Here is an 81926-nt window from a genome sequence, read left to right as displayed (position 1 = left end):
ATTTGCTCAATGTGTTCGGCTGAGATCGGAAATCAACCACTTGCGACCCTATCGGCCCCCGATCCGGCGCGAGCAGCACGCGAAAAGTCGCGTTTGTACCCCCGATGAACTGCACGTTCGCGTAAAATATTCCCATTATGGGCAAATGGTGTCCAGGTAGTTTACGATGCGGCATCTGGGGGAGGGACATGTCGGACGCGCGCTCACTGCGAAAACAGTTCAATCGCATGCTCGCCACGTTGCTGGTGGCCCTTGCTGCTGCCGGAGCCGTAACATATGCCTGGTACATCTACAACGCCAACCGCCACATCACCGACGTCAAGATGGCCGCGGGCACGGGCGTGACCTTCCTCATCTCCAACGAGTACGACGGCGAATACAAAACCAACGCCGGCCTGAGCTTTACGGGCCTGCTCGATCCCGTCTCGACCGACAACGTGCTTAACGGCTTCCAAAAGGTAACGGGCTTTACCGGCGGAACCACCCAGGACTCGCTCTTTGCCAGCATGTTTGGCGCCGCCGAGCATTCCGACTACTACAAGACTTCCCTGTACCTGGCCACCAACTCGGCCGCGACCGACGTGTACCTGTCGGGTATCGACTTTACCGAGCAGGATCCGGCAAACCCCATCTCCACCGCCCTGCGCGTGGGACTGGTTACCTATGCTCCGGGACAGGGCGATACCGTGACGGGCCAGTACGTCTTTGAGGTCTCGGGCGAGCACAATCCCCAGGCGCGCTACAACACGCTCGACGGCAAGGATGCCGGCGAGAGCGAGCAGAACCACCTGGTGCTCGACAGCACCCGCTCCGATGGCGCCACGGTTCATTTTGACCAGCTGACCAGCGCTAACTTCTGCGACTATAACGAAGACACCGGTGTCGTGAGCCTCAAGGAGGCCACGACCAAGATCTGCAGCCTGCCCGCCGCGGCCGAGGGCGCCAATCGCAGCACGCCCGTGCGCGTGGATGTGTACGTGTGGCTGGAAGGCTGCGACCCCGACTGCACCAACAACCTGGCCGCCACCAGCCTGCAATCGCTGGCGCTGCGCTTTGCCGGTAAGCGTTCGTAAGGGGGCCAGGGATGAGTGCATCGAACATCAAAGATATCCTAATCTCGCGTCGTCGCATGGTTGCCGCGGCCGCATGGATGTTGGTGCTGGTAGCCGCCTTGAGCGCCGCCACCTACGCCTGGTTTAGCAACTCGCGCTACACCAACGTGACGCCCGTGGCGCACACGGTAAGCGACGAGGGCGCCGACCTGCAGATTGGTCTTTCGGCCAACGGGCCCTGGGACACAACGGCAACGCTTGCCGCCGCCGACAAGACACTCTATCCCATCTCGACGGCAGACCTTTCCCGCTTTTGGCGCGGCACGTTCCAAAACGCCGCCGGCGTTACGACCGACTACGCCGACTGCACCGCGCAGCTGGACGACTACGCCCTTTCGGGCACGCTGTACCTTAAGGGCAGCGATAGCGCGCTCAACGTGTACCTGTATCAGGGCCAGATGAGCGTGACGAGCGATCCGCAGCTGCTGGCCGCGCTGCGCCTGGGTCTGGTCATTACGACCCAGTCGGGCACGCAGACGCATATCTTTACCTGCGATGACCTGGGCAACACCGCAGGCGCCACCAGTAGGCGCACCACCGCGCAAGACGGCGTGGTTGCGGCAGCCGGCGCCTCGGGCTGGATCTACACCGCCGATCCCGCACGCGCCATAAGCGCCTACAGCATGGACGGCACCGGCGACACGCCCACGGCGCGCGCAGGCGTCACGCCCATCTGCACGCTGGCCGCCAACGAGGTGGCAAGCGTTCGCTACGTTGTGTACATGGAAGGCTGCGACGCCAATTGCATCGACGAGGCCCAGGCCCGCGATGTGGTGCTGCAGCTTGCTTTTGCCGCGGCCAAGGCATAAGGGGGCGAATCGTCATGGAAGATAAGCAGCACATGCCAGCAGATAGCCGCGAGACCAAAACCGAGGGCACGAGCCCCGCGGTCCCCTCCAGCGCGGTCGCCGAGCGCACACGCCCTGAGGGCGCCGTCGCCCGCCGCTACGCCCGCCGCGCGCGTGCCTACATCGCACTCGTTATGGTGGCGCTCGCCGCCACTTTGGGCGCCGCGACCTACGCCTGGTTTACCAGCAACATGAAGGTCAACACCAACTCGGTGAGCGTGCACAGCGACACGTCCAAGCTGGCGCTGGAGTTGGGCGATGCCGATCGCGGCAGCTGGTCGCAGCAGGGCGATGCGTCTCTGGCCTCCACCGCGAGCGGGGCCGCGACGCTCTACCCGGTCTCGACCTTTGACCTCAACGGCTTTGCTGCCTGCGCGCAAAACAATTCGGCCGGCGATGCCACGGTATTTGAGCAGGCAAAAGACAACGGCTCCACCTACTATCACGGCTGGATCGACCTGCGTCCCACCATTACGGGCACGGGCGCCAGCAAAGTAAAGGGTAAGGTCAGCTTGTATCTGGCCGAACCGCTGGTCCCGCAGGACGCCAACGCCGAGCTGCTGCGTGCAGCCCGCGTAGGCATTAAGATCTCGAGCGGCAGCCAGGTGCTTGCCGCCAACATCTTTGAGCTCGACAGTTCCGACAGCGGCCATCGCGGCGAGCATCCCACGACCGCGCCTGCGGGCCTGGCGGGCTACGCCGATGGCATGCTGCTGGGCTGGCAAAACGGCCAGCTCGCTTGCGGTGCCAACGTGACGCAGGACCCGGCCGCCTTTACCCTGGACGCCGGCGAGACGGCCGAGCGCCCGCAAAACTCGCTCACCACGCTGGCGCTGGGCCAGACCTATCGTCTGGATATCTATTACTACATCGAGGGCACCGACCCCGATAGCGCCGACTACCTGCATCAAGACCCGGGCACCCTGCACCTGGCGCTCTTTGCGACCCTGGACGGTGAGGCATAATGGCACGTGTTACGCCAGGCGATCGCCGACCGACCACCGGCGACCGCCGCTCAGCCACCGTCGGCGCACCCCGGCCCGCCACCGCCGCCGCGCCCGCCGACACCGACCTGCGCCGCAAGCTCACCACCACCGTGGTGCTGGTGCTGTTTGCGCTGGTGGCGATAGCCATGGCAACGTTCGCCTGGTTCTCCATCGCCGATAGCGCCAAGACCCGCATGCTCATGATCGATGCCAACGCCGACGGCTCGCTGCGCTTTGACCTGGACGAGCACGCCACATTCGACGAATACGTGCACAGCCTGGGCTTCGACCAGATCTCGGCACGCATCGCCAGCGAAAAGGGCGTGGACATCGATGCATCCAGGCTCAAGCCCGTCACCACGAGCGACTATCAGACCTTTACCTTCGAAGACGGTTCCACTGCCGATCCCGCCACCGGTGCCTACCTGGAGTTCACGCTGCACTTTATGAGCAGTACGGACCTGCGCGTTCGCCTGACCGGGCAGGATGGCGACGGCGGCGTGTCCGACACGCGGTTCAGCTCCGACACGCAGGGCATGGCAAGCGCCATGCGCATGAGCTTTACCGCCGACGGTCATACTTGGGTCTACAACCCTAACGGGGGCGGCGGTTCATCTGGCTCGGCCACCGTCTTTGGGCTCGACTCGGGCGAGGCGACCGCGGCCAGCGACATGTTCGACCTGATAACAGAAACGGACAAGCCGGTAACCGTTCGCATATGGCTCGAGGGAACGGACCCAAATTGCACTAATATGCTAAAGGGAGCTAACTATTCGGTTTCGATGCGCTTCGAGGGCATCGAGGAACAGTAGATACGCACGGCGGCCATCGGGCCGCGCACGACCTAGACAGACACGGTAGTAAGGGACATCATGCAATCTGTTAAAAAAGTCGCATCCATCGCGCTGAGCGTTGTCATGTGGATCATCATCCTGGTGGCGGCCCTGTATGCGTTTACCACGCTCGCCACGCGCGAGGACGGCAGCGTCTCGGACATCGCCGGCTTCACCCCGCTCGCCGTGCAGTCCGACTCCATGGCTCCCACGTTTAACAAGGGCGACCTCATCTTCATCAAAAAGTGTGACACCTCCAAGCTCGAGGTGGGCGACATCGTGACGTTCCATACCATCATCGACAACGAGTACGCGCTCAACACGCACCGCATCGCCGCCATCGACGAGGTCAACGGCATGCGCAGCTTTACCACCAAGGGCGATAACAACGACGTGGCCGATACGCACATCATCAGCGACGGCGATATCGTGGGCAAGTACGTGTTCGCGCTGCCGCAGATGGGCAAGGTCATGGACTTCCTGTCCAGCTCCATGGGCTTCCTCATTGTGATCGTGCTGCCCATGCTGCTGTTCTTTATCTACCAGGTGTATCACCTCATCGTGGTGGGCATGAACCTTAAGCGCGCTATGGCCGAGGAGGACCGCCTGGCCGCCGCGGCTGCCATCGTGGACGCCGAGGGCAAGGGTGACACTACCGTCACGGCCGATAACGCCGCCGAGCAGCTTGCCCAGGCCGAGGCCAAGCTCGAGGAAGCCCGTCGTCTGAAGGCCGAGGCCGAGGCGGCGATGAACGCGACCAAGCAGGAGGATACCGACGGTGAGTGAGTTTCTGGGATTTGCCTGGGAGCTGCTGGCAAAGGTTGTCTACAACGTCGTTGCCGCTGTGAGCTCCATCCTTAACCTTCTGGTGTTTGGCTGGGTTGAGTACTTCAACATCTTTATGACCTACTTCACCACGTTCGACATCGTGGGCAAGATCGGCGCGATCATTCTGTTTGCCATGCTCATCGCGGTCCCCGTGCTGATCGTGGCCATTTTGGTTCACCGCTACCGCATCAACCGCCGCCTGCATCGCGATGACACGTCCAACAAGGCGCTCTATCGCGAGATCGGTCGCCTGAACAAGCAGGTGCTCGACCTCATGGACGAGAAGAACAAGCTGCTGGCGCTCAAGGTCAATGCCATGGGCGGCACCAAGCAGATTCCGTACGTGGGCGCCTCGGCCCTGGCCGACGACCACCTGCCCACGGTGGGCAACGTGGTGGGCGCCGCCGCGGGCGCGCCTGCGGGCGAGGGCGCCACGGCTGCCGTGGTGTCGGGCAACGCGTCGCTCGCGCTCGATGGCGAGGGCGTCAAGGATGCCGCGGCCGCCATGGCCAAGGCCACCGTTGAGGCCAAGACCCTTGCCGAGGAAAAAGAGATCGCCCAGGCCAACCGCTTCCCCAAGCTGTCCCTTGTGGACCTTAAGTACCGCGACTGGGAATCGCCGGCCTACGACGATGCCATCTCGCTGGAGGACTTTGTCGACAGCTTCCGCGCGTTCGCCTGCAGCCAGATGAAGCTCTACTACACGCCTGAGGTCATCCGCCGCTTTGTGGCCGGCATGGCCGCCTCCAAGCTGCTGATCCTGGAGGGCATCTCGGGTACCGGTAAGACGTCGCTGCCCTACAGCTTTAGCCGCTACTTGGACAACCCCGCGACCATCGTTTCGGTGCAGCCGAGCTTCCGCGACCGCACCGAGGTGCTGGGCTACTTCAACGAGTTTTCCAAGCGCTTTAACGAGACCGAGTTCCTCCGCGCCGTGTATGAGGCGGGCCTTCGCCAGGACCCGTCCATGATCGTGCTCGACGAGATGAACCTCGCCCGCGTGGAGTACTACTTTGCCGAGATCCTGTCGGTGCTCGAGATGCCCAGCCACGACGAGTGGGTGCTCGACCTGGTGCCCACCCAGTGGGCCGCCGATCCCAGGGGTCTGCACGACGGCAAGCTCACCATTCCCGACAGCCTGTGGTTTATCGGCACGGCCAACAACGACGACTCCACCTTTACCATCACGGACAAGGTGTACGACCGTGCGATCCCCATCGAGCTCAACGAGCGCGCCGACGCGTTTGAGTGCGAGCCGCACGAGCGCGTGCACGTGACGGCCGACCACCTGCAGTATCTGTTCCAAAAGGCCAAGGTCGAGTATGTGATCGACGAGGAGCTGCTCCAGAAGATGCACAAGCTGGACCAGTACCTGCAGACCCGCTTTAAGCTGGCCTTTGGTAACCGTATCATCAAGCAGATGTACGACTTTATCCCCGTGTACGTGGCGTGCGGCGGCACTGAGCTGGGCGGCATGGACTACATCATCGCCCGCAAGGTGCTCAAGAAGTTTGAGTCCATGAACGTGAGCTTTGTGCGCGACGAGATGAAGGGCCTGATCGAGTACATTGAGAAGACCTTTGGCGAGGGCGGTCTGCCCGATTCCGTCATGTACCTGCAGCGGATCCAGAATTTCTACTAATGTCGTAAGCGCGGGGCGACGTGATGTCGCCCCGCCCCTTTCCGATCGATCCAATCTATGGAGTAACCCATGTCCGAGACCATTCAGGACCTCTATACCAGCTTCTCCGAGCAGATGGAGCCCATCCAGGAGGACAGCCGCTACTTCCGCTATCTGTTTGAGATGGCGCAGGCCTCGGGCACCACGATCGAACAGCAGCGCGAGGAGCTCGTCAAGGTGGTGGACGAGGAATGGATCAGCATGATCGAGGACTCGCTCGACGCCATCAACACCATCATCGAAAAGCCGCGCCGCTTTATCACCACCGAGGAAGAGGTGGTGCCGGTCTCGCTCGCTAAAAAGATCAGCGCCGACAGCGTCCGTCATCTGAGCCAGAACACGCAGTTTTTGGCGCCGAGTGAGGACGGCGGCGTTCACCCTACGCGCATCCTCAACGTCAATACCGTCGAGACGTACGACCTGTACGAGAACCGCTTTATCTACCATCTGATTCAGCGCTTGCTGACGTTTGTGGATAAGCGTACCGACGTGATCTTTTGGTCGACGGGCAACGAGATCCGCAACCGCTTTAAGATGCACAGTAAGATCGACGACGCGTACGAAGAGATCGAGTACAGCGTGGAGATGACGGTCAAAAACCGTCAGAGCTTCGCCGAGAACGACGCTGACAACATGGACGTCTTTATGCGCATCGACCGCGTGCGCCGCCTGGTCATGGCGCTGCGCGGCGCGTCGTTCTGCCAGATCATGAACGGCTGCAGTGCGGTTCGCAGCCCCATTCAGCGCACCAACCTCATCATGAAAGACCCCAACTACCGCAAGTGCTACCAGCTGTGGCAGTTTATGGAGCGCTACGACAAGGTGGGTTACAACATCGACGTGCAGCAGCAGGCGCTGGCGTTCGACGACGAGTACATGGTGCAGATGTACACCAACCTCATCAACAACTACACCGTCTTTAAGAGCCTGACCGACGACGAGCGCAACCTGCAGGAGCTTGAGAGCGTGCAACACGCGCCGGTGGCGCCCAAGTTTATTAAAGAGATCAAGGAGGTGCAGGTCGATAGTCCCGACCTGCCCGATGTTGAGGTTCGTCGTGTGTTTGTGGAGGAGGTCACGCAGGCCCAGCTCGATGCCGAGCAGGCGCTGGCCGAGGCCCGCGAGCAGATTGAGGAGCTCCAGGGGCAGCTGAAGTCCTGGAAAGTGCAGGCGCACGCGCTGACCGATGAGCGCGACGATCTGGTAGATGAACTGGACGAGGCCAAGACACGCGAGCTGGCGTTGACGCAGCGCGCACAGATTGCCGAGGCCGATGTCGAGGAACTGCGCGCCTCGCTGGAGGATGTCGAGGCCGGTAAAAAGGCTGCCGAGGATGCCGCTGCAGAAGCACGTGAGACCGCGGCGGCTCAGCTTGAGCGGATGCGCGCCGAGGCCGATGCCGAGGTCTCAGTCGCCCGCGCCGACGCAGATGCTAGGGTCGCGGCTGCCGAGCAGACTGCTGCCGAGCAAGTCGCGCGGGTCAAGAGTGAGTCTGCCGCAGCCTTGGCTGCCAAGACGGCTGCCGACGCTGCCGAGCTGCAGGCCGCCAAGGACGCCGCCGCAGCCGAGCTTGCCGGCGTGCGCGAGGCGTGCGCCAAGGAGGTTGCCGAGCTGCATGCCGCGATCGATGCCGCCCACGCGGCCGCCGATTCTGCTGTGGAGCAGGCCGCGGTGGATGCTGGCGAGAAGGTCGCCGCCGTCGCTGCCGAGCGCGATGCCGCGACGCGTGCCGCTGAGGAGGCCCGTGCCGACGCCGACGAGCGTATCGCCGCAGCCGAGCTTGCGGCAGGGGAGCGCATCGAGCAGGAAGTCGCCGCCGTCCGTGCCGCTTGCGAGCGCGAGGTCGAAGCTGCTCGCGCGGAGATGCAGCAGCGCCTGGACGCGCTGACGCACGAGCTGGAGCAGGCCGTGCGTGATCGCGCTCGTGCCGAGCGCCGTGCCGAGGGCAACAGCCTGTTGCGCTATCTGCTGGCCCGCTTGCGCGGCGAGGCTGGCGAGGGCGTGGTCGCCGCGCCTGACGAGGATGGCGCTTCTGCGGCGGATGCCACCGAGGGCGAGGTCGCTGCCGACCCCGAGACTTCCGCAAAGGACGACGACAAGTGATGAAGCATGTGCTCCGCGTGATCAACGTGCTGGCGACCGTGGTGATCCTGGTCGCCTTTGTGGTGCTGCTGCGCACGGTGTTCACGCCCGCCGGCGAGATTCCCACCATCATGGGCTACGGCTTTATGCGTACGCTGACCGGCTCGATGGAGCCGGCGATTCCCGTACACTCGTTTATCGTCGTTGATACCGGCGACGGCCAGGCCTATCAGGTGGGCGACATCATCACCTTCCATTCGTCCGATGACGCGCTGGAGGGTTCGCTCAACACGCACCGCATCGTATCCGTGGAGGCCGCCGCCGACGGCGCCCCGATCTACCGCACCAAGGGCGATGCCAATCCGGGCGAGGATGCCGCGCCCGTGCCCGCCGCCGACGTGGTGGGCCGCGTGGTCTTTGTCTCGGCGGGACTGGGCGTGGTGGTCTCGCTGCTCACCAATCCGCTGCTGTTCTTTCCGCTCATCGTGGTGCCGCTGATCGTGCTGCTGGTGCTCGAAATTCGCCATATGGTCAAGACCACGCAAGAGGTGGCGCGCGCTGAAGACGAGACTGCCCTGCGCGCGGCTGTGGAGCAGATTCGCGAAAAGCGCCGCCGCGAGCAGGAGAGCCAGGACAGCGCCAAGGAGCAGGTCGACGGCGAGCGTGCTGAGGGAAGTGCGGAAGCCAGCCCCCGCGCCTAGACGATTCCAACCGCTCGGCATAGCTTATCCGCGCCTTTCGTCCTTGCAATTTGGATGCTCGTAGATGTTCCGAATCGCCCGCATTTCCATATCAATATTCGTGCTACAGTTTGAGCGCTTTGTTGCCAATTGATTTCGGGGGAGTGGAATGGAACAGGAGCGCACAGCGCAGCGTGCACGTAAAAAGGCTTCGGTGCCGATGACGGCGGCGGCCGATTTTGTCGTGCCCGAGGGAACTGACGAGCTTAGCCGCAGCACCCGCCGCGCATGGCGCGACCGCCTCAACGATGCCCAGACGCGCAAGATGGCCCTGGGCACGCTCGCCGCGTTTGCCGGCGGTACGTTTTGGGGTTTTTCTGGCACCAGCGCCAGCTACCTCTTTGACGTGTGCCATATCGAGACGTTTTGGCTGATGAGCGTGCGCCAAGTTATCGCTGGCCTGCTCTTTATGTTCGTTGTGCTCAGAAAAGACCGCGACCGCTTGATCGAGCTGTGGACTACCCCCGCCGATCGCAAGCAGCTTATTCTGTTTACGATCTTTGGTCTGCTGTTCAACCAGCTTTGCTATCTGTCAGCCGTGCGCCTGACCAACGCGGGCACCGCGACCGTCTTCCAGTGCCTGCAGCTGGTGGTCGTCATGGGGTATGCCTGCGTCACCGCGCATCGACTGCCGCGCACGCGCGAGGCTCTTGGCATTTTGCTCGCATTGGGCGGAACGTTTTTGATCGCCACGGGCGGCGACCCCAGTACGCTCAGCATCTCGCCGATGGGCCTGCTCGCGGGCCTTTTGTGCGCAGTGGGCGGTGCCTGCATAGCAATCATCCCTGCCGGAATCCTCAACAAATACGGTAGCCCGGTCGTCACGGGCTCGGCCATGCTTTCGGCGGGAATCGTGATGAGTATCTTTACCCAGCCGTGGGCGCATATGCCGGCGCTCGGCCCCTCGGGTGTCGGCGCGCTCGCGATATTTATTGTGGTGGGGTCGTTCTTCGCCTATATGTTCTACATGCAGGGCGTTAAGGAGATTGGCTCGGTGCGCGCGAGCCTCCTTGGAACCATGGAGCCGGTTTCGGCCACCATCACCAGCGCCCTTATGCTGGGAACGGTGTTTTTGCCCACCGACCTGGCGGGCTTTGCCATGATTATCGCGATGGTGTTTTTGACGGTGTAGCTGGCGCCGCCGCCAGGACGGAAAAGGTGTTGTGCCGCATTTTCGCCAATTGATGTCCGTGTCTGGAGTTTAGCTGTCGATGCTCAAAATGCCATAAACTAGTAACGTTATGGACTTTTTCATTGCGACTCAATTGCGAGGATTTCTTTATGGCTGGTAATCACTTTAAGGGCAGCGATAGCGGCCGTCCTGCAGTTCCGCCGCGTCCGAACGGGGCTGGTAAGGCCGGCACGCCGGGCGGCGCTGGGCAGGGCGGTTCCGGTAAGCGCGTGTCCCCGGGCGAGACGGCGATGTTTACCGCTCTGTACGAGCAGTCTCAAAAGGCAAAAAAGACCGGCCGTGCAAGAGGGAATGTCTTTGCGGGCGGTGCAACCTCCACGTCGCAGCCGAGCGGGGCCCCTTCGATACCTGCGAACAACGCAGGTGCTGCCAACGCCGCGAATACCGCCGGCAACGTTAATGCCGGCAAGGCCGCCAACAATACTCCCTCTGCCGGTGGCGCGGGGCTTACGGGTAACCTTGGCACGATTTACACCGGCGCCTCCGAGACTGGCACGTTCGCCCGCCTGGATGATAGCGGTGCCCAGTTTGCGGGCTCGGGTTCCAAGGAAGATTATTACGATTTTGGCTTGAACTACGGTAGCGACGCTTCGTCGAGTTCGACCTCTGACGGTCTGGTCCGTCATCGCCATCGCAAGGGCGAGCGCAAAAGGCGTCACACTGGCGCCATTATTGCCGCTGTAGTCGCGGTGCTTCTCGTTGCGCTTGGCGCAAGCGGCTTTATGCTGCTTAACTCGGCAAAGACCGTAAAGAGCGAAGCGAAGGAGGCTGTCGAGATCGTCGGTGGCCTTAAGGACAAGGTCACGTCGGGCGATTTTTCGACGCTGCCTGACGACGCGAAGAAGATCGATGAGCTCTGCGACAGCATGAAGGCGGAGACCTCGAGCCCGCTGTGGACGGCGGCTTCGTTTATCCCGGTGTATGGCAGCGACATCAATGCTGCCCGCACCATGATCGACGCCCTGTCCGATGTCTCTAGCGGCGCGCTGATTCCCATGGCCGACAACCTCTCGCAGGCAACGCCCGGCAAGCTGTTCCAGGATGGCATGATTAACGTGTCCGCGCTGCAGGCGGTCGCCGATTCGCTTTCCAACAGCTCGAAGGTGTTCAAGAGCGCCAACGAAAAGATCCAGGGCATTGGCGATACTCATATTTCCCAGGTGACCGAGCTGGTCGATAAGGCCAAGGACGGCTTTGCCACCCTCAACGGCGCGGTTGACGCGGCGGAGAAGGTCGCCCCCGTCCTTCCCCAGATGCTCGGCGCCAACGGCCAGACGCGCAACTACCTTATGTACGCCATGAACAACGTCGAGATTCGTGCCTGCGGCGGCTTTGGCGGTTCGCAGGGCCTGATTTCGGTCACCGACGGCCAGATGTCGATCGGCGAGTTTGTTCCCCGCATTGGACTCAGCGAGGACGAGGCGGTCGAGAGCGTCGACGAAGAGGATGAGGCGTTGTTCGGCAACCACAGTAACCTGTACAACTCGGGCAATACCTATTCGCCCGATTGGCCCCGCAACTCGCAGCGTGTCGCAGCCCTGTGGAAATCTCAATATGGCCAGGACGTTGACGGCGTCGTGGGCATTGACCCAGTGTTCCTGCAGTATCTGCTGGGCCTGGTCGGTAATGTGTCGCTGCCCGACGGAACGGTTGTCGACGGCACCAACGCCGCAAAGGTCCTCATGCACGATGTGTACTGGAACTATCCGGTCGAGGAGTCTGACGGCATCTTTGCATCCGTCGCCAGCGCTGCCTTCGACAAGATCCTTGGCGGTATCGGCGATGTCGATGTTACGAAGCTTGTCAGCGCCGTTGAGCGCGGTGCCGAAGAGGGCCGCCTGATCGCGTGGATGAAAAACGATGACGAGCAGAACGCTATCAAGCAGATGAACATCGACGCCTCGCTGCCCGATCCGGATGACCCGAGTGAAGATCCCGTTGCTGGTGTCTACTTTAACAACCTGAGCTTCTCCAAGCTCGACTGGTACCTGAATGCCGATACGCAGATTGGCCAGGGCATCAAGAACGGTGACGGCACATGCTCGTATCGCATCACCGTTACCCTGACGAACATCATGACGCAGGAGGAGGCAGGCAAGCTGCCCGACTACGTCGCGGCGAGCGCACCCGATGCAGCGCGCGACGACGAGCGTCTGAATGTCTCGTTGTTTGCACCGACGGGCGGCAACATTACTGATCTGACCGTCGAGGGCACCCAGTTTGGTCTTGGCGCCGCTACGTGGCATGGAATCCCCTTCTATTCGGGCACCGTTGACCTGCATGCTGGCGAGACGACGACGATCACATATACGCTGACCACGTCGGCCGAGGCGGGGGACAAGCCGCTTACGCTGCGTCAGACTCCTACATGCCAGGCGGCTCGCGACAGCGCGTCGGCGTAGGATTTTTCTGGTAGCGCAGATAATCGAGTACCATTTTGGGGCGGACAGGCAATCTGTTCGCCCCTATTTTGTAAGGAGAGCGCATGAAGTACTTTGGCACCGACGGCTTTCGCGGTGAGGCCAACGTTGGGCTGACGGTAGAGCACGCTTATAAGATTGGCCGTTTTGTGGGCTGGTATTACGGCGCCAACCGCGAGCGCAAGGCGCGCGTCATCGTGGGCAAGGACACACGTCGCTCGAGTTATATGTTCGAGGCGGCGCTAGTGAGCGGCCTGGTCGCGAGCGGTGCGGACGCCTATATGCTGCACGTGATCCCCACGCCGGGCGTAGCACATCAGACCGTGGAAGGCTGCTTCGATTGCGGCATCATGATCAGTGCGAGCCACAACCCGTTTTGCGATAACGGCATTAAGCTCGTCAACAGCGACGGTTTTAAGATGGACGAGGACGTACTGGAGCTCATCGAGGACTACATCGATGGCAAGAGCGAGGTGCCGCTGGCCACGGGCAACCACATCGGCGCCACGGTGGACTACATGCAGGGGCGCAACCGCTATATCGCCTCGCTCATTGCGAGTTCGAATTTTTCGCTACAGGGCGTCAAGATCGGTCTCGACTGCGCCAACGGCTCGGCGTCCTCGGTGGCCAAGCCGGTGTTCGACGCGCTGGGCGCCGATGTGCGCGTGATCAACGCCGCGCCCGATGGCTTTAACATCAACGTCGACTGCGGCTCTACGCATATGGAGCGCCTGCAGCGCCACGTGGTGGAGCAGGGACTGGATGTGGGCTTTGCCTACGACGGCGATGCCGACCGCTGCTTGGCCGTGGACGAGCGCGGTCGCGTGGTCGACGGCGACCAGATTCTGTACGTGTGCGGCGTGTATCTAAACAAGCACGGGCGCCTCTCGGGCGGTACCGTGGTGCCGACGATCGCCAGCAACTTTGGCCTGGTCAAGTCGCTGGAGCTTGCCGGTCTGAGCGCCGTGACCAGCGGCGTGGGCGACCGTCACGTGTATGCAAAGATGCGCGAGGGCGGCTACAGCCTGGGCGGCGAGCAGACGGGTCATACGATCTTTGGCGATATCGAGCGCACGGGCGACGGCATTATGACCTCGCTGCGCGTGATGGAAGTGATTCGTGCCGAGCGCGAGACGCTCTCGCAGCTCACGGCTCCGTGCAAGCTGCTGCCGCAGGCGCAGGTTGCCGTGCGCGTGGCGGATAAGGACGCCGCGCTGGGCAACATGGGCGTGCAGGCCGCCATCGCCGAGGCCGAGGCCGCACTGGCGGGCGAGGGCCGCGTGCTGGTGCGCAAGAGCGGAACCGAGTCGGTGATTCGCGTGCTGGCTGAGGCTCCGGACCAATCGGCCGCCGACGCCGCCATGAAGCGCATCGCCAACGCACTGGAGGCTCTGTAGTTACGCGGTTTTACCAAACCGCGTAACTGCTCGACGCTGCAAACGCCCCTAAGCGGCAATCTGACGTTCAATTTCAAGGGCGCGACCAGAAGGTCAGCGCCCTTTCATTTCACGTCACCTTGCTCGCTTAGGGTCGTTTTCGCTGACGTTGCCAAGACATTGGCGTCAACATAGTTGGCGTTGGCGATGGCGTGCTGGTCAATCCTTACAGCTCGTACAGTGTGGTGAACTTGTCCTGCAGGTAGCTGCAGTAGTAGCGGGCGTCAAAGGCCATGCCGCAGGCGCCCTTGATGAGTTCCGGCGCGTCCTTGGCGCGGCCCCACTGCCAAATGTGCTCGCCCAGCCATGCGCGGACGGGTGCCAAGTCGCCGCTCGCGCAGGCACCGGTAAGGTCGACGTCGTCGCGGCACATGGCCGGCACAAACATGGCGTCGTAGGCGCTACCCAGCGCATACGTGGGGAAGTAGCCAAACGAGCCGCCGCTCCAGTGCGTATCCTGCAGACAGCCGCGCGTGTCGTCAGGAACGGGAATGCCCAGGTATTCGTCCATAAAGCGGTTCCAAAGCGCGGGGATATCCTTGGCCGTGGCCTCGCCGGCAAACAGCATACGCTCGATCTGGTAGCGCACCATAATATGCAGCGGGTAGGTGAGCTCGTCGGCCTCGGTGCGGATCAACGATGGCTGCGCGATGTTCACGGCGCGGTAGAGCGTGTCCTCGTCAACGTCGCCGTAGACCTCGGGCGCGTGGCGGCGCAGTACCTCAAGCAGCGGGCCCATAAAGGCGCGGCTGCGGCCCACGGTGTTCTCGAAAAAGCGGCTCTGGCTCTCGTGGATGCCCATGGAGGTGCCACCTTCAAGACAGGTGCGCGCATAGGCAGGATTGACGCCCAGCTCGTACATGGCGTGGCCCGCCTCGTGGATGATGCTGTAGACGTTGGAGATGCAGTCGTCCTCGTAGATGTGCGTCGCGATGCGCGCGTCGCCCACGGCAAAGCCCTCGCTAAACGGGTGCTCGGTAAAGGCAAGCGTGGTGTCGTTCAGGTCCAGGCCGACGAGCTTCATAAGGTCGAAGCTCATGGCGCGCTGGGCGGCCTCGGGCACGCGGGCGTGCAAAAAGTCGGCAGCGGGCTGCTGGCCGCGCTCGCCGATGGCGTGCACGAGCGGCACGACCGTCGCCTTGACCTCATCGCAAAACGCATCGAAGCTCTTGGCGGAAAGGCCGCGCTCGTACTGGTCGAGCCAAACATCGTATGGGTCGCGCTTGGGGTCCATGAGCTCGGCCTGATGCTTAAGTTGGGCGACGATTCTATCCACATAGGGCTCAAAGCTCGCCCAGTCATTGGCCGTCTTGGCCTTGTGCCACACGGCGTCGGCCTCGCAGGTGAGCCTGGTCCAGGCCTCGGCCTCCTCGGTGGGGATGGCGCTTGCCTCGCGCTGGTCGCGGCCGAGCACGCGGATCTCATCGAGCAGCTGCGGGTCGTCGATCTTTCCGCCCGCGACCGTCTCACGCGCGAGAGAGCGCACAAGCTCAACAGACTTTTTGCTGGTCAGGAGTTTGTGATGTTCGCCGGCAAGGGTGCCCATAGCATCGGCGCGGGCCGCGGCGCCGTTGGCGGGAGCAATGGTCGCGCCGTCAAACTCGGCAATCTTGAGCAGGTACTCGCGGGTCCACAGCTTGCCCTCGAGCTTGCGGAATTTTTTGACGGCCTTATCGACCTTCATGCCTTTGGGCGTCTTGCCCGCTGCGGGCTCGGCCTTCTTATCGTGCTTCTTTCCCATACCATATCCTTGATCTCGTGAGCCGAGCGCCTCGGGTGGGCGCGCGGCCAGTTTGCACAGCTACCTGCCTTGTACCCAGCACGAACAAAACGGAACGCGGCGATACGCCCACACAATGTGGTATCCTGTAGCCCAATGCGTTGACGGAGAGGGTTTTGCCCGCCGCGTCGCCGGCAAGAGAGGGAAGGTCATGGGCTGCAAGCCTTCCTGCGGTGGCAAGGGCCAAGCGTTCACTCCCGAGCAGCGACCTCAACGGGCGCGCGGCTAGCGGCGGCGAAGCCCCAGTAGGGAAGCCGTGAGCCTCGCGATAAGGGGCGCAGAGTGGGCACGGCGGGCCAGACATCCGCCGGGTCAAACAAGGTGGTACCGCGGAATTCAACCGTCCTTGGGCAATGCACACGCCCGAGGACGGTTTTTTTATTACCGAACCGGGCCGCGTTTTCACAACGCCAGACGGCGGCAGCCGCCTCGGCAAACGGAGAGCGCGAGAGACGAAAGGGAAGACATGAGTCTGATTGATGATCTGGTCAAACTCGAGGAAGAGGCCAAGGAGCTCGTCGCAGGCGCCGACGACGCAGCCAAGCTCGAGGCTGCGCGCGTTGAGCTGCTCGGTCGCAAGGGCCGCATCACCGGCCTGATGCGTATGATGGGCAAGCTCGCCCCCGAGGATCGCCCCGTTATGGGCAAGCGCGCCAACGAGATGCGCCAGCTGATCGAGGGAATGCTCGACGAGCGCAACACCGAGATGAAGGCCGCCGCCCTCAAGCGCGCACTGGAGCACGACGCCGTTGACATCACGCTGCCGGGCATCCGTCCGCAGATCGGCCACCAGCACCTGATCAAGCAGATTATCGAGGAGGCCGAGGACATCTTCTGCGGCATCGGCTACACCGTCGAGTCCGGCCCCATGGTCGACACCTCCTACTACAACTTCACCGCGCTCAACGCCCCCATGGATCACCCGAGCCGCTCGGCCCGCGATACCTTCTACGTGGTCGACAACAACCCCGGCAGCGTCGCGCACCCCGAGGCTCACGCCCACGGCGAGTCCGACGTGCTGCTGCGCACCCAGACTTCGGGCGTGCAGATCCACACTATGGAGTCGCAGAAGCCGCCCATCTACATGATCTGCCCGGGCACCGTCTATCGTCCCGACACGGCCGACGCCTGCCACCTGCCGCAGTTCAACCAGATCGAGGGCCTGGTCGTTGACGAGGGCATCACCTTTGGCGACCTCAAGGGCACGCTCGACTACTTTGTTAAGTGCATGTTTGGCGAGGATCGCAAGACGCGTTACCGCCCGCACTTCTTCCCCTTCACCGAGCCCAGCTGTGAGGTGGACGTGAGCTGCCACGTCTGCGGCGGCAAGGGCTGCAACTTCTGCAAGCACAGCGGTTGGATCGAGATCCTGGGCTGCGGCATGGTCGACCCCAACGTCCTGATCAACTGCGGCATCGACCCCGAGAAGTACACCGGCTTCGCCTTTGGCATTGGCGCCGAGCGCGTCGCGGCCCTGCGCTACGATCTGCCGGATCTGCGAACGCTGATGACGGGCGATATGCGCTTCTTAAATCAGTTCTAGTCCCGGCGGCTTTCCCAAGCACCGCACCTTGCCTTTCAATCGTCGGTTGCGTACCTAAGTACGCGGCCCTCCTCTTTCAAGGCAATCTGCGGCACTTGGAAAACCCGTCTCCGTTGCAGTTTTCCGGCTCAAAGCCGTATTTATGAAAGGAGACCAGTTAGATGCGCGTTTCTTACGACTGGCTCAAGACCATGATCGATATTCCGGAGGATCCCAAGACCCTTTCGGACGAATATATCCGTACCGGCACCGAGGTCGAGGCGATCGACACCGTGGGCGAGTCCTTCGACCACGTGGTGACTGCCAAGGTGCTCACCAAGACCCCGCACCCCGATAGCGACCACATGTATGTGTGCTCGGTCGACGTGGGTGACAAGAATCTCGACGCCGACGGCAACCCCGCTCCGCTGCAGATCGTCTGTGGCGCGCAGAACTTCGAGGCCGGCGACCACATCGTCACGGCCATGATCGGCGCCGTGCTTCCCGGCGACGTCAAGATCAAGAAGAGCAAGCTTCGCGGCGTCGTGTCCATGGGCATGAACTGCTCCGCGCGCGAGCTCGGCCTGGGCGGCGACCACTCCGGCATCATGATCCTGCCCGAGGATACGCCCTGCGGCATGCCGTTTGCCGAGTACGTGGGCTCGAGCGACACCGTGCTCGACTGCGAGATCACGCCCAACCGTCCCGACTGTCTGTCCATGATCGGCATGGCCCGCGAGACCGGCGCCATCTTCGACCGCGATTTCCACGTTAAGCTGCCCGCCATCAAGGCCGAGACCGGCCGCGCGACCGACGACGAGCTTTCGGTCGAGATTGCCGACGAGGGCCTGTGCGACCGCTATGTCGCCCGCATCGTGCGCAACGTGAAGGTCGGCCCGTCGCCCGACTGGATGGTCAAGCGCCTCAACGCCCTGGGCGTGCGCCCGCACAACAATATCGTCGACATCACCAACTATGTGATGATGCTCACCGGTCAGCCGCTGCACGCCTTTGACCTGGACACCTTTGCCGAACGCGAGGGCAGGCGTCGCGTGGTGGTTCGCGCCGCCCAGCAGGACGAGAAGTTCACGACGCTCGACGGCGAGGAGCGCACGCTCGACGCCGGCATGGGCCTTATCACCGACGGCGAGCGCCCCGTGGCGCTGGCCGGCGTTATGGGCGGCATGGATTCCGAGATCGAGGACGACACCGTCGACGTGATGGTCGAGAGCGCCTGCTTCAACGCCGGTCGCACCTCGCACACCAGCCGCGACCTGTCGCTGATCTCCGACGCCTCCATCCGCTTTGAGCGCCAGGTTGACGAGACCGGCTGCGTGGATGTCGCCAACGTTACCTGCGCGCTCATCGAGGAGATTGCCGGCGGCGAGGTTGCTCCCGGCTATGTCGACGTGTTCCCCGCGCCCAAGACCATCGACAGCATTAAGCTGCGCCTGGCCCGCGTGCATGCCATCTGCGGTGCCGACATCGAGCCCGACTTTATCGAGCGTTCGCTTACCCGTCTGGGCTGCACCGTCGAGCGCGACGGCGAGGACTTTATGGTTACCCCGCCGAGCTTCCGTCCCGACCTGCCGCGCGAGATCGACCTGATCGAGGAGGTCCTGCGCCTATGGGGCATGGGCCGCGTGACGGCGACCATCCCGGCTGCCAAGAACCACATCGGCGGCCTGACCCGCGAGCAGAAGCTCACCCGTAAGGTCGGCGAGATCCTGCGCGCCTGCGGCCTCAACGAGACCACGACTTTTGGCTTTGCCGCCCCGGGCGACCTGGAGAAGATCGGTATGTCCACCGAGGGCCGAGGTTGCCCCGTGGTGCTCATGAACCCGCTGGTAGCCGAGCAGACCGAGATGCGTCGTTCGCTGCTGCCGGGCCTGCTGCAGTCCGTGGCCTACAACGAGGCCCACGGCACGCCCAACGTGCACCTGTACGAGGTCGGCAGCCTGTTCCACGGCCGCGAGAATGCCAGCCTGCCCAAGGAGACCAAGTCCGTGGCGGGTGTGCTCTCGGGCCAGTGGAGCGAGCAGTCCTGGAACATGAAGTACCGCAAGCTGCGCTTCTTCTTTGGCAAGGGCATTGTCGAGGAGCTGCTCGCCCAGCTGCGCATCGAGAAGGTTCGCTTCCGTCCCGTCGAGGGCGAGGGCTACGCTTTCTTGCAGCCGGGTCGTGCGGCCGAGGTTCTGTCCGGCGGCACCGTGCTGGGCTGGGTTGGCGAGATTCACCCCGAGGCGCGCGAGGCGATGGGCATCGATGAGGTCGTCGTTGCCTTTGAGCTCGATCTGGACAAGCTGATCAAGGGCGCCCGCAATCAGGAGAACTACCGCGAGTTCTCACAGTACCCGGCTGTTGAGCACGACCTTGCTATCGTGGTCGACAACGCTGTGACCTGCGATGATCTTGAGCGCCGTATTACCAGCGCCGGCGGCAAACTGCTCGAGGGCGTGCGTCTGTTCGACGTCTACCGCGATCCCATCCGCATCGGAGCGGGCAAGAAGTCCATGGCCTTTGCGCTTACGTATCGCTCCGACGACCACACGCTCACCAGCGAAGAGGTCGAGAAGGCGCACCAGAAGATCGTCACCAAGGTGTGCAAGGGCGTAAACGGCGAGGTCCGCGGCTAGGGCTTGCGATGGGAGCGTGGGGCCTGATGGCGGTTGCTGCGGAGCCCTGCGCGACCGCGGTGTTCGGAATAAGGCACCGTTGACCCTGCATATATGACACGCGCATTACATAACGGCGTGCTGCTTTTGTGGCGGCGCGCCGTTTTGCTATCATAGCCTGCGGCGTGTTACGAATATGACATTACGTAACACTGACAAGGTTATTCAAGCGGCGCTGCAATTCCGTGCGCCGACAACCGGGAGGCGTATATGCACATTCCAGACAACTACCTGTCCCCGCAGACCGATGCCGTCATGGCGGTGGCGATGGTTCCCGTTTGGGTTCACTGCATTAAGAAGGTGCGCGCCACGCTCGATCGCGAGCATATGGCCTTTCTGGGTATTTGCGCTGCGTTCTCCTTTTTGCTCATGATGTTTAACGTTCCGCTGCCCGGCGGCACCACAGGCCACGCCGTCGGCGGCGCACTCATCGCGCTGCTGCTGGGTCCCGAGGCCGCGGCTATCGCTGTCTCGGTCGCGCTGGCTCTGCAGGCGCTGCTGTTTGGCGACGGCGGCGTTCTGTCGTTTGGCGCCAACTGCTTTAACATGGCCTTTGTGCTGCCGTTTGTCGCTGCTATCGTGTTCCGTGCGCTCAACAGCCGTCTGCACGACAAGAGCTGGGGCACCTCGGTTTCTGCCATCGTGAGCGGTTGGGTCGGCCTGTGCCTGGCGGCCCTGTGCGCGGCAATCGAGTTTGGTATTCAGCCGATGCTCTTCACCAACGCTTCGGGCGCGCCGCTGTACTGCCCCTTCCCACTGTCCGTGGCTATTCCGGCCATGTTGATCCCGCATATGCTGGTTGCCGGCGTGATCGAGGGCGTGGCGACGGCCGCCATCTACGGCTTCATTAAGAAGACGGCGCCGAGCATTATCGTCGGGCCCGAGGTCGTCGATGGCCAGCTTGCTGCCGAGGGCGCTGCTGCCAAGAAGACCTCGCTGGTCCCCACGCTCATCTTGGTTGCCGTGCTTGTCGTTGCCACGCCGCTGGGCCTGCTGGCCACGGGTGACGCCTGGGGCGAGTGGGACGCTGAGGGCGCCGCGACCGCCGTTCAGGAGGCTGGCGACGACAGCCTGCAGGCTTCGGTCGGTCTCGATACCCCGACCTTTGCCGATGCCCTGCCCACGGGCGATTATCTGCAGGCCTATTCCGAGGAGCAGGGCCTTGGCTTTGCCGGCCAGGCCGCGATGTATATTCTTTCGGGCGTAATTGGCGTGGCGGTGCTCACCATCGCATTCCGCCTGGTCTCGCTGACGGTCAAGGAAAGCGGTGTTCATGGCAATAGCCGAGCTGCCTAGCTGGCTTGCGGCTGAGGAGCGATACGAGCCCGTGGGGGCTCGGCATCGTGTGATGCAACAAAACGTCCTGCACTTGGCGAGCCTGCTTGAGCGGGTTCGCCTTGGTGGAGGCGCGCACGAGGGCGGGTCGATGATCGACCGCGCCCTTTCTTGCGTTTCGGCTCCGGTGCGCCTGGTGGGGATGTTCGTTTGCGTCCTGTGCGTGTGTCTGACGCAGAGCCCGCTGTACCTCATGTTGATGGCGGCTGTCGCGCTGGTGCTCGTTGCCGTGCGCCCCGTACGCGGGCTGCGGGCAACCTTTGTGCCGGCGCTCGGCGCCACGGGGCTTGCGGTGGTTCTGGCGCTGCCTGCCCTGCTGCTGGGTGCTTCTGCCACGGGCGCCATGCTCAAGATTGCACTCAAGACGTTCATTAACGTGTCGCTGGTGCTGGGTGTTTCGTGGACGCTCACCTGGAGCCGCATGTCGGCGGCGCTCAAGATGCTGCATCTACCCGACGAAGTTATCTTTACGTTTGATATGGCGCTCAAGCATATCGAGGTGCTGGGACGCACGGCGCACGATCTGTGCGAATCGGTCATGCTGCGCAGCGTCGGTTCCGCGCCTGCGGGTTTTTCGCGCACCGACTCGCTGGCGGGTATCATGGGCATGACGTTTATCAAGGCGATGGAATGCAGCCGCGCGATGGATGAGGCTATGCTTTGCCGCGGCTTTGCCGGCGTGTATCCGGCGCCTGCACGCGCCGGGTTTGGCTGGCGCGATGCGGTCTATGCGGCCGGCGTGGTTCTGCTCGCCGTGTTGTGCGCGGTGCTGTAGGCGCTGCTGGTTCCGGCTGGGGATGCAAATAGGGAAGGGCGACGTTTTGACGATCGATATGAATAGTGCGGCGGGTACGAACGGTGCGGGCGGCGCCGAGGCCACGCCGCTCATCGAGCTGCGCGACGTGGTGTTCTCCTATGCGGGGCATACGGTGGTCGACGGCGTTTCGCTGCAGGTCGATCGTGGTGAACTCGTTGCCCTGCTCGGTCCCAACGGCTGCGGTAAGACGACGATCATGCGCCTTATTAACGGCCTTGAACTTGCCGACGCAGGAGCATACCTGTTTGACGGGGACGTAATCGATGCGGCATATCTCAAGGATTCCGCGGCCGCTCAGCGTTTTCATCAGCGCGTGGGCTTTGTGTTCCAGAATGCCGACGCGCAGCTCTTTTGCGCTACGGTGGGCGAGGAAGTTGCTTTTGGTCCCGCGCAGATGGGGTTGCCGGCAGACGAGCTCGAGCGCCGCGTCCGCGATGCCATGGAGCTGTTCCAGGTTGCCGACCTTGCCGACGCCTCTCCCTATCAGCTCTCGGGCGGGCAAAAGAAGCGCGTGGCGCTGGCTGCGGTTGTGTCTATGAACCCCGATATCCTGGTGCTCGACGAGCCTACCAATGGGCTCGACGAGGATTCATGCGACATCGTGGTCAACTTTTTGCTGGCCTACGTTGCGGCGGGTAAGACGGTCTTGATGAGCACGCATCACCAGGATTTGGTGCGACGCCTGGGTGCCCGCGCTATCTATATCGATCGATATCACCATGTGGTCGAGGCGCCTTCGCCGTCGTATGGAACCGAAAGCGGTGCTACGGACTAGTTGCTGCGTAGAGCGTGCGTAGCCGCCCGCGCGGCTTTGCCGTGATGGTATAGTTATCCAGGTTTTTATGGGGGTGGCTATGCCAAGCTGGAACATTCATATTGCTCAGACGGAGCGTTTGCTGGAGCGCACCGGTGCGCTTGCCAGTAGCGTGCGCGACCGCAATGCCTTTTTGTTTGGCTGCGTGGTCCCGGATATCTTCGTGGGCTATATGGTCCCTGGCATCGCCGATCCCATTCCGTACCGCATTACGCACTTTGCCAAGCCTGAGCCCATCCCTAAGCCTCGTGAGCATGAGTTCTGGGATACCTATGTGGCACCGTTGCTTAAAAGTTCGCCCACCGGTGCGCCGGCCGCGGCGACCTCGATTATCGAGGAACACGAGCGACTGAACCGTGTACACTATCCCCAGCGCTACAAGGATGCCGAGCCGGTTGCCGGTCCCGGCGCCTGTGAGTTCTCGCTTGCGTCCGAAGATGTGGCGCAGTCGCTGCTCGATTTAACGCTGGGCGTCTGGTCGCATCTGGTGGCCGACACGGTATGGAACACGCGTGTGAACCAGTATCTGGAAGCACACGGCGGCAAGCCGTGCGAGGAGTTCCGCATTAAAAAGCAAGGCGACTTTGACTGGTTTGGTAAGACGCTGGGCATTGTTTCCATCCCGCGTGCGACCGATCGCCTGTATACCGCTGCGACGCGTTTTGGGCAGTATCCCATTCATAAGGAGTATGTGCTCAAGACCATCGGCGTCATGCACGAGATTGTACGCGAAAACCCCGGCGAGCCCGATCATCCGCCGTATCGCCTGCTAACCGAGGAGTTCTTCGACGCAACGTTTACCGAGGTCATCGAGCTGACCGAGGCGGGATTTGCGGCCCGCGTTGCTGCTTCTGACGTTCCCGCAGTCCCCCTGATCGCTAGCTGCTAGCCGGCCGGCTTGACGGCGAACAGCTCATCCCAATCGACCAATAGCTCCCGTCGCAGGGCATCTTCGGTGGTGCGCTCGGCATCGGAAAGGCTCGCGACTGAACGCAAATCGATGAAGCGGCGTATGAAGAAGGTCTTAAAAAAGGGCCCAGAAGGCAATGCCTTCCGGGCCCTTTGCAATGCAAATATGCTTGCAAGTACGACTTAGCGCACCTGAGCGACGTAAGCGACGTTGGTCGAGGAGACCTTGTCCTCGAGCTGGACGCTCATGCGGGGATCGCCGGCGGTAGCGACGGTCAAATCGCCAGTCTTGACGTAGCCGAGCTCCTTAGCGGTCTCGATCGCCTTGACGATCGTGCCGTTGACGGTGCCCTGGGTAATCTCGGCCTGGTGCGGGATAACGCCCCAGTACATGATCATCTGCTGGACGGCCCACTCGTGGCGGGAGAACGCACAGATCGGCATGTTGGGACGGAAGTGCGAGATCAGGCGAGCGGTACGACCGGTGGTCGTCGGCACGGTGATGCACTTGGCGCCAACGGTGGTAGCCATGTTCACAGCGGACATACCCACAACGTTGTTGACAACGCGGGTGCCGTGAGCATCGGCCGGAACCTCGAGCGGAGCGTGGGCCGGGAGGTACTTCTCGGTCTCGAGAGCAATGCTGGCCTGCATCTTAACGGCCTCGACCGGGTACTTACCGGCAGCGGACTCGCCAGAGAGCATAACGGCGTCGGTGCCGTCGTAGATGGCGTTCGCAACGTCGGCAACCTCGGCGCGCGTCGGGCGCGGGTTCTGCTGCATGGAGTCGAGCATCTGCGTAGCGGTGATAACGGGCTTGTAGGCCGCGTTGCACTTGGCGATGATCTCCTTCTGGATGTGCGGAACGAGCTCGGGCTTGATCTCGATGCCCAGGTCGCCACGGGCGACCATGATGCCGTCGGAAGCCTCGAGGATCTCGTCGAAGTTCTCGACGCCCAGGGCGCACTCGATCTTCGGGAAGATCGTCACGTGCTCGCCGCCGTTCTCGCGGCAAAGCTCGCGGATGCCGCGGACGGACTCGCCGTCACGGATGAAGGAAGCGGCGATGTAGTCGATGTTCTCGGTCAGGCCAAAGAGGATGTCCTGACGATCGCGCTCGGTGATGGCGGGCAGCGAGATGTTGACGTTGGGCATGTTGACGCCCTTGCGCTCGCCGATCAGGCCGTCGTTCTTAACGACGCAGGTCATGTCCTGGCCGCTGACGGACTCGACCTCGAGGGCAACCAGGCCGTCATCGATCAGGATGAGGGAGCCCTTCTCGACCTCGGAAGGCAGAGCCAGGTAGTCGAGGGAGATGTGCTCAGCGGTGCCGTGGAAATCCTCGGACGTGGGCTGAGCGGTGACGACGATCTTGTCGCCGGTCTTGACGGCAACCTTCTTGCCATCGACCAGAAGGCCGGTGCGGACCTCGGGGCCCTTGGTGTCGAGCAGGATGCCGACGGGCAGACCGAGCTCCTTGGAAATACGACGGACGCGCTCGATGCGACCGTGGTGCTCGTCGTAGGATCCGTGCGAGAAGTTAAAACGGGCGACGTTCATGCCCGCCTTGATCATCTCGCGGATGGTCTCGTCGCTATCGCAGGCGGGACCCATGGTGCATACAATCTTGGTGCGCTTGTACATTCAGACCTCCATCTGACATCGTCTTGCGCTGATAGATAAACCATAAGAAATAAAACCGAAATGATTATAACGAAATGCCGACCGAATACCCCAAAAAATCGACCGTATGCCGAAATGGAAGTTCATTTTTTGCGAGAAAAACGGTATATGAAAAATCTTTACCAACCGCTCTAACCGCTGCTATCTGGGCGATATGTCAGTTTGACGATGTGCCGAAGAAAAAACGTTTTACCAATGTTGAGCATCACACGGTCTGCACCGTTGCGTGCGGACCATATTTCCAAACCGATTGTTTTGGCTAGACGCGTCGCTTTGGGGTACCATAGCTCCACTATCAACTGCCGCTCAGCACGGCAGCCTTGATGAGCCCTTGCCCTTCTCCTGGGAATTATGATCGGGCATCAATCTGCTGAGTGGCCCGAATCCCAGGAGGGGACTCTATATGCAAAAGGAATACCTGTCCGCCGCGGCGGAGGTGCTCAGCGACCAAGGTGTCGATGAGAACCTCGGCCTGAGCAACGGCGAGGCGTCGTCGCGCCTCGCCAAGACAGGCCCTAACAAGCTTGAGGAAGCCGAGAAGACGCCGCTGTGGAAGCGTTTCTTTGAACAGATGGCCGACCCCATGGTCATCATGCTGATCGTTGCCGCCGTCATCAGCGCGCTCACGGGTATGGTCAAGGGCGAGGCGGACTTTGCCGATGTCGCCATCATCATGTTCGTCGTTATCGTCAACTCGGTGCTGGGCGTGGTCCAGGAAGCCAAGAGCGAGGAGGCCCTCGAGGCCCTGCAGGAGATGAGCGCGGCGCAGTCCAAGGTGCTGCGCGACGGCAAGCTCGTACATCTGCCGAGCGCCGAGCTCGTGCCTGGCGACGTGATCATGCTCGAGGCGGGCGACTCCGTCCCGGCCGATTGCCGCGTGCTCGAGAGCGCCACGATGAAGATCGAAGAGGCCGCGCTCACCGGCGAGTCCGTGCCGGTCGAGAAGCACGCCAACGTGATCGAGCTCGCCGCGGGCACCGACGACGTGCCACTCGGCGACCGTAAGAACATGTGCTACATGGGCTCCACCGTGGTGTACGGTCGCGGTCGCGCCGTCGTGGTCGGCACCGGTATGAACACCGAGATGGGCAAGATTGCCGGTGCTCTTGCCGAGGCCAAGGAAGAGCTCACGCCGTTGCAAGTGAAGCTCGCCGAGCTCAGCCGCATCCTTACCATTATGGTTATCGTCATCTGCGTCGTCATCTTTGGCGTTGATATCATCCGCCACGGCGTGGGCAACGTTCTTACCGACCCGACCGCCCTGCTCGATACCTTTATGGTCGCCGTCTCGCTCGCCGTCGCTGCCATCCCCGAGGGCCTGGTCGCCGTCGTGACCATCGTGCTATCGCTTGGCGTGACCAAGATGGCTAAGCGCCAGGCAATCATCCGCAAGCTCTCTGCCGTCGAGACTCTCGGCTGCACGCAGACCATCTGCTCCGACAAGACCGGTACCCTTACCCAAAACAAGATGACCGTCGTCAAGCACGAGCTCGCTGCGCCCAAGGAGAAGTTCCTGGCCGGCATGGCGCTGTGCTCCGATGCTCAGTGGGACGAGGAGCTGGGCGAGGCCGTGGGCGAGCCGACTGAGTGCGCGCTCGTCAACGACGCCGGCAAGGCGGGCCTCACTGGCCTGACTGCCGAGCATCCGCGCGTGGGCGAGGCCCCGTTTGACTCGGGCCGCAAGATGATGTCCGTGGTCGTCGAGACCCTGGATGGCGAGTACGAGCAGTACACCAAGGGTGCGCCCGACGTGGTGATCGGCCTGTGCACCCATATCTACGAGGGCGATAAGGTCGTCCCCCTGACCGAGGAGCGCCGCGCCGAGCTCGTGGCGGCCAACAAGGCCATGGCCGACGAGGCCCTGCGCGTACTGGCGCTGGCAAGCCGCACCTACACCGAGGTTCCCGACGACTGCAGCCCCGCTGCGCTCGAGCATGACCTGGTCTTCTGTGGCCTGTCCGGCATGATCGACCCGGTCCGTCCCGAGGTGGCCGACGCTATCCACGAGGCGCACGACGCCGGTATCCGCACCGTCATGATCACGGGCGACCACATCGACACCGCCGTGGCCATCGCCAAGCAGCTGGGCATCGTCGCCGATCGCAGCCAGGCCATCACCGGTGCCGACCTCGATCGCATGAGCGACGAGGAACTCGACGCGCACATCGAGGACTACGGCGTGTACGCCCGCGTCCAGCCCGAGCACAAGACACGCATCGTCGAGGCTTGGAAGTCGCGCGACCAGATCGTGGCCATGACGGGCGATGGCGTCAACGACGCCCCGTCCATCAAGCGCGCCGACATTGGCGTTGGTATGGGCATCACCGGTACCGACGTCACCAAGAACGTCGCCGACATGGTACTTGCCGATGACAACTTCGCTACCATCATCGGCGCCTGCGAAGAGGGTCGTCGCATCTACGACAACATCCGCAAGGTCATCCAGTTCCTGCTTTCGGCCAACCTTGCCGAGGTGTTCTCGGTGTTTATCGCCACGCTCATCGGCTTTACCATCTTCCAGCCGGTGCAGCTGCTGTGGGTGAACCTGGTCACCGACTGCTTCCCCGCGCTTGCGCTGGGCATGGAGGATGCCGAGGGCGACATCATGAAGCGCAAGCCGCGCAACGCCAAGGACGGTGTCTTTGCCGGACATATGGGTCTGGACTGCGTGGTCCAGGGCCTAATCATCACCGCGCTGGTGCTGGCGAGCTTCTTTGTGGGCGTGTACTTTGACATGGGCTACATCCACATCGCCGATATGATCGCCGGCAATGCCGACGAGGAAGGCGTGATGATGGCGTTCATCACGCTCAACATGGTCGAGATTTTCCACTGCTTCAATATGCGCAGCCGTCGTGCGTCGCTGTTCACCATGAAGAAGCAGAACAAGTGGCTGTGGGCTTCCGCCGCGCTGGCACTGGTGCTGACGGTGATCGTGACCGTGCAGCCGACGCTTGCCGAGATGTTCTTTGGCCCCGTGACGCTTGAGCTCAAGGGCGTTGTCGCTGCCCTGGGCCTGGCCTTCCTGATCATCCCGCTGATGGAGATCTACAAGGCGATCATGCGCGCGGTCGAGAAGGAGTAAGTTAACCTGTCCGGGCCCGCCCCTGCGTGTTTTCTTCTTCGCTGGTCCTCGCGCTTCGCGCTGCGGGATCGCTCAGAAGAAAACACTCCCAGGGTGGGCCCTACGGTATCCTTACTGGCTTTTCTCCCGCGCGGATGAAAAAGGGCTGAGGGAAAGAAGGTGAGCGGCCGAGCAATTGCTCGGCCGCTCGTTTTGAATAAAGGATGTGCCCTTTGGAAACCCCTCTCGGCGGGCGGGCCCTGCGGTGACGTTGCTGACTTTTCTCCCGTGTGGATGATAAAGGCTGAGGGAAAGTGTGTGAGTCGGTCGAGCATTTGCTCGACCGACTCTTTTTTGTGGGAAAATACCTGCTCAGTTGTGATTTTTGGTGCTGGGAGGCGTTTGTGGCTAAGGCTAAGGCTAAGGCGAAGAAAAAGACGACGGGGGCGCGGGCTAAGCGTGATCGTCGTCGGAAGCTCGCGACCGAGGCTCCCGCATCTGCTGAGGAGTTGCTGGCGAGTGTACCGGGGCTTGACGCGCTGCAGGACGTTCCGGCGTTTGATGACCTGCCGATCGATGAAGCTCAGCAGACTGCCTTTGATGATTTCTGCGCACATGCCGAGGAGCCCGAGCAGATGCAGCTTGGCGCCGTGGTGCGCTTGGATCGCGGGTTTCCACTGGTGGCGACCGCTGACGATACCTTTCGCGCCGAGCATGCCGTGGGGTTTGCCAAGTCGCGCGGCGAGGACGAGGTCCTTCTGCCTGCCGTGGGCGACCGTGTGGCGGTGCGCCGCGCTCCCGGGCACGATATGGGTGTGATTGAGTGCGTGCTGCCGCGCCGTACGAGCTTTGAGCGTTGGCGCGGCCGAGCCCGCGGAGAGCGCCAGGTGCTCTGCTCCAACGTGGATAGCGTGCTAATCGTGCAGGCGCTCGGTGCCGGCGAGGTTCTGCTCGACCGCGTGGCGCGTTCGCTGGTATTGGCGCTCGACTGCGATGCCGAGCCGGTGGTGGTACTCACCAAAGCTGACCGCTGCGATGCCGAGGAGCTCGAGCGCGATCTGGACCGCGTGCGCCGCCTGGTGGGTCCGGACGTGCGCGTGATCGTGACGTCCTCTGCCGAGGGCCGCGGCCTGGACGAGGTCCGTGCCTGCGTGCCTGCCGGGAGCTGCGCCATGATTCTGGGCGAGTCGGGTGCCGGCAAGTCGACGCTGCTCAATGCGCTGCTGGGCCACGATACGTTGGCGACCGGCGGTGTGCGCGAACGCGACGACCAGGGCCGTCACACTACCGTCGCGCGCGTGATGGTGACGCTGCCGGGCGACGCCGGCGTGATCGCCGATGCCCCGGGCCTGCGCAGCCTACCGCTCGTGGGTCACGAGCGGGGACTGGCCCGCGCCTTCCCCGAGATTGTCGAGGCATCGCGCGCGTGCCGGTTTGGCGATTGCACGCATACCCATGAGCCGGGTTGCGCCGTTCGCGAGGCCGAGGACGCCGGGCAGATCGATAGCCTGCGTCTGGAAACGTTCCAAAACCTGGCGTTATCCATGCGCGTGAGTGCTCAAATGCTCGATCCCGATGTCCATCTGTAATTGATTTTTCCTATGACAGCCGTTTCCCAACTGTTCGGGAGACGGCTTTTTGCTGCGGAAAAGCCTCGAAACATGCAGTTTGCTGACGTGCTGACCAAAACCTTGCCACGAGCTTGACGGGCTGGTCAGCTTTTGGTCAGCGATTGGTTTGACATCGAAAACCAAGATTGCGATTGCGCCGCTTTGCACTCTGACCGCCCAGACAATGGTGGTACGGGCATTCGCCCGGCACTGCCATGAGAGGAGCGGCCGTGAACAAGAGCAAGCGCATCGCCATCAGTCTGGTCGCGGGCGTGCTCGCTGCTCTGCTCTGCATGGTTTACGGCTCATCGATCCGCTCACAAGCCGAACAGGTCCAGGCTGAGACCTTGGCCAAGTACGGTGGCGATCGCGTCGAGGTATGCGTCGCGGCGCGCGATATCGATGTGGGCGAGACCCTCGATGAGACCAATGTCATAACCCAGGAGTGGCTGACGAGTCTGCTGCCGCGTGACGCGGCGACCGAGCTGCGCCAGGTGCGCGGCGACGTGACGACTTCGCGTATTCCCAAAAACGCCGTGATCTGCAATGTCTACACCAAGGTCGAGAGCCGCAAGCTCGAGGTGCCTAAGGGCAAGGTCGCCGTTTCGGTGGCGGTCGATGCCGAGCACTCGGTCGGCGGTGCTACGGGCGTGGGCAGCTACGTGGATGTGTATGTGCAAAAAGACGGCGTGACCGATCGGCTGTGCGGCGCGTACGTGATCGATACCAGTGAGGATTCCGGTGCCACGCGCGAGGGCAAGATCGAATGGGTGACGCTGGCGGCTGACCCCGAAGACGTCAAGGAACTGCTGGGAGCCTCGGGCAAGGGAACGGTCAGCTTGACGATTCCCGCCACGGCGCGCGGCAAAAAGAGCGGAGGCGACGAGTGATGAAGGCGATCTGGCTTGCGTGCTGCGCGTGCGGCGATTACGGGCTGTTGCAGCGGGAAGTCGAGGGCCGTGATGCGGGTGCACAGGTGCTTCGCGTGGGTGACCTGGACGGGCTGGTTTCCATGGCGCGGGCGTTTCCGTCGCGCCGCGGGGCTGCCATCATCGCGGCGTCTCTGTTTGATACCGAAGATGTGCGCAAGACTGTTGCGCGCCTGACGGCCGAAGGCCGCGTGAGTCGCGTGGTCGTGTTGATAGAAGCGCTCGATCCGTCGGATATCGAGGGGCTGTTTCGCGCGGGGGCGACCGAGGTCATCGCTGCACACAGTATATGCGGCAACGGGCGCGCGGGCGAGGGAGCGGTTGATTCCGATCGGCGCATGACGATTGAGCCCGATGCTTTTGTTGATAGGGAACCCGGGGCGCCTCGCGCTACAAGAGGCCCGCGTGTTGATGATTATGGAAAAGCGGAAGCCGAGCATGGTCGGCGCCCCCGGAACCCCCTTGTATACGATGACGCTGGAGGGCCGGCGCAGCATGCTGGCGACTCCCCGGCAGTAGATATGGGATACGTGCACGGCGTGAATCTGGCGGATGAACTCGACGAAGTTGAGGGCCTTGCCGGGTGCGGCGAGTTGTCGCTGATGCAGCATGAGCAGATTGCGCAGAACGAGCCTGGCTCGCAGACCGAACAAGCAGCCATGCCGGCTTGGACGCAGCACGTGGTTGCGGCGGGGGAGACGGGGACGCTGTCACCGACGCCCGCCCCGCCGCCTCCGATGCCGCCGGCAGACGCTACCGCTCCGCCGCATCGAGCTCCAGTCATCTGCGCTATTTCGGGTTCGGGCGGTTGCGGCAAGTCGACGATCGTTGCCACCATGGCACACACATCGTCGCTGTTGGGCTTGCGTGCCGCCGTGCTCGACCTGGACCTGATGTTTGGAAACCTTTACGACTTGTTAGGCGTCGATGCTCCGCGCGATATGGCGGCACTTATCGAGCCGTCGGCGGCGGGCATGCTCACCGAGCCGGATATCGTAGCCGCTTCGATGCGCGTGGCGCCGGGCGTTACGCTCTGGGGTCCCGTCGCGGCGCCCGAGCAAGCCGAGCTCATGGCACGTCCGGTGGAGCTACTGCTTGATGTTCTGCGTCGCGAATCCGACGTGGTCTTTATCGATACCTCGGTCTTTTGGGGCGACGCCGTGGCGGCTGCGGTGGCGGCGAGCGACCGTTGCCTGGTCGTTGGCGATGCGGCGGTGTCGTCCGCGGCATCGGCATCGCGCGTCATTGAACTGGCAGGTCGAGTAGGTGTGCCGCGCACGCGCATGAGCGCCGTGTTCAACCGGTTCGGTGCGCGCGGGGCAGACGAGGACGTCGCCATGCGCTTTGAGATTGCCTGTGCGTTAAGCTCCAAGATTCGTATCGCCGATGGCGGGCAGGATCTCGCCGCGCTCATGGCGTTTGGGCGCGCTGACGAGGCAGTGGGGCAGACCAGCGCTTTTGCGACTAGCGTGCGCGAGGCCACGCGCGAGATGCTCGTGGAACTGGGGTGCGCCGTCGGCCCTTGGAGCGATATGATCGCCGACCGTGCAACGCGCACCGAACGCCCGCGTATCCGCCTTCCCTGGTCGCGCGAGGGTGATCAGCGATGAGCCTGCAAACGAGGATTAAGGCTGCCGGCGCTGCGGCGGCGGCAGCGCCTGTAGATGTGGGGCGTCGCCGCGCCGTGAAACGACGCACCAAGCGCGCCGTGATGGACCGCATGGGTTACGACGAAGTGGCGCGTATCAGCGCCTATATCGACCCGGCACTTGCCCGCTCGGAATTGCGTCCTGCGGTGGAGGCGGCGCTCAATGTTGAGGAGCCGACCGATCTCGCGACGCCCGAGCGCGAGACCATCATCGACGAGATTTTGGATGACGTGGTGGGCTTGGGGCCGTTGCAGCCGCTCATCGAGGACGACACCGTTACCGAGATCATGATCAACGGCTGCCGCTCGGCTTTCTTTGAACGCGGCGGCGTCTTGTACCCCATCGAGCATGCGTTTGAGGATGATGAGCAGATCCGTGTGCTTATCGACCGCATTATCTCGCCACTTGGCCGCCGTATCGACGAGCGCAGCCCCATCGTCAACGCCCGCCTCAAAACGGGCTATCGCGTCAACGCGGCGATTCCGCCTGTGGCGATTGACGGACCGATTCTCACCATCCGAAAGTTCTCGGACCGTATCTGCTCGCTGGACGAGCTTGTGGGGCTGGGGTCGCTGCCGCTTTGGTATGCGCAGCTGCTGTCGTGCGCGGTGTCGCTGCGACAGGACCTGGCGGTTGCGGGAGGCACGGGATCTGGTAAGACCACCCTGCTCAACGCGTTGTCATGTGAGATTTCCACCGGCGAGCGCATCGTGACGATCGAGGACTCTGCCGAGCTCAAGTTTGCGCATCATCCGCACGTGGTGCGCCTAGAGGCGCGCGAGGCTTCAATTGAGGGTGAAGGCGCGGTGACGATCCGCGACCTGGTAACTAATGCCCTGCGCATGCGCCCCGACCGCATCGTGGTGGGCGAGGTGCGCGGTGCCGAGTGCTGCGACATGTTGCAGGCCATGAACACGGGCCACGACGGGTCGCTCACCACACTTCATGCGGGTTCAGAACAGGAGACCGTGGTGCGTCTGACGTTGCTTGCACGTTATGGCATCGACCTGCCGAGTGAGCTCATCGAGGAGCAGATTGCCATGGCGCTCGACGGTATCGTGATGTCCGAGCGCCACGCCGATGGCAGGCGCTTCGTCTCCTCGTATTCGGGGGTGCGACGCGCCGCATCGGGCGGCGTAGAGCTCGAGCGCTATGTGACGTTCGATGCCGCCGAGCGCACCTGGACGCTTGACCGCGAGCCGCCGTTTATCGCAGAAGGCCTGCGGTCGGGGACGCTCACACAAGAGGAGGTGGACGAATGGAGATCACTGTGCCCCTCGTCGTAGGGGGCTTGGCAGGGCTTTCTGTCGCGACGGCGTGCGGGGCGGAACCTCGTGTGCCGCAGGTACCGCCGGCGGAGCTGGCACGTCAGGCGCTCGAGACGGTGGCAGAGAAGCTGCCGCGTGAGCTGGTGGAAAACGATCTGCTGAAAAAGATCGCCCGTTCGTGGGCATCGCTGGCTCCGGCGCATCGCCTTGGCCTCGTGATCGAAGATGCTTCGGGACGTTTGGCGTTTCTGCTGCTATCGAGCGGTGTCTGCTGCGTTTTACTAACGATGGTGTCGTTATCGCCCCTCGGATTTGCCTTGGGACTTGTTGCTCCGTTTGCCGTTGGTGCCGCTCGGGATGGCTTTGAGAGCCGGCGCGAGCAACACGATGCAGAAGAGGCAATGCCCGAGGCGTTTACCGCACTTTCCATGTCGCTTGCCTCGGGACATTCGCTGGCCCAGGGCATGCGCTTTGTGGGCGCTCATGCGCAAGAGCCAGTGCATAACGAGTTTTTGCGGGTGGCGGCGGCGATCGATTGCGGCATCTCGGCGACCGACGCGCTCGATGACTTGCTCGTGCGTATCGACGCCCCCGGTCTTTCGCTTGTGACCTTGGCGCTTAAGGTGTCTCAGCGCACCGGCGCTCCGCTTGCCGACTTACTGTCCGAGGCATCGAGCATGGTGGGGGAGCGCATTGAGCTCAAGCGCCGCCTGGATGTTAAGACGTCGCAGGCTCGCATGTCTGCGCATATGGTCGCGGCGATGCCGGCGGGCATGTGCGCGGTGTTGGCGCTGCTTTCGGCAGATTTTCGTCGCGGTCTTGCGACGCCTGCCGGCGCGGGCGCTGTGGTGCTGGGTCTTGCCCTCAACGCCGTTGCCCTGGTGGTTATCCGGCGCATTATGAGGGTGGAGCTATGAGCGCCCTGGTTGCAGTTGCGGCTTGCCTGTGCGCCCTGAGTGTATTTGTCGCGACGGGTTTGGATCGGGTGGATGCGCGCAAGATCGCAGGGGCCTGCAAGCGCGAGGCGGTGCTGGTCGCTGCTGCGGGTCGCTCGGTGGTCGATGCTCTGACCGCGCGAGTGAAGGGCGCGGTTGGAGCGGGCGGCCCGGCGCGAGTGTCGCTCGGCGAAGTGTCCGAGATGATCGATGTTGTGCGCTTGGGTCTTTCGGCCGGTCTTTCGTTTGATGCGGCGCTTGAGATTTTCTGCGCCAACCGCCGGTCAGTGCTGGCTCTTCGCCTTGAGCGCGCCTGCATGGCGTGGCAGGTGGGCGTGGGCACGCGTGAGGACGAGTTGTTGGCCGCCGCGCGCGACCTGGACGTGCGAGCGCTCGAGACCTTTGCCATCACGGTGGGGCAGGCGCTCGCCCTGGGTGCCCCACTTGCCGAGACGCTGGCCGCTCAAAGTCGCGAGATCCGTGCGGCTCATCGCGCCGCGGTCGAGCGCGAGATCGAACGTGCGCCCGTCAAGCTGCTGATTCCCACCGGCACGCTCATCTTGCCGGCGTTGCTTCTGTCCATATTGGGCCCGCTGCTGGGAGCAGGCGGGATGATGTAGGGAGGAATACATGAACACGATGACTGACGCTGCTGGCAAGGTCCAGGGCTGGGCGTTTTGCCGGGCGGCACATGTTCGTCAGCGCGCCAAGGAACTATTGCAGGAGGAGAGTGCACAGGGTACCACTGAGTATGCCATCTTGGTCGGCGTGCTCGTGGTGATCGCGATTATCGCCATCGTCGCATTTAAGGGCAAGGTCCAAGATCTATGGAACGCTATCAGCGAGGGCATCAACAGCCTGTAGAGGGCGAGCGCCCCATCGGGGTGCTGCTGGTGTTTGCTTGCCTGACCGTGGCGATAGCGGCGGTGCTTTGGGGGCTTAACGCCGCGCGGCAGCAGCGTCCTGGGACCGCCTCCGATTTGGGCTCAGATTCGGCGGTGGCGTCTCAAAAAGATGAGATGCGAGATGCGGACGATTCGGATGTCGCTGTCACGGCGCAAACCTTTCTGCGGACGCTCGACAAGCGGTCTGGCACTGCGACGGATTCGCCTGAGGGCAACGCGATTGCGGTCCGGCTTGCATGGTCCGAGGACCGACCGATGACCGAAGCGGCGGCGGATATGCTGCGTGCCTATCGCGAGGTACCCACGGCGCAACTTGCTCTGAGCGGCTATCTCGACATCAAGGGAAACGTGTGGGGCGCCATCGTGCGCGACGAACGCGGCTGGGTCGATATGGTGACAATTGCCGCGGATGCTGGCGATGCTTCGTGTCGTCTGCGCGCCGTGCGCCTGAGCCCGCAGGCAACGGACTCAAAGGAGGGATCGTGAAATGCATGATGTCCTGCGTGAGGAATCTGCCCAGGCGACGGTCGAATACGCCATCGTCACGGTGGCGCTGTTATCGATCGTGCTGGCGATCGCGGGACTTTGGCGTGCCGGCACCGATGGGCGCTTGGCGGCGCTGGTTGAGCGGGCGGCATCCCATGGCGTTGCCTCGACGTCGGTTATCGACGCCGCTGCGGCCGCTAAGGACATCGCGTTGTATTGATGCCGCGCGCGAGGACCGGGCGCAGTCTACGGTCGAGGCCGCTTTTTTGCTGCCGACGTTTCTGACACTCATCCTTCTCGCGCTGCAACCGGTGTGCCTGCTCTATACGCGCGCGGTCATGGAGTCTGCCGCCGCCGAGACCGCGCGGCTCATGACCACGACGACGGCGGAGGACGACGATCTTAAGGAGTTCACCCGCCGCCGACTTGCCGCAGTGCCCAACGTTTCGATCTTTCATGCCGGCGGGCCGTTGTCGTGGGATATCGAGCTTGGCCGGGCCGGTGCGGGTGGCGTCTCGTCCGTGTCCGTTTCCGGCGAGGTCAAGCCGTTGCCTGTGATCGGTGCGTTTGCGCAGGCTATGGGTGGTACCGCCGAGGGCGGCTACGTTGAGCTCAAGGTCGATGTCTCGTATCAATCGCGTCCCGAATGGCTGGAGGGAGATTATGATTCGTGGATTGCTGCATGGGATTAGGCGCTGCCTGTTGCGGGTGACGCAAGGGTTTGCGGCCCGCCGTCGACCAGGCGCTCTCCGCAAACGAGGCGGCTTTATGGGTCGAGCCGGTGTCGATCTGTTTATCGAAGACGGCGCCTATACCACGCTTTCTTCTGCCGTGGTCATCCTAGTGGTGCTCACATTGTTGTTTTCGTCGACCGCGGCGATATGGAGCATGTCGCGTGCCGGGGATACTCAGGTGGCGGCTGATAGTGGCGCGCTGGCGGGTGCCAACGTAGTGTCGTCCTATCACACGGCTGCCACGGTGGTTGATGCGAGCATCTTGAGTCTGGGGCTGGCGGGGTTTGCCACGATCGGGACGGGCCTGGTCGCCATCCTCATCCCGGGTGCCGAGCCGGTTGCCGGCAATATGGTCGACACCGGGATTGAGATCATTAAAACGCGCAACAAGTTTGCCAAAAGCGCATCGGAAGGCTTACAGAAAATCGAGACGGCTCTGCCGTATCTGATCGCCGCGCGTGCCACGCAGGCGGTGTCGGCGCAGGATACCGATAGTGTGACCTATACCGGTACGGCGCTTGCCGTGCCCAGGACATCCGAGTCTGACTTCGCTGCGCTCGAGGGGTCCGAGATCTCGACCGATGCCATTAAAGACACATCAGATGATTTAGAGTGTGCGGCCGAGGAGCTGCGGAAGGCTTCTGAGGACACGGCGAAGGCTAAAGAGCGTGCTTGGCTGGCGGATTGTGGTGGGTCTGACAAGGGCTCGGTCGGCAGCTGTTCTTGCATGTGGGAGCGTGCGAAAAGCCTAACGGATCTCTCCGGTGTTCGAAATCCGCATTACTCATCGAGCGTTACGTGGGAGCCCCAAGTTGCCCTTGATCGCGCGAAGGACTACTACCATTGGCGTCTGACAAATGAGAAGCCCCACGGCTCGAGTGTCGAGATGAAGGCAGAGTCTGCGGCGCGTAAGGCGTTTTATACCTATGCGAGCGCGGAGGTCGATCGGGCGCATATAACCGAGAACGGAGACAGGGTTTCCTCCTATATTCCGCTGCTGCCGCGCAACTCTGATGAGGTTCGGGCGACGGAACTCTATACCGATGCGGTGTGGCCGACTAGCGTGAACGATGACAAGGCGTATCTGCATTACGGGACGACCTGCCCTAACTATAAGAAAGGGACGCCGAGCGGATTTGCTTCGGTTGCCGATTACGATGGACAGGATAAATGCAGCAAATGCCATTTTGGCGTTTTGTCGCTTGGTGCTGTTGCGGCGCCTTCAACCTCTATCGAAAACGGCTTCGAATATCACTTCGACGAGTTCAAAAAGGCCTTGGAGGAATACGTCAAATGTCGGAACAAAGAGCTTGAGCTCATGCGTCAGACCGAGGATGAGGCCGACCGTGCGAGCAATGCGTTTGACCAGGCCATTAAAGCGCTTTCGGGCGAGCGTCCGCGTATCGCTCCGCCCGGTCGCAACGGCGCGGTTGCCTTTGCGGTTTCGGGTGCCATCTCGAGCCCCGATGAGCTCAACTCTTCGTTTAACACGGCAGTCAGGCTTGGCGATCGCGGTGCCATCTCTGCCGCGGTGCTGGCGCCCGATGAGGCGACGGCGCAAAACAACGTGCTTTCGCGATTTTTCTCGACATTGAAGGAACGCTCGGGTGGCGTTGCCGGCGTACTCGATGGCGTCATGGATGTCTGGGGACGGCTGCTTGTGGGATACGGAGACATCCAAGGTTCGGCCGACGAACTTATGGACGAGATGATTAAAGGCCTAGGAGGGGGCAGCGGCGCGTTGGGCTCCATCGCATCGTGGCTCGGCGATACCGTTTCGGCGTCCGTGGCGGCGCTGGGTTTGGAACCGTGCGACTTGCGCCTGCGAAAGCCGGTGCTGACTGATTCCGCCAACGTCATTAAGAGCCCGGGGTCTGACATTGCTGGTCTCTCTCAAGCGCAAGACAAACTGCGAAGTATTCCGTTGGGCGTGACCGATCCCAAGGCGCTTTGCGAGGCGTTGGAATATCAAGTCGAACGCACCATCAGCGGTACGGTGTTCACGCTTGCGGAGATTCCTCTGCCCGGCGGCGGCTCCATCCCGCTCACCGTCGATGTCGCCACGCTGGTTGGCGCTCTGGGCGGTGGGTCGTAATGAGTATCCGCATGCGTCTGCGCGAGGAGCGCGCCCAAGCGACGGTGGAGATAGCAGTGGTTACGCCCGTTTTGCTGGTGCTGGCACTCATCGTATACAACGTCATGATCTATGCCAACGCTGTCGCGCGCTTCGACCGCGTGGTGCCCGACATCGTGTTGGCGCACGCCGTGGCGCCGAGCGGGGAGGGCGACGAAAGCTCTGTCGATGCCTCGGCGACGGTCCGGACTCAAATTCTGAATGCCATGGAAGGCTATGACTTGCAGATCGAAGTGTCGAGCGAGCAAGGCGCGGAGGCATCGGATGGTGGCCTGCTCTCCCTATCCGGTACGTTTAGGACCTACACCTGCACCATGCACTATGAGCCGTGGCCGACTTCTCTCAGCATCGCTGGCGTTCCGCTGGGGGCGCCGACAACGTTGTCGCACGAGCGCGCGGTGACGGTCGATCCATGGCGTCCGGGGGTGGTCATGTGACCGCGGTCTCGTCCTACATCGCCTACGCGCGGGCACTCAATAGGCTGGGCTGGACGCCGGCCGAGTTTGCGGTGGCGGAGTCGTTTGCCGTGCGCCTGCGCGGCATGCTGGGACGGTGTCCGGTTGCCGCCAACGGTCTGCCGCTCGTCATGGCATTTCCACGCTGCTCTTCGGTCCATACGTGTTTTATGGCCTATCCCATCGATATCGCCTTTATCGATGCACGTGGCTATGTCCTCGTATGCTACGAAAACGTACGTCCCTGGCGTATGTGCTCCTGCCCCGGCGCCTGGGCCGTACTAGAGCGTCCTTCAATCATTGTTTCGACCCCTGCTCTCCAACGCGTGCCGGCTTAAGAATTGGCGACAGCGGACTTTCGTCATACGAAATTGGGTAAGATGGAGGAGAAGATGCATGGATGTTGAGATCCATCCCAACGCTAAAAAGCACCTGACGGAAAAGCAGGTGCTTAGCGCTTGGCTTGCGGTTACTGAGTGCATTCGTCGCGAGCCGAAGGACGAGCCGCCGAGATGGCTTGCGATTGGATGGCTCCCAGACGGACGAAGCGTGGAGCTTGTCGCGGTCGAGCTTGTCCGTGGGGGCTTATCATTCATGCCTTGTCTCCAGTCCAGAAGAAATTTTGGCAGGAGATTGAACGGGCTCGGCAAAGGGGTCGATGATGGGCAAGACGTATACGGCCGCTAATGGTCAGGTTGTAACGGATGAAATGATTGACGCGTGGTGCGAGTCGTACGAGCGCGGAGAGTTTCCGGATGGCGAACACACCGTTGGTGGGATCGTGCATGGACGGCCCCCACTCTCAGGTGAGGGGACGGCAACGCTGTCGGTCAAGATTCCTCTGGGAATGAAGGAGGCCATTCGTCGACGGGCGGCTGCCGAGGGGATGACGCCAAGTGAGTTTGCCCGTGCGGCTCTGAGCGAAAAACTTCTTGCTGCTGGCTGATGTCTCTGACGTGCCGATTTATAGAACCGAGGCTGTGCTCAAAAACTTTTTTAAAATTCTCGGTTGACCGGAACGCGTCCTTGGTTATACTAATCAAGCCTTGAAACAAGGCACACCTCAAATGGCTGGGTAGCTCAGTTGGTAGAGCAGAGGACTGAAAATCCTCGTGTCAGGGGTTCGATTCCCTTCCCCGCCACCTTGAATTGACTAGGACCTCTGCAAAGGGGTCCTTTTCTTTTATGCAGCCCCCACATGGAATCGAACCCCGTGAGGGCGCGGAGCTGAGTAAACGCGTAAGCGTTTGCCAGCGCAGCTCGCAAGGCGCGTAAGCGCCGCAGCGGTCCGTCCGCGCAGCGCGCGGACGCGATTCCCTTCCCCGCCACCTTGAATTGACTAGGACCTCTGCAAAGGGGTCCTTTTCTTTTATGTAGGGTTCTGCGGAAACTGCGTCCCAGAATAAGGGCTCAGAACGGGACACACTTTCCGGTGCCTGCCTCCGGCGCGCGTACACACCTCGTCGCACCATTCCGAGCCCGCCCGCCCCAGACATTCCTCCCACTTTCGCGTCACTTTACAGACCGTTCGGTCGCCTGTCCGCACACGCGGGTATACTCAAAACGATACTTATCCTATGCAATACGATGCGGGTTCGACCTGCATGATCCGAAGGGGGCAGTGATGGAGAGGATACTCGGCGTTAATCTCTCTGGCTGGTTTATTCCCGAGCCTTGGGTGACCCCGTCGCTGTACGCGGCGACCGGTGCATCCAACGCGGCCGAGCTACAGGAGGCCATGGGTACCGCCGCCTATAACGAGCGCATGCGCCGCCATTACGAGACGTTTGTGAGCGAGGACGATTTTCTTCGCATGGCGCAGATCGGTCTCAATGCCGTGCGTCTGCCGGTGCCCTGGTATGCCTTTGGCTCACAGGAGTCCGATGCCTCCTACATATCGGTTGTCGATTACATCGACCGCGCAATTGAGTGGGCTGCCAAGTACGACATCCGCGTGCTGCTCGATCTGGCAACCGTGCCCGGTGGCCAGGGCGATTCCAACGATTCGCCCACCACGCCGGAGGCTGTTGCCGAGTGGCATTCGTCCACCAACGGCCGTCATGTCGCACTCGACGTGCTCGAGCGCTTGGCCGATCGCTATGGCGAGGCCGAGAGCCTGCTGGGCATTGAGCTGCTGGACACGCCGCAGATGAGCGTTCGCAAGAGCCTCTTCACCATGACGGATGGCATTCCTGCTCACTACCTGCGCAATTTCTATCGCGATGCCTACGAGCTCGTCCGTTCGTATATGCCCGAGGATAAGATCGTCGTCTTCTCGTCGTCGGGGCATCCCAGCGAGTGGAAGCATTTTATGCGCGGCGCCAAGTACAAGAACGTCTACATGGACCTTCATCTGTACCATTACCGCGACGAGTATGCGCTCGACATCACGAGCCCTCGCGGGCTGACGACGGCGATTTCGCGTAACAAGCGCGAGCTTAAAGAAGCGATTTCGACTGGGTTCCCCGTGCTGGTGGGCGAATGGTCGGGCGCGGCGATCTTTGCCAACTCGTCGGTTACGCCCGAGGGCCGCAATGCCTACGAGCGCGTGTTTATCGCCAACCAGCTGGCTTCGTTTGCGCCGGCTGCCGGTTGGTTCTTCCAAACGTGGAAGACCGAGAAGCGCATTGCAGCATGGGACGCCCGCGCGGCGCTCGGTACGCTCGAGCGCGGCATGATTGAATAGGTTGATATGACGCAAAACAGCGCCCATACGGGCAAACTCTATGTGGTCGGCACGCCCATCGGCAACCTGGGCGACCTGTCCCCGCGCGTTGGTGAGGCCTTTGCCGCTGCTGATGCCATCTGCTGCGAAGACACGCGTGTGACGTCAAAGCTACTGATGCACCTGGGCATTTCCAAGCCGCTTGTCCGTTGCGACGAGAATGTGATCGCCAGCCGCGCCGCCGGCCTGGTCGACCGTCTGCTGGCGGGGGAGACCCTCGCTTTTGCCTCGGACGCCGGCATGCCGAGCGTGTCCGATCCCGGCCAGGCGCTGGTCGAGGCGGCGCGTGAGGCCGATGTGCCCGTCGAAGTTATTCCCGGGCCCTCTGCTTGCGTCACGGCGCTTGTTTCGTCCGGCATTCCCTGCGAGCATTTTTTCTTCGAGGGCTTTTTGGGCCGAAAGCACGGCGACCGCGTGCGCCGTTTGCAGCGCCTTGCCGTGGTGCCCGGCGCACTCATCTTCTACGAGTCTCCACATCGCATCGTGGCGACGCTCGAGGCCGTGGCGGAGGTCTTTCCCCAGCGTGAGGTTGCCGTCTGCCGCGAACTCACCAAGCTGCACGAGGAGGTCTTGCGCGGGCCCGCTGACCAGCTTGCCGAGGAGCTGCGTGCTCGCGGCGAGGTAAAGGGCGAGATTGCGCTGGTCATCGCGCCACCGAGCGAGGATGAGGAGGCCGGTATCGTGCCGGTCGGCGCCACGGCAGCGGATCCCGACGAGGCCCTGCGCGAGGATATCCGCGCCGCGCTCGAGGAGGGGGAGCCCGCGTCTGCGGTGGCCAAGCGCCTGTCTCAGAAGTATTCGCGCCGCAAGCGCGATGTCTATGCCATGGTGCTCGATATGCAATAGATGGAGGATATCCAGCCCTTGCGCTAGAATCATCCTCTGTATGCAACGTTTTTCTGGAGGACAAACCCCATGGATCAAAGCAAGCCTTCGTTCTTTATCACGACGCCCATCTACTACGTCAACGCCGATCCGCACCTGGGCACGGCTTATTCCACCATCATCGCCGACGTTCAGGCTCGCTATCGCCGTTCCGCCGGCTATAACGTCAAGTTCCTGACCGGCATGGACGAGCACGGCGAGAAGGTCGCCGAGGCCGCAGCCAAGCATGGCATGACGCCGCAGGAGTGGACCGATAGCCAGGCCCCGCACTTCAAGGAGCTTTGGAGCAAGCTCGAGATTTCCAACGACGACTTCATCCGCACCACCGAGCCGCGCCAGCATCATGCCGTGCAGTACCTGTGGGAGCGCATGAAGGAGTCCGGTTACCTGTATAAGGGCAGCTACGACGGTTGGTATTGCGTGCCTGACGAGACCTACTTCACTGATACGCAGGTCCAGAAGGGCGACGAGGAGTACGGCAGCGTCGGCCAGCATCTATGCCCCGACTGCCACCGTCCGCTTGAGCGCGTCCAGGAGGAGTCCTACTTCTTTAAGCTTTCCGCCTTCCAGGACAAGCTTCTCAAGCTCTATGACGAGCACCCCGACTTTGTCGAGCCTGCGTTCCGCATGAACGAGGTTCGCAGCTTTGTCGAGGGCGGCCTCAACGACCTTTCCGTGAGTCGCACGAGCTTTGACTGGGGCATCCAGGTTCCGTTTGACGAGGGCCATGTGACCTATGTATGGTTTGACGCGCTGCTCAACTATATGACGGCCGTCGGCTACGGTGTCGACACCGACGAGGCGCGTGCCGAGCTGGCCTATCGCTGGCCCGCGCAGTTCCACATCGTGGGTAAGGACATCATCCGCTTCCACTGCGTCATTTGGCCCGCCATGCTCATGGCCATCGGCGAGGCCCTGCCCGAGCACGTCTTTGCCCACGGCTTCCTGACCGTGCGCAATGCCGAGACCGGCAAGGCCGAGAAGATGTCCAAGAGCCGCGGTAACGCCATCGCTCCGCAGGACGTTATCGACATGCTGGGCGTCGAGGGCTATCGCTACTACTTTATGACCGACGTCGTTCCCGGTACCGACGGCGCTATCAGCTTCGATCGCATGGAGCAGGTCTACAACGCCGACCTGGCTAACAGCTGGGGCAACCTTATCTCGCGTTCGCTCAACATGAGCGGCAAGTACTTTGACGGTTGCGCGCCCGCCAAGCCCGCATCGTTCGATGCGTTCGACAACCCGCTGGCAAAGATCGCCGATGGCCTGGTCGACCGCTACATGGCCAAGATGGACGTGCTCGATTACGGCGGAGCCAAGGACGAGGTTATGGAGCTCATCCACGCCGCCAACCACTACATCGAGGACTCCGAGCCTTGGGCGCTTGCCAAGGATGAGGCTAAGGCTGACGAGCTGGCGTTTGTGATCTACAACCTGCTCGAGGCCATCCGCATTGCCGCTCACCTGCTGATGCCGCTCATGCCTCAGACCTCTGCCGAGGCCCTGCGCCGCCTGTCCTGCGAGAACGAGGCCGCGACCGACGACCTCAAGGGCATTTGCGCTTGGGGCCTGCTTGCTGGTGGTCAGCCTGTCGAGAAGGGCGATCCGCTGTTCCCGCGTCTGGCGTAGAGACCGCGCGAGCGCCATATCGGCAATTTGCTGTTTAGATGTAAGGGCATGGCCGCAACGGTCCATGCCCTTTCGTTTCAAGACGCCGCCATCATGCTAAGGAGGCAACTATGACAACTTCGCCTTTGGCAAACCCCACGGCCACCAGGGAGCTGCTGGAGGAGTTTGGCCTTGCGACCAAGCATCGCCTGGGCCAGAACTTTCTAATCGACAATCATGTGATCGAGCGTATCTGCGAGCTTGCCGAGCTTGCAGGTGACGAGCGCGTACTCGAGGTGGGTCCGGGTTGCGGTACTTTGACACTTGCGTTGCTGCAGGAAGCGGCGTGCGTTACGTCCATTGAGGCCGATCCCGAGCTTGAGCCGGTGCTCGATGCTCACGCCGCCGACTATGCCAACTTCCGCTTTATCATGGGCGACGCGCTCAAGGTGACGCCGGAGCAGATTGAGCAGGCTGCGGGCGGTGAGCCGACGGTATTTGTCGCGAACTTGCCCTATAACGTGGCGGCGACGATCATTTTGCAATTTTTCCAGACGATGCCGGCGCTCAAGCGCGCCGTCGTCATGGTGCAAAAGGAGGTTGCCGATCGCATTGCCGCAGTGCCGGGCAACAAGACCTATGGCGGCTATACGGCAAAGCTTGGCCTGTATGCGCAGGTAACGGGTCGCTTTGAGGTGCCGCCGCGTTGCTTTATGCCGGCGCCACACGTGGACTCGGCCGTCGTGCGTATCGACCGTGTTGACGGTGTGGTGCCCGAAGGACTCGATCGCGAATTTGTAGCCCGCGTGATTGATGCTGCATTTGCTCAGCGTCGCAAGACCATCCGCAATTCCATGAGCGCCAACGGCTTTGCCAAGGACGTGCTCGATGCCGCCTTTGAGGCTTGCGGTATCGCACCCACCACGCGCGCCGAGACGCTCGGCGTCGCCGACTTTGTGTGCCTGGCTCGGGAGCTTTCCCATGACGCTTAATGCCGAACGCGTGACGTTTACCAAGAAAAAGAAGACGGTTGCTTGTCCCGTGCCCTTGGCACCGCTTGCCGACACGCATGCGCATCTGCTTTCGTTCTGGGGCAAGGATGTGCCCGAGACACTCGTGCGTGCCAAGGCGGCAGGCATCGACCTGTTGGTGACGGTCTTCGACCCCATCGCCGACAAGCGCAGCGTGACGGACTATAGCGACTGGCTGACGCGCGAAATTCTGCCGATGCAGGATATCCCGCAGATCAAGTATCTTGCCGGCGTGCATCCGTATGGCGCGCCGGACTATACCGACGACATTCACGCGCAGGTTGTTGCTGCGCTTGATGACCCTTTGTGCGCCGGTATTGGCGAAATCGGCCTGGACTACCACATGGACTATGATGACGATATCGCGCCGGCACCTCATAACGTGCAGATTGACTGCATGGCGCGCCAGCTCGAGCTTGCCGTGTGCCGTAACGTGCCGGTGGAGTTGCACCTGCGGCACGAGGACTCGGATGGGGAGCGCACCTCGCATATGGATGCGTACAACGTGCTTCGTGAGGTGGGCGTGCCCCAGGCCGGTTGTGTGCTGCACTGCTTTGGCGAGGACCGCGCCACGATGGAGCGCTTTGTGAAGCTGGGCTGCTATATCGCCTATGGTGGTGCGGCCACCTTTAAGCGCAACGACGACGTGCGCGAAGCATTTGCGGCAACCCCACTCGATCGAATTTTGTTCGAGACGGATTGCCCGTATATGGCTCCGGAGCCCATCCGCGGTCTTGAATGCGAGCCGGCAATGATTTCTATCACGGCAAACACGCTGGTCAACGACCGTGTCGATCGTACCGGCGAGGATGCTGAGGCAATCGCGCGAGCAGCTTGGGAAAATGCCTGCAAACTTTTTCAAAAATAGTTCTTGCGTTCGCGGTGGCGCTCCGTTATTCTAATTCCTGCACGCGGGCGTGGCGGAATTGGCAGACGCGTACGGTTCAGGTCCGTATGGGGGCAACCCCATGAAGGTTCAAGTCCTTTCGCCCGCACCATTGATTGAAAGAGCTCCCAGCAATGGGAGCTTTTTTGTTATGGGCCCATCGCAGGGACTTGAACCTGTGAAGGAGCGAGCGTCAAGAAAACGCGGAGCGTTTTTAGCGAGCTGGCGAGTCCGCCGGCAGGCGGGCGAAGCCGGTGCGGATCCGCGAAGCGGATACGCGGACGTCCTTTCGCCCGCACCATGGATTGAAAGAGCTTCCAGCAATGGGAGCTTTTTTGTTATGCACGATCTCCTTGGACGGGTATCCTAATGCCAACGTGTGCCTATCAGAGGAGAGACCATGCTGTTTTCCGGTATCATCGCCGCCCTTACCAGCCTTTTGATTCCCATCATCATCCTGTTGTTGCTGCTCCCCAACGCCTGCTACGTCGTTGAGCAGCAGCACGCTGTGATCATCGAGCGCTTGGGTAGGTTCAATCGTATCGTCAACGCGGGCTTCCACGTGAAGGTGCCCGTGATCGACCGCAAGGCCGCCACGGTGAGCCTGCGCACCATGAAAAACGGTTTTGGCATCGACGTTAAGACCCAGGACAACGTGACCATCGGCCTTGAGGTCTCCGCTCAGTACCACGTGAGCTACGACATGGGCGCCGGCCCGGCAGATTCGGGCATCTACAAGAGCTACTACATGCTGCAGGAGCCCGTCGACCAGATGCGTGACTTCATCACCGACGCCCTGCGCTCTTCGATTCCTGTCTACACACTCGATGAGGTCTTTGCCAAGAAGGATGACATCGCCAAGGATGTCAACGCTACCGTTTCCGAGCAGATGGCCGCCTACGGCTTCACCCTCGTGTCGACGCTCATCACCAAAATCGCACTGCCGACCGAGGTTGAGAACTCCATGAACGACATCAACGCCGCCCAGCGCAAGCGCGCTGCGGCACAGGAGCTCGCCGAGGCAGACCGCATCAAGCGCGTCACCGAGGCGACCGCCGAGGCCGAGGCAATGGAAAAGGCGGGCGAGGGCATCGCCAACCAGCGCAAGGCCATCGCACTGGGTATCAAAGATTCGCTCGAGATCATCCAGGAGACGGGTGTCGGCAATGACGAGGCCAACCAACTGTTCATGTTTACGCAGTGGTCTGAGATGATGACGGAGTTCGCTCGCACGGGTAAAACCTCGACGGTCGTGCTGCCGAGCGACTTTTCGCAGTCGGCCTCGATGTTCGAGCAGATGCTGGCCGCCGGCAAAGTTCAAAACGATTCGAAGGAGTAGGCGCGCGTGAAATACACCGTCGTTTGCGTCGGTAAGCTCAAGGAGCGCTTTTGGAAGGACGCGTGCGCTGAGTACACCAAGCGCCTAGGTGCCTATGCCAAGGTGGATATCCGCGAGGTGGCCGATATCGACCCGGCTAAGGCGGGCGGCGTGGATGTCGCGCGCGACAAGGAGGGGGCGGCGATTCTTACAGCCCTGCCGTCTCGAGCACATGTGATCTTGCTGGCCATTGAGGGCAAAGAGCGCTCGAGCGAGGAACTTTCGGCGCGGCTCGATGATCTTATGCTACGTGGTAACAGCGACATCGCCTTTGTAATTGGCGGATCGGACGGCGTGAGCGATGACGTGCGCGCGCGAGCCGACGAGATGCTCAGCTTTGGACGTATTACCTTGCCGCATAACTTGGCGCGCGTGGTGCTGCTGGAGCAGATCTACCGCGCCTGCAAGATTAGCCGCGGCGAGCCGTATCACAAATAGGTCAGCAATACGAAACAATGGCGTGGGACAATAGCTTTCGTTTTGAGGAATGTGTCTGAAAGGACTATGTGATATGAAGATTGGATTTGTCGGTTTTGGCAATATGGCGAGCGCTATGGCCGATGGCTGGATCGCTGCCGGTGTAGCTGCGAGCGACATGTGCGCCTGTGCGGGTCGCTACGACGCACTGGTTGAGCGCTGTGAGGCGCGCGGGATGGCCGCTTGCCACGATGCCGCCGAGGTTGTCGCCGCATCCGATATCGTGGTCGCTGCGGTCAAGCCGTACATGATCGAGAAGGTATTCGCCCCGCTCAAGGATGCTCTTGCCAAAAAGGTCGTTCTGTCGGTTGCCTGGACCTGGGACAGTGCCAAGTGGGAGCAGGTCCTGCCGGGCGTCGCGCATATCTCGACGGTGCCCAACACGCCGGTTTCGGTGGGCGAGGGCGTCATCGCTTGCGAGAAGGCTTCCACGCTTAGTGATGAGCAGAGCGCAGTGGTGCTTGATCTGCTTGGCAAGCTCGGTGCGGTGGTCGAGCTCGATACGAGCCTGCTGTTCGTGGGCGGCACGGTGGGTGGTTGCGCTCCGGCATTTGTCGCTATGGCAATCGAGGCCCTGGGCGATGCAGCGGTCAAGCACGGTATCCCGCGTGCTGATGCCTATCGCATTGTGAGCCAGATGGTGCTGGGTACGGCAAAGCTGCAGCTTGCAACTGGCCAGCATCCTGCGGCGATGAAGGATGCCGTATGCTCGCCCGGTGGTGCCACCATCAAGGGCGTCGTTGCGCTCGAGGACGCCGGCATGCGCAGCGCCCTGGTCAAGGCAATCGACGCAACCCTCCAGTAAAACCGACCAAAAAAGGGACAGTTTATTTTGGCAGGTTTTTCCTGCGGTTTTGTCCTTTTAGCGAAAAGTGCCCCGCAACTGGCTCAATTCCAGTTGCGGGGCGCTTGCGTTTGCCCAGATAAAACCAACCAAAATAAACCTGTCCCTATTGGCAGGCTAGTCCCAGAAGCTGTCTTCTTCGTCCTCGGACTTGGGGCCGCGGTCGACATACATCTTATGGGTGCGCTTCTCCATTACAAAGGCAATAATCGCAAACAGCAGGATGCCGCCGGCGAAAAGGATGGCAAAACCGGTGCGGGTGCCAAACAAAAAGGAAAAAACTGCGTCCATTGGGTGCCTTCTTGCGTAGTTGAGTTGGGTCGTAAACGCTCATAAGTATATACTTGCCCATACATGTACAAGGTTGCAACCTAAATGGAATGTATATCGCCGGAGGATCTAATGCTTGATATCAAGTTTGTTCGCGAGAACCCCGATGCCATCGATGTCGCCATGGCTAACCGCCAGACGTCTTGGGATCGCGAGAAGTTCTTTGAGCTCGACGACGAGCGTCGTGCCGTCATCACTGAGGTTGAGGAACTTCAAGCCACGCGCAATGCCGAGTCCAAGAAGATCGGCGCCCTGATGAAGGAGGGCAAGAAGGACGAGGCCGAGGCCGCCAAAGAGGCCGTGCGCGCCGTCAACGAGAAGATTGACGGTCTGGCCGAGCGCCGCACCGCCCTCGAGCAGGAGCAGTACGACTTCATGGCTCACCTGCCCAACATTCCTTGCGAGGCCACGCCGTACGGCAAGGACGAGGACGAGAACATCGAGCGCCGTCGTTGGGGCACCCCGCGCGAGTTCGACTTCGACTTTAAGCCGCACTGGGATCTGGGCACCGATCTGGACATCCTCGACTTCGAGCGTGGCAACAAGCTCTCCGGCAGCCGCTTCACCGTTCTCGGTGGCGCCGGCGCCCGCCTGGAGCGCGCCCTTATCAACTTCTTCCTGGACACGCACACGAGCCGTGGCTTCAAGGAGTGGTGGCCGCCCATCGTCGTCAAGCGTCAGACCATGTTCGGTACGGGCCAGCTGCCCAAGTTTGAGGACGACGCCTATCACGTCTCGGGCGACAACTTCCTGATCCCTACCGCCGAGGTCGTACTGACTAACCTGCATGCCGGTGAGGTTCTGGACGCCGACACTCTGCCTCGCCGCTACACTGCCTTCACCCCCTGCTTCCGCGAGGAGGCCGGTTCCGCCGGTCGCGACACCCGCGGCATCATTCGCCAGCACGAGTTCGACAAGGTCGAGATGGTTAAGTTTGCCAAGCCGGAGGAGTCCGACGAGGAGCTCGAGAGCATGACCGCCGAGGCCGAGTACCTGCTGCAGCAGCTGGGCCTGCCGTATCGCGTGATTAGCCTGTGCACCGGCGACCTGGGCTTCTCTGCCCGTCAGACCTACGACATCGAGGTTTGGCTGCCGAGCTACAACGCCTACAAGGAGATCAGCTCCTGCTCCAATTGCGGCGACTTCCAGGCCCGTCGTGCCAACATCAAGTATCGCGACCCCGAGAACTTCAAGGGTTCGCGCTACCTGCACACCCTTAACGGTTCCGGCCTGCCGGCTGGTCGTACCATGGCTGCCATTCTGGAGAACTACCAGAACGCCGACGGCACCATCACGATCCCCGAGGTTCTGCGTCCTTACATGGGCGGCCTCGAGAAGATCGAGCCGGTCGCGTAAACTAGCTGCATAGGCGATTTGCGAGGGCGCTCCTTTTAGGGGCGCCCTTTTTGTGTACGGCTATACCATGCCGTGCGGACAGCTCGATAGAAAACACACGAACAGACGTTCTGTATACATGCATCTACCTGCTATGCTTTTGCTAACTAAGAGCAAGAGAAAGGGGATGTGATGGGGCTGTTCGACGAGCGGGTTGTTTTGTTCCAGAGCGATGAGGGCGGGGAGCAGCTGCTGGTAACGTGCGAGCCGTCGGGTATGGGTGGCTTGGTGGTTCGGCAGACGAGTGAGGGACCATTGACGCAATGGTGCTATGAGGAGTCGCCGCATGTGGTCGAGACCTTTGTGGCGCATGAGGCGCTTGTTGTCCTTGAGCACTTCTATGGCGTTGGAACTTCTAATCAGGTGGCCCAAATGCTGAGCATCTCGTTTGCCGACTACGACTGTGCCCAACGGGTGCGGTCGCTTCTGGGGGAGTTTGGCGCCGGGTTCGATGTGATCGAAAAGCCAATCGATCGCACGAGAAGCGCTGATGCTTGTGGTGCAGCGTGACAAATTGCGGCTCGCGCGAAAAAAAGTTTGAGTTTTTGCTTGACTCTAACGAACTAAAGTGGTTTTATATGTCTTGCGCTGCGGCGTTACCTCAGCTGGATAGAGGGTCTGACTACGAATCAGAACGTCATAGGTTCGAATCCTATACGCCGCACCAATTGAACTTGAAGCCTCCGGCAACGGGGGCTTTTCTTTTTAGGAAACCAGGCATGGATTCGAACCTCGGTCGAGGCGCGAACGTCAAGAAAACGCGGAGCGTTTTTAGCGAGCGGGCGAGTCCGCCGGCAGGCGGGCGAAGCCGGCGCGGATCCGCGAAGCGGATGCGCGGAATCCTATACGCCGCACCAATTGAACTTGAAGCCTCCGGCAACGGGGGCTTTTCTTTTTAGGAAACCAGGCATGGATTCGAACCTCGGTCGAGGCGCGAACAGCTTAATCACCACTCCGTAAAAATTTTTTTCAAATTGTCGCTTGACCCATCGGGGGCTCGCGTGCATAATAATCCGTGCGTTGCGGCGTTACCTCAGCTGGATAGAGGGTCTGACTACGAATCAGAACGTCATAGGTTCGAATCCTATACGCCGCACCAATTAGCTTTAAAGCTCCCGGCGACGGGGGCTTTTCTTATATCGCGATGCGTCGAAGATCGCGCCAAGCCCTCCAAATGATTAAAAATCAAATTCGATAACTTTTTTTGAAAAAATGCTTGACCATTATTCAGTCCCTGTGCATAATAATCAACAAGTCGCGGCGTTACCTCAGCTGGATAGAGGGTCTGACTACGAATCAGAACGTCATAGGTTCGAATCCTATACGCCGCACCAATTAGCTTTAAAGCTCCCGGCGACGGGGGCTTTTCTTATATCGCGATGCGTCGAAGATCGCGCCAAGCCCTCCAAATGATTAAAAATCAAATTCGATAACTTTTTTTGAAAAAATGCTTGACCATTATTCAGTCCCTGTGCATAATAATCAACAAGTCGCGGCGTTACCTCAGCTGGATAGAGGGTCTGACTACGAATCAGAACGTCATAGGTTCGAATCCTATACGCCGCACCAATTAGCTTTAAAGCTCCCGGCGACGGGGGCTTTTCTTATATCGCGATGCGTCGAAGATCGCGCCAAGCCCTCCAAATGATTAAAAATCAAATTCGATAACTTTTTTTGAAAAAATGCTTGACCATTATTCAGTCCCTGTGCATAATAATCAACAAGTCGCGGCGTTACCTCAGCTGGATAGAGGGTCTGACTACGAATCAGAACGTCATAGGTTCGAATCCTATACGCCGCACCATTTGAGATTAAAGCTCCCGGCAACGGGGGCTTTTCTTTTACGTAAACATCGCATGGATTCGAACCTCGGTCGAGGCGCGGGCGTAAAGAAAACGCGGAGCGTTTTTAGCCCGCGGGCGAGCACGCCGGCAGGCGGGCGAAGCCGGTGCGGATCCGCGCAGCGGATGCGCGGAATCCTATACGCCGCACCATTTGAGATTAAAGCTCCCGGCAACGGGGGCTTTTCTTTTACGTAAACACCGCATGGATTCGAACCTCGGTCGAGGCGCGGGCGTAAAGCGGACGATTTCCTGTCGACTCGTGTAAGATTCCGAGTAGATGTCGCGACTTATTCGCGACCACTCCTTCTTCAAGCGACCGATCAGGGTGATATTCCGTGGCAGAGCGTCCGACATACAAGCTCAGGTTTCTCGATCCCAAGAAGCGCTTTCCGGCGATGCCCGAGCAGCCTGCGGGACGCTCATATGGCGTGGTCTGGAAACTCTTTGGCGAGGATCAGCATGAATCTTGTTATGTCGTCGAATTCGTTGGCAAAAGCCATGTGTCGCTTTTGGGCTACGTAAGCGTTTCGGGCGAGGTGTACAAGGTGGACCGCCCCGTCAGCGAGGCTCCGCTGCCCAACGATCCCGACATGGAACTGGTCCTTGACGAGTCGGACTCCGGTATTGGTGAGATTATGGTGAGGGGAGCAAACGGCACGATGCGCGCGTGCGCGCGAACCGTCGGCTCTCCCGAAGGTCCCATGCGCGAGCAGTCCGATCACGAGACATGGAATTCGACCCGCTCCCTTCCTTACGGTGAGTTCATGGCATCGATGTTCCTGCGCTACGTGATATTCGCTGACTCCGAAAATACCATTGCGAGCACGGCGGACGCCGACGGACTCGACGAGGGTATGCAAAACGTTGTCGACAAGATCAAGCTCGTAAAGCTGCCCGAGCCGGTCGAGGTGTTTTTGGGCTTTAACACGACACCGCTACCTGACGCTATCGAGACGCTGCTCTACCGCGTTGACCATGCCGAGAATCCGAGCGGTATCGAGCGCTATGCCGCCGCCCTTATGAGTGAAATTGACTTGCCTCGCTTGCGCACCATCGCCGCTAAGTCCGAGATGAGCCTGGCTCGCATCGATCGCTCAAAGCTTTTCTATCTCAATTTTGATCGCAGCCTGCTGGACCAGGACGAGATTGACATGCTGCTTGCCATCGAGTGCCGTCTTAACCGTCTCTCCGGCATCCTTGAGCACATCGGGGCCGGATTGGTCCCTGCGGCATCCTCGCCGAGCCTTGAGGGCTGCGCGCTCTTTGATGCGTGGCATATCGCCAAGACGACCAACGATGTTCCCCGACTGCTTGATACGGCCTCGAGCGATAACCCGTGGGGCAAACCGGGTACGGTGGCTTGCCAGCCGGGCGGTGAGTGGGATGTGCGTACCCGCTTCGCGCGTATTGTCGAGGCGCTTAACGTGGTCACGCGGCTCGACTATACCTATCGGGCAAACGTTGCCGAGGGGATTATGCTCGTTCGGTTTGGGCAGTCTGTCGTTGATGCCATGCCGCAACGTGAATACGACGCTCAAGATGACGCCTGGCACGAGCTGGACGAGGACACGCGCACGATCTGGGCCGCGGAGCACGATGCGCGCGTGGCGCTCACGCTTGCGGCAGCGTGTTTTGCCGCGGGCACCTGCATCACGCGCTGCTATGTGCAGATTGCTGCTCCCGACAGTGAGCAGGGCGAGTGCGTTGTCGCAACGTATTTCTTTGGGCGCGCGGCCTATCTGGCCGATTGCGTGCCTGTCGCCAAGGATCTTGAGAGCATGGACATGGACGATATGCCGTGCAAGCGTGTGCTTGAGGCGTATGAGTCAACCGCTCCGGAGACGATTGAGCCGGCGGAGGTTCATGCTCGTCCGCGTGATGACCATCGCATGCTGCCGCCGGCACTGCGCGATCTGCTGCTTGCCGATACGGCTGACGAGCTGGAGGTCATGGAAGAGGACGACGACCCATACGTGGCCCGTGTTGTTGAATTGCGCGAGCAGGCAAAAGTCGACCGTACAGGTGCTTTTGAAGGCTTTTCCCGTCTTGTTGAGGAGTTGGAGGCTAAGTGCGCCGTCGCCGAGCTTTTGGCGACAGGTCCGGTTCAAACGCAGTTTTGCGATAACCAGCTGGTGCGCATGGTGCTACCGGTGTTGGAAGAAGACCGCTCTGTGCGAATCCTTCGTGCGCCCGATGCGCTGTACTTTGCCCAGCACGAGATCTGCAGCTTTTACGCCGAGCAAGAGGACTTTGAACGAGCACTGCCCGAGGTGCGCCATCTTTACGATCTGGCGCGCTCGTCCATGCAGTCGCACTTTGCGCTCATCAACGTGCTTGCGCGTCTGGAGCGCTTTGACGAGATTATCGAGGTGGCGCGCCACGGCCTACGTATTGCCAGCGATCGTTCTGCAATCGGCTACCTGTTCTATCGCTTGGCGTTTGCCTATTGGAATTGCGATCAGCTCGACCTGGCGCTGGCTTGTTACCGTCTGGTGCCGCGCGGCGAGGAGTCGGGCAGCAGCGCGCTGGAAGAAATGCAGGGCCTTATGAACGAGATGGGCGTCAGCGAGCCTCCGACGTTCGAGGAAGCGGTCGAGACCATCCATAAGGCTGGACTAGAGCTGCCGCCAGTGTCCGCCGTGACGAATCAGCTGGCAGATGCCGCTGTGCAACTGGTCGACAACGGTTTCTTTTTCCTGGCGCGCGGTTGTATCTTCCAAATGTGGCGCACCATGGGCAACGACGAGCTCGGCTCCCTCAACCGCTCGCTGGGGTAGGTGAAGCTTTCAAGAAGGAAAGGCTGCTAGGCAATTAGAAAATTTCCTCTTGCTCATCCTTGGCTGTTTGGTTACTATAGAACGGCTGTTACGGAGAGCTGACCGAGAGGCCGAAGGTGCTCGCCTGCTAAGCGAGTATGCCCCAAAAGGGCATCTGGGGTTCGAATCCCCAGCTCTCCGCCAGTAAGACTTTAAAGAAGGGTTCCGAAAGGGACCCTTTTTTAGTTGAACCACGTTAGCTGGGGATTCGAACCTCAAAAAAGGAGGCATCCTTTCGGACGCCTCCTTTCAGTGGGCTTATTATTCTTGCGCCCTACACCTCGGGCGCCTTGGCGACGGTCTCGCTTTCTGCCGTGAGCGGGCGGTTGTCGATGCGACGGCCCAAGCGATCAAGCTTCACAAGGAGCCATTCAATGGGATTCGGCCCCGTTCCTTCCTCGTCGGCGACCAGGTCCATAACGGCGATCTTGGTGCCGTCCTGCTTAAGCGTAACGCTGCCCACCTTATCGCCAACATGCACCGTGCCCGAAAGGTCATCGTAGTTAACCTTTTCGGTCACTTCGCCGGCGAGTGAGAACACCGTTGCCTGTGCGGCAGGGTCGGCGAGCGTGGCGTCGATCGTCTTGTCCGTCCAATCTGTCTGGCTAATGCGTGCCATGAGCGGGTTACCGTTGGCGGTCTTCTCCTGCGTGTTGGCGATTGCGACCGTGACCTTGTGGCCGTAGTACCAGTTGGCAAGGGTGGCGGTATCGGTAAAGCGCTGGTCGGTGGTGGTGGAGTTCAAAATTACGGTGTAGATCTCGTCGCCGTCGCGGTTGTAGGCGCTCGTAAAGCAATAGCCCGCGTCGTCGGTGGTGCCGGTCTTGCCGCCAATGTTTCCGTCCTGACCGAGCAAAACGTTGTGCGTGTCCATGGAATGCGAATGGTCTGAGCCATCGGCGCCCGTGACCTCAATCCAAGAATCCTCGCTCGCGACGACTTCACGAATCGTGTCGTTTTTCATGGCTTCCCGCATCATCAGTGCCACGTCATGTGCGGTTGAGTGCATGTCGCCGGCCCACTCATCAAAGTCCAGACCGTGTGGGTTCTCAAAGACCGTGCCGGTGCAGCCGAGCTTTTTGGCGCGCTCGTTCATAGCCTTCACAAAGGTTGCCTCGGCGTCTTTGGTCTTGGGGTCGATCTTTTTGCCCACGTACTCGGCAAGCACGATGGCGGCGTCGTTGCCCGAGGGGATCATCAGGCCGCGTAGTGCCTGCTCCACGGTGAGCTTGTCGCCTTCGAGCAGGCCGGCGGTCGAGTTGCCTACGGTGGCGGCAGCGTTGCTCACCGTGACCTTCTCGTCCATCTTGCAGTTTTCGACGGTCAGGATTGCGGTCATGACCTTGGTGATCGAGGCAATCTTTACCTGCTCATCGGCGCCGCGTCCATAGTAGACGGTGCCGTCCTTGCCCATAACAAGGGCATTAGTTGCCTCGATATCGGGCAGGTTTTCTGCCGTGATGCCGCGGACGTCGGCGGTCTTGCCGCAGACGTCGTCGGTCGTGAGCACTTGGGCGCCGGCAACAGCGGGCGCGCCGGCAACAAGGGCGATGGCGCAGGCAAAGCCAGCGGCAAGCCGGGCTGAGCGCTTTGCAAAAGAGGTGAGGGACTTCACAGATTTCGCTTTCGACGGGATGGTCTCTTCTGGCACTAGAGTATATCGTTTGCCGGCGACGACGATCGTTGCGAGCGCGCATGGCCCGCATTCGTGCTCGAACGGGCGCAAGGATGCTTAAGGTCGACTTAATCGCCCACGCTTGTTGTGTGTGGCGGGCGCCGCCTCGGGCATAATGGAGCGCGAGAGGAGCACGCATGAACGAGCGCATACTGGTAGTTGATGACGAGAAGGCCATCGCCGACCTGGTTGGTATCTACCTTACAAAGGAGGGCTTTGACGTCCAGATCGCCTACAGCGGGGCCGATGCGGCCAAGGCAATTCTGGAACAAGAGTTTGACCTGGCGCTGCTCGATGTCATGCTGCCTGATATCGACGGCTTTGAACTGCTGCGCACGATTCGTGCCAGCCATACCTATCCCGTAATTATGTTGACGGCTCGCGATGCCCAGCAGGATAAGATCGAAGGCCTTTCGCTTGGCGCGGACGATTACGTGGTCAAGCCGTTCCGCCCGCTGGAGCTCATCGCGCGCGTTCATGCTCAGTTGCGTCGCTACACCAGCTACGGTAGCCGCGCGCAGGCGACCGAGTTGCCGACCCTCCAGCTCGACGGCCTCGAGATCAACCGTGACGCTCGCTCCGTGACGGTGGACGGTGCGCCGGTGCGCCTCACGCCCATCGAGTATTCCATCTTGCTGTATCTGGCCGAGCATCGCGGCAGCGTAGTGCCCGTGGAGGACCTGTTCCGCGCGGTGTGGAACGAGGACTTTATGCCCGGCTCCAACAATACGGTGATGGTGCACATTCGTCACCTGCGCGAAAAGATTGGTGACGACGCTCAGAAGCCGCGTTTTATCAAAAACGTCTGGGGCGTCGGCTACATCATCGAATAACGCTTTTCGCTTGTGAGGATATTGATATGACAAAAGACGATAGGCAGGCGTTCGAGGTGCCCGATCGGCTCTTTGAATACGTGAGGGCGGTCGTCGATAATCGCGCGCTCGCGACGGTGCTGCTCTTTTTGCTGAGTCTGCTGCTAATCGGCATTGATAACATCGCCGGTATCTTGGCGGTGCTACTCATCGGCTTCTTGCTGATCGATCGCTTTGAAATCGTGCGTCGTTGCGTGGTAATCGGCGGTGCCGCGTGGGTCATGACGCTGGCGATTGGCACCGTGGCACTCGGTGGCATTAAGGGACCGGTGCTGTTCGATGCCGGCTTTGTATTCAACATGCTTGGCTTTGTCCTGGCGCTTGCCGTGTGCGTCTTGTTCTTTTGCGGCCGTGCTCTGTACTACCAGGGCTATGAGCAGGGTGAGCAGCATTCCGACCGCGTGCTTGCGGCCCGTATCCAGGACCGCCTGATCGATCATCCTGACGCCTGGGACAACATCGACGGAGACTTCCTGGAGGTCGAGGGTGCGCTCAACCGCGCGCGCGATCGCGAGCGTAAGGTGCAGCAAGCCCTACGCGACGAGTCGCATCGCAAGGACGACTTGGTCACATACTTGGCGCATGACTTGCGCACGCCGCTTGCCAGCGTGGTGGGCTACCTCTCGCTGTTGCAGGAGGCGCCCGACCTGCCGGTTGAGCAGCGCGCGCACTTTACGGGCGTGGCGCTCGACAAGGCGCACCGACTCGACGCGCTTATTGAGGAGTTCTTTGATATCACGCGCTTTGACTTCCACGATATTGTGCTCACGCGCGGCTACGTCGACCTGGGATTGCTGCTGGCGCAGGTGGTCGATGAGTTCTATCCCATTCTCAACGAGCAGCACAAAGATGTCCAAGTTGATGTGCGTGAGGACCTGACGGTGCTCGTGGATGGCGACAAGATGGCTCGCGTGTTCAACAACATCATGAAAAACGCCATCGCCTATAGCTACGAAGGATCGACCATCACGATTGAGGCTGGGCGCCAAGATGACGGCGGCGTGCGAATTCGCTTTATCAATCAGGGTGATCCGATTCCGGCGGCTAAGCTCAAGGTGATTTTTGAGAAGTTCTATCGCTTGGACGCGGCACGTGCGACCAATCGCGGCGGTGCTGGGCTGGGTCTGGCCATCGCCAAGGAGATTGTATGCGCGCACGGCGGTACCATCGCGTGCGAATCGACGCCCGAGCATACCGTCTTTACCATCGAGCTGCCCGCTGCGTAGCGTAGGTGCCCTTACAAACACCTGACAATGCGCTCACGTGCGTATGAGCTGCGATTTCTACTATCGATACTGCTGAATTGAAATCGATATGGAGGTATGCGGTATGACGGCTGCTGCGGCGATGGAGCCTACGGAGCTTGAGGGACTCATGGAGGCGCAAGCCGAGGCCGCGCACGAGCGCGAAGTTGGGGATGCGACTCACCCCACGGCGCAGGACCTTGCCGCCTCGCCGACGCGCATCGATGTTGAGGGCCTTGACCTGTTTTACGGCGACCATCATGCGCTCAAGGACGTGAACATCAAAATTCGCGACAAGCAGATCACTTCGTTCATCGGGCCTTCGGGCTGCGGAAAGTCCACGTTGCTGCGCTGCTTTAACCGCATGAACGACGGCATCAAGGATTGCCGCATCGAGGGCAAGATTGCGCTCGATGGTCAAGATATCCTGGGCGATTGCGACATCTGCCGTTTGCGCCAGCGCGTGGGCATGGTGTTCCAACGCCCCAACCCATTTCCCATGAGCATCTACGACAACGTCGCCTACGGTCCTCGCGGTATGGGTGTGCGCGACCGCGCCGTGCTCGATGAGCTGGTCGAGGACTCCCTTCGTCGCGCTGCGCTATGGGATGAGGTCAAGGACAAGCTCAAGGAGTCGGGCCTGGGTCTTTCGGGCGGTCAGCAGCAACGCCTGTGCATCGCCCGCGCACTTGCCGTGCAGCCCGACATTCTGCTGATGGACGAGCCGACCTCGGCGCTCGACCCTGTGTCGACGCTCGTGGTGGAGCAGCTTGCCTGCGCGCTCAAGGAGACTTGCACGCTGGTGGTTGTGACGCACAACATGCAGCAGGCCGCGCGTATTTCCGATTCGGTCGCATTCTTTTTGCTGGGTGAGCTGGTGGAGCACGCGCCTGCCGCGCAACTCTTCAAGAATCCGTCCGATCCGCGTACGGCGGATTATTTGACGGGGCGTTTTGGCTGATACCATCTAGTAAAGGTGCCTTTAGGGTTAAGATGCGGTCATATCGGCCGCAAAGGGGTTCAACATGATCTATTACGTCGAGGACGATGACAACATCAGGGATTTGACAGTCTACGCGCTGCGCAAGCAGGGAATCGAGGCCGAGGGCTTTTCGTGCGATGGCGAGTTTAAAGCTGCCGTGGCGCGACGGGTGCCCGATGCTGTGCTGCTCGATATCATGCTGCCCGACACCGATGGCTTGGCGATTATGCGTCGCCTGCGTGCCGATCGCCTGACGGCGACGGTGCCCATCATGATGCTTACCGCCAAGGACACCGAACTCGACAAGGTGATGGCGCTCGATGGCGGTGCCGACGATTACCTGACTAAGCCGTTTTCGCTCATGGAGCTTGCGAGCCGCTGCCGCGCACTGCTGCGTCGCGGCGGCATGGTCAAGCAGGCGAGCGATGTGCTCAGCGTGGGCGACATCGTGCTTTCGCCCAGCCATCGCGAGGTGACCGTTGCCGGCGAGCCGCTTAAGCTCACCCTGCGCGAGTTCGACCTGCTCGAGTACCTCATGCGCAAGCCCGGCGTGGTCTTTACCCGCGAGTCGTTGCTGCAGAGCGTGTGGGGCTGGGACTTCGACGGCGGTTCGCGCACCGTTGACGTGCACGTGCAGACGCTTCGCCAAAAACTGGGCGAGCATGCCAGCGCCATCGAGACCGTGCGCGGCGTGGGTTATCGCCTGGCCGAGCCTTCTGCCGGTGATGGTGCCGAAGGCGACGACACCGCGGCCACCGCATCGGAGGGGTAACCCGTGGTCTTCGCCCCCCAGGGAAAACATACGCTGTCGCACCGCGTTTTTGTGACGATCTTTGTCTGCGCCATGGCGGTTATCGTGGCGTTTACGGTGCTGGGTGCGTTCTTTGTGCAAAACACTTTGGCGGATGCCACGAGTGCCAATCTGGCGCAGGAAACTGAGCTCATTGCTGCCGCCCTCGACGAGCAGCAGGAGCCCATCCCGTTCTTGCGTAGCCTCGATCGCGAGGACTTGCGCATCACGCTGATTAACAAGGATGGATCGGTCGCCTACGACAACGAGGCGTCGCCTTCCACACTGCCCAACCATGGCGATCGCCCCGAGGTCATCGAGGCCTTTGAGAGTGGTTCGGGTTCCGCGGAGCGCGCAAGCTCTACACTCGACGAGATTATGCTGTATCGCGCCGTCACCCTTGATAACGGCCAGGTCGTCCGCTTGGCGCAGGCCCAGCCTGGCGTTGCGGCGATTTTGCTGTCGATGCTGGCGCCGATGCTGCTTATCGCAGCAGCGGGTGCGGTACTCTCGTTTTTTATGGCGCGCCGTGAGTCCCGTGCCATCATCGCGCCGTTGCAAGAGGTGGATTTGGACCACCCACGCCGTAGCTATGAGCACGCCTATGCCGAGATGGTCCCCATGCTTGAGCGTATCGAGTCGCAGCGCCAGGAACTCAAGCGCCAAATGGCGGTGCTAGCGGACAGCGACCGTATGCGCCGCGAGTTCACGGCGAATATCACCCATGAGCTCAAGACGCCGCTTACGGCGATTTCGGGCTATGCCGAGCTCATCGCAAATGGCATGGTCGAGGGCGAGGACGACCTGCGCAACTTTGGCGGTCGCATCTATCGTGAGGCGGGCCGCTTGGCAGCGCTTGTCAACGACATCCTTACGCTGTCTAACTTGGACGAGGCCGAACGTGCAACTGAAGGCGAGGCAGTGCCCATTGGGTCCACGGAGCCTATTGAGCTCTCGCGTGCGATCTACGCGGTTGAGCAGCGTCTTGAACAGGTTGCCCGTCAGGCGAATGTGACGATAAGTCATGAGACCAAGCCTGTGGTCATCGAAGGCGTGTCGCGCTTGGTCGACGAGCTCATCTATAATCTGGCAAGCAACGCCATCCGCTACAATCGGCCCGGCGGTACGGTTACGCTGCAGTGCGGCACCAACGACGAAGGCCATCCGTTCCTCGCTGTCGCCGACACGGGAATCGGTATCGCGCCTGAAGAACAGGGCAAGGTATTTGAGCGGTTCTATCGCGTGGACAAGAGTAGGTCCAAGGCACGCGGCGGAACCGGCCTGGGGCTTGCCATTGTCAAGCATGCGGCCCTGTATCATCACGCCACGCTCGATCTGTCGAGCGAGTTGGGCGTGGGAACCACCATTACGGTGACGTTTCCCATACAGCAGGACGAACCATTCGCATAGCGATACAACATAGATATTGATGTAGACGCCGCATTTGACTTTCGGGTGCGGCGTTGTTGTGCAATTTTACGATTGCTTCCGACATTTTTACAGGAGAGCCTGTTTCTTATGTATAGAGTTTGGTCTCGGTAAAAAGATGCGATAACATACGGACAGTTTTGTCAATCCGAACTGGGGAAATGAAAGGCAAGCTGCATGACCCTTCTCGAACTGTTCCAGCTGCTCAAAAAGCACCTCAAGCTGGTCATCACCCTTCCGGTGGTCTGCGCGATCGCCATGGGCATCGTGTCCTTCGTTGCGATGGACAACACCTACACCGCGACGACGAGCATGTACATTCTCGCCAAGACCGACGATAGCGGTCAGATGAGCTACAACGATCTCTCGGCGAGCCAGATGCTTTCCAACGATATCGCCACGCTGCTGGATAGCGATAGCGTTAAGAGCGGTGCAGCCAATGAATTGGGCCTCACCGATCTGGATGACTACAAGGTGTCTGTTTCCTCCGAGACCACCACGCGTGTCATTACGCTTTCGGTTACCGGCACCGATGCCAAGGAGACGGCTAAGGTCGCAAAGGCCATGGCCAGCTCGGTGAGTACGGTCGCTCAGAACGTCGGCGCTGCCCAGAGCATCAACGTTATCGACGAGGCTAAGACCCCCGAAGCCCCCAGCGGCCCCAAGCGCACGCTGTATATTGCCGTCGCGTTCCTCGCCGGTATCTTTATCGCAGTTGCCTATGTCGTTTTGGCAGACATGCTCAATACCCGCATCCGCGGTGCCGAAGAGGCAGAAGAGCTCCTGGGTATTCCCGTTGTTGGCCGAATTCCGGCTATGAAAGGTGGTAAATAGGCATGGCTAAGGCAAAGAACACCGATAAGCTCGTTGTACAGAATGCCGCCAAGACCCTTCTGGCCAACATCCGCTTTGCGAGCGTGGATGACCCCATTCGCACCATCACCGTTACCTCCTCGATTCCCAACGAGGGCAAGTCTACGGTTTCCATTAACCTTGCTCAGGCAATCGCCACGAGCGGCAAGTCCGTGCTCCTGGTCGAGGCCGATATGCGCCGCAGGTCCCTTTCCGATATGCTCGGCGTTCGTTCGCGCGGCGGACTCTATGCGGTCCTTTCCGAGCAGATCTCCATTGACCAGGCAATTGTCGAGACGGGTCAGAAGAACTTCTACTTCCTCGATGCCGAGCCGCACATTCCCAATCCTGCCGACATCATCGTCTCCCATCGCTTTGCCAAGCTGGTAAAGGCACTGTCCGCCAAGTTCCAGTACGTCATCTTCGATGCTCCTCCGGTCGGCACCTTCATCGATGCTGCTGAGATTGCCAGCTTGACCGACGGCGCGCTGTTCGTGGTGCGCGAGGACTTTACCAAGCGCGAAGAGGCGCTCAACGCTATCGCCCAGCTTAAGAAGTCCGAGAAGGTCAAACTCATCGGTACCGTCATGAATTACTGTGAGACCGAGACCAGCGAGTACTACTATTCTTACTACACCAAGGACGGTAAGAAGGTTAAGAAGGGCTCCGACGATCAGGGCACTTCCAAAAAGGGCATCTTCACCAACCGAGCAAACGTTTAGTTGATTAAGGCTGACCTATGCGTGACATTCATTGCCATATCTTGCCGGGTGTAGACGACGGCGCCGCCGATCTCGAAGAGAGCTTGGCGATGCTCGAGGCTGCCAAGCGGGCCGGTGTAACCAGAATCGTTTGCACTCCTCACTGCCGTGATCCCTATTTTGATTACGACAAGATGTGGGATGCCTTTGAGCTGCTGCGCGATAACGCTGACGGTTTTCCGCTCCAGATGGGCTTCGAGGTCAATCATCGAAAGCTCGTTGAGCTTGGTATCGATGCCGCGGATCACTTGCATTTCGATGGGACCAACGAGTTTCTGCTCGAGCTTTCGACGCATGCCGATGCGTATGCGTTTAGAGAGTACGAGAACACGATTTACGATTTGCAGTGCCGTGGCTACCAGGTGATCATCGCTCATCCTGAGCGCTATCGTGCGGTTCAAAAGGATGTAAGCGTGGCGGAGCGCCTGGTCGATATGGGCTGCAAGCTGCAGGCTTCGGCGGACTTTATTGCCGGCGGTCGCTTTGGTCGCGAGAAAAAGCCGGCACAGCGCCTGTTCGATCAGAACCTGTACAGCTTCATCGCGAGCGATGCCCATAACGTGGGTCATTACGACTGCCTGGCGAAGGCTCGCGCGAAGTTTAGCGTGCGCGGAGCTCATTTTCGCTAAAATCTGTCCCTAACGTTCGCATTGAATGAAAGGGCAGCCATGGATATCCAACTTAAGACGGGATGCTTTGATGACGCGGCGTTGGTGCGCCGCGTCGTTTTTATGGACGAGCAGGGCTACGAGAACGAGTTTGACGCTATCGACGAGGATCCGAACTGCATTCATGTGACGCTCTATGTAGACGGCGAGCTTGCCGGTTGCTCGCGCGTGTTTCCCGAAGAGCTTGAGCGCGCAGCTGACGCAGAGGCTCCGATGTCGCCGGCGTGCGACTTGGACGAAGGCGTCGCGGCGGGGGAGACCTACATTATGGGGCGCGTGGCCGTGCTGCCGAGCATGCGCCGTCGCGGTTTGGCGAGCAAGATTGTCGAGGCCAGTGATACGTGCGCGCGTGATGCCGGCGCCAAGCTCATTAAGCTGCACGCGCAGGAATACGTGCTACCACTCTATGCCAAGGCGGGTTACACGCAGATTGCCCCGGTGGACTACGAAGACGAGGGCCAGCCCCATGTTTGGATGGCCAAGCGCGTAGATGGCAGATAGGGACGTTCCTTTCCTGCCGGCAGTCGGGGACACTCCTTGGCAATTGGCGCATCAGAGCGTTTGGACATACAGTTTTTCGATTCCGTATGTATATATGCGCGCTAATGGGTTATAAAATCTAAGTCTGAACATAGCAGGTCTGCAATGCGGCTCGGGCAACCGGGCCGTTTTTGCGGACGGGGGTAGCGCGAAAGGACTGCACATGCGTCAATTTAAGACCGAGAGCAAAAAACTGCTCGACCTCATGATCAACTCCATCTACACCAATAAGGAAATCTTCCTGCGCGAGCTTATCTCCAACGCGAGCGATGCCGTCGACAAGCTCAACTTTAAGAGCCTGCAGGATCCGAGTGTCAAGCTCGACCAGGGCGACCTGGCTATTCGCGTCTCTTTTGATAAAGACGCCCGCACCATTACCATCTCGGATAACGGCATTGGCATGACCGCCGAGGAGCTCGAGCGCAATCTGGGCACCATCGCCCATTCCGGCTCCGAGGAGTTTAAGACCGAGAACGCCGAGCAACAGGGCTCCGATGTCGACATCATCGGCCAGTTTGGCGTGGGCTTCTACTCTGCCTTTATGGTTGCCAGCCACGTAAAGGTTGTCAGCCGCGCCTATGGCGAGGACACCGCTCACGTGTGGGAGTCTGATGGTCTTGAGGGTTACACCATCGAAGACGGCGAGCGCGCCGAGCACGGCACCGATGTCATCCTGACGCTGCGCGAGAACGAGAAGCTCGACGCCGACGGCGAGGCCGAGACCTACGATCGCTTCCTGACCGAGTGGGGCCTCAAGAGCCTGATTCAGCAGTACAGCAACTATGTGCGCTACCCGATTCAGATGATGGTGAGCAAGAGCCGCCAGAAACCCAAGCCCGAGGACGCCGGCGACGACTACAAGCCCGAGTACGAGGACTACCAGGAGCTCGAGACCATCAACTCCATGACGCCGATCTGGAAAAAGCGCAGCTCCGACGTTGAGCAGAAGGATTACAACGAGTTCTACAAGTCCACGTTCCACGACTTTGACGATCCCGCGCGCACTATCAGCTTCCATGCCGAGGGTACGCTTGAGTACGATGCGCTGCTGTTTGTGCCGGGTCGCGCCCCGTTCGATCTGTACAGCAAGGACTACGAGAAGGGCCTGGCGCTCTACAGCTCCAACGTTCTGATTATGGAGAAGTGCGACGACCTGCTGCCCGACTACTACAACTTTGTGCGCGGTGTCGTGGACTCTGCCGACGTGACGCTCAACATCTCGCGTGAGACGCTGCAACAGAACCGTCAGCTCAAGGCCATTGCCAAGCGTGTCGAGAAGAAGATCACTGCCGATCTTGAGGACATGCGCGACAACGACCGCGAGGCATACGAGAAGTTCTTTGAGAACTTTGGTCGCGGTCTGAAGTACGGCATCTACTCGAGCTACGGCATGAAGGCCGACGAGCTCGCCGACCTGCTGCTGTTCTGGTCTGCCAAGGAGCAGAAGATGATCACCCTGGCCGAGTATGCCAAGGGCATGCCCGAGGATCAGAAGGCCATCTACTACGCCGCCGGCGACTCGCGTGAGCGCTTGGCCAAGATGCCCGTGGTAAAGGGCGTGCTCGAGCGCGGCTATGACGTGCTGTTGCTGACGCAGGATGTGGATGAGTTCACGTTCCAGGCTATGCGTGAGTACGTGGCCGCCGATATGCCCAAGATCTACGAGGACGACGCCGCCCGCGAGGCTGCCGAAAAGGCCGTTGCCGACGGTGCCGAGCCCGAGGTCGAGGATCGTCACCTGGAGCTCAAGAACGTTGCGACTGGCGATCTTGATCTGGCGACCGAGGACGAGAAGAAGGAGGCCGAGGACGCCACCAAGGAAAACGAGGACCTCTTTAGCGCTATGAAGGAGGCGCTCGGTGACAAGGTCGAGAAAGTTGCCATCTCCGCGCGCCTGACCGATGCCCCCGCTTGCATCACCACCGAGGGTCCGCTTTCGCTCGAGATGGAGAAGGTGCTCCAGAAGGGGCCCGAGGGCGCGCCCGACGGCATGCCCAAGAGCCAGCGCGTGCTCGAGCTCAACGCCAAGCACCCGGTCTTTGACAAGCTTGTCGCTGCCCAGAAGGCAGGCGACGCCGATAAGATCAAGCAGTACTCCGGCTTGCTCTACGATCAGGCCCTGCTGGTCGAGGGCATCCTCCCCGAGGACCCCGTTGCCTTCGCAGCAGCTGTCTGCGAGCTTATGTAATTGGGTAGTTACGCGGTTCTACGAACCGCGTAACTACTCGACGCTGCCCTTCGTTCCGCCGTTCTAACGAACCTATTGGTTCCGCCGTTCTAACGAACGACGGACCGGTCGACGCTGCAAACGCCCCTAAGCGGCAATCTGACGTTCAATCGTCGGTCGCGTACCAAAGTACGCTTCCCTCCTCTTTCACGTCACCTTGCTCGCTCAGGGGCGTTTTCGCTGACTTATGCTCAACCTGCGACGCTTTCGTGGCCCTAAGTAGTCATCGGGGACGTTCTTGTTTGACTAGTCATTTAAGAACGTTCCCAATGACTATTCGGATTGCTAATTTGTGCGGGTTGTGGTTTTGCGACCTGCTGAAATTTGAGATACTGTACAACTGTACGTTAACTAATCTTCGTAGTATATTGCTACCCGCAAAACTCAATACCATTGTGCTTCGAGACGCTAAAGCGCCTACGTACAATGGTTGTTGATAGTACGATTTGATTCAACGACAGGATGGATGGTCCAAGCGTGAGTCTCGGCAGCAAACTATCCAACGCAAAGGTCTCCTTTGCGATATTTAAGCGCGACATTAAGCGACTGCTTATGAACCCCGTCGCCCTGGTGGTTACCTTGGGCGTGTGCGTCATTCCCTCGCTGTATGCCTGGTACAACATCGTTGCCAACTGGGATCCGTACGGAAATACCCAGGGCATTAAAATCGCCATCGCCAACAACGATCAGGGCACCCAGAACGACCTAGTGGGCGAGCTCAATGCGGGCGATAAGGTGGTCGACCAGCTCAAGGAAAACGATCGGCTGGGCTGGACCTTCGTCGACTCGGCTGCCGATGCCAAAGAGGGCGTCGAGAGCGGGGAATACTACGCGGCGATTGTAATCCCCAAGAACTTCTCCGACAATCTCGTCTCGATGCTCGATGGCAATTACCATCAGCCTAAGCTGACCTATTACGTCAACGAGAAAAAGAGCGCCATTGCGCCCAAGGTTACCGATACCGGTGCCAACACCATCGAGGAGCAGATCAACTCGGAGTTTGTCTCCACGGTGGGCGAGACCGTAGCGGGCATCGCCAAGGATGCCGGCATCGATTTAAAGGACAAGGCAACCCAGACTCAGGACTCGCTGACAAGTTCGGTGTCCGAGGCATCCGACACCTTGGGTGAGGTGCGCGATTCGATTGGCGATATGAATGCCGCCATCGATAAGACGAGTGGCGCTATCGCCTCGGCTGATGCGGCGCTTGCCGGCTTGCAAGGTCAGGCACCGTCGCTGACGCAGGCAATCTCCCAGGGCAACGACCTGCTGGGCGAGGCTCGCGCCACGGCGGGCAACTCTATCACCTCGCTCTCCAAGGCACTCTCGGAAGGTAGCCTTGCACTCACCAAGACGTCAGCCTCCGCGAACGCTGCGATTGGCAAGCTAACGGGTACGGTCACATCTACGACCACCCGCATCGACAACTCGCTCGAGTCTCTCCAGGCGACGATCGATCACAATAAGGCCGTTATCGGGCACTTGGAGATTCTCGTTAATGACACGTCGACAGGTTCCGAGGAAATTGACGCGCGCATTGTATCGACCATCGATTCGCTTCGCGAGCAAAACCAGAAGCTGCAGAGCATCAAGGATGGCCTTTCTGCACAGTCGAGCGCCATGGCAAACGACGCTACGGCAATCTCGAACGCGAGCAACGCACTCAACGCGGCAATTCAGACCGGTACGGCTAGCCTCGGTCAGGCTCAGACCGATCTGGGTCAGAACGCACTTCCGAAGGCTTCGAGCGCGCTTGACTCCTTTGCCGCCGTTTCGGGCGATTTGACCGGCATTGTGTCGGGTATGACCCCCACGATAGCGAGCGCGCGCGGCACGCTGGCGCAGCTCGACGCCACGCTCAAGCAGGCAAAGACCACGCTGTCCCAAACCGACGCCTCCCTTGCCAAGGTTCAGGACAAGCTCGCGACCGCCGCCAATGACATTGCGGCGCTGCAGACCTCTGAGTCTATGGGCGAGTTAGCCGACCTCATGGACGTCGACGTCAATGACGTGGCAGATTTCATGGCATCTCCGGTTGAGCTGACGTCCAAGTCAATCTATCCGGTCAAGAGCTTTGGCTCGGGCATCGCGCCCTTCTACACCAATCTGGCGCTGTGGGTAGGCGGCTATGTGCTCATCGCTATCTATAAACTCGAGGTCGACCGCGAGGGCATCGGTAGCTTTACGGCGCGTCAGGGCTACTTTGGCCGCTGGCTGCTGCTGGTGATCCTGGGCGCGTTCCAGGCCATTATCGTTACGGTGGGCGACCTGGTCATTGGCGTTCAGTGCGTCAATCCGCTGCTCTTTGTACTGGGCGGCATCGCTATTTCGTTCACCTACGTCAACATCATCTATGCGCTGTCCACCACGTTTAAGCATATCGGTAAAGCCATTGGCGTCATCCTCGTCATTGTGCAGATCCCCGGCTCGTCGGGCATGTATCCCATCGAGATGATGCCCGGCTTCTTCCAATGGCTGCATCCGCTGCTGCCCTTCACTTATGGCATCAACCTGCTGCGCGAGACCGTCGGTGGCATGTATTCGTTCAACTACCTGTTCAACCTGTGCATCCTGGGCGTGTTCCTTGCCATCGCGCTCTTTATCGGTCTGCAGCTGCGCCCGTTGCTGCTCAACCTCAATCTGCTCTTTGATAAGCAGCTTTCCACGACGGGCCTAATGATCTGCGAGTCCAACGACCTACCGCGCCAGCGCTATTCGCTGCGCACGGCCATGCGCGTCATGCTCGATTCGGATTCGTACCGTCGCGAGCTGCTCGATCATGCCGTGGCGTTTGAGCATCGCTACCCGTACTACATCAAGGGCGGTTTTGCCGCCGTGGTAGGCGTGCAGGTTCTGCTCTTTGTGCTTTCGACGGTGCTCGATATCGACAATAACGGCAAGATCATCCTGCTCGTTATCTGGATCATTTCGGTTATCGCCATCTGCGGCTGGCTCATCAACATCGAATACATCCGTGCGAGCCTCAATACCCAGATGCGTATCTCGGCGCTTTCGGACGAGGACCTTCGCCGCGAGATGCGCGAGCACACGGCTGCCATCCCTGCCGCCCGTCGCATGTTTGGTCTCAACGCCAGCGAGCGTGGCGCCAAGGGAGGCGAACAGCCTACGAGCCGTCTGTCGCATATCGGTGCGCATCGTAAGGCTCAAGATGCCGACGGCGCTGACAACGTAAACGGAAACGACGGGGACACCACCTCGCTTGGCAAGCACTCTAAAGGAGGTGAGGCATAAATGAAAAACATCCTGCACCTGTTTAAGCGCGATGTCCAAAACGTGTCTCGCTCCGTGATCGGCATAGTCGTCGTGATGGGCCTGATCATCGTGCCATGTCTCTATGCATGGTTTAACATCGCCGGAAGCTGGGATCCCTACGGCAATACCGGCAACCTTAAGATTGCAGTGGTCAACACCGATGAGGGTTACGAGAGCGATCTGATTCCCGTCGAGGTCAACGTGGGCGAAAACGTAACCGCCACCCTGCGCGGCAACGAGAACTTCGACTGGGTCGTCCTCAACGACCGCGATAAGGCGATTGAGGGCGTTAAGTCGGGCGCGTACTACGCTGCCGTCGTTATCCCTAAAACGTTTAGCGCCGACATGATGACGCTTTTCTCGACCGAGGTGAAGCACGCCGATATCGAGTTCTATGAGAACCAGAAGGCCAACGCCATCGCACAGATCGTGACTGAAAAGGGTTCGAGCGCCGTCCAGAGTCAGGTCAACGAGACCTTTACCAAGACCATCACGACCATCGGCCTTAAGACCGTGTCCAGCCTGCTCGACTATATGAGTACCGACCAGGTGAGCAACTTTATCGCCAATCTGTCCTCGACGCTGGGCGATTCGGTCGAGGACCTGCAGGACGTTCAGGCGAGTGCGACGTCGCTCGCGGGCATTTTGAGCTCCACGTCCGATTCACTGACATCGGCGGGCGGCATGCTCAAGCAGACGGGCACCGTTGATGAGTCGACGAAGCAGCTGATGGAGCACGCCAAGAGCGGCATCAATGATTCCAAGGAAGCGCTCAAGGCCGCCAACGATGCCGTTGACGCGGCGATTGACGGAAGCGCGGGCTCGTTCGACAACGTGTCCGCCGAGCTTGCGAAGGCATTCGATGCCGCGAATCAGCATGTTTACCTTACGGTGTCTCAGCTCAACGAAGCCGCAGCGGCGCTCAATACGCGTGCTGACGATATCGATGCGATGGCCGATCAGCTCCGCAACCTTGCCGACCAGGTGAGTGACGACAAGTTCAAAGACGATCTCAAGTCCGTTGCTACGTCGCTGGGCAGAATTGCCGTGGAGTACCGCAACAATGCGAAGGACCTGACGGCGACCGCAAAGTCCCTTTCGGACGGCATGGCGGAGGTCAACAACTCGCGTGCCGAGGTCGACCAGGCCATCGCCGATGCCAAGGCGGGTATCTCGGGAGCCAAGTCCGACTACGATTCCACGTTCTCGGTTAAGGCCAAGGAGCTTAAGAAGACCATCTCGGGCGTTCTGGATTCCCTGAACGGTATCTCGGGTGACTTGGATAGCGCCGTGAGCGGTCTGACCGACGCCTCTGGCTCGCTCGCAAAGGGTCTGTCCAAAGCCGCAAAGCTCGTCAACAAGGCTTCTGACCAACTGGGTGAGGCGTCGGACAAGATTAGCGCTTTCAAGGACGAGCTCGACGGTGCTCTTATGTCGGACGATCTGGCCACGATCAAGACGATGATCGGCAACGATCCCGAGGGTCTGGCCGTGTCGCTTTCTGGCCCCGTTGCGCTCGATCGCAAGCCGGTCTATCCGATCCGCAACTACGGTTCGGCCATGGCGCCGTTCTACACGATTTTGTCGCTGTGGGTGGGCTCGATTGTTCTGGCGGCCATGATGAAGGTCTCGGTTGACGATGAGCTTATCAACGAGCTCATCCCCGTACGCCTGCACGAGATCTATCTGGGCCGTTACCTGTTCTTTGGCGGTTTGGCCCTGCTGCAGGCAACGCTCGTGTGCGCGGGCGACATTCTGTTCTTTGGCATTCAGTGCGACAACCCGCTGCAGTTTGTGCTGGCGGGCTGGGTCGCGAGTCTCGTGTTCTCCAATATCGTCTACACGCTCACGGTTTCGTTTGGCGATATCGGCAAGGCGCTCGCTGTCGTGCTGTTGGTCATGCAGGTCGGCGGTTCAGGCGGTACGTTCCCCATCGAGATGACCGGCCCCGTGTTCCAGGCGATCTACCCGTTCCTGCCGTTCACTCACGGCATCAACGCCATGCATGCCGCCATGGCTGGCGCCTACCATATGGAGTACTGGGTTGAACTTGGCATTCTGGCGAGCTATCTGATTCCGTCGCTGGCACTGGGCGTCGTCTTCCGCCGCCCGGTCATCAAAGCCAACGACTGGATTATCGAAAAGCTGGAGTCAACAAAGCTTATTTAGTTACGCGGTTTTACCAAACCGCGTAACGGCTCGACGCTGCAAACGTCCCTAAGCGGCAATCTGACGTTCAATTTCAAGGGCGCGACCAGAAGGTCAGCGCCCTTCCATTTCACGTCACCTTGCTCGCTTAGGGGCGTTTTCGCTGACGTTGCCGGAACATCGAGGTTTTCTGTACCGACGCTTTAGCGTAGTGAATTGCGTGGGTTACTTGGTTGTTGCTACAGTAGCGGGGCGTACCGGGGGTCCGGTGCGCCCCGTTTTTATTTGACCATGAGGCGGCATGCGGTCACGCGCGTGCGGACACCACGCCCAGATTGAGCGCGAGGATGTTCCATGGCCCAATACGCTGCCAACGAAATCGAAAACATGCCCGATAGCCCTGTGGCCCGTGAGGATTTGGGCGCGGGTGGTATTCCCCGGGGTGCCGGCGCACGCTCGCCGTTGTTCTGGAAAGTTCTACTGCTTTCGGTGGCGATTATCTGGGGCTACTCCTTTACCACTATGAAGGACGCACTCGACACCATTCCGGTGTTCGAGCTGGTCTACGTTCGCTTTCTCCCGGCTTCGCTGGTTATGTTCGCCATCTTCCGCAAACGCATCATCGCACACTTTAATGCTCGCAACCTTATCGTCGGGCTTGGTATGGGCGCACTTATGTGGGGCGCGTACGGTTTGCAGACGATTGGCCTGGCGCAGACCACGGCGGGCAAGAGTGCTTTTTTGACGGGTACCTATTGCATCCTCGTGCCGTTTGCGAGCTATGTCCTGAGCGGAGAAAGGCTTACCCGTTACAACTTGGGCGCTGCATTGCTGTGCCTGGCGGGCATTGGCCTGGTGGCACTCGATAGCGTCGAGTTCAATGCTGGAGATGCCATCACGCTGGGCGGCGCGGTCTTCTTTGCTATCCAGATGGCGGTGACCGCCAAGTATGGCCGCAAGATGGATATCAACGTCATCACGTTTTGGATGTTTGTGGGCAATGGCGTTTTGAGCTTAATCACGTCGCTACTATTCGAGACTCAGGCGCCTCTGTCCGTGTGGACGCCGAGTTTTATCGGCGTGATGGTCTTCCTCTCGGTGGGCTGCACGTGCGTGGCACTGCTCGTCCAAAACGTCGGTCTGGCGCACGTCCCGGCCTCGACGGGCTCGTTGCTTCTTTCGATGGAGTCGCCCTCGGGTGTGCTGTTCTCGGTGTTGTTGATGGGGGAGGCGCTCACCTCGCGCCTGCTTGCCGGCTTTGCGCTCATCTTTTTGTCGATTATCTTGAGCGAGACGCATTTCGATTTCTTGCGCCGAAAATCTCGCCCGCAATTGTAAACAACTTGTTGCGCCGCCCTCCCAGGGCGGCGTTTTTTATGTCATGCCCTTACAGTTGTGCCTTGCACTTTACGCTGTCAAAGTGCGTGCTGCAAAAACGTTACTGGAGGGCATCTATGGCACCAGCTCTGTCCGATCTTCAACCGCAACCAGCGCCGCAGGCTACCACGGCGGCGCAGACCGCTATCGGCGATGGCCTAGTCAAAGAAGCCCAGGCATTTGCCGGTGAGCTTGCCGCATGGCGACACGATCTACACCAGATGCCCGAGCTGGGTAATAGCCTCCCACAGACCTCTGCGTATATCCAAGCGCGCTTGACCGAGATGGACATCCCGTTTGCCACGCTCGTCGATGGTTCCTGCGTTGTGGGCCTTGTCGGCGCCGGTGCCGCCGCGGCCCAGGGCAATGGCGTCTGCACGGACGAACAAGCCGGTACGGTTATCATGCTTCGCGGCGACATGGATGCCCTGCCCGTTGCCGAGGAATCGGGCGAGCCCTTTGCATCCACCAACGGCTGCATGCACGCTTGTGGCCACGATATGCATGCGACGGCGCTGCTCGGCGCGGCCCGTTTGCTCAAGGCCCGCGAGGCCGAGCTTGTCGACGCCAATGCCACCGTCAAACTGCTGTTCCAGCCGGGTGAGGAGACCTTTGAGGGGGCACGCGCTGCCATCGCCGATGGCTTGCTGCAGAACCCGCGCCCCCAGGCTGCCTTTGCCATGCACGTCAACAGCCAATCGCCGCTCGGCCTGGTGCTCTATGGGAGCCCGGCGCTTTCGGGCGTGTACGGTTTCCGCATCACGCTGCAGGGCAAGGGCGGCCATGGCTCGAGCCCCGAGATCTGCATCGACCCCATCACGGCCGGCGTCCATGTGCACCTGGCGCTCCAGGAGCTTATCTCCCGCGAGGTGCCAGCGGCCAAGGAAGTCGCACTTACCGTTGGTAAGTTCGCTGGCGGCTTGGCGGCCAACGTCATCCCCGACACCTGTGTGCTCGAGGGGACGCTGCGCGGCTTCGATGTCGAGCTCATGACTCATCTCAAGGAGCGTATCGCGGAGGTCGTCAACGGCGTTGCCGCAACATATCGTACGCCGGCAGCCATCGAGACGCTTTCGGACGTTCCGCCGCTCGTGCTCGACAGCGATATGACCCAGGCCTCGCTTGGTTACGTGGGCGCGGTGCTGCCCAAGGCTGCCTTCCTGCCGCTATTCCACGCCATGGCGAGCGAGGACTTCGCGCTTATCTCGAGCGAGATTCCGAGTGCGTACTTTACCGTGGGCGCGGCCGTGACCGATACGGACGAGCATTTTGCCCAGCATCATCCCAAGGCGCGCTTTAACGATGCCGAGCTTCCTCTCGGCGCCGCGGCTTATGCCGCCGTCGCTCTCGGATACATTGCGGACCACAAGGAGTAATCCATGTCCCAGCAAAGTAAATATTTCCCCGGCTGGCTCGTGGTGGCCTCCGGCTTTGTCATCATGGCCACGTGCTACACCATTTTCGTTAACTGCATGACTATTCCTTCCGCACCAAGCCTTCCGAGATTGGCCTGAAGCCGCTCGGCGAGAACCCGAGCGACCCGTCCGTCTCGACGGCCGGCGATAAGGACGAGCACACGGCTCCTGAGGTTAACGTTGGCTGGTCTCGCATCAAGAAGAGCCCGGCGTTTTGGCTGCTTGTCGTCGCCTTCCTCTTTATGGGGCTTTTCAATGGCGCCATCCTGCCCAACCAAGTTACGAACATGACGAGCGTTACCGTCAACGGCGCCAAGATCGTCACGGGTGGCCACGACCCCATGTGGGCCGGTACGGTGCTTTCTGCCTGCATGGTCACGGTCGTTATCGCCAAGATTTCGCTCGGTGTCATCTACGACCGCTTTGGCCTGCGCTTTGGCAACGTGCTGGGTTCCGTTGCGTGTATTGTCGCCTGTGTGGCGCTGTGCTTCCCGACGACGGACCTTAGTCCTATTGTGGCCGCTGCGAGCTTTGGTATCGGAACGTGCATGGGTACCATCACGCCTACCATTGCCGCGTCCAAGCAGTTTGGCATGGCCGATCTCGGCAAGGTCACGGGCACCATTACCTCGCTCGAGATGGTCGGCGGCACCGTGGGCGCCATTGTCTCGGGCGTGCTGTTCGATGCCACGGGCTCCTTTGCGAGCACCTGGATCGTGTGCCTGGCGTGCTCCGTGGTCATGCTCGTGTTCCTGCTGGCATCCGAGCCCATCGCCGCCAAGCTGCGCGCAAGCGTGACGGGGGAGTAGCGGGTCGCCGCCTATTCCTGTTTGCCTGTTCTGCCCGTGGCTGCCCTGGAAGCCGAATGGATGCTCGTACCGTCATTCGGTTTCCAGGGCAGCCACGGGCCTACGAAATGATCTCTTTTCCTCCGTCCCCAAGGGATCACGTAATCCGAAGGGGACGGAGGAAAAGGGATCACAAACCGCGGCGGCGTGTCTGGCCGAACGAGTCCCCATACCCTCGTTCGGTCAGACACGCCGCCGCGTTGCTGCTTTGTGCCGTATAATGTCCACTACCTATGACGCGATACAAAAGAAAGGTGTTTGCCCATGCAGGCACAGAAGGCGGAGGGAACCCGCGACCTTATCGGCGCTGAGATGCGCGCCTGGCAAAAGATGCAGCAGATTGCTGCCGGCGTGTTCGAGCCGTTTGGCTTTAAGCCCATCGAGACGCCCGCCATCGAGCAGGTGGACGTGTTTGTCCACGGCATCGGCCAGTCGACCGACGTCGTGCGCAAGGAGATGTTCCGCGTGTTTAGCGGCGCCAACCTGGAGCGCGTCTTTACCGAGGGCACCGATACCAAGCTCAAGCCCAAGCAGCGCCTGGCGCTTCGTCCCGAGGGCACGGCTGGCGTGGTGCGCGCCGTCGTGGAGAACAACTTGGTGCCCCAGGGCTCCACGCCGTTTAAGGCTTACTACGCCGAGGCCATGTTCCGTGGCGAGCGTCCCCAGAAGGGCCGCTTGCGCCAGTTCCATCAGGTGGGCATCGAGTGGCTCGGCGCTCCCGATCCGGCGGCAGACGCCGAGTGCATCATTATGCTCATGGAGTTTTACAAGCGCCTGGGCTTCGATCTGTCCAAGCTCCGTCTGCTCATTAACTCGATGGGCGATGCCCAATGCCGTCCGGCCTATCGCGAGCAGGTTAAGCAGTTCATTCTCGACCACGCCGATGAGATGTGCGACGAGTGCCGCGAGCGCGCCGAGCTTAACCCGCTGCGCGCCTTCGACTGCAAGAACGACCACTGCCGCGAGATCATGGCCGACGCCCCGCTGATGGGCGACAACCTGTGCGATGAGTGCCGCGAGCACTACGAGCAGGTCAAGCGCTATCTGGACGTCGCCGGTATCGAGTACGTCGAGGATCCCACCCTGGTGCGCGGCCTGGACTACTACACCCGTACCGTCTTTGAGGTCGAGGCCCCTGGCGCCGGCGTCGGCTCCATCGGTGGCGGCGGTCGCTATGACGGCTTGGTCGAGCTCGAGGGCGGCAAGCCCACGGCCGGCGTTGGCTTCGCCGTCGGTTTTGAGCGCGCCCTGCTGGCCCTGCAGGCCTTTGGCAGTGACCTGGGTGCCGAGGAGGCCCCGTGCGTCTACGTCGCCAATGCCGGCAAGGAGCTGCGTCAGAACGTCTTTGCCATTACGCAGCAGCTTCGCGCCGCAGGGATTGTGACCGAGGCCGACTATCAGGGCCGTTCGCTCAAGGCCCAGTTTAAGCAGGCCGATAAGGTGGGCGCCAAGCTCATCCTGGTCCTGGGCGGCGACGAGCTTGCTGCCGGCAAGGTCAAGGTGCGCGACATGGAGAGCCATGACGAGGCCCTCGTCGATCTGGCCAACGTCGTCGAGGCGGTTCGCGAGCGCCTGTAGCGCATCTTTTTGAGCTGCGGGCCTGCTAACGTGCCCTGCTCATGGAGAGCGATTGTTACGGGGGTGTTTCGCTTTTATGCGGAATGCCCCCGTTTACGTATGCCGCCCACCGAGAAATACGACCATTTAGGGCAAAAACCCTTGCAATGCAGAAAAAACTTTTGTGTGGTAAAGCGCAATCAGCGCCGAAAGTTTTTGCCGAGTGCCTATAATGAATACCGCATGTTACGTGCATAGAAGGAGGAATGGGAGGAAACGTGGCTGAGAACCTAAGCAACCAGTCTGTACCCGAAGCCGCGGCGCGCGTCGCTGCCGTGGTCAACCGCCTCGTTAACCGAATCGGCTCGAATGCCGAATCCAAGGAGCGTCTCGCCGAGATCGAGATCCCCGAGGAGCTGCGCGACAATCTGGCGCTGTTCTTGCGCCTGGAGCGCCGTGTGCTTAGCGAGTATGATCCCGAGATCGCGGACCTGTTCGACAAGATTTTGACAGCCGAGATTGTGGCCAACGCCGGAAACCCCGGCACCCGTGCTGCCGACGAGTCCGTCGACGAGCAGGGCGTGCCCACTGCCGACGAGCCCACCGCCGTGGCGTTTCGCGAGGTCGTTGATCTGATCGACAGCCTGCCGCTCGATAAGCAGCAGGTCATCGTTCGCGCCTTTACGAGCTTCTTCCACCTGGCAAACCTGTCGGAGGAGAACTACCGCGTGGCGCAGCTGCGCGAGCGCGAGGCCGGTGCGTCGACCGATACCGAGGTCGATCCCGCCAACGAACTCACCGTCGCCTATCACCAGTTGGTAAACGAGATGGGTGTCGAGGGCGCCAACGAGCTGCTCGACAAGCTGGAGTTCCACCCTGTCTTTACCGCACATCCCACCGAGGCCCGTCGTAAGGCCGTCGAGGGCAAGATTCGCCGTATTTCCAACCTGCTGGAGGAGCGCCCGCGTCTGGGCGAATCCGACCTGGTGGAGAACGAGCGCCATATGCTGCAGGAGATCGACGCCCTGGTGCGTACGAGCCCCATCGCGCTCAAGAAGCCCACGCCGGTCGAGGAAGCCGATACCATCATCGACATCTTCGATAACACGCTGTTCGACGTCATCCCCGTTATCTATCGTCGTTTTGACGACTGGGTGCTGGGCGACAAGGCCGGTACCGTGCCGCCGCTGTGCCCGGCGTTCTTCCATCCCGGCAGCTGGATCGGTTCCGACCGCGACGGTAATCCCAACGTCACCGCCAAGGTGAGCCGCGAGGTCGCCGCCAAGTACTTCACTCACATGGTGCTCAAGCTCGAGGACAAGTGCCGCCGCATCGGCCGCAACCTGACGCTCGAGGCCACCTACAGCAAGCCGTCTGCCGAGCTCATCAACCTGTGGAACCATCAGGTCGAGATGAGCACCCAGTACACGGCCCGCGCCGAGCTGATCTCCGAGCACGAGCCGCATCGCGCCGTCATGCTCGTCATGGCAGACCGTCTGAACGCCACCGTTCGTCGCATCACCGACACCATGTATCACAGCGCAGACGAGTTCCTGGATGACCTGCGTGTCGTTCAGCGCTCCCTGGCCGCCTGCGGTGCCGTTCGTGCTGCCTACGGCCCGGTCCAGACCATCATCTGGCAGGTCGAGTCCTTCGGCTTCCATATGGTCGAGATGGAGTTCCGTCAGCACTCCGTGGTGCACGCCCGCGCCCTCAAGGATATCCACGAGAACGGTATCCACGGCGATCTGCAGCCCATGACGCGCGAGGTCATCGATACCTTCCGCGCCATCGGCTCCATCCAAAAGCGCTACGGCAAGAAGATGGCGCACCGCTACATCATCTCGTTCACCAAGAGCGCCCAGCATGTGGCCGACGTCTTTGAGCTTGCCCACCTGTCCTTTGCACACGAGGAGGATGTCCCCGAGCTCGACGTGATCCCGCTGTTCGAGCAGCTCGAGGACCTCGAGGGCTGCGTCGACGTGCTCGACCAGATGCTTACGCTGCCCGTGGTGCAAAAGCGCCTTGCCCAGACCAACCGCCGCATGGAGGTCATGCTGGGCTATTCCGACTCCTCCAAGGATGCCGGTCCTACCACGGCCATGCTCGCGCTGCACTCCGCGCAGGAGCGCATTGCCAAGTGGGCCGAGAAGAACGATATCGACCTGGTGCTCATGCACGGTCGCGGCGGTGCCGTGGGCCGTGGTGGCGGCCCGGCCAACAAGGCCGTGCTGGCGCAGCCCAAGGGTTCGGTCAACTGCTTCTTTAAGCTCACCGAGCAGGGCGAGGTCATTTTTGCCCGTTACGGTAACCGCACGCTGGCTCAGCGCCATGTTGAGTCCGTTGCCGCCGCAACGCTTTTGCAGTCGGCCCCGAGCGTCGAGAAGACCAACACCGAGACCACGCAGAAGTTCTGGGATATGGCGGAGAAGCTCAACGCAGTAAGCCATGAGCGCTATCTGGACCTGCTGAACACCGAGGACTTTACACCGTGGTTCTCGACCGTGACGCCGCTGACCGAGGTCGGTCTGCTGCCGATCGGCTCGCGCCCGGCCAAGCGCGGCCTGGGTGCCAAGTCGCTCGACGACCTGCGCACCATTCCGTGGATCTTCAGCTGGAGCCAGGCACGCATTAACCTGGCCGCTTGGTACGGCCTGGGCACCGCCTGCGAGCAGCTGGGCGATCTTGACCAGCTCAAGGCTGCCTACCAGGAGTGGCCATTCTTCCGCACCTTTATCGACAACATCGAGATGTCGATCGCCAAGACCGACCAGCGCATCGCCAAGATGTATCTGCACCTGGGCGATCGCCAGGATCTGTCCGAGAAGGTCTTCACCGAGATGCAGCTCACCCGTAAGTGGGTCCTTGCCATCGTCGGTGACGAGTGGCCGCTGCAGCGCCGCCGCGTGCTCGGCTGCGCCGTTCGCGTGCGCAATCCCTACGTCGACGCCCTGTCCATCGCCCAAGTCCGCGCCCTTCGCGAGGTGCGCATGAACCAGGACGAGATGGCCGAGGAGAAGAAGGCCGAGTACATGAGCCTGATTCTTTCGACTGTGACCGGCGTCTCGGCAGGATTGCAAAACACGGGGTAATCGATAGCCCTGTGGCTCTCACCGGGGCCCGCCGTATGCCTGCTTTCCGGCGCGTCCTCGGACATGCAAGAAGCCCTCGCTGCGCACTTCGTG

66 protein-coding genes and 8 tRNA genes are annotated in these 81926 nt (G+C 60.7%); 69 read left to right on the top strand and 5 right to left on the bottom strand.

Features of this window, described 5'->3' with window-relative positions:
• Positions 1-188: 188 nt before the first annotated feature.
• From DW151_RS06905 to glmM, 11 genes are all read left to right on the top strand, one after another.
• Positions 189-1073 carry a hypothetical protein gene (locus DW151_RS06905; protein WP_118335072.1) on the top strand — a complete coding sequence of 295 codons (885 nt, stop codon included), beginning with the start codon at positions 189-191 and terminating at the stop codon, positions 1071-1073.
• 11 nt (positions 1074-1084) lie between these two features.
• A complete protein-coding gene (locus tag DW151_RS06900) occupies positions 1085-1921 on the top strand; it encodes a hypothetical protein (protein WP_118335070.1) in 837 nt (278 codons plus the stop codon).
• Between the two features lie 14 nt (positions 1922-1935).
• Positions 1936-2925, top strand: coding sequence for a hypothetical protein (locus tag DW151_RS06895; protein WP_118288857.1), 990 nt, complete (start codon positions 1936-1938; stop codon positions 2923-2925).
• The gene (locus tag DW151_RS06890; RefSeq protein ID WP_118335068.1) at positions 2925-3758 is read left to right on the top strand and encodes a hypothetical protein; all 834 of its coding nucleotides are present in this window, start codon (positions 2925-2927) and stop codon (positions 3756-3758) included. Before DW151_RS06895 ends, DW151_RS06890 begins: the two co-directional genes overlap by 1 nt.
• A gap of 60 nt (positions 3759-3818) precedes the next feature.
• Positions 3819-4565, top strand: a complete 747-nt coding sequence (locus DW151_RS06885; RefSeq protein ID WP_117800558.1) for a signal peptidase I — start codon at positions 3819-3821, stop codon at positions 4563-4565.
• Positions 4558-6249 carry a hypothetical protein gene (locus tag DW151_RS06880; RefSeq protein WP_118335066.1) on the top strand — a complete coding sequence of 564 codons (1692 nt, stop codon included), beginning with the start codon at positions 4558-4560 and terminating at the stop codon, positions 6247-6249. Before DW151_RS06885 ends, DW151_RS06880 begins: the two co-directional genes overlap by 8 nt.
• A gap of 69 nt (positions 6250-6318) precedes the next feature.
• The gene (locus DW151_RS06875; protein ID WP_118335064.1) at positions 6319-8391 is read left to right on the top strand and encodes a DUF2357 domain-containing protein; all 2073 of its coding nucleotides are present in this window, start codon (positions 6319-6321) and stop codon (positions 8389-8391) included.
• Complete coding sequence (locus DW151_RS06870; RefSeq protein ID WP_118335062.1) at positions 8391-9071, top strand: signal peptidase I; 681 nt, start codon at positions 8391-8393, stop codon at positions 9069-9071. The genes DW151_RS06875 and DW151_RS06870 overlap by 1 nt, the downstream gene beginning before the upstream one ends.
• Before the next feature lie 148 nt (positions 9072-9219).
• Complete coding sequence (locus tag DW151_RS06865; protein ID WP_199408161.1) at positions 9220-10242, top strand: DMT family transporter; 1023 nt, start codon at positions 9220-9222, stop codon at positions 10240-10242.
• A gap of 149 nt (positions 10243-10391) precedes the next feature.
• Positions 10392-12704 carry a DUF4012 domain-containing protein gene (locus tag DW151_RS06860; RefSeq protein ID WP_118335060.1) on the top strand — a complete coding sequence of 771 codons (2313 nt, stop codon included), beginning with the start codon at positions 10392-10394 and terminating at the stop codon, positions 12702-12704.
• A gap of 83 nt (positions 12705-12787) precedes the next feature.
• Positions 12788-14119 (top strand): phosphoglucosamine mutase, encoded by a 1332-nt coding sequence (glmM, locus tag DW151_RS06855; protein WP_118335058.1) that lies wholly within the window; start codon positions 12788-12790, stop codon positions 14117-14119.
• Between the two features lie 205 nt (positions 14120-14324).
• Here the strand turns inward: glmM and DW151_RS06850 are convergent, their stop codons facing one another.
• Positions 14325-15899: a carboxypeptidase M32 gene (locus DW151_RS06850; protein ID WP_118335056.1), complete on the bottom strand. Its 1575-nt coding sequence runs from the start codon at positions 15897-15899 to the stop codon at positions 14325-14327.
• A gap of 505 nt (positions 15900-16404) precedes the next feature.
• Between DW151_RS06850 and pheS the strand changes: the two genes are divergently transcribed.
• The 6 genes from pheS to DW151_RS06820 all read left to right on the top strand — a co-directional run bounded on the left by pheS (position 16405) and on the right by DW151_RS06820 (position 23990).
• Positions 16405-17481 (top strand): phenylalanine--tRNA ligase subunit alpha, encoded by a 1077-nt coding sequence (gene pheS / locus DW151_RS06845; RefSeq protein ID WP_055250566.1) that lies wholly within the window; start codon positions 16405-16407, stop codon positions 17479-17481.
• Between the two features lie 161 nt (positions 17482-17642).
• On the top strand, positions 17643-20096 hold the full coding sequence (gene pheT / locus DW151_RS06840; RefSeq protein ID WP_118335054.1) for a phenylalanine--tRNA ligase subunit beta: 2454 nt from the start codon (positions 17643-17645) through the stop codon (positions 20094-20096).
• A gap of 249 nt (positions 20097-20345) precedes the next feature.
• The gene (cbiM, locus tag DW151_RS06835; RefSeq protein WP_118335052.1) at positions 20346-21431 is read left to right on the top strand and encodes a cobalt transporter CbiM; all 1086 of its coding nucleotides are present in this window, start codon (positions 20346-20348) and stop codon (positions 21429-21431) included.
• Positions 21409-22245: an energy-coupling factor transporter transmembrane component T gene (locus tag DW151_RS06830; RefSeq protein WP_118335050.1), complete on the top strand. Its 837-nt coding sequence runs from the start codon at positions 21409-21411 to the stop codon at positions 22243-22245. The genes cbiM and DW151_RS06830 overlap by 23 nt, the downstream gene beginning before the upstream one ends.
• Positions 22246-22291: 46 nt before the next feature.
• On the top strand, positions 22292-23062 hold the full coding sequence (locus DW151_RS06825; protein ID WP_233505638.1) for an energy-coupling factor ABC transporter ATP-binding protein: 771 nt from the start codon (positions 22292-22294) through the stop codon (positions 23060-23062).
• Between the two features lie 79 nt (positions 23063-23141).
• Complete coding sequence (locus tag DW151_RS06820; RefSeq protein ID WP_118335048.1) at positions 23142-23990, top strand: hypothetical protein; 849 nt, start codon at positions 23142-23144, stop codon at positions 23988-23990.
• Here DW151_RS06820 and DW151_RS10580 read toward each other — a convergent pair.
• Together DW151_RS10580 and pyk are read right to left on the bottom strand one after the other, a co-directional pair.
• Positions 23987-24148 (bottom strand): hypothetical protein, encoded by a 162-nt coding sequence (locus DW151_RS10580; protein WP_158571672.1) that lies wholly within the window; start codon positions 24146-24148, stop codon positions 23987-23989. The genes DW151_RS06820 and DW151_RS10580 overlap by 4 nt on opposite strands.
• A gap of 45 nt (positions 24149-24193) precedes the next feature.
• Entirely contained in the window at positions 24194-25654 is a 1461-nt protein-coding gene (pyk, locus tag DW151_RS06815) for a pyruvate kinase (protein ID WP_118335046.1), read from the bottom strand.
• Between the two features lie 442 nt (positions 25655-26096).
• Between pyk and DW151_RS06810 the strand changes: the two genes are divergently transcribed.
• The 26 genes from DW151_RS06810 (at position 26097) to proC (ending at position 49660) form a co-directional block, all read left to right on the top strand.
• Positions 26097-28778, top strand: a complete 2682-nt coding sequence (locus tag DW151_RS06810) for a cation-translocating P-type ATPase (protein WP_118335044.1) — start codon at positions 26097-26099, stop codon at positions 28776-28778.
• Positions 28779-29392: 614 nt separating this feature from the next.
• Complete coding sequence (rsgA, locus tag DW151_RS06805) at positions 29393-30346, top strand: ribosome small subunit-dependent GTPase A (RefSeq protein WP_199570253.1); 954 nt, start codon at positions 29393-29395, stop codon at positions 30344-30346.
• Positions 30347-30597: 251 nt separating this feature from the next.
• On the top strand, positions 30598-31257 hold the full coding sequence (cpaB, locus tag DW151_RS06800) for a Flp pilus assembly protein CpaB (protein WP_226790441.1): 660 nt from the start codon (positions 30598-30600) through the stop codon (positions 31255-31257).
• The gene (locus tag DW151_RS06795; RefSeq protein WP_118335042.1) at positions 31257-32906 is read left to right on the top strand and encodes a P-loop NTPase; all 1650 of its coding nucleotides are present in this window, start codon (positions 31257-31259) and stop codon (positions 32904-32906) included. Before cpaB ends, DW151_RS06795 begins: the two co-directional genes overlap by 1 nt.
• A complete protein-coding gene (locus DW151_RS06790) occupies positions 32903-34231 on the top strand; it encodes a CpaF family protein (RefSeq protein WP_118335040.1) in 1329 nt (442 codons plus the stop codon). The genes DW151_RS06795 and DW151_RS06790 overlap by 4 nt, the downstream gene beginning before the upstream one ends.
• Entirely contained in the window at positions 34204-35130 is a 927-nt protein-coding gene (locus DW151_RS06785; protein WP_118066132.1) for a type II secretion system F family protein, read from the top strand. The genes DW151_RS06790 and DW151_RS06785 overlap by 28 nt, the downstream gene beginning before the upstream one ends.
• Complete coding sequence (locus tag DW151_RS06780) at positions 35127-35768, top strand: type II secretion system F family protein (protein WP_118335038.1); 642 nt, start codon at positions 35127-35129, stop codon at positions 35766-35768. Before DW151_RS06785 ends, DW151_RS06780 begins: the two co-directional genes overlap by 4 nt.
• Positions 35769-35778: 10 nt before the next feature.
• Positions 35779-36012, top strand: a complete 234-nt coding sequence (locus DW151_RS06775; RefSeq protein WP_089572694.1) for a hypothetical protein — start codon at positions 35779-35781, stop codon at positions 36010-36012.
• Positions 35976-36539, top strand: a complete 564-nt coding sequence (locus tag DW151_RS06770; RefSeq protein ID WP_128620524.1) for a hypothetical protein — start codon at positions 35976-35978, stop codon at positions 36537-36539. Before DW151_RS06775 ends, DW151_RS06770 begins: the two co-directional genes overlap by 37 nt.
• A gap of 1 nt (position 36540) precedes the next feature.
• Entirely contained in the window at positions 36541-36759 is a 219-nt protein-coding gene (locus DW151_RS06765) for a hypothetical protein (protein ID WP_117563704.1), read from the top strand.
• Complete coding sequence (locus tag DW151_RS06760; protein ID WP_117563703.1) at positions 36695-37231, top strand: TadE/TadG family type IV pilus assembly protein; 537 nt, start codon at positions 36695-36697, stop codon at positions 37229-37231. Before DW151_RS06765 ends, DW151_RS06760 begins: the two co-directional genes overlap by 65 nt.
• A 76-nt stretch (positions 37232-37307) precedes the next feature.
• Positions 37308-39368, top strand: coding sequence for a hypothetical protein (locus tag DW151_RS06755; protein ID WP_118335036.1), 2061 nt, complete (start codon positions 37308-37310; stop codon positions 39366-39368).
• Positions 39368-39844 carry a TadE/TadG family type IV pilus assembly protein gene (locus tag DW151_RS06750; RefSeq protein ID WP_118335034.1) on the top strand — a complete coding sequence of 159 codons (477 nt, stop codon included), beginning with the start codon at positions 39368-39370 and terminating at the stop codon, positions 39842-39844. Before DW151_RS06755 ends, DW151_RS06750 begins: the two co-directional genes overlap by 1 nt.
• Positions 39841-40200, top strand: a complete 360-nt coding sequence (locus DW151_RS06745) for a DUF192 domain-containing protein (RefSeq protein ID WP_226790440.1) — start codon at positions 39841-39843, stop codon at positions 40198-40200. The genes DW151_RS06750 and DW151_RS06745 overlap by 4 nt, the downstream gene beginning before the upstream one ends.
• Positions 40201-40258: 58 nt before the next feature.
• The gene (locus tag DW151_RS06740; protein ID WP_117583813.1) at positions 40259-40549 is read left to right on the top strand and encodes a hypothetical protein; all 291 of its coding nucleotides are present in this window, start codon (positions 40259-40261) and stop codon (positions 40547-40549) included.
• Positions 40524-40808 carry a ribbon-helix-helix domain-containing protein gene (locus DW151_RS06735; protein ID WP_035137167.1) on the top strand — a complete coding sequence of 95 codons (285 nt, stop codon included), beginning with the start codon at positions 40524-40526 and terminating at the stop codon, positions 40806-40808. The genes DW151_RS06740 and DW151_RS06735 overlap by 26 nt, the downstream gene beginning before the upstream one ends.
• A gap of 123 nt (positions 40809-40931) precedes the next feature.
• Positions 40932-41004 (top strand) — tRNA-Phe (locus tag DW151_RS06730).
• A gap of 482 nt (positions 41005-41486) precedes the next feature.
• A complete protein-coding gene (locus DW151_RS06725) occupies positions 41487-42548 on the top strand; it encodes a glycoside hydrolase family 5 protein (RefSeq protein ID WP_118335032.1) in 1062 nt (353 codons plus the stop codon).
• Positions 42549-42554: 6 nt separating this feature from the next.
• The gene (rsmI, locus tag DW151_RS06720; protein WP_117583812.1) at positions 42555-43433 is read left to right on the top strand and encodes a 16S rRNA (cytidine(1402)-2'-O)-methyltransferase; all 879 of its coding nucleotides are present in this window, start codon (positions 42555-42557) and stop codon (positions 43431-43433) included.
• A gap of 69 nt (positions 43434-43502) precedes the next feature.
• Positions 43503-45104 (top strand): methionine--tRNA ligase, encoded by a 1602-nt coding sequence (metG, locus tag DW151_RS06715; protein WP_089572678.1) that lies wholly within the window; start codon positions 43503-43505, stop codon positions 45102-45104.
• A gap of 110 nt (positions 45105-45214) precedes the next feature.
• The gene (gene rsmA, locus DW151_RS06710) at positions 45215-46075 is read left to right on the top strand and encodes a 16S rRNA (adenine(1518)-N(6)/adenine(1519)-N(6))-dimethyltransferase RsmA (RefSeq protein ID WP_117776647.1); all 861 of its coding nucleotides are present in this window, start codon (positions 45215-45217) and stop codon (positions 46073-46075) included.
• Positions 46065-46982 (top strand): TatD family hydrolase, encoded by a 918-nt coding sequence (locus DW151_RS06705; RefSeq protein ID WP_118335030.1) that lies wholly within the window; start codon positions 46065-46067, stop codon positions 46980-46982. The genes rsmA and DW151_RS06705 overlap by 11 nt, the downstream gene beginning before the upstream one ends.
• A gap of 43 nt (positions 46983-47025) precedes the next feature.
• A tRNA-Leu gene (locus tag DW151_RS06700) sits at positions 47026-47112 on the top strand.
• Between the two features lie 288 nt (positions 47113-47400).
• Positions 47401-48339 (top strand): SPFH domain-containing protein, encoded by a 939-nt coding sequence (locus DW151_RS06695; protein WP_118335028.1) that lies wholly within the window; start codon positions 47401-47403, stop codon positions 48337-48339.
• 6 nt (positions 48340-48345) lie between these two features.
• The gene (gene rlmH / locus DW151_RS06690; protein WP_118335026.1) at positions 48346-48816 is read left to right on the top strand and encodes a 23S rRNA (pseudouridine(1915)-N(3))-methyltransferase RlmH; all 471 of its coding nucleotides are present in this window, start codon (positions 48346-48348) and stop codon (positions 48814-48816) included.
• A 73-nt stretch (positions 48817-48889) separates the two neighbouring features.
• Entirely contained in the window at positions 48890-49660 is a 771-nt protein-coding gene (gene proC, locus DW151_RS06685) for a pyrroline-5-carboxylate reductase (protein ID WP_117628982.1), read from the top strand.
• 156 nt (positions 49661-49816) lie between these two features.
• Here proC and DW151_RS10670 read toward each other — a convergent pair whose 3' ends face one another.
• A complete protein-coding gene (locus tag DW151_RS10670) occupies positions 49817-49990 on the bottom strand; it encodes a DUF6724 family protein (protein WP_168170424.1) in 174 nt (57 codons plus the stop codon).
• Between the two features lie 111 nt (positions 49991-50101).
• Between DW151_RS10670 and serS the strand changes: the two genes are divergently transcribed.
• The 9 genes from serS (at position 50102) to DW151_RS06640 (ending at position 56228) form a co-directional block, all read left to right on the top strand.
• On the top strand, positions 50102-51385 hold the full coding sequence (gene serS / locus DW151_RS06680; protein ID WP_055285929.1) for a serine--tRNA ligase: 1284 nt from the start codon (positions 50102-50104) through the stop codon (positions 51383-51385).
• Between the two features lie 171 nt (positions 51386-51556).
• Complete coding sequence (locus DW151_RS06675; RefSeq protein ID WP_118335024.1) at positions 51557-51934, top strand: hypothetical protein; 378 nt, start codon at positions 51557-51559, stop codon at positions 51932-51934.
• Between the two features lie 80 nt (positions 51935-52014).
• Positions 52015-52091 (top strand) — tRNA-Arg (locus DW151_RS06670).
• A 355-nt stretch (positions 52092-52446) separates the two neighbouring features.
• A tRNA-Arg gene (locus DW151_RS06665) sits at positions 52447-52523 on the top strand.
• A gap of 158 nt (positions 52524-52681) precedes the next feature.
• Positions 52682-52758: transfer RNA gene (locus DW151_RS06660), tRNA-Arg, on the top strand.
• A 158-nt stretch (positions 52759-52916) separates the two neighbouring features.
• A tRNA-Arg gene (locus DW151_RS06655) sits at positions 52917-52993 on the top strand.
• 158 nt (positions 52994-53151) lie between these two features.
• Positions 53152-53228: transfer RNA gene (locus DW151_RS06650), tRNA-Arg, on the top strand.
• Between the two features lie 375 nt (positions 53229-53603).
• Complete coding sequence (locus tag DW151_RS06645) at positions 53604-56045, top strand: lipopolysaccharide assembly protein LapB (protein WP_117655502.1); 2442 nt, start codon at positions 53604-53606, stop codon at positions 56043-56045.
• Between the two features lie 92 nt (positions 56046-56137).
• Positions 56138-56228 (top strand) — tRNA-Ser (locus DW151_RS06640).
• A gap of 130 nt (positions 56229-56358) precedes the next feature.
• On the opposite strand, the gene DW151_RS06635 is transcribed toward DW151_RS06640, so the two are convergent.
• Positions 56359-57699 carry a D-alanyl-D-alanine carboxypeptidase family protein gene (locus tag DW151_RS06635; protein WP_118335022.1) on the bottom strand — a complete coding sequence of 447 codons (1341 nt, stop codon included), beginning with the start codon at positions 57697-57699 and terminating at the stop codon, positions 56359-56361.
• Positions 57700-57896: 197 nt separating this feature from the next.
• Between DW151_RS06635 and DW151_RS06630 the strand changes: the two genes are divergently transcribed.
• The 17 genes from DW151_RS06630 to DW151_RS06550 all read left to right on the top strand — a co-directional run bounded on the left by DW151_RS06630 (position 57897) and on the right by DW151_RS06550 (position 81833).
• The gene (locus DW151_RS06630) at positions 57897-58592 is read left to right on the top strand and encodes a response regulator transcription factor (RefSeq protein ID WP_118335020.1); all 696 of its coding nucleotides are present in this window, start codon (positions 57897-57899) and stop codon (positions 58590-58592) included.
• A gap of 26 nt (positions 58593-58618) precedes the next feature.
• A complete protein-coding gene (locus DW151_RS06625; protein ID WP_118335018.1) occupies positions 58619-59857 on the top strand; it encodes a sensor histidine kinase KdpD in 1239 nt (412 codons plus the stop codon).
• A 103-nt stretch (positions 59858-59960) separates the two neighbouring features.
• Positions 59961-60836 carry a phosphate ABC transporter ATP-binding protein PstB gene (gene pstB / locus DW151_RS06620; protein WP_199579912.1) on the top strand — a complete coding sequence of 292 codons (876 nt, stop codon included), beginning with the start codon at positions 59961-59963 and terminating at the stop codon, positions 60834-60836.
• Positions 60837-60900: 64 nt separating this feature from the next.
• The gene (locus DW151_RS06615; RefSeq protein ID WP_118288829.1) at positions 60901-61629 is read left to right on the top strand and encodes a response regulator transcription factor; all 729 of its coding nucleotides are present in this window, start codon (positions 60901-60903) and stop codon (positions 61627-61629) included.
• 3 nt (positions 61630-61632) lie between these two features.
• The gene (locus tag DW151_RS06610; RefSeq protein ID WP_118335016.1) at positions 61633-63057 is read left to right on the top strand and encodes a cell wall metabolism sensor histidine kinase WalK; all 1425 of its coding nucleotides are present in this window, start codon (positions 61633-61635) and stop codon (positions 63055-63057) included.
• A gap of 195 nt (positions 63058-63252) precedes the next feature.
• Positions 63253-63909, top strand: coding sequence for a YveK family protein (locus tag DW151_RS06605; protein ID WP_118288828.1), 657 nt, complete (start codon positions 63253-63255; stop codon positions 63907-63909).
• A 2-nt stretch (positions 63910-63911) separates the two neighbouring features.
• The gene (locus tag DW151_RS06600; RefSeq protein ID WP_055250501.1) at positions 63912-64649 is read left to right on the top strand and encodes a CpsD/CapB family tyrosine-protein kinase; all 738 of its coding nucleotides are present in this window, start codon (positions 63912-63914) and stop codon (positions 64647-64649) included.
• Positions 64650-64666: 17 nt separating this feature from the next.
• Entirely contained in the window at positions 64667-65317 is a 651-nt protein-coding gene (locus DW151_RS06595) for a tyrosine-protein phosphatase (protein WP_055250497.1), read from the top strand.
• A gap of 39 nt (positions 65318-65356) precedes the next feature.
• Positions 65357-65857: a GNAT family N-acetyltransferase gene (locus tag DW151_RS06590; protein ID WP_118335014.1), complete on the top strand. Its 501-nt coding sequence runs from the start codon at positions 65357-65359 to the stop codon at positions 65855-65857.
• 202 nt (positions 65858-66059) lie between these two features.
• Complete coding sequence (gene htpG / locus DW151_RS06585) at positions 66060-68084, top strand: molecular chaperone HtpG (protein WP_118335012.1); 2025 nt, start codon at positions 66060-66062, stop codon at positions 68082-68084.
• 516 nt (positions 68085-68600) lie between these two features.
• Positions 68601-71375 carry a YhgE/Pip domain-containing protein gene (locus DW151_RS06580; protein WP_233543363.1) on the top strand — a complete coding sequence of 925 codons (2775 nt, stop codon included), beginning with the start codon at positions 68601-68603 and terminating at the stop codon, positions 71373-71375.
• Positions 71376-73565 (top strand): YhgE/Pip domain-containing protein, encoded by a 2190-nt coding sequence (locus DW151_RS06575; RefSeq protein WP_118335008.1) that lies wholly within the window; start codon positions 71376-71378, stop codon positions 73563-73565. It abuts the gene before it with no gap.
• Between the two features lie 333 nt (positions 73566-73898).
• A complete protein-coding gene (locus DW151_RS06570) occupies positions 73899-74882 on the top strand; it encodes a DMT family transporter (RefSeq protein ID WP_118335006.1) in 984 nt (327 codons plus the stop codon).
• 116 nt (positions 74883-74998) lie between these two features.
• A complete protein-coding gene (locus DW151_RS06565) occupies positions 74999-76297 on the top strand; it encodes a M20 family metallopeptidase (protein WP_118335005.1) in 1299 nt (432 codons plus the stop codon).
• A gap of 92 nt (positions 76298-76389) precedes the next feature.
• On the top strand, positions 76390-77145 hold the full coding sequence (locus DW151_RS06560; RefSeq protein ID WP_118335003.1) for an MFS transporter: 756 nt from the start codon (positions 76390-76392) through the stop codon (positions 77143-77145).
• Between the two features lie 303 nt (positions 77146-77448).
• A complete protein-coding gene (gene hisS / locus DW151_RS06555) occupies positions 77449-78762 on the top strand; it encodes a histidine--tRNA ligase (RefSeq protein WP_118335002.1) in 1314 nt (437 codons plus the stop codon).
• A gap of 257 nt (positions 78763-79019) precedes the next feature.
• Entirely contained in the window at positions 79020-81833 is a 2814-nt protein-coding gene (locus tag DW151_RS06550; RefSeq protein ID WP_370448023.1) for a phosphoenolpyruvate carboxylase, read from the top strand.
• Positions 81834-81926: the final 93 nt, after the last annotated feature.

The organism is Collinsella sp. AM13-34 (assembly GCF_003473055.1).
In the GTDB taxonomy this organism is placed as follows: domain Bacteria; phylum Actinomycetota; class Coriobacteriia; order Coriobacteriales; family Coriobacteriaceae; genus Collinsella.
This window is presented reverse-complemented; position numbering and strand designations above follow the sequence as displayed.

Excerpts from the sequence above, each read along its gene's own strand:
- DW151_RS06905 (WP_118335072.1), top strand. The coding sequence starts at position 189 with ATGTCGGACGCGCGCTCACTGCGAAAACAGTTCAATCGCATGCTCGCC.
- DW151_RS06900 (WP_118335070.1), top strand. The coding sequence starts at position 1,085 with ATGAGTGCATCGAACATCAAAGATATCCTAATCTCGCGTCGTCGCATG.
- DW151_RS06895 (WP_118288857.1), top strand. The coding sequence starts at position 1,936 with ATGGAAGATAAGCAGCACATGCCAGCAGATAGCCGCGAGACCAAAACC.
- DW151_RS06890 (WP_118335068.1), top strand. The coding sequence starts at position 2,925 with ATGGCACGTGTTACGCCAGGCGATCGCCGACCGACCACCGGCGACCGC.
- DW151_RS06885 (WP_117800558.1), top strand. The coding sequence starts at position 3,819 with ATGCAATCTGTTAAAAAAGTCGCATCCATCGCGCTGAGCGTTGTCATG.
- DW151_RS06875 (WP_118335064.1), top strand. The coding sequence starts at position 6,319 with ATGTCCGAGACCATTCAGGACCTCTATACCAGCTTCTCCGAGCAGATG.
- DW151_RS06870 (WP_118335062.1), top strand. The coding sequence starts at position 8,391 with ATGAAGCATGTGCTCCGCGTGATCAACGTGCTGGCGACCGTGGTGATC.
- DW151_RS06865 (WP_199408161.1), top strand. The coding sequence starts at position 9,220 with ATGGAACAGGAGCGCACAGCGCAGCGTGCACGTAAAAAGGCTTCGGTG.
- DW151_RS06860 (WP_118335060.1), top strand. The coding sequence starts at position 10,392 with ATGGCTGGTAATCACTTTAAGGGCAGCGATAGCGGCCGTCCTGCAGTT.
- glmM (WP_118335058.1), top strand. The coding sequence starts at position 12,788 with ATGAAGTACTTTGGCACCGACGGCTTTCGCGGTGAGGCCAACGTTGGG.
- DW151_RS06850 (WP_118335056.1), bottom strand. The coding sequence starts at position 15,899 with ATGGGAAAGAAGCACGATAAGAAGGCCGAGCCCGCAGCGGGCAAGACG.
- pheS (WP_055250566.1), top strand. The coding sequence starts at position 16,405 with ATGAGTCTGATTGATGATCTGGTCAAACTCGAGGAAGAGGCCAAGGAG.
- pheT (WP_118335054.1), top strand. The coding sequence starts at position 17,643 with ATGCGCGTTTCTTACGACTGGCTCAAGACCATGATCGATATTCCGGAG.
- cbiM (WP_118335052.1), top strand. The coding sequence starts at position 20,346 with ATGCACATTCCAGACAACTACCTGTCCCCGCAGACCGATGCCGTCATG.
- DW151_RS06830 (WP_118335050.1), top strand. The coding sequence starts at position 21,409 with ATGGCAATAGCCGAGCTGCCTAGCTGGCTTGCGGCTGAGGAGCGATAC.
- DW151_RS06820 (WP_118335048.1), top strand. The coding sequence starts at position 23,142 with ATGCCAAGCTGGAACATTCATATTGCTCAGACGGAGCGTTTGCTGGAG.
- pyk (WP_118335046.1), bottom strand. The coding sequence starts at position 25,654 with ATGTACAAGCGCACCAAGATTGTATGCACCATGGGTCCCGCCTGCGAT.
- DW151_RS06810 (WP_118335044.1), top strand. The coding sequence starts at position 26,097 with ATGCAAAAGGAATACCTGTCCGCCGCGGCGGAGGTGCTCAGCGACCAA.
- rsgA (WP_199570253.1), top strand. The coding sequence starts at position 29,393 with ATGCAGCTTGGCGCCGTGGTGCGCTTGGATCGCGGGTTTCCACTGGTG.
- DW151_RS06795 (WP_118335042.1), top strand. The coding sequence starts at position 31,257 with ATGAAGGCGATCTGGCTTGCGTGCTGCGCGTGCGGCGATTACGGGCTG.
- DW151_RS06790 (WP_118335040.1), top strand. The coding sequence starts at position 32,903 with ATGAGCCTGCAAACGAGGATTAAGGCTGCCGGCGCTGCGGCGGCGGCA.
- DW151_RS06785 (WP_118066132.1), top strand. The coding sequence starts at position 34,204 with ATGGAGATCACTGTGCCCCTCGTCGTAGGGGGCTTGGCAGGGCTTTCT.
- DW151_RS06780 (WP_118335038.1), top strand. The coding sequence starts at position 35,127 with ATGAGCGCCCTGGTTGCAGTTGCGGCTTGCCTGTGCGCCCTGAGTGTA.
- DW151_RS06775 (WP_089572694.1), top strand. The coding sequence starts at position 35,779 with ATGAACACGATGACTGACGCTGCTGGCAAGGTCCAGGGCTGGGCGTTT.
- DW151_RS06770 (WP_128620524.1), top strand. The coding sequence starts at position 35,976 with ATGGAACGCTATCAGCGAGGGCATCAACAGCCTGTAGAGGGCGAGCGC.
- DW151_RS06765 (WP_117563704.1), top strand. The coding sequence starts at position 36,541 with ATGCATGATGTCCTGCGTGAGGAATCTGCCCAGGCGACGGTCGAATAC.
- DW151_RS06760 (WP_117563703.1), top strand. The coding sequence starts at position 36,695 with ATGGCGTTGCCTCGACGTCGGTTATCGACGCCGCTGCGGCCGCTAAGG.
- DW151_RS06755 (WP_118335036.1), top strand. The coding sequence starts at position 37,308 with ATGGGTCGAGCCGGTGTCGATCTGTTTATCGAAGACGGCGCCTATACC.
- DW151_RS06750 (WP_118335034.1), top strand. The coding sequence starts at position 39,368 with ATGAGTATCCGCATGCGTCTGCGCGAGGAGCGCGCCCAAGCGACGGTG.
- DW151_RS06740 (WP_117583813.1), top strand. The coding sequence starts at position 40,259 with ATGGATGTTGAGATCCATCCCAACGCTAAAAAGCACCTGACGGAAAAG.
- DW151_RS06735 (WP_035137167.1), top strand. The coding sequence starts at position 40,524 with ATGGGCAAGACGTATACGGCCGCTAATGGTCAGGTTGTAACGGATGAA.
- DW151_RS06725 (WP_118335032.1), top strand. The coding sequence starts at position 41,487 with ATGGAGAGGATACTCGGCGTTAATCTCTCTGGCTGGTTTATTCCCGAG.
- rsmI (WP_117583812.1), top strand. The coding sequence starts at position 42,555 with ATGACGCAAAACAGCGCCCATACGGGCAAACTCTATGTGGTCGGCACG.
- metG (WP_089572678.1), top strand. The coding sequence starts at position 43,503 with ATGGATCAAAGCAAGCCTTCGTTCTTTATCACGACGCCCATCTACTAC.
- rsmA (WP_117776647.1), top strand. The coding sequence starts at position 45,215 with ATGACAACTTCGCCTTTGGCAAACCCCACGGCCACCAGGGAGCTGCTG.
- DW151_RS06705 (WP_118335030.1), top strand. The coding sequence starts at position 46,065 with ATGACGCTTAATGCCGAACGCGTGACGTTTACCAAGAAAAAGAAGACG.
- DW151_RS06695 (WP_118335028.1), top strand. The coding sequence starts at position 47,401 with ATGCTGTTTTCCGGTATCATCGCCGCCCTTACCAGCCTTTTGATTCCC.
- proC (WP_117628982.1), top strand. The coding sequence starts at position 48,890 with ATGAAGATTGGATTTGTCGGTTTTGGCAATATGGCGAGCGCTATGGCC.
- DW151_RS10670 (WP_168170424.1), bottom strand. The coding sequence starts at position 49,990 with ATGGACGCAGTTTTTTCCTTTTTGTTTGGCACCCGCACCGGTTTTGCC.
- serS (WP_055285929.1), top strand. The coding sequence starts at position 50,102 with ATGCTTGATATCAAGTTTGTTCGCGAGAACCCCGATGCCATCGATGTC.
- DW151_RS06675 (WP_118335024.1), top strand. The coding sequence starts at position 51,557 with ATGGGGCTGTTCGACGAGCGGGTTGTTTTGTTCCAGAGCGATGAGGGC.
- DW151_RS06630 (WP_118335020.1), top strand. The coding sequence starts at position 57,897 with ATGAACGAGCGCATACTGGTAGTTGATGACGAGAAGGCCATCGCCGAC.
- DW151_RS06625 (WP_118335018.1), top strand. The coding sequence starts at position 58,619 with ATGACAAAAGACGATAGGCAGGCGTTCGAGGTGCCCGATCGGCTCTTT.
- pstB (WP_199579912.1), top strand. The coding sequence starts at position 59,961 with ATGACGGCTGCTGCGGCGATGGAGCCTACGGAGCTTGAGGGACTCATG.
- DW151_RS06615 (WP_118288829.1), top strand. The coding sequence starts at position 60,901 with ATGATCTATTACGTCGAGGACGATGACAACATCAGGGATTTGACAGTC.
- DW151_RS06605 (WP_118288828.1), top strand. The coding sequence starts at position 63,253 with ATGACCCTTCTCGAACTGTTCCAGCTGCTCAAAAAGCACCTCAAGCTG.
- DW151_RS06600 (WP_055250501.1), top strand. The coding sequence starts at position 63,912 with ATGGCTAAGGCAAAGAACACCGATAAGCTCGTTGTACAGAATGCCGCC.
- DW151_RS06595 (WP_055250497.1), top strand. The coding sequence starts at position 64,667 with ATGCGTGACATTCATTGCCATATCTTGCCGGGTGTAGACGACGGCGCC.
- DW151_RS06590 (WP_118335014.1), top strand. The coding sequence starts at position 65,357 with ATGGATATCCAACTTAAGACGGGATGCTTTGATGACGCGGCGTTGGTG.
- htpG (WP_118335012.1), top strand. The coding sequence starts at position 66,060 with ATGCGTCAATTTAAGACCGAGAGCAAAAAACTGCTCGACCTCATGATC.
- DW151_RS06575 (WP_118335008.1), top strand. The coding sequence starts at position 71,376 with ATGAAAAACATCCTGCACCTGTTTAAGCGCGATGTCCAAAACGTGTCT.
- DW151_RS06570 (WP_118335006.1), top strand. The coding sequence starts at position 73,899 with ATGGCCCAATACGCTGCCAACGAAATCGAAAACATGCCCGATAGCCCT.
- DW151_RS06565 (WP_118335005.1), top strand. The coding sequence starts at position 74,999 with ATGGCACCAGCTCTGTCCGATCTTCAACCGCAACCAGCGCCGCAGGCT.
- hisS (WP_118335002.1), top strand. The coding sequence starts at position 77,449 with ATGCAGGCACAGAAGGCGGAGGGAACCCGCGACCTTATCGGCGCTGAG.